Below are 101,211 nucleotides of genomic sequence, written 5' to 3' on the forward strand. Positions count from 1 at the left end.
ATCCGCGACCGGGACCGCCGCACCGCCTTCCTGCCCCAGCGGGACCCCGATGCCTCCGGCCGGCCGCGGCCCAGAGCACCGGGGCGCGCCCTCCCGGCGACCACCGCGTAGGGCCCCACCCGGATACGTAAACGTAGGTGACCCCGCGCGGGTCGTCATGCCGTCACGCACGTCCTCTCCCGGCACGACGAGACCCCCGGAGGGTTCACCCATGTCCGTTTTCGCCCGCCTTGTCGAGCAGCTCGCCGAGCTGCTCCAGCCGATCTTCCACGCCTCCGCGGCGGCTGCCGCGATCATCCTGTTCACCGCGTTCGTCCGACTGCTGGTGCATCCGCTGTCCCGGGCGGCGGCCCGCGGGCAGCGGGCCCGGACCGCGCTCCAGCCCAAGGTCGCCGCACTGCGCGAGAAGCACGGCAAGAACCCGGAGAAGTTCCAGCGGGCCGTACTGGAACTGCACGCCGAGGAAAAGGTGTCGCCGCTGTCCGGCTGCCTGCCCAGCCTGCTCCAACTGCCCGCCTTCTTCCTCCTCTACCACCTCTTCTCCAACACCACGGTCGGCGGCCGGACCAACGGACTGCTCACCCATCACCTGTTTTCCGCGCCGCTCGGCGGGCGGTGGACGGACGCCCTCGCCGACGGCGGGGTGTTCGGCGCGTCCGGCGCCGTCTACCTCGGCCTGTTCGCCGTCGTCGCCGCCGTCGCGACCTTCAACTACCTGCGGACGAAGCGGACGATGGCGGCCGACGCCCCGGTGCCCGCCGGGGGCGCGTCGGCTCCCGGGCTCGCGGCGGTCGGCCGGGCCATGCCGTTCATGTCGTACTTCACGCTCCTGACCGTGGCCGTGGTGCCACTCGCCGCCGCGCTGTACGTGGTCACCAGCACGACGTGGAGCGCCGTCGAACGGGTGCTGCTTTACCGGTGAGCACGTCCGTTGTGCTGGTGAGCACGCCCGCTGTGCTGGTGGGGTGTTCCGGTGGGGAGTACGGGTGGGGTGTCCGGGTGGGGTGTCCGGTCCGGGCGGTGGGGTACCGGTGAGCGCGCCGGTGCGCCGGTCAGCGCACCGGCCGTGTTCCAGTAGGTGAACCGGGTGTTGCGGACTTGATCTCGACCTTGGAGGATCGACCAGACCTCCGATGGCTGTGGCCGTCGGAGGGGATCCTTGACCGAGGGAGATGGTGACCATGAAGCTGCTGCGAGTCGGTACGGCGGGGACGGAGCGGCCCGCGCTGCTGGACGCCGCGGGGACCCTGCGGGACCTGTCGGGGCTCGTCGACGACATCGACGGGGCGCTGCTCGCCGACGAGGCCGCGCTCGGCCGGGTCCGGGCCGCCGCCGACGCCGGCGACCTGCCCGTGCTGGACGCGGCCGGGCTGCGGATCGGGCCGCCGCTCGCGCGGATCGGAAAGGTCGTCTGCATCGGCCTGAACTACCACGACCACGCCCGGGAGACGGGTGCCGAGACGCCCGCCGAGCCGGTCGTCTTCTTCAAGGCCGCGGACACGGTCGTCGGGCCGGACGACACCGTGCTCGTGCCGCGCGGGTCGGAGCAGACCGACTGGGAGGTGGAGCTGGCCGTCGTCATCGGACGTACGGCCCGCTACCTGGAGTCGGCGGACGACGGGCTCGCGCATGTCGCGGGGTACGCGGTGGCGCACGACGTGTCCGAGCGGGAGTTCCAGTTCGAGCGCGGCGGGACCTGGGACAAGGGCAAGAACTGCGAGACGTTCAATCCGCTCGGGCCGTGGCTGGTGACCGCGGACGAGGTGCCGGATCCGCAGAACCTGCCGCTGCGGCTGTGGGTCAACGGCGAACTGAAGCAGAACGGGACCACCGCCGAGCAGATCTTCCCGGTGGGGGAGGTCGTCCGGTACGTGAGTCATTTCATGACGCTGTACCCCGGTGACGTCATCAACACCGGTACGCCCGCGGGGGTGGCGCTGGGGCAGCCCGAGCCGAAGCCGTATCTGCGGGGCGGGGACGTCGTCGAGTTGGAGATCGAAGGGTTGGGGAGGCAGCGGCAGGTTTTCGCCAACGCGTAGCGCTCCGCTGGGTGGGGCGGGGAAATACGGGGTGGGGGGAGGGGGGTGGTTTTTGGGGTGCGGGGGGTGGGGGTGCGGGTTTTTTGCGCAGTTCCCCGCGCCCCTGGGGGTGGGGGATGGGGACGGGGGCGTGTTCGGGTGCGGGGGGTGGGGGTGCGGGTTTTTTGCGCAGTTCCCCGCGCCCCTGGGGGTGGGGGTGGTTGTGTGGTTTTCCGTGCGTGTGGAGGGGTGGGAGGGGTGGGGTCGTCAGGACAGGATGGTGGCGAGTTTTTGCCAGGCGGGGCGGGGGAGGGCGTCTCGGGGGTCGTCGGTCACCACCTGGAGGACCACGTGGTCGGCGCCCGCCTGGTGGAAGGCGTCGATGCGGTCCCGGATCCTGGCGTCGTCGCCCCAGGCGAACAGCGCGTCGATCAGGTGGTCGCTGCCGCCCGCCGCCAGGTCGTCCTCGGTGAAGCCGAGCCGCAGGAAGTTGTTGGTGTAGTTCGGCAGGGCCAGGTACATGGCCAGGCTGTCCCGGGCCAGGGCACGGGCGCGGTCCGGGTCCGTCTCCAGGACCACCTTGAACTCCGGCGCCAGCAGCGGCTCCTCGCCCAGGATCCGGCGGGCCTGCGCGGTGTGCTCGGGGGTGACCAGGTAGGGGATGGCACCCGCGGTGCGTTCGCGGGCCAGGCCCAGGGTCCTCGGGCCGAGCGCCGCCACGACCCGGCGCCCGGCCGGGACCCCGGCCGCGTCCAGCGCGTCCAGGTACTCGACCAGGGCCGAGTACGGGCGGCGGTACTGCTCGGCGCGCTTGGCGTGGCTCACTCCGAGGCCCAGCAGGAAGCGGCCGGGATGGGCCGCCTCCACCTCGGCGAAGGCGGCGGCGCTGGTTACGGCGTCGTAGTCCCAGATGCTCTGGATGCTGGTGCCCACGACCAGCCGGGAGGTGGCCTCCAACAGGGGCAGCGAGTGCCGGGCGGCGCTGTTGCCGCCCAGCCAGACGGCGCCGAACCCGAGCTGTTCGAGTTCGGCGGCGGCAGCGCCGAGTTCCGCTCGCCGGTCCGGCTCCTCCGAGCGGAGTCCGACGCTCCAGATGCCGTACCGGCCGACCGATTCCTTCAGGGCGGTGTTCATGGTTCCGTTCCCTCCGGGTGCGTGTCATTCCATGATCGCTGAGTGCTCTGGCGGTTCAACCGGAGGGAGCCTCGGGATAGTCCCGTGGGGCGTCAGATGTCCAGGAAACGCTCCAGTGCCTCCACCACCAGGCGGTGGTCCTGGAGCTGCGGCAGGCCGGAGACGGTGACCGCGCCGATCACCCCCACGTCCGCGACGGTGATCGGGAACGAGCCGCCGTGCGCCGCGTACACGTCCGGGTCGAGTCGGGAGGAGTCCTCGAAGCTCGTGCCCTTGGCCCGGAATCGGGCGCCGACCAGGTAGGACGGGGCGCTGTAGCGCTCCACGACGCGGCGCTTGCGGGCGATCCAGGCGTCGTTGTCGGGGGTGGCCCCGGGCAGCGCCGCGTGGAAGAGCTGCTGGCCGGCGCGGTGGATGTCGATCGCCACCGGGGCATTGCGTGCCCGCGCCAGCTCCACCAGGAGCGAGCCGAGGGCCCAGGCGTCGTCGCAGGTGAACCGGCGGAAGACCAGCCGGTTCTGCTGTGCCTCCAACTCCTCGACGCTCGGGGCGACCTCGGCGGCGGACCCCGGTCCGCCCTGCGGGTGGCGGCTCACAGCGTCACCGCCACACCGTCGCGGGCGGAGCGGCGGGCCGCCTCCAGTACGTCGAGGGCGTCGGCCGCGGCCAGTGCGCCGACCGGGTTGGGGCCGGCACCGGTCAGCGCGTCGGCGACGGCGGCGTAGTACGCCGGATAGTCGCCGGGCCGGGTCGGTACGGGTGTGCCGCCGCCGGTGAGCGGGGACTCCCCGGAGCCGATACGGCCCCACAGGGACTCGGGTTCGGTGCCCCAGCCGGGGCCCGGCCGTCGCCCCTCGCGCAGCGCCGCCTCCTGCGGGTCCAGGCCGTACTTCACATAGCCCGCGCGCGAGCCGAGCACCCGGAAACGGGGGCCGAGCTGGGCGGCGGTGGCGGAGGCGTACAGGTGGGAGTGGACACCGCCGGCGTGGGTGATCGCGATGAACGTGTCGTCGTCGGCCTCGGCGGCCGTGCGGCGCACGTCCGACTCGGCGTACACGCGCGTGGCCGGGCCGAACAGGACCAGGGCCTGGTCGACCAGGTGGCTGCCGAGGTCGTAGAGCAGACCTCCGATCTCTGCCGGGTCGCCGGACTCGCGCCAGCCGCCCTTGAGTTGCGGACGCCAGCGCTCGAAACGGGACTCGAACCGCTGGACCTCGCCCAGCACGCCCTCCGCCAGGAGTCCCCGCAGGGTCAGGAAGTCGTTGTCCCAGCGGCGGTTCTGGAAGACCGACAGCAGCAGGCCGCGCTGCTCGGCGAGGGCGGCCAGCTCCCGGGCCTCGGCGGCCGTGCCGGCCAGCGGCTTGTCCACCACCACCGGCAGGCCCGCCTTGAGGGCGGCGGTGGCCAGCGGGACGTGCGTCTTGTTCGGCGACGCGATGACGATCAGGTCCAGTCCGTCCGCGCGGTCGAACAACTCGTCGGGGTCGGCGGCGAGCCGTACGTCCGGGTGCTCGGCGCGGGCCTGCCGCTGCCGTTCGGGGTTCGCGGTGACCACCGTGTCGAGGGCGAGGCCGTCCGTGGCGGAGATCAGCGGGGCGTGGAAGACGGAGCCCGCCAGGCCGTAGCCGATCAGGCCCACACGCAGGGGGGTGCCAGTCGTACCAGTTGTCATACGCCCACTTTCGCAACGCTGTTTCCAAAGTGCAAGGTGCCGGGGAGAATGGGGGGTGTGGATCGGGCGGACAGGGAGTACGCGGAGAGCGCGGCGAGCGCGGAGCACGCAGCGAGCGCCGCCGGGCGGCGTGACGGTGGCCGGCCGGCCGCCTTCAGGAGCGCGGCGGGGGCGGTCGGCGCCGCCGCCGGGGCCGGGGCGGACGTCGGTGCGGCCGGTGCGGGTGGCACGGCGGGCGGAGCGGCAGGAGGCGTAGGCGGTGGGGCGGGCGCTGCGGGCGCGGGCACTGTGGGCGGTGGGGCGGGCGCGGGCGCGAATCTGCTCGCCCTGCGCAGTCACAACACCGCGCTCGTGCTCGACCTGCTGCGCACCGCGGGGAGCGACGGGATCAGCCGGCTGGAGCTGGCCGAGCGCACCGGGCTGACCCCGCAGGCGGTCAGCAAGATCACCGCCCGGCTGCGCGCGGAGGGGCTGGCGGCGGAGGCGGGGCGGCGCGCGTCGACCGGCGGGAAGCCGCGGACGGTGCTGCGGCTGGTGCCGGGGGCCGGGCACGCGGTGGGTGTGCACCTGGACCGGGACGAGGTGCGGGCGGTGCTCTGCGACCTCGCCGGAGCGGTGGTGGCCGAGACCCGGTCCGCACTGGATCTGGGAGGCGGGGCGGCGGCGGTCGTCGAGCGGACGGCCCGGCAGGTCGAGGAAGTACAGCCCGGCTCGCGGGGGCCGTTGCTCGGGGTCGGGGTCGCGCTGCCGGGCCCGCTGGACCACACGCGGGGTGTGCTGCACCGGGTCACCGGGTTCCCCGAGTGGGACGGATTCCCGCTGCGGGACGCGCTGGCACGGCGGCTGGGTCGGCCCGTGGTGGTCGACAAGGACACGAACGCGGCGGCGCTCGGGCTGGCGGTCGCGGGGGAGGGCGGCTCGTTCGCGTACCTGCACCTCGGTACGGGGCTCGGCGCCGGACTGGTGATCGGCGGGAGCGTGCACCGGGGCGCGCGTACCGGCGCGGGGGAGTTCGGCCACCAGGTCATCCAGCTCGACGGACCGGTGTGCACGTGCGGCGGCCGGGGATGCGTCGAGGCGCTGTGCCTGGCGGCCGTGGCCCGCGGAGACCTGGCGGAGGCGGCCCGCGTGCTGGGCGCGGGAGCGGCGAACCTGGTGGGACTGCTGGACATCGACCTCGTACTGCTGGGAGGCCGGACGGTGGCGGCGGCACCGGGGGAGTTCGTGCGGGGGGTCGAGGCCGTACTGGCGGAACGGGCCCGGCGGGAGGGGGCCCTCGGGGACGCGGTGCCGGTGCGCCTCGCCTCCGGCGGGGGCCGGGGGGTCGCGGAGGGTGCCGCGCATCTGCTGCTGGCGCCGCTGTTCGGTCGGCCGGACGGTTGAGGCCGTCCTTCTTGGCACAGGGGCACGCACGCGAGGGTCGGGTCGGTCGTGCCGCACGGAGTGGTCGGCCGGGGCGGCGTCTCGACGGGGTCTGCTCTGGGCGTGTTCTGGGCGTGTTCCGGGCCTGTTCCGGGCCTGCTCCGCCGCTGGGGCCGGGCACGGGGGCCTGCTGGTGGGCGGAAGGGGCGAGCCGCGGGCTGATGTGGGCTGCTGCGGGCTGACGCAGCGTCAAGTGTCGTACGGGGAAGCCGGGCAGGACCGTAGCCGGGTGGGGCCGTAGGTCGGGCAGGACCCTAGTCGGGCAGGACTGTTGCCGGGAAGGACTGTTGCCGTGAAGGGGCGCGGCCCGCGTACGGCCGGCACCACGCACGGTCCGCCCACCCGTCCGCCCACCCGTCCGTCCGCACGCCGCCCACGTGCACCCTGCCGATCCGCCGATCCGCCGATCCATCGGCCCGCCGACCCGCCGGCCCGCCGACCCGCGCACGATCGTGCCCTACCCGGGGTCCCCGCCCGCCGCGGCGGCGCCCGTCTGCGACGATCCCTGCGTGGACTACCCGAACGACCAGGCACCAGGCGCCCCCGTCCGCTCCGGCATCCCGGAGCACGGGCGCATCCCCAAGTACTACGCGGTGAAGGCACGGATCGCCGCACTCGTGGAGGAACTGGGGGAGGGCAGTCTCATCCCCACCGAGCGGGACCTCGCCGACCGGTTCGAGGTCGCGCGGGAGACCGTACGGCAGGCGGTGCGCGAACTGGTGCTGGAGGGACGGCTGCGGAGGCAGGGGCGGGGGACCGTCGTCGCCGGGCCCAAGCTGGCGCAGCCGCTCTCGCTGGCGAGCTACACCGAGGGCGTACGGCGGCAGGGGCGCACCCCGGGCCGTACGCTCGTCTCCCTCGACCGTTTCCCCTGCCCGGACGCGCTCGCCGCCGAGACCGGTCTGACCCGCGGTGAGCCGGTGTGGCACCTGGAGCGCGTCCTGCTCGCGGACGACGAGCGGGTCGGCCTGGAGAGCACCTATGTCGCGGTCGCGCGGGTACCGCGGCTGGACGCCGACTTCGAGCCCGACTCCTCCTTCTACGCCTACCTCCGCGAACGCGGCATCGCCTTCGGCGACGCCGACGAGCGGATCGAGACCGTACTGGCCACCCCGCGCGAGGCCCTGCTCGTCGGCACCCCGCCGGCCCTGCCGATGCTGCTGATCCACCGGGTGTCCCGGGACGGCGCGGGGCTTCCCCTGGAACGGGTGCGGAGCCTGTACCGGGGAGACCGGTTCTCCTTCACCACCCACCTCACGGGTTGAGGCCACCCACCTCACGGGTTCCTCACGGGTTGAGCCACCCGGGCGGGCCACCGTCGTCCGGCTCACTCGCCCCCCTCCCCTCAACATCACAAAAAGATAACGGGTCTAGCCCAAACTTGATAGGTCGTTCACGCTCTCGTTGTCAGCCGGACCTTTCCGGTTCCCCGATCGCGAGGAGCGTTGCCGCCGTGAGAGTGACAGTCGTAGGAGCGGGCGTGCTGGGCACCATGCACGCCTGGCAGGCAGTGGAACGTGGCCACACGGTCGTCCAGATCGAGCGGGAGGCCGAGGCGCGCGGCGCCTCGTTGCGCAACTTCGGGCAGATCTGGGTCAGCGGACGCGCGGGCGGGGACGAACTCCGCACCGCCCTGCGGGCCAGGGAGCTGTGGGAGACGATCGGCGGCCGGGTCCCCGGTCTCGGATTCCGTGCCAACGGCTCCCTCACCCCGGTCCGCGGCCCCCGGGAACTCGCCGTCGCCGAGGCCGCCGCGGCCCGGCCCGACGCGGCCGAACGCGGATACGAGCTGCTGACGCCCCGTGCGGCACGCAATCTGAATCCCGCGCTGCGCGGCGAGTTCACCGCCGCCCTGCACTGCGAGCGGGACGCCGCCGTCGAACCGCGCACCGCCCAGCTCGCCCTCCGCGCCGAGCTGTTGAAGTCCCCGCGCTACACCTTCCTGCCGGGGCGCGAGGTGCGCGAGGTCGTCGGCGCCGGCGCCGTACGGGACGACCACGAAGACGTGCACACCGCGGACGCGGTCGTGCTGTGCACCGGTGCCTGGCTGGGCGGTCTGGTGCGGGAGCTGGCCGGACCGGGACTGCCCGTGCGCCGGGTGCGGTTGCAGATGATGCAGACCGACCCGCTGGGCGAGCCGCTGCCCACCTCGGTCGCGGACGCGGACAGCTTCCGGTACTACCCGGCGTACGCCTCCCCCGCCCTGGACGAACTCAACGCCCGTCAGCCGCAGCCCGAGACGGCCGCCGCCCACCGGATGCAGCTGCTCATGGTGCAGCGCGCCGACGGCGGCCTGACCATCGGCGACACCCACGAGTACGAGCACCCCTTCGCCTTCGACACCGTCGAGGACCCCTACGACCACCTCACCTCGGTCGTCGAGTCCCTCCTCGGCCGCCCGCTGCCGAGGATCAGGCGCCGCTGGGCCGGGGTGTACGCGCAGTGCACCGACCCCGGCCGGGTCGTGCACCGGCAGCGGGTGCGCGACGGCGTGTGGCTGGTGACCGGGCCCGGCGGGCGCGGCATGACCTGCGCACCCGCGATAGCCGAGACGACCGCCGACGAACTGGGCTGGTGAGAACAGTGCCCCCGCAGACCGACCGCATCCCGCAGACCGACCAGAACCCGCAGGGCCCGCAGGCTCCGCGGAACCCGCAGCCGACCGGTGTCCGGCTCGTCGTCCTCGACATGGCCGGCACCACCGTCGCCGACGGCGGCCTCGTCGAGCTGGCCTTCGAGACCGCCGCCGGTGAACTGGGCGTCGAGCCCGGCTCCGCCGACCACGCCGAGAAGCTCGCCTACGTCCGCGCCACCATGGGCGAGTCCAAGATCTCCGTCTTCCGGCACCTGTTCGGCGACGAAAGCCGCGCCCAGCGCGCGAACGCCGCCTTCGAGAAGGCGTACGGCGACCTCGTCGACGGCGGTCGCATCGCCGAGGTGCCCGGTGCCCGCGCGGCGATCGAGCGACTGCGCGCCGACGGCCGGACCGTCGTCCTGACCACCGGCTTCGCCCGGATCACCCAGGACGCCATACTCGGCGCACTCGGCTGGCGGGACCTGGTGCCGCTGACGCTGTGCCCGGCCGACGCCGGCGGGCGCGGACGGCCGTACCCGGACATGGTCCTGGAGGCGTTCCTGCGCACCGGGGCCGCCGACGACGTACGCCAGGTCGCCGTGGTCGGCGACACCTCCTACGACGTGCTGAGCGGACTGCGCGCCGGGGCGGGCCTGGTGGCCGGGGTACGCACCGGGGCGCACGGGGACGCGGAGTTCCGGGCGGCCGGCGCCACGCACGTCCTGAACTCGGTGGCCGCACTGCCCGGCCTGCTCACGGAGGTCCGGTGAGATGGGCATCCGGTTCGATTCCGTCACGGTCGCCTACGACGGCAACGTCGTCCTCGACTCGTTCGACCTGACCGTCGAGCCCGGCGAGGTGATGGCCCTGCTCGGGCCGTCCGGCTCCGGCAAGACCACCGCGCTGCGGGCGGTCGCCGGATTCGTACGGCCCGCCTCCGGGCGGGTGTTCCTCGGCGACCGGGACGTCACGGACCTGCCGCCGCACCGGCGGGGCATCGGCATGGTCGTCCAGCAGTACGCCCTCTTCCCGCACCTGCGGGTCGCGGACAACGTGGCCTTCGGCCTGAAGGCGCGCAGGGCCGCCAGGAGCGAGATCCGCACCCGGGTCACCGAGGCGCTGGAGCTGACCGGGATGGCGGCGTACGCGCGCCGCTATCCGCGGGAGCTGTCCGGCGGACAGCAGCAGCGGGTGGCCATCGCCCGCGCCCTCGCCATCCGCCCGGACGTGCTGCTCCTCGACGAGCCGCTGTCCGCGCTCGACGCCCGGCTGCGCTCCGGGATGCTCACCGAACTCGCCCGGCTCCACCGCGAGCTGCCCGACGTCTCCATCCTGTACGTCACCCACGACCAGATGGAGGCACTGACCCTCGCCGACCGGATCGCCGTGCTGGACCAGGCCCGGCTCCAGGACGTCGGCACCCCGCTGGAGCTGTACCGGGCGCCGCGCACCGAGTTCACCGCCTCCTTCGTCGGCAACGCCAACCTGCTGCCGGTGACCGTCGGCGAGCGGGGGGTGTCCTTCGGCGGTGCCGAGATCGAGGTCGCGACCGGCGGCGCGGTGCCCGGGGCGCGGGCCACGCTGTGCGTGCGGCCCCACCTCGTCGGCCTGGGCGGCGGCCCGAACCAGCTCACCGGGACGGTCGGCGAGATCCAGTGGCGGGGCGCCACGCACCGCCTGCACGTCGACGTCGACGGGCACCGGATCATGGCGGACCTGCGGGAACTGCGCGAACCGCCCGCCCACGGCGCGTCCGTCACGCTGCACTTCGCGGCCGAGGACGCGGTGCTGCTGCCCATGGGAGCCGGCGATGACTGAGGCCGTCCGCCGGGCGCGGCCGGTCCGCGGCCGGCCGCGCAGTTCCCCGAGCGATTCCCCGAGCGATTCCCCGAGTAGTTCCCCGAGCGGTTCCCCGGGCACTTCTCCGCGGACCCTCGTGTGGACGGTCCTGCCGCCCGTCGCGCTGCTCGTCCTGTTCTTCCTCTATCCCCTCGCCCTGGTCGTCGAGCAGTCCGTGCACCCGGACAGCGGCGGCACCTCGCTCCAGCCGTACGCCGACGTCTTCGCCTCCGCGGCCTTCCGCGAGGCGCTGTGGACCACCGTGTGGCTGGCGTCGGCCGCCACCGCCGGATGCCTGGTCCTCGGGTTCGTGCTCGCGCTGGTCATCGCCTTCGTGCCGTTTCCCGGGGCCAGGGCGGTCTCCCGGTTCATCGACGTCTTCCTGTCCTTCCCGTCGTTCCTGATCACGCTGGCCCTGCTGTTCGTCTACGGCAGGGTCGGCATCGCCAACGGGGCGTGGACGGACGTCACCGGCGCCGCCGAGGGGCCCTTCCAGTTCCTCACCACCCCGTGGGGGGTGCTGCTCGCCGAGATCACGTACTTCACACCGTTCGTGATGCGCCCGCTGCTCGCCGCGTTCTCGCAGCTCGACACCGGGCAACTGGAGGTCGCCGCCAGCCTCGGCGCGCGGCCGGCCAGGATCGTACGGCAGGTCGTCCTGCCCGAGGCGCTGCCCGCGCTCGCCGCCGGCGGCAGCCTGGTCCTGGTCCTGTGCCTCAACGAGTTCGGCATCGTGCTGTTCACCGGCGCCAAGGGCGTCACCACGCTGCCGATGCTCGTCTACAGCAAGGCGATCCTGGAGTCCGACTACCCGGGCGCCTGCGCGGTCGCCGTCGTCAACGTCCTGATCTCCGTCGGCCTGTACGGCCTGTACCGGGTGGTGAGCCGCCGTGCTCGTGCATAGCCGCAAGGGCAAGTGGACCGCCTGGGCGGTGTTCTTCGTCCTCTTCCTGCCCCTGTTCGCGCTGCCGTTGCTGGTGATCCTGGCCGCGTCGTTCGCGACCAACTGGTCGAGCGTGCTGCCGTCCGGCTTCACCACCGGCAACTACACGGCCGCCACCCGCGGCGAGGCCCTCCAGGCGCTCACCACCAGCCTGCTCACCGCCGCCGGCGCGAGCCTGCTGGCCCTCGTCGTCGGCACCTGGGCCGCCCTCGCGGGCACCGCCCTCGGCCGGCGCCTGCGCACCGTGCTCGACGCCCTGTTCGTGCTCCCGGTCGCCGTCCCCTCCGTGGTGGTCGGCCTGGCGATCCTGGTCGCCTTCTCCCAGCCGCCGATCCTGCTCAACGGCACCCGGTGGATCGTCTTCCTCGCGCACACCGTGCTGGTCACGGCGTTCGCCTACCAGTCCGTCGCGGCGGCCCTGACCCGCCTCGACCCGGCCTACGAACAGGCGGCGGCCTCGCTCGGAGCGGGCCCGGCGTATGTGCTGTGGCGGGTGAGACTCCCGCTGCTGCTGCCCTCGCTGACCGCCGCCACCGGCCTCTGCTTCGCCCTGTCCATGGGCGAACTGAGCGCCACGATGATGCTCTATCCGCCCGACTGGACCACGCTTCCGGTCCTGATCCACTCGGCCACCGACCGCGGCGCCCTGTTCGCCGGCTCCGCCCTGGCGGTCGTCCTGATGGCGGCGACGCTGCTCGTCCTGCTCGTCATCGCCCGCATCCGCACCCGAGCCTCGTTCCGCTGATCCGGCTCACCCCCTCCCGTCGCGCATCCCCCGCTTCCCCGCAAGGAGTTCAGTCCGCCATGCCCAAGAACGGCGCCAAGCTCGCCCTCGTCCTCGCGCTGTGCGCGACCCCGCTGCTCGCCGCCTGCTCCGGCACCTCCACCGGCTCCGACGCCAAGGAGGTCACCGTCTACAGCGCCGACGGCCTCAAGGGCGAGAACGGCGACGGCTGGTACGACAAGATCTTCAAGGACTTCCAGCAGCAGACCGGCATCAAGGTCAACTACGTCGAGGGCGGCTCCGGCGAGGTCGTCCAGCGCGCCCTGCGCGAGAAGAGCAACCCGCAGGCCGACGTGCTGGTCACCCTCCCGCCGTTCATCCAGCAGGCCGACGGCAAGGGACTGCTCCAGAAGTACGCCCCGCAGGGCTCCGACCAGGTCGGCGGCGCCGACAAGGCGACCGACGGCACCTGGACCTCCGTCGTCAACAACTACTTCGGGTTCATCTACGACAAGAAGGAGCTGAAGCAGGCCCCCACCACCTGGGAGCAACTGCTCGACGGCAGCTACAAGAACAAGCTCCAGTACTCCACCCCGGGCGTCGCCGGCGACGGAACCGCCGTCCTGATCAAGGCCATGCACGACTTCGGCGGCAAGGACGCGGCCCTCGCCTACCTGAAGAAGCTCCAGGCCAACAACGTCGGCCCGTCCGCCTCCACCGGCAAGCTCGCCCCCAAGGTGGACAAGGGCGAACTGCTCGTCGCCAACGGCGACGTGCAGATGAACTACGCGCAGTCCAAGACCATGCCCAACCTCGGCATCTGGTTCCCCGCCGGGCCGGGCGGCAAGCCCACCACCTTCGCCCTGCCGTACGCGGCCGGCCTCGTCACCAAGGCCCCGCACTCCGACAACGGCAGGAAGCTCCTCGACTTCATGCTGGGCCGGCAGGCCCAGCGGGAGGTCAGCGAGGTCGGCGGCGGCTTCAGCGCCCGCCAGGACGTCAAGGCCGTCGACGCCGACGCCATCGCCCTGACCAAGATCATGGACGGGGTCGAGGTGTTCGAGCCGGACTGGGCCGACATCGAGCAGAACCTGACGTCGTACGTCGAGGACTGGAAGTCCGCCACCGGCAGCTGACCCCCTCCGCCCGGCAACACGCCCCGCAGGCCCACGACTTCACCCGAGCAGGGGCCCCACGGCCCCGCTCGGGCGGGCCGCACGGAGCCCCTCCGCGCGGCCGGCCCGGTCCGCAAGGTCCAGCCCACCGTGTCCGACGACCCCGACGACCCCGACGACTTCGACGCGCTGCGCCCGCAGTTGCAGACCCGCGTGGACGAGACCGGCATCGGCGCCGCCGTGGTCGGCTTCACCCACACCCCGCCGAGCGGCTGGTCCGTCGACAACTCCGCGATGGGCACCGGCGGGGTCACCGAGTGGCGTGGCTGGTCCTTCACCACCGACGAGTTCTGGACCGCGGCCCAGCGCGACCAGGAACGCGAGTCCAACGTGCGGGCCCGGGGCGTCTTCGCGGTGGCCGACGGCGACGAGTGGAACGACAGGACCGTCTCCGGCACCTTCGACTCCACCCTCGTCAGCCCCGCCCACCCGGTCACCGGAGGCCGCACCGCCACCTTCACCTACACCACCTACTACCGCCAGGAGGCCCCGCAGAAGGGCGAGGTCCTGGTGTCCTACGACGGCGCCGCCCCGGTCACGGTGAAGACCTACACGGCCGACGTGCCCTCCCGCACCGAGACCGTCACCCTCCAGGTCCCGGCCGGCGCCACCACCGCCCGCATCCGCTTCCGGTACACCGGCGGCAACAACTGGTACTGGGTGCTCGACGCGGTACGCCTCACCCAGCCCTGACCCCGCCCCGACCAGTTCCCCGCGCCCCAAAAAGGGGCGCGGGGCCCGATCCCCACGCGGCTCCCCGCGCGGGCGCGACCGGCCCTGACGCTCTCGCGGACGACGTCGCACCTTTCCTGGTCGCCCTTGAGGGGCGCGAGGAACTGCGCGACCGGCCTCGACGCTCTCGCGGACGGAATCGCACCTTTCCCGGTCACCTCAAGGGGGCGCGGGGAACTGCGCGACCGGCCCCGATGCTCTCGCGGACGGAATCGCACCTTTCCCGGTCACCTCAAGGGGGCGCGGGGAACTGCGCGACCGGCCCCGATGCTCCCGCGGACGGAATCGCACCTTTCCCGGTCACCTCAAGGGGGCGCGGGGAACTGCGCGACCGGCCCCGACGCCCCCGCGGACGACAACGCACCCATCCCGGTCACCCCAGTGGAACGCTTACGCTGGGGTCGTCGGCACGCCGTCGTTCCGCCACCCCCGCCCAGAAAACCCACACGCATGCCAGGAGACCGAAGCACATGGCAGACAGCAGGCCCATCGAGTCCTGGCTCACCGACATGGACGGTGTGCTCGTCCACGAGGGAATCCCGATCCCCGGCGCCGACGCCTTCCTGAAGAAACTGCGCGAGTCCGGCCGCCCGTTCCTGGTCCTCACCAACAACTCGATCCAGACCCCGCGCGACCTGCACGCCCGGCTCGGCCGCATGGGCCTGGACGTGCCCGTCGCCAACATCTGGACCTCCGCGCTGGCCACCGCCCAGTTCCTCGACGACCAGCGCCCCGGCGGCAGCGCGTACGTCATCGGCGAGGCCGGCCTGACCACCGCCCTGCACGACATCGGGTACATACTCACCGACCAGGAGCCCGACTACGTGGTGCTGGGCGAGACCCGCACCTACTCCTTCGAGGCCATGACCAGGGCGGTGCGGCTCATTCTCGGCGGGGCCCGGTTCATCTGCACCAACCCGGACGAGACCGGCCCGTCCACCGAGGGCCCGCTGCCCGCCACCGGCGCCGTCGCCGCACTGATCACCAAGGCCACCGGCAAGAAGCCGTACTTCGCGGGCAAGCCGAACCCGCTGATGATGCGCACGGGGCTGAACGCGATCGGCGCCCACTCCGAGACCAGCGCCATGATCGGCGACCGCATGGACACCGATGTGCTGGCCGGCATGGAGGCCGGGATGCGGACGTACCTGGTGCTCACCGGCCTGACCAGGCCCGAGCACGTAGAGGACTTCCCGTACCGGCCGTCCGAGGTGGTGGACTCGATCGCGGACCTCGTCGACCATATCTGAAACCTTTGTGACCCGAACGGAGCAGGCGGACGCCGCCGAGGATGCGGGCCGACGGCTGCCGGGGGAGCCTCCAGATATCTGGAGGTTTCACGATGGGCTCACTACCCCTCACTCTCGGTACAGGAATCCTTGTCGTCGCCGTGCTCACCCCGTCGGCGTACGCGGCGGACGGCGGGGTCTCGGTGGCCCCGTCCGCCCCCGCCCCCGGCGGGGACGTGGCCGTGCGGGTCAGCGGCTGCGACGCGCGGACCGGCACCGCGGTCTCCGACGCGTTCGCCGCCGACGGCACCCTCAGCGGTCCGGACGGCACGCTGGGCGGCCGGAGCCGGATCAGCCAGGCGGCCTCGCCCGGCCCCTATGACATCCGGGTCACCTGCGGCGACACCCAGCTCACCGGCACGGTCACGGTGACCGGCGCCGACTCCGGCGCCGCACCACCGACCGCCGTCCCCACCGCTCCCCCCTCCTCCGCATCCCCCGCCACTCCTCCCTCCCCCGCATCCCCGGTGTCCCCGGTATCCCCTGCCGCCTCCGGCACCCCGGCCGACGTGGGCGCCGAGGACACCGCCTACTTCGCCTCCGTGGACACCCACCCGACCGGTCCCGGCCTCGCGCAGGCGATCATCGGGCTCGTCCTGGTCGGCGTCGCCGCGGTCGCCGTGGGGCTGCGCAGCGCCCGTCGCAAGCGTGACGGCAAGGACTGAGAGCGCCGCCCGCCATGTCAGACCGCGTACGAACCACCGGGGCCGGCCGACTGGTCACCGGCATCGCCTGGGCGCTGCTGCTGCTCGGGCTGTGGCTGTGGGGCCGCGAGGCCGCCGACGTACCGCCGGGGGTCTTCGCCCCCGCGACGGGCGACATGGCCGCGGTGGGACGCCCCGCGGGGGCCGAACTCCCGCCGCAGGCCGAGCCGTTGCCGGACGCGCCGCCGCAGCGCCTGGAGATCCCCGGGCTCGGGGTGCGGGCGTCCGTCGTGGACGGCGGCCCGGCCGGGCGGGACGCGGTCGGCCCGCCGTCCTGCCCCCAGCCGTCCGGGTCGGTGGCCTGGCACGGAGGCGGAATCGAACCGGGAGCGGCCGGGGCGGCCGTCCTGGTGGGCGCCGCGGACACCGGGACCGGGACCGCCGTCTTCCACCGGGTCGGCGCGATGCGGCCGGGCGAACAGGTCCGGGTGGCCCGCGCCGACGGCACGGTCGCCGAGTTCACCGTGGACGACGTGCGGGTGCTTCCCCGCGACCACTTCGACACGGGGCAGGCGTACGGGCCGCGCCGGGCCGGCCGTGCCGAACTGCGGCTGGTCACCTGCGGCGACTTCGACCGGGCCGGCGACGACTACCCGGCGAACGTGGTGGTGTCGGCGTATCTGACCGGAACCGGCCGCTGAGACGCTGATCGTGTCCCCCACCACCACCTGGCCCGGTCGGCGGCCAACTCCCCCCGAAGCCGCCGGCCGGGCCGGTCCTCTACCGCGGACGCCAGGGCTGCGGGAGTGGCCCGGCGATCGGCGCGGGAGGCCGGTGGAAACCACGGTGGACGCACAGCCGGCCGGGGACTGGGGCCGCCTGAACCCACTCTGGAAAGAAACTCTAGACGGCGAGGACGCCCCGGCCTAGGGAGAGTTGACGCCAAGTCCCGCACCGGTGGCTCTCCGTCATCCCCACAGGTGGCCGGATGCCGGCGCCGCAGCCGGCGCCGACCGGACGGCGCTGCTTGTCCTGTACGACATCCCGCACCGCGACTGCGGCCAGTGCTCGCGGGGCGGCGCCGCCGACGGCGCCGCCTACCGCGCCTGGCTCTGCGGCGTCGCCCGGGGCATCGGCGACCGGGCGGCGACGGTCGTCCTGGAACCGGACGACGTACGGCCACCACGTCGGCGCGTGCGGACATGGAGCGGTGACCTTCCGGTTGCTCGTGCCCCTCGGCATCCGCTCCCGGGCGGGGCCCCTCTCCCCGCCGTCCGGCAACCGGTTGCCTTCCCCCCCAAGTGCCGTGAATCGGCGGCAGCTTGAACAACCGGGTTTCTACGGTGCTCCGCGTGATCGCAAGACGCTAAACGCGGTGTCTACCGGTCATACGCGCTCATTGTGGCGCGTACAGGGATCCTGTGGACGTGTCGTGACGGCGGTGGACAGGCGGGCGCGGATGTTGTCGAAGTGGTCTCTTATGGCCTGTTCCGCCCGTGCGGCGTCGCCGGAGCGGACCGCGTCCAGGATCTCCCGGTGCTGGTGGCAGGTGACCCGCGGATCCTGCGGCACGTCCACCAGGTCCCGCTGGACGCGGTGGAAGACGTCCCAGAACGCCTCCAGCACCTCGCTCAGCAGGACGTTGTCCAGCCCTCGGTAGAGGGCGGCGTGGAAGGCCCGGTCGGTCTCGGCGAGGCCGGCCCCGTGTTCGGCCCGCTCGTCCATCCGGTCGACGAGCGCGGCCAGCTCCGCCAGGTCGGCCGCGGGGAGCCGCCCGGCCAGCCGGGAGACCAGGCCCGCCTCCATGGCCTCGCGCAGTTCGAGCAGTTGGACCAGGGAGTCCTCGCCCCGGTGGTGCCCGGCGACCGTGCGGAAGGTGAGGCCCTCGACCATGGGGGCGAGGGACATCGGGCCGACGTAGGTGCCGAAGCCGTGCCGGATCTCCACGATGCCCATCGCCTGGAGGGCCTTCAGCGCCTCCCGCACCGAGTTCCGGCTCGCGCCGAGGAACTCCATCAGCTCGGGCTCGGTCGGCAGCGGCGCGCCGGAGGGCAGTCGTCGGTCGACGATGAGCTTCTTGATCCGCTCCTGGAGATCTCGGGCTGGCATGGGCAGAGGGTATCCGGCCAGGCTGTCGAGAGATCCCTCGTCCGTGTGAACAGTCGACTCGGCCGACGAGTCGGAGCGCCGTGCGCGTCTTGTGTGCCGGGTGGGCGTGATATGAGGCGTGTCCGCTGCGCCGGGCGGACGTGATGATGGGCGCGTCCGCGGCTGACTCGATGCGCGTCCGCGGCTGACCTCGATGCGGGGTCCCTTGCGGGGTGGTGGTGGAGGGGAGTGCCGATGGGGGAGGAGGGCGGAGGGCGGGATGGAGAAGAGTGCCCGAGGAACGCGAACGGGCGCCCTCGGATATCGAGGACGCCCAGGTCAGCGTGGTGCTGCGATGATGCTGTGGTGGTGCGCCGCCAGGGACTCGAACCCCGGACCCGCTGATTAAGAGTCAGCTGCTCTAACCAACTGAGCTAGCGGCGCCCGCTGACGCGAGAACTCTACCCGACCTCCAGGTGTGCTCCCGACCACGACCGGACGGCGCGGGGGTGCCCAGGGGGCGTACATCATTCGGACCGTCAACATGCGCGCCGCGACGACAGTTGAGAAACTGATCAATGTGCACAGATGCGGACATTTCACCCCGGGATGGGAGAGGGATCGCATGGCGACTCCGGTATTCGAGGAATTCGATCCCGCGAGCGACTGCGACTGTCCGGGATGCGTTCACTGGCGGCGGGTGAGCCCGCGTTCCCTGCCCGGCCGGCTCGGCGGGCACCCGGCCTCCCGGCGGGCCCTGGTCGTGGCCGCCGCCACGTCGGCCGCCCTCGCCGCGGGCCACCAGGCGTCCGCCCTCGCCGTACCGCCCGCCCCGCCGGGCCCGCACCGCGCGGGGCTGCCGGCCGGCCCGGAGCCCGGCACCCCGCAGGGCGGGAAGGGGCCGCTGCACGGCGGGGGCGGCGCGTCCGTCCCGCCGGCCCAGCCGCGCGTGCTCACCCGTACGGAGATCATCAACCGCGCCAAGACCTGGGTCGACGCCAAGGTGCCGTACAGCATGTCCAAGTTCTGGTCCGACGGTTACCGCCAGGACTGCTCGGGCTTCGTCTCGATGGCCTGGGGGTTGCCGCGCAACGAGTGGACGGGCAGCCTCGGCGGATTCGGCGTGAAGATCAAGAAGGCGGACCTGCAACCCGGCGACATCCTGCTGTTCCACAACGCCGCCGACCCCGAGAAGGGCTCGCACGTCGTCATCTTCGGCGGCTGGACGGACTACACGCACACCTACTACACCGCCTACGAGCAGACGCCCCCGCACACGCGCAGGCTGGCCACCCCGTACGCCTACTGGAGCCAGTCCGACAAGTACGTCCCCTACCGCTACAAGAGCCTCAAGGCGGGCGCGGCCGGTGCCGAACCGGGCGCCGCGCTCAAGGCCGGGCCGTTCCCGGGGGCCGCGTACTTCGGACCCGGGGCGGAGAACAAGTACGTCACCCAGCTCGGCGCGCTGCTGACCGCCCGCGGCGGCGCGGCCTACTACACCGAGAGCCCCGGGCCGCGGTGGTCGGACGCGGACCGACGGGCGACCCAGGCGTTCCAGCGGGCCCAGGGCTGGAACGGCGCGGACGCGGACGGGCTGCCCGGACCGCGCACCTGGGAGCTGCTGGCCGGCGGGAAGGGCAAGGACATCCGGACGGCCCCGGCCGGCGTACCCGCCTCGCACGGCGTGCCCGGCTACCCCGGCCGGAACATGTTCCGGCCGGGCGCGGACAACCTGTACGTCACCCGGCTGGGGCAGCGGTTGGTCGAGAAGGGGTACGGCCGCTTCTACGCCACCGGGCCGGGACCGCGTTGGGGCGAGGCGGACCGGCGGGCCGTCGAGGCGTTCCAGCGCGCCCAGGGCTGGCGGGGCGGCGCGGCGGACGGCTGCCCGGGTCCGGAGACCTGGCGGCGCCTGTTCCGCTAGGCCACCACACCGTCCCGTACCGTCCCGCCCTGGCCCACCCCGTCCGGCCCCGTCCTGCCTGCCCGTCCCCGTCCTGTCCCGCTCTGTCCTGTCCTGTTCCGTTTCTGTCACTCACTCACCTGTCATGACGCATCTGGCGCGGAGGCTGGAGGCACGCATGAGTACGACGACGTCACACACGCCCGAATCGGAGGGACCCGTCGAGGGGCCGTCCCGCCCGGTCCGGCTGATCCAGAACGAGGCGACCACCGAGATCCCCGTCCACCTGCTGTTCCGCGACGACCCCGACCCGGTGTCGGTACCGCCCAAGCCGGCGGTGGTGGCCCGCCGTCAGGGCACCGGCGAGCAGCCGCGGCTCAGGCGTCCGGGGCCGGCGCGGGCCCGGACGGTGCCCCAGACCGACCCCGGACTCGCGGAGTGCCCGGCGCGGGTGCTGCCCGGGATCGCGGGGGTGCTCGCCGGTCTGGGCGGGGTGGCCGGGTGTCTGGCCACCTCCTGGTGGGCGGGGGCGCTGCCGCGGTTCACGGTGACGGCGCTGGGGCTGCCGGGGGCCGCGGACGCGGGGCCGGGTCCGGCCCAGTGGGCGGCGTACGCGGGCGCCGGGGCGCTCGGCGCGCTGGGCTTCGCCGGCCTCGCCCGGGGCACGGCCGGCCGGGCCTGCGTGCTCGCCCTGTTCGGCCGCTACCAGGGAACGGTGCGGCGCACCGGTCTGCTGTGGGTCAACCCGCTGCTGCGGCGCCGCCGGGTCGACGTGCGGCTGCGGCACTGGCGCAGCGAGCCGATGCCGGCCGCCGACGGCCACGGGGTCGCGCTGCGGGTGGTCGTCCTGGTGGTGTGGCGGGTGCGGGACACCGCGCGGGCCGTGCTGGGCGTGGCGGACCACGAGGCGTATCTGCGGGACTGTGTCGAGGCGGCGCTGGCCCGGGTGCCGGTGAACATGCCGGGCGGGGCACGGGGTGCGGTGGACGCGGCCGGGGAGGCGCTGACCCGGCTGGTGGCGGCGGACGCGGTGGGCATCGGACTTGAGGTGTTCTCGGTGCAGCCGGTGCGGGCCGAGTACGCGCCCGAGGTCGCCGCGGCGATGCACCGGCGCCGGGTCGCGGCGCTGGACGCGCAGCAGCGTTCCTCCATGCTCACCTCGGTCGTGGACTCGGTGGAGGACACGGTGACCCGGCTGACCATGCGCGGGCTCGTCGAACTCGACGACTACGAGCGCAAGGTGCTGGTGCGGGACCTGACGGTGGCCTTCTGTTCGGGCCGTACGGAGTCCGCACCGTGATTGGTATGGACATGTTCAACTGATGGCAATAATCTGAGACTTGGTCTAGACCTGCACGGCTCACTGAAACTCCCCCACGTTCTCCAGGAGCGGCAGCATGCGCACACAGACCAAGTTGTCCGCCGTCGTGGTGGGTCTGGCCACCGCCGGAGCCTTCGCGCTCTCCTCCGGCGGGGCCAGCGGCCACGGCTACACGGACCTCCCCATCAGCAGGCAGAAGCTCTGCCAGAACGGAACGGTGGCGAACTGCGGCAGCATCCAGTGGGAGCCGCAGAGCGTCGAGGGTCCGAAGGGCTTCCCGGCCGGCGGTCCCGCCGACGGCCAGCTCTGCAACGGCGGGCTGGGGCAGTTCGCCCAGCTCAGCTCACCGACCCAGCCGTCCGGCGCGGCCTGGCCGACCACCAAGGTGACGGGCGGACAGAGCTACACCTTCCGCTGGCAGTTCACCGCGCGGCACGCCACGACGGACTTCCGTTACTACGTCACCAAGCAGGGCTGGAACCAGAACCACGCTCTGGCCCGCTCGGACCTCAACACCACACCGTTCCTGACGGTGCCCTACAACAACCAGCAGCCGCCGGCCACGCTGTCGCACAGCGGCACCCTGCCCAGCGGGCTGAGCGGACACCACGTCATCCTCGCGGTCTGGACGATCGCCGACACGGGCAACGCGTTCTACGCCTGCTCGGACGTCACGTTCTGATCCCGTCCGGGTGAGGCCCGCGTGCGCCGGCGCGGCGGCGTCCGACGCGCGCGGGTCGAGGTACCGAGCCGGAGAACCGGCGCCGGTGGGCGGAACCGGTCCACCGAGGAGGTCGGTCCACCGGGGACGTCGGTTCACCGAGGAGGTCGGTCCACCGGGGAGGTCGGTCCACCGGGGAGGTCGGTTCACCGGGGACGTCGGTTCACTTCACCGGGGATCCCGGTTCACTGAGGACGCCGCGACCGGGAAGTCGAAGTACGTGTCCGGGTACGGCTCGTCGTCGAGGGTGTAGTGCCACCACTCCACCGGAAGATTCGTGAATCCGGCCGCTTCCATGGCGGTCTTCAGTTTCAACCGGTTCGCGCGGGGCGTGCCGGTCACGCGGGGGTCGAGCGTGTTCGCCAGGGTGTCGAAGCAGTCGTACCCGGTGCCCATGTCGACGGAGTTGTCGGGAAACCGCTCGTCCTGGCCCGCGTAGCACGGCACCAGGGGCCGGCCCGGCACGTAGGGCGGCGTGGCCTTCGCCGGCAGCTTGACGATGGTCAGGTCCATGGTGCTGCCCCGGCTGTGTCCGGACCGCTCGGCGATGTATCCGTCGGTGAACAGGTCCTCCTTGTCCTCGTCGGGGTAGAACTCGGCCTTCATCGCCTGGTCGTCGAGGTCCTGGGCCCAGGCGACGAAGTGGTCGACGGCGCGTTGCGGGCGGTAGCAGTCGTAGACCTTCAGGGAATAACCCGTTCTGAGCAGTTTCTCCTGCACCGTGTGCAGTGCCTGGGCCGCCGGCCTGGTGAGGATGCACATCGGCTGCACATACCCGTCGACGGGCTCCCCGACGAAATTGTGCGGGGTGGCGTACCGGATCTCCTGGATGATGCCGGGGTCCACCGAGCCGAGCGCCACGAAGCCGGGCGCGGCCCCGCTGTCGTCGGCGACGGCCCGGTTCCCCGGCAGGACGAGGAGCGAGGCCGCCGACAGGGTGACGACGGACAGCATGCGAAACCTGACGGAGCGCTGGTTGTTCTGCATGCCTGTGCTATATCAGCGGCACGCCGCGCCGAGGGAGCCCCGGGAAGTCCACGTCCGACAACCCTCCACATCTGACGATAGGTCAGCTACCGTGCCCGCCCATGGAGTCCAACGGGCGTACGGTGGCGGAGCTGGTCGCGGCGCGCTGGGGTGACCGGCGGCCCGGACTGTGGTTCGAGGAGACGGTGCTGAGCCACCACGAGGTCGCGGCCGGCGCCGCCGCCCGCGCCGCGCTCCTCGCCGACCTGCTGCCGGCCGGCGCCGAACCGCACGTCGGCGTGCTGCTCGACAACACCCCGGAGTTCCCGCAGTGGCTGGCCGCCGCCGCCCTCGCGGGCGCCGCGGTCGCCGGGATCAACCCCACCCGGCGGGGCCCCGAACTGGCCCGCGACATCCTGCACACCGCATGCCCGGTGCTGGTCACCGAACGGGCCCAGCTGCCGCTCCTGGACGGCCTCGACCTGCCCGGCGTACGGCTGCTGGTCACCGACACCCCGGACTACGCCGACCTGCTCGCCCCGTACGCCGACGCCGAACCCGACCCCGCTCGGGCCGCCCCCGGCGACCGCGTCCTGCTCTACTTCACCTCCGGCTCCACCGGCGCCCCCAAGGCCGCGATCTGCACCCAGGGCAGGCTGACCGCCGCCGGACGCTCCCTCGTCGACCAGTTCGGCCTCGGCCCGGACGGCGTGCACTACATCTGCATGCCCCTCTTCCACGGCAACGCGGTGATCGCCGACTGGGCGCCCGCACTGGCGGCCGGCGCCGGGGTGGCGCTGCGCCGGCGGTTCACCGCGTCGGGCTTCCTGCCGGACGTGCGCCGGTTCCGGGCGACGTACTTCACCTATGTCGGACGGGCCGTGCAGTACGTCCTCGCCACCGAGCCCCGGCCGGACGACGCGGACAACCCGCTGCGGCTGGGCTTCGGCACCGAGGCCGGGGCGGTCGAGGCGGCGGCCTTCGAGCGGCGGTTCGGGGTGCGGCTGGTGGAGGGGTACGGCTCCTCCGAGGGCGGCGCGGCGGTGCAGTGGACGCCGGGCACACCCGCCGGGGCGGTGGGACGCGGGGCACCCGGACTGGCCGTCCTCGACCCGGACAGCGGCGCGGAGTGCCCACCCGCCCGTTTCGACGGGGCCGGCCGGCTGCTCAACGGCGAGGAGGCGATAGGCGAGCTGGTCAACCGGGGACCGAACCCCTTCGAGGGCTACTGGCGCAATCCGGCCGCGGAGGCCGAGCGGCGGCGCGGGGGCTGGTACTGGACCGGCGACCTGTTCTGCCGCGACGCCGACGGCTACCTCTACTTCGCCGGCCGCGCCGACGACCGGCTGCGGGTCGACAGCGAGAACCTGGCCGCCGCGATGATCGAGAACATCCTCGCCCGCTACCCGGGCGCCGAGGCCGTCGCCGTCTACGCGGTGCCCGACCCGGTCACCGGCGACCAGGTGATGGCGGCCGTCTCCGGCACCTTCGACCCGGCCGGCTTCGCCGACTTCCTCGCGGCCCAGCCGGACCTCGGGACCAAGATGGCGCCCCGGTTCGTCCGGCTGGTGGAGCGGATGCCGGTCACCGCCACGAACAAGATCCACCGGGCCGGGCTGCGCCGCGAGGGGCTGCGGTGTGCCGATCCGGTGTGGTGGCGGCCACCGGGCGAACGGGCGTACCGGAGGCTGACCGCACAGGACGCCGAAGGGCCCCTCGTCGCGACGAGAGGCCCTTCACCGATGTGCGCCGCCAGGGACTCGAACCCCGGACCCGCTGATTAAGAGTCAGCTGCTCTAACCAACTGAGCTAGCGGCGCCTGACTCCCGCCACCCACTGCTTCCGGGCGGCGACGAAGAAAATACTACCTGGTCCGAGGGGGTGCTCCGGACCATCCCGGGACCCCGCCCGCGCTGGGGCCCGCACCACGGGCGCCCGACCACGGGTGCCCGACCACGGGTGCCCGACCACGGGTGCCCGAGCCCGGCAGGCGACGCCGCCCGCCAGGACACTAGATGGCGAGCGAGAGCAGCACCGGGGCCGCGCCGCGGTTCAGGGTGTCCGCGGCCTGCCGCAACCGGTGCGCGTGCGCCACCGGCAGGGACAGCGCGAGACAGCCCACCGAGGAGCCCGCCGTGATCGGGACCGCCGCGCAGACCGTGCCGACCGCGTACTCCTGGAGGTCCAGGACGGGCATGGTCGGCGGCTGGGACTCCAGACGCGACAGCAGCTGCCGGTCGCTGGTGATGGTGCGCGAGGTGAGCCGGGCCATCTTGTGCCGGGCGAGGTGGTCGCGGCGGGCGTCGTGGTCGAGCTGGGTCAGCAGGCTCTTGCCGAGCGCCGTCGCGTGCGCGGAGGAGCGGAAGTCCACCCACTCGTTGACCGCGGGCGTGGCCGGACCGTCCGCGTACTGGGTGATCCTGACCTCGCCGTCGACGTACCGGCTCAGATAGACCGCCGCGCCGACCGAGTCGCGCAGCCTGACCAGCATGTGCTGGAGCTTCTCGCGCAGCGCCCCCTCGCGGTCGTGCGCGGAGCCGAGACGGCGCAGGGTCTCACCGGTCACATAGGCACCGCCGGCGACCTGTGCGACGTACCCCTCGCGGCGCAGCATGCGCAGCAGCGCGGTCAGCCGCTCGGGGCCCAGGCCGGTCCGGCGGGCCAGTTCGGCGTCGGTGACGCCGGTGGTGTGCCGTGCCACCGTCTCCAGGACGCGCAGGGCGTCCTGGGCCGAGTGGTACGGGGCGGTCGGCTCGTTCAGCAGCGCCACAGTGGTCCCCCCTCTGCTCGCTCTCAGTGCCGCAATCCGGACAGCGGATCGTTTCCACGATAACCGGCAAGAGCCCGGTACGGAGGGGGCGTTCGCGAGATCACCGGGCCCCTGACCGGGGCGTCGACGCGTAGGCATATGCCCACGTCATTTCCCGGCCGGTGACCAGCCGTGATGCCCCCCTCACCTGCTGCAATTGCAGCGCCGTTCGAGGGAAAAATCCCGGTCACAGGACTGCGCTCAGAAACTCCCGTGTGCGGTCCTGCTCGGGGGCGCTGAAGATCTTCTCCGGCGTCCCCGCCTCGATGATCCGGCCCGAGTCGAACATCAGGACCTGGTCGGAGATGTCCCGGGCGAAGCCCATCTCGTGGGTCACGCACAGCATCGTGATGTCCGTGCTGCGCGCGATGTCCCGCAGCAGGTCAAGGACGCCCGCGACCAGCTCGGGGTCGAGCGCCGAGGTCACCTCGTCCAGCAGCAGCACCTGCGGCCGCATGGCCAGCGCCCGCGCGATCGCCACCCGCTGCTGCTGCCCGCCGGAGAGCTGGGACGGGCGCATGTCGCACTTGTCGCTGAGGCCGACCAGCTCCAGCAGCTCGCGGGCCCGCGCCGCCGCCTCGTCCTTGGCCAGGCCGAGCACAGTGACCGGCGCCTCCATGATGTTGCGCAGCACCGTCATGTTCGGGAACAGATTGAACTGCTGGAACACCATCCCGATCTTCTTGCGGACCTCGCGGACCTCCTTCTCGGTGGCCGGGAACAGCTGCTGCCCGGCCACCGTGATCGTGCCCTCGTCCGGTTCGGCCAGCGTCATCAGCAGCCGCAGGATCGTGGTCTTGCCGGAACCGGACGGACCGATCAGGGTGACGTGCCGGCCCGCCTCGACGGACAGGTCGAGCCCGTCGAGGACGGTGTGCTCCCCGAACCGCTTGGTCACCCCCTCCATCCGGACGAGCCGGGTCGGACCGCTCTCGTCGGTGGCCGGTTCTTGCTTACGGGTCTCAACGGACAAGGCGACGCTCCAGGGTGCGCAGAAGAAGGGAGGCCAGATAGGAGATGACGATGAAGGCCACGCCGATCACCGTCACCGGCTCGGTGAACTGGAAGCGCTGCTGGGAGAAGAGACGCGCCTGCCCCAGCATCTCCAGCACGGTGATCGTCATCAGGATGGGCGTGTCCTTGAGCATCGAGATGACGTAGTTGCCCAGCGGCGGCACCACCCGGCGGACCGCCTGCGGCAGGATCACCGCCGTCCAGGTGCGCAGCACCGGCAGGTTCAACGCGGTCGCGGCCTCCCACTGGCCGACGGGCACGGCCTCGATGCCGGCCCGGTAGACCTGCATCGTGTACGTCGAGTAGTGCAGCCCGATCGCGAAGACACCGGTGGTCAGCGCGGAGAAGGCCACGCCCCACTCGGGCAGCACGTAGAAGAGGAAGAACAGCTGCACCAGCAGCGGGGTGTTGCGGACGAACTCCGTCACCAACCCCACCGGCCAGCGCACCCACCGGGTGGGCGTCCGCATCAGCAGCGCCCACACCAGGCCCAGGCTGAACGAGAGCAGTGAGCCGAGCGCCAGCGCCTGAAGGGTCACCAGCAGTCCGTCCCAGAAGTGCGGCATGAAGTCGCTGACGGCGTTCCAGTCCCAGGTCATGCGGCACCTCCGTCCGCGGCGCCGACACCGGTCGTCTGCGCCCGCTTGGCCGCACGCGCCGCCTGCTCGGTCCCGGGATCCTTGCCGACCCCGGCCTTCAGCCGCTTCTCCAGCGCCCGCATCAGCCGGGTGATCACGAAGGCGATCACGAAGTAGATCAGCAGCACGTACGTGTAGACCTCCGCGCTCTGCTGGAGCGCCAGCCGCACCAGGTTGGCGCTGAACGCCAGATCACCCATGCCCATGACGGACACCAGCGCGGTGCCCTTGAGCAGTTCGACGACCAGGTTGCAGAAGGTCGGGATCATCTCCGGCACCGCCTGCGGCAGCAGGATCAGCCGCAGCCGCTGCCAGGGCGTGAAGCTGAGGGCGATACCGCCCTCCTGCTGCGCCGCGTCGACCGAGTTCAGCGCTCCGCGCACGATCTCCGAGCCGTACGCGCCGTAGGTGAGCCCGAGCGCCAGGGTGCCCGCCCACAGCGGCATCAGCTGCCAGCCGAAGGCGATCGGCAGCACGAAGAACACCCAGAAGATCATCACCAGCGCCGAGGTGCCACGGAACACCTCGGTGTAGAGACCGGCGACGAAACGGACGATCCACAGCCGGTGGGTGCGCGCGATACCGACGGCGAAGGAGACCGCGCCGGCCAGCAGCGCGCTGAGGACCAGGAGCTGGATGGTCGTCCAGACTCCCTTGAGTACGAGTTCCCAGAGCCCGGTGGTCATCCGCCGCACAGCTCCTTCGCGGTGAGGTCGGTCATCTCGTCCTTCGTGAACCCGAACGGCCGCAGGATGCGGAACAGCTCGCCGCTCTGCTTCAGCTTGTGCAGTTCGGTGTTGAAGGCGTCCCGGAGCTTCGTCTCGGTGGGCCGGAAGGCGAACGCGCCGCCGTCCACGTGCGGTTTGCCGTCCACGAGTGGGGCGAAGGCCGCGGTGGACTCCGCCTTCGCGGACTTCTTCACCACCTCGCGGGTGGTCAGGGCGGTCCCGGCGAACACGTCGACGCGCCCGGCCTCGACCGCGTTCAGCCCGGCCACCTGGTCCGGGACGATCAGGATGTCGCCCTTTTCGTACCCGGCGTCGACCGCGTACTGGATCTCGGCGTATCCGGTCCCGGTCGCGAATGTGGCCTTCTTGGCGACGACGTCCTTGTAGTCGTGCAGCCCTTTCGGATTTCCCTTGCGCACGATGAAGGAATCGAGCATCTGGTAGTCGGGATCGGCGAAGATCACCTGTGCGCAGCGCTCGGGATTCACATACATCCCGGCCGCCACGACATCGAACTGCTGTGAATTCAGCCCAGGGATCAGCGATCCGAACTCGGTCGGCACCGGCTGCACGGTGTCCACACCGAGCCGTTTGAAGACGGCCTTCGCCAACTCCGGCGCCTCACCGGTCAGCTTGCCGTCCTTGTCGATGTAGCCGAAGGGTATTTCCCCCGCGATCCCGAGCCGTACGACGCCCTGCGCCCGCAGCCGGTCCAGCAGATCACCGCCGTTCGTCGTGGACGCCGTGGCCACGCGCGAGCAGCCCGCCGTACCCAGCGCCCCGAGCGCCGCGACGCCCGCGAGCACCGCCCGTCGGCTGTGTCCGTGTTCGTGACCGGTCGGGTGTACGCCGTTCCCAAGTGGTGGAGCCATGGCGGCGCGGCTACCCGGGACCACACGAGTTATGCCCCCGGGATCGCCCGACGGATTCCACGACCACCCGATGGCCACCCGATTCCAGGCCCTTTCGCTGGTCGCGCGGACGTTTGCGGTCAGGACCCGGTTTCCCGGGGCCCCGCGCCGACCGCCCGTACCGCGGTATTACGACGTACCACCGTGATCCAGTGACATTTATCACGGGAAATGCGGGCAAAAGTATCACGGGAAATGCGGGCAAAAGCGGGACGCACGGTGTGGCCGCGCGGTGCACGGCCTCGAAGCCACTCCGGAGAACCAGAGGGAGCGGAAAACACCTGTCGGTGCGTCCCGTGTCGCCCGCTCGGGTGCATGCCGGAGCGGTCAGTGACCCGGCACGTACCCGCGTTTCTTGTCGACCACGTTCACCAGGGACCTGCCCGCCGCCCACCGCTCGTACTGCTCCACGAACTGCGCGCCGAGTTCGTCCCGCCAGCCGACCGTGTCACCGCTCATGTGCGGGGAGACGATCAGCCCGGGTGCCCGCCACAGCGGGCTCTCGGGCGCGAGCGGCTCGGTGGCGAACACGTCCAGGGCCGCGCCCGCGATCCAGCGCTTGGACAGCGCCTCGACGAGCGCGTCCTCGACGACCAACTGTCCGCGGCCGACGTTGACGAAGTGCGCCGAGGGCTGCATCACACCGAAGCGCCGGGCGTCGAACATGCCGCGCGTCTGCTCGGTCAGCGGCGCCGCCGCGATCACCCAGTCCGCGCGCGACATCAGCCGGTCCAGGTCGTCGGGGCCGTGGATGCCGGTGCGCGGTACGCGCCCGACGACCGCCGACGTCACCTCCAGCGCCTTGAGCGTGCGGGCGATCGTCCGGCCGATGGGCCCCGCGCCGACCACGCACGCGCGCGTACCGGCCAGCCGCCGGGCCTCGCGGTGCCGCCAGGTCCGCTGCCGCTGGAGGTCCAGGGTGCGCGGCAGGTCCTTGGCGATGGCCAGCACGAGCGCCGCCACGTACTCGGCGACGGGCCGGTCGAAGATCCCGCGCGCGTTGGTCACCACGGTGTCCGACCCGACCAGCTCCGGGCACAGCAGGTGGTCGACGCCCGCGCTCGCCGTGTGCACCCAGCGCGGGCGCGGACCGCCGCCCGGCCAGGCCGCGCGGACCGCGTGCGAGGTGAAGTCCCAGACCAGCAGGACGTCCGCCGTGGGCAGCAGCCCGGCGAGCGTGTTCTCGTCCGCGTGCACGACGCGGGCCCGGCCGGTGAGCCGGCCGAGGCGGGGCAGGGGGTCGGCGTCGAGGACGAGGAGCGTCGGTACGGGCGTCGGTACGGGCGTCGGCAAACCGTTCCTCCGGATTCCGGTGCGGGAGACAGGACGGGCGGAAGACAGGACGGGCGGAAGACAGGACGGGCGGGAGACAGGACGGGCGAGGCAGGACAGCAGGAACGGCATGGAACACGGTCTGACATGCACGGATTGACCACGCTCGCACCGGAACCCGCCCTCGTCAACACGGCGGCGACCGGACGCCGTTGCGCTCCCGGTGCCCCGGTCCGCGGACCGGTGGCCACCATGACCGCCTCCCTCGCCACCGGCGCTGCCCCGGCCCTGCCCCTGCCCTCCACCGGCGCTGCCCCGGCCCTCTTCCGGCCGGACGGTCGTCGCGGCCCGGCGGTGATCCGGCGGTGATCCGCCGTCCGGACGCGGAGAGACGGGTCCCGCGCTGTCGGCCAAGCAGGTAACGGTGTGGGCGGTGCCGCACCCGGCTGGGTACCCGACAACGGTGGGGCCGTACCGGGCGCGCAGCGCCGGGAATCCGCCACGCCCACGGGGCGGTGGGGCGAGGCGGCGTACGGGCGGTCCGTACCGCTGGAAGAACCGCTGGAAGAACCGCTGGAAGAACCGCTGGAAGAACCGCAGGAGGGCTGGACATGACCGCACTCGGATTCCTCTACCCGGGGCACTCCGCAGAGGACGACTATCCGCGCATCGAACAGCTCCTGGGCAGCGACATCCGTGTGGACCTGGTCCACACCGGCCCGTGCGAGGACACCGACCGGGCGGATCCGCTGGGCCGCCTGGGCGCGCCGCAGCGGCTGGCGGCGGGCGTCGAGGAACTGCGGCTCGCGGGCGCCGAGGCGATCGTGTGGGCGTGCACCAGCGGCAGCTTCGAGTACGGCTGGGAGGGCGCCCAGGAGCAGATCCGCGCCCTGGCCATGGCCGCGGGCATGCCGGCCTCCTCGGCGTCCTTCGGCTTCGTGCACGCGGTGCGGGAGATCGGGGTGGGCCGGGTGGCGGTCGGCGCGGCCTACCCGGACGAGGTGGCCGGGCTGTTCGTGGACTTCCTGCGGGCCGCGGGCGTCACGGTGACCGGAGTGCGGTCGTCCGGGACCGGTACGGCCGCGGCGGTCGGCGACTGGGGCGAGCGCGAGCTGTTCGAACTGGCCCGGCAGGCGGACCGGGCCGACGGGGAGGCGCTGCTGCTGCCGAACACGGCCCTGCACACGGTGGCACACCTGCCCGCGCTGGAGAAGGAACTGGGCAAGCCGGTCCTCACCGCCAACCAGGTCACGGTGTGGGAGGCACTGCGCCTGACGGACCGCAGGGTGAACGCCCCGATGCTGGGTTCCCTGTTCACCCGGGAACCGATCATCCAGGTCTGAGCCCCCAGGCCGCACCCCGCGCCACAGCGTCCCCCTGTCGATCCTCCCTGTGGATCCCTCCTGTCCATCCCGCCTGCTCATTCCCCCTGCCCTTCCGGCGTCCTGTCCGCCGGTCCGCGCAGAACCCGCGCCACCCCCGAAGCACCCCCCGGGAATAAACCGGAGTCACCCTCCTGTTGCCCACCGGAACACTGCGCACAGCCGCGCAGCGCACGGCGAAACACAGGAGGCAGCACCGTGGCGGCAGACGAGATCCGGGGGACGGCCCACGGGACCGCACCCGTCCCCCTCTCCGTACTGGACCTGGTGACCGTGGGGGCGGGGAGCACCGCCACCGACGCGCTGCGTACCAGCGTCGGGCTGTCCCGGTTCACGGAGGCGCGCGGCTTCCACCGGTACTGGGTCGCCGAGCACCACTCGATGCCCGGTGTCGCCTCCTCCTCGCCGGCGGTGATCCTCGCCCACCTCGCCGCCCACACCGAGCGGATCCGGCTCGGCTCGGGCGGTGTGATGCTGCCCAACCACGCGCCCCTGGTGATCGCCGAGCAGTTCGGCACGCTGGAGGCGCTGGCACCGGGGCGGATCGACCTCGGCCTCGGGCGGGCACCGGGCACCGACGGCGCCACCGCCGCCGCGCTGCGCCGCTCCGACACGCTCAACGAAGGCGCCGACGACTTCCCGCAGCAACTCGCCGAGCTGACCCGGTTCCTGGACGACGACTTCCCGGACGGCCACCCCTACAGTCGCATCCACGCCATTCCCGGCCCGGTGCAGGGCAGCACGCCCGGCGGCGTCCAGTCCCCGCACCGGCCGCCGGTCTGGCTGCTCGGCTCCTCCGGCTTCAGCGCCCGGCTCGCCGCCATGCTCGGCCTGCCCTTCGCCTTCGCCCACCACTTCTCCGCGCAGAACACCGTCCCGGCCCTCGACCTGTACCGGGAGAACTTCCGCCCGTCCGAGGTGCTCGACGAGCCCTACGCCCTCATCGGGGTCGGCGCCCTCGCCACCGACGACGAACGGGAGGCACGCCGGCAGACCCGGGCGATGGGACTGAACATGGTCCGGCTGCGCACCGGCCGGCCCGGTCTGTTCCCCGACCCGGAGGAGGCCGAGCGGCACGAGTTCAGCCCGTTCGAGGAGGACTTCATCCGCTCCTGGAGCAGCAACGTCGTGCACGGCAGCGCCGAGGAGGTGCGGGCCGGCCTCGACGCGCTGCACAAGCGCACCGGCGCCGACGAGCTGATGATCACCTCCCACGCCCACCACGGCGACCTGCGGCTGCGCTCCTACGAACTGATCGCGGACGCCTACGGATTGCCCACCGCGTAGGACTGCGTCGCCAGCAGTTCGGAGATGCGGTCCGGTGACACCGGCCGGGAGTAGAGCCAGCCCTGGCCGGTGTCGCAGCCGATGTGGCGCAACCGGTTCGCCTGGGCGGAGGTCTCCACGCATTCGGCGGTGACCGTGAGGCCGAGCCGGTGGGCCAGCTGGATCATCGCCTCGACGACGACCTCGTCGGCCGGATTCGGCTGGTCGCCGGGGTCGTCGTACTGGAAGCCGCGCACGAACGAACCGTCCAGTTTGAGGACCGACACCGGCAGCCGGCTCAGGTAGGCGAGGTTGGAGTAGCCGGTGCCGAAGTCGTCGATGGCGATGCGTACGCCCATGTCGCTCAGTGCCTGGAGGGCCTCCAGCGGGCGGCCCGCCGAGCCCATCACCGCCGACTCGGTCAGCTCCAGCTGCAACAGGTGCGGGGCCAGCTCCGTCCGGGCGAGGGCGTCCGCCACGTCGGCCACCAGGTCGGAGTCCCAGATCTGGCGGACCGCCACGTTGACGCTCACGAAGATCGGCGGTCCGCCCGGCTGGTCCAGTTGCCAGCGGCGTGCCTGGCGGCAGGCGGTGACCAGCGCCCAGCGGCCGAGCGGCACGATCGAACCGTCCTCCTCGGCCAGCGCGATGAACCGATTCGGCGTCAACGTGCCGAACTGCGGGTGGTGCCAGCGGACCAGGGCCTCCACCCCGCGCAGCCGGCCGTCCTCCATACCGACCAACGGCTGGTAGTCCAGGATGAATTCACCGCGGTCGATGGCGGGGCGCAGCGCGGAGGAGAGGGCCTGCCGGGTCATGCGGTGCGCGTTGCGCTCCGGGTCGAACAGCGTCCAGCGGCCCTTACCGTCGGCCTTCGCCCAGTACAGGGTGGTGTCGGCGGCCTGCATCAGACCGGTGGCGGTCGTGCCGGCCGCGTGCCGCTCGACGACTCCGATGGAGGCCGTCAGCGACAGCCGCCGGCCCATCAGGTCGAAGGGGTCCCGCAGCGCGGTCAGCGTGGCCTCGGCCAACTCGGCCAACTGGTCGGTGCCGGTCGAGTCCTCGACGAGCAGGGCGAATTCGTCGCCGCCGAGCCGTGCCACCAGGGGGGTGCCCGCCCGTCCGGAGCCGGCCTCGTCCGCGACCCGGGACAGCCGCTCCGCCACGGCGGCCAGCAGCCGGTCGCCGACCCGGTGGCCGAGGGTGTCGTTGACCGCCTGGAAGCCGTCCAGGTCCAGGTAGCACAGGCCGATCCGGCCGGTTCCGCCCTGTTCGTAGGCGTCCGTCTCCAGCGCCGCCGTCAGCCGCTCGAAGAACAGCGTGCGGTTGGGCAGCCGGGTCACCGGGTCGTGCATCTGCAAGTGCCGCAGCCGGGCCTGGAGTTCACGGCGGGCGCTGATGTCGGCGACGGAGAGCAGGATGCCCTCCTCGGGTCCGGTGAGCGGGGAGATGGTGACCTGCACCCACACCGAGCGGCCGTCGGGCTGCTTCACCCGCCGGGTGCAGCGCAGCCGCGCCTGCCGCCCGCGCAGCACCTCGCGGTAGGCGTGCCAGGCGCGGGCGTCGGAGGCCAGGTCGACCAGGTCGGCCGCGACCCGGCCGGTCAGTGCCGCGGCGTCGGTGCCGAGCAGTTCGCCGAGGGCGTCGTTGGCGCTGACCACCAGGCCGCCCCGGTCGACGACGGCCATGGCCAACGGAGCCGCCGTGAAGACGGAACGGTAGGTGTGGGGTGGCGCCCCGGCCCGCGGCCGGGCACCGGGAGGCGTACTCTTGTCACTCTCTGTGACGGCGGACCGGTCGAGGTCTGCCGCGGGCGTCGGCCCTTCGGACGTTCCGCTCACCGCTCGCTCCCGCCGTGCACTCGATCTCTGTCCGTGCAGGAAAGTGTGCCGATCATAGAGGCTGGCCCGAGGGCCTTGCAGCCACCTTCCAGTGTCCCTGATCGACCCACCGTTCTGACAGATCGTTTCTGCCCGTGCCTGGACGGGTTCTGCGGGCCCCCGACCGCTTGTGACGTTCCGTGAGTGATTCGGGGTGTCGGTCGTTCAGGGGTGGTCACCCTTCTGGTGCAGACAAACAGGGCGTTATGCGGCAAAGTGTCCCAAGCTGGGTGCGGTGTCCCGTGCTACCGCACCCGGAGGTGCCCCTTTGCCGCCCCATCTGCGCAGTGCCGCCGCCGTGTTCACCACGATGTCGGCGCTCGCCGCGACGTCGATCCTCACCGTCCCGTCGGTGGCCGAGCCGTTCTCCACGGCGCCCTGTGCCCTGCGGCGGACCGACGCCCACCACTCCGAGGGGGTGGACACCTGGAACCCCGCCTACCCCCGCCCGACCCGCCCGCTCGACGCCGTGATGGTGTTCCTCTCCTTCCCGGACTCCGCCCCGCGCAGCACACCCGCCCAACTGGCCGCCGACCACTTCCCCGGCACCAGCCGCTTCTTCGAGCAGGTCTCCTATGGCCGGTTCACGCTGCGTCCGCATCCGCTGGACCACTGGATCCGCATGCCGCAGGCGTCGGCGTCGTACGCCATAAAGCGTGACTGGAACGCCGCGCAGCGCTCCGCCTATCTGCGTGACGCGTTCGCGGTGGCCGACCGGGAGGTCGACTTCTCGCGCTACGACGTCGTCTACTTCGTGGCCGACCCGGACGCGCCCGGCGTGGACTCCGACGCGACGAAGGTGGTCAATCTGGACGCCCCGGTGCGGGTGGACGGCAAGGAGATCCGTCGGGTCGTCACGGTCTTCGAGCGGCATCCACCGGACCGGCTGGTTCTCGCGCACGAGACCGGGCACCTCTTCGACCTGCCGGACCTCTACCACCGCCCGGCGGACCAGCGGGGCGACTGGGACACCTATGTGGGCGACTGGGACCTGATGGGCAGTCAGTTCGGGTTGGCGCCCGACCTGTTCGCCTGGCACAAGTGGAAACTCGGCTGGCTCGAACCCCGCCAGGTGCGGTGCGTACAGGGCACCGCGCCGACCCGGCTGACCTTGGAGCCGCTGGGCGCCGGGGAGGCACCGGCCGGCGCGGCGGCGGGATCCCCGGCGTTCGGGCTGGGCGGCGGCGTGAAACTGGCCGTCGTGCGCACCGGGCCGGACAGCGCGCTGGCCTTCGAGGCGCGCGGCCCGGCCGGGCCGGACCACGGGATCTGTCACCAGGGTGTGCTGGTGTACCGGGTGCACAGCGCGGCGGCGTCCGGGGACGGTCCGGTCGAGGTGGTGGACGCCCATCCGCGCACCGAGGGCTGCTGGGAGGGCTCGGTCTACCCGCCGCTCGCCGACGCCCCGGTCGCGCTGGGCGAGAGCTTCACGGTGCCGGGGGACGGCGTGAAGGTGGAGGCGGAGGCCAGGACGGCGTCCGGCGCCTGGACGCTGAAGATCACACCGAAGCTCGGGGGCTGAGCGTGCCGGGCAACGGAAACGTCGGACAGTAGAAACGCCGGACGACAGACATACTGAAGGGTTCACGCCTTTGGCGTGAACCCTTCACCGTCATCACTGTGCGCCGCCAGGGACTCGAACCCCGGACCCGCTGATTAAGAGTCAGCTGCTCTAACCAACTGAGCTAGCGGCGCCTGCTGACGTCGTAGACCTTAGCACCCTGCTCGGCGGGAGGAAAAATCGATATCCGCACGGTTTCCCGGGCCGCCCGCACCGCCGCCCAGAGCGCGACCTCGGGTCCGGGCAGCCACGGGTGACGGCTGTCGGGGGCGACCAGCCAGCGCGAGTCGTCCCGGGCGGGGGACCGCTCGGCGTCCGGGACGGCGGACCGCTCGCCGTCCGGGGTCCGCAGCGCCGGTACGGTCACCGCGTCCCCCGTGCCGTGGCACAGCAGCGGCGGCACACCGCAGGTGCGGCCCCCGCAGCCCCACTCCTCCCAGGCCAGCAACGAGGGCAGGCGCTGGGCCGTGCCCGGGGCGGTGAACAACAGCACCCGGCCGCGGAACACCGCGACCGGTCCCGAACCCGGGCCCTCGGCCCACAGCCGGTCCAGCATCCGGCGCCCGAACACCGCCGGCGCGCTGACCACGTCGAAGACGGTGCCGCAGGGCAGGACGAGCGGGGCGTCCGGCCGTTCCTCCCACAGGGCGAGCGTGCTCCGCGGATACGTTCCTGCGGAGACGAGCCAGGCGGCGCCGTCAGCGGTGACCTTCCGTGTGCTGCTCATGACCCATAGGTCTACCGCCGGTGAAATTCCGATCGCGCTGAGTTGCGGAAATTCGGGACGCGGGGGTGTAAGAGGGAGTATCTTGCCCGCTTGGCATATGCCCTGGGCGGATGGCGCGGCACGGGTCCCGATGGCGACACGGGCCCCGGGCCTCACACCGGATCGGCGGTGCCGCGGTCCTCGGCGTCGACCCCGCGCATCAGGTCCCGGCCGAACTCCACCATCTTCTTCGCGTAGTCCTCGGTCCACTCCGCCCGCTCCGCGATGTCCGCGGGCGTCAGCCGGTCGAAGCGGCGCGGGTCCGCCAGCTGGGCCGCGGCGACGGCCTGGAACTCGACGGCCCGGTCGGCAGCGGCGCGGAACGCCTGGGCCAGCTCGGTCGCCCGCGCCAGCAGGGCCCGGGGATCGTCCATCGACTCCAGGTCGAAGAAGTGCTCGGGATCGGCGACCGCCGCCACGGGCTCGAAGAGCAGGGGCGCGGGGCGTAGCCGCGGTTCGTTCCGACGCGGCGTGGGCTCCGCCATGTCTCGTCCTCCTCGTACGGTTCGGGTGGCCGCCCCTCAGGCTGCGCCACCCACCATTCTCCCGCGTGCCCGCAAGACCTCCTCGCGGACGGCGGGTGATCGGGTGACCGGGGCCCGGCAGGGCGCGGCCGACGCGGTGTCCGGCCGTGCCCCCGCCGAAATCCGGAGTCCGGCCGCGGCTCCGCCGAAATCCGGAGTCCGGCCGCGGCTCCGCCGAATTCGGTGCCCGGCCGCGGCCCGGCACGGCGGCGTGCCGGACTCCGTCCGGCGATGCGGTGGCGACGGGTGTGGTGCTCGTCGGCCTGGTGCCGGTGTCCGGTCACGGCCGCCAGGTCACCCGGTGTTCCGCCAGGTGGGCGAGGACGGCGTGGTTCGCCTCCCAGCCGTCCGGGAACTTGACCAGCGTCCCGAGCTGGACCGGGTCCGTCGACGGGTAGTCGTCGAGCAGCTCGGCGACCCCCGCGCGGCACACCACGACGCAGGCGTGGCGGTGCCGGGAGGCGAGCACGCACAGGCGGCCCGTCTCCAGGTGGAAGGCGGTGGCGTCGGGGCGGCCGGACAGCGGGTGCAGGACCACCGTCACGTCGTACTCGCGGCCCTGCAACCGGTTCGCCGTGTCGACCGTGACGTCCGCCACGCCCAGAGCGGCCAGCGCCGCCCGCACCGCCGCCGCCTGGTCCCGGTGCGCCGTGCCGACGGCGATCCGGTCCGCGGTCAGCGGTGTGGGCCCGCTGCCGCGCTCCGAGGTGGCGGCGCCGCCGCGGTCCAGCAGCCGGCGGACCACCGCCGCCACCGCCCGCACCGCCTCCGGATCCGTGCGCGGGGTGTGCCGCGCGGGCAGTTCCAGCAGGCCCCAGCCCGAGGCCGCCGCCTCGTCGATCACCCGGTCGGGTCCCGAACCGTCGGACGGCACGGCGAAGACCAGCTCGCGATCGCCGTGGCCGGTGCCGCTGCGGAACGGCGTGTACGGGTAGAAGGCGTCCGAGACCAGGGGCGCGGCCGAGGCCGGCAGCCGCCAGGACACCGGCAGCCGGTGCTGCGGCAGCTCCGGGTTGTGCGCGAGCAGCGTCGTCACGGCGGAGGCCGAGGGGTCGTACGACAGACCCGCCCACTGCTCGCTGCCCACGATCGCGAACGGGTCGAGCTGGCCCGGGTCGCCCACGAACAGCGCCTGCTCGAACAGCCCGGCCACCGACAGCAGCGCGTCCGACCGCATCTGGTACGCCTCGTCGACGATCGCGTGCCGCCAGGGCTCGTCCACCGTGACGTGCGCCCACTTGGCGGCCGTGGACAGCACCACCGGGAGGCCGGCCAGGTCCGCCGCCTTCGCCGACGTGCGCACGGCCGGCAGATCGTCCAGCGCCTTGTCGTACGGGTCGGCGTCGCTGCTGTGCAGGCGGCCCACCGGCAACTCGGGGTTCTTCTCGGCGAGGCGCAGGACCAGGTCGTCGACCTGGGCGTTGGTCTGGGCGACCACCATCAGCGGGCGCCCCGCGTCGGCCAGTTCGAGCGCCGCCCGGACCACCAGGGTGGACTTGCCCGCGCCGGGCGGGGAGTCGACCACCACGCCCCGGTGCGCGCCGTGCAGGGTGTCGTGCAGGATCGCCGTGGTGGCGCGGGCGGCGGCGGCGCCCGGGTCGAAGGTCCCGTCCGTCACAGTACGTCCTCCTCGGTGACGGGATCGGCGGCCTCCGCGGCGGCCTCGCCCGGCGGCCCGCCGTGTGTCCAGGGGGTCCGCTCCGGGTCGGGCAGCTTCGCGCCGCCGCGCTGGTCGTGCTCGAACAGCGTGAAGCAGAGCCGGTCGCCCTTCTCGGGCACCGACCCGGCCTCCGGCTCCTTGCCGCGGCCCATCTTGTCCAGGATCCGCAGCACGACCAGCCCGTCGCCCTCGCCCGCGTACCCGACGAACTCGGCCGACTGCGGGCGGCCGGCCAGCGAGCGGTACGCCTTCGCCCGCTCCCCGAGGTGCGGCCGGTCGTCCGTGCGGACGGTGACCAGGGGGCGCGGACTGGGCCGCTTTCCCTCGCTGTACGCCGGGACGACCTCGACGACCTCGCCCGCGAACGCCTCCCCGGCCAGCCGCCGGCCCGCCATCACCAGCGGGTCGTCGAGCGCCTCCTGCGCCTCCAGCCGGGCCTGTTCGCGTTCGCGCGTGGCCAGTTTGTTCGCCGCGGTGACCGCGTCGTCGCGGCGCGGCTGCGGGGGCTCGCCGGCCCGCACCCGGTCGCGGTGGCCGGTGAACGACCAGCGGTCGCGCAGCCACCGCTCCTCGACGTGCGCGCCGTCGGGCAGCGCCCGCAGCAGGTCGAGCCCGCGCCACACGGCGTCCCAGGTGGGCCGGGTGCGGCTGTCGACCAGGGCGTGGATCTCCCGCTCGGCGGCGGTGAGCGGACCGAGCCGGTCGTCGGCCTCCAGGCCGTCCTCGGCCGCCGCCAGCGCGGTGCGGGCACGGTGGTGGCGCTCGATGGCGGGGGCGAGCAGCCTGTTGTCGAAGGCCGGGTCGGTGGCCGGGCCCGCGGGCGGGAACAGCAACTGGCCTGCGGCGTCGCGGGCCCGCTCGACCCGTTCGGCCGCCGCGGCGCCGGACTCCCCGGCGGGCGGGTCGATCCAGGCCAGCAGCGTGCCCAGGTGCTGGTCCTCCAGGCTCGACTGGCCGGTCGTCCAGTGCCGGGCCAGCACGTCGGTCAGCGCGAGCAGCAGCGACGAGCCGGGCACCCGGGCCCGTTCGGCGAAGTGCGTCAGCCACCGCCCGAGCAGCGGCACCCGCGGCGGCGCCGGATACGGCGCCTGCGGGTCCTGCTCGGCCGTGCGGCGAAAGCGCATGGAACGGCCCAGCAGCCGTACGAAGTCGACGCCCGCGCGGCTCGGCACGATCAGCTGGGGCGCGTCCGCGCACAGCTCCGCGTCGACCTTGACCCGTTTGCCGGTCTCCGGGTCGGTCTCGGTGCGCTCGGCGGCCTCCACGTGGTCGGTGTACGCGTCGAGGTGGGGCAGGACGACGTCGGCGAGGTCGGCGAGGAACGCGAACCGCAGGTCACGGTCGCGCGGCTGCTCCACGACCAGCAGCCGGGGCGCGTCCCGGTCGGTGCCGACCAGCGCGCCGAGCGGGGCGCCGGCCTCACCCGCGGTGGTCAGCGGTACGAACACCAGGGGCCGGTCGGACAGGTGCCGGTGCCGGACGGTGGCGGCGGGGCGGGCCCGGCCGGAGCTGACCGCCTCCAGCCGGCCGAGGGCGGTGATCAGCGACAAGGGGCCACCTCCTGGCCGTCCCGCGCCCCGGGGAGCGCCTTTCCACCCGGTGCCTGTCCGTCCGCCGCCTGTCCGTCCGCCGCCTTTCCGCCCGGTGTCTCTCCGTCCGCTGCCGCCCCGCCCGGTGTCTCGCCGCCCGGTGCCGTGTCGTGCAGGGCCTCCGCGTGCAGGGCCTCCGCGCGCAGGGTCGCCGCCCTGCGCAGCGCGGCGACCGCCGGATCGGCCGGGTCGCCGCTCGCCCCGCGGGCCGCCGACAGCACCTCCTCGACCGTGGTCAGCCCGCCCAACTCGGCGCGCAGCGGGCGGCCGAGCGCGGTGACCGCGCCCGCCGCGCGCGAGCGCGCACGGCAGTGGAAGGCGAGTTCGCAGACGGCCAGGCACTCGGGCGCGTAGGCCGCCGGGACCGCCTCGACCGCGGTCGTCAGCTCGGCGGCGGGCAGGTCGGGCGCGAAGCAGGTGCCCTCGGGCAGGGCGTCGGCGATGTCCTGGATCCGGGTGAGCCGGGCCAGCTGGCGGGCGGTGACGGCGCGCTGCCTGCGGACGTCCACGGCCGAGGCGGTGGGGAGGTTGGAGAAGTCCCTGGGGCAGACCAGGAGCACCCGGTGGCGCACGCGCGGGGCGGGGTCGAGGCGGGCCGCGACCTCCTCCAGGGCCAGCACGTACACCGCGGCCTGCCGGGCGGCGGCGCCCACCTTCGCCGGGTCCGCCGAACCGTCCAGCATCGGGAAGGACTTGATCTCCACCACGGACCAACTGCCGTCCGGGTGCACGACCACCGCGTCCGGCTCCAGGAACGTGGCGGAGCCCGCGACGTCGAGCGCCAGCATCGGATGGTCGAGCAGCGTCCAGCCGCCCCGGACGGCCGCGGCCTCGCGCAGCGCCAGCGCCGTACGGGCCGTGCGCCCCTCGGGGCCGATCGCGGACAGGTCGGGGACGGCGGCCTCCCGCGGGGGTTCGGCGGCCGGGTCCAGCGTGGCGTGCACGAGTCGCAGCAGTTCGGCGCCGTCGCCCGCCTTCACCCGTGCCTCGAAGGCGTTGCCCCGGGTGAGGGCGAACTGCGACTGCCCGAAGACGGGCGGTGCGCCCAGCGCGCCCGCCAGCGCCGCCTTGTCCACCCCGGCGCCGTCCAGGACGGCCCGCCTGCGGCATCCCGGGTTCGCGGCGAGCGCCGCGAGGGCGCGCGCGTCCAGTGCCTTGGGCGGCACGCCGGGGCCGCGCAGCTCAGCGAGCCTTCCCCAGACTCTCGACCTCGCCGGGGCGGGGGAGATCCCAGTCCGGTGGTCTTTCTCCCGTGTCCCTCGGCTCCCCGGGGGCGGGGTGCGGTTCGGCTCCGGACCCGAACCGTTCCGCGCGCTGCTGTGGAATTCGTTCACCCGTCGAAGTCTGGCATCCGCCACCGACAATCGAGGCTGTTGCACCGCCGGAGCCGTCCGCGACGGCTGCGGCGGAGGGGGCGGTACGGGCCCGCACCGACTCCAGGACCCGCACCGCGGGCGGCGCGAGACGGGCCCGCACCGCGGCGGCGGCCCGCGCCACGTACGGCGTGATCAGCAGTCCGACGCCCATCACGGCCACGCCCGCGACCGCGTCCAGCAGGTAGTGGTTGGCGGTGCCCATGACCACGGTGGCGGTCAGCAGCGGGTAGGCCACCCCGAGGACCTTGGTCAGCCGCGTACCGCCGTAGCGCCACAGCATCACCCCGCACCACAGCGCCCAGCCCACGTGCAGACTCGGCATGGCCGCGTACTGGTTGGTCATCCCGCCAAGGCCGCGCGGGGCACTGGCCTCGCCGCCCCACCAGCCGTACGAGCTGTACTGGGCCATCGTGTCGACGAAGCCCTCGTCGGGTGCCAGCAGCCGGGGCGGGCAGGTGGGCAGCAGCGTGAAGCCGATCAGGCCGATGAACGTGGACGTCATCAGCCAGGTGCGGACCGCACGGTAGTGGGCGCTGCGGAACCGGAATATCCAGATCAGTATCGCCGGGGTGACCAGATAGTGCAGGGAGGCGTACCAGAAGTCGGCGGGCACCCCGATCCACGCCTCGCGCGTGAACAGCCGGTTGAGCGGATGTTCGGCGTTGATGCGCAGGATCTTCTCCAGGCGCAGGATCGCCAGGCCGTGGTCGACGGCGGTCGAGACGTCCCCCCGGGCCAGCAGCCGCCCGGCCGAATAGCAGCCGTACACCAGGACGATGAGCGGCAGCTCGGTCCACCACCGCAACCGGATCCGCGGGGACACCCCGGTGCCCGGTGTCTCGGTCTGCGGCATCCGACTGCCCTCCCCCTTCTCCACGCGGCGCCCTGCGGGCCGACCGTGCCACTTTACGGTGTACGCGGTACGCCCCGTGCGGGACGTTCCAGCCCAGATAGACGCCGAGGTCGCCCGGCGGGTTGCCCGTGACGGCGATGCGTGATGATGGAAGGGTTCCGGTCCCGTTCCCTCGTGTTCCTTCCGGTTCCACCCCTCGTTCCGCTCCCTGGATCCCGGCCGGTCTGGCACCGCCCCGCCCCCGAAAGGCCCCCCTCATGGCACCCCGCATCGTGCTGGCCCGGCACGGACAGACGCAGTGGTCGCTGTCCGGCCAGCACACCGGCAGAACCGACGTGCCGCTCCTGGAGGAGGGTCGGAGGGGCGCCAAGCTGCTCGGCGAGCGGCTGCACCGGCCGCCGTTCGACGGCCTGCCCGGGGCCGAGGTGCGCACCAGCCCGCTGGCACGCGCGCGTGAGACGTGCGAACTCGCCGGATTCGGCGAGCGCGCGGCCGTCTGGGACACGCTCCTGGAGTGGGACTACGGCGCCTACGAGGGCATGACCCCCGCCGAGATCCAGGCCGTTCGCCCCGGCTGGCTCATCTGGCGCGACGGCGTCCCCGAGGGCGAGGACCTGGCCGGGATGACGGCACGGGCGGACGAGGTGGTGGCCTGGGCCAGGTCCGCGGACCGTGACGTCCTGGTCTTCGCCCACGGGCACATCCTGCGCTCCATAGGGGCGCGGTGGCTGGGCCTGCCGCTCGACTTCGCCGCGCGCATCCGCCTCAGCCCCGCGTCCCTGTCGGTCCTCGGCTGGGCCTACGGGGAACCGGCGATCGAGAGCTGGAACGACCTGGGCCACCTCGCGGGGTGACCGTGTTCACACCCGGCGACCGGGTGAGCGTCCTCACATGATGCGGGGGAGCGAGGCGTGCCGCTCCAGGAACTCGGACACCCCCGACGCCCTGCGATGCGGCAGCAGCACGCGCGCCGTTCCCGCCAGTATCGCGTGGACCCGGGACGACTGGACCTGGTCCAGCAGGTCGAGCACCCGGATCCCGGCCTGCGCGGCCTCGTCGGGGCGGCCCCCGCGCGCGAGATCGTCGGCGAGTTCCGCCGTGTACAGGGCGATGTTCCGGGTGAAGTGCGGGTCCTGGAGCCGGGCCGCGCGGCGGGCGTGCCGGGCCGCGCGCGGCCAGTCGCCCAGCATCGACCAGCACTGGGCCTCCAGCCCCTCCAGTTCGGCCCGCCCGTAGAAACTCATCCACTCGGGGTCGGCGTCCGAGCGTCCGCGTTCGTACAGGGCCTGCGCCCGTGCCAGTGCCTGCTCGCAGCCCGTGCGGTCGGCGAGCCCCGCCCAGCCGCCCGCCTCGCGCAGCGCGAGCAGCGACATCAGGCGTGCGGAGCCCAGCCCGCGCCCCACCCGCTGCGCGGCCTGAGCCGCCCGCACCGCCTCCCGCGGCCGTCCGGCGTCCCGCGCGAGGAACGCCGTGTTGCAGAAGGCGTGCGCCTCCAGGGCCGGGTCCGCGATCATCCGGGCGGTCGCCAGTGCCTCCGCGTAGTGCGAGCGCGCGTCGTCGAACCGCCCGGAGTCGTGCGCCAGCCAGCCCACCGAGATGGCCAGCTCGCCGGTGCCCGCGTGCAGTCGGTCCGCGGTCTTCTGCCGGGTCGCCCCGGCGTCCAGCAGCGCGTACGCGGCGCGCAGCGGGGCCGCCGCGCGCCGGTAGAGGCCGTCCGCGCCGTGTCGGTCGTCGAGCAGTCGGATCCGGCGGACGGCTTCTTCGAGAGCGGATGCCTCGCTCGATCCGGGCCGCCGGTGCGGGTGGTCCGCGGGCGGGGCCGCGGCGTCGGTGGTGAGGGCGAAGGGCCCCAGGGCGGCGGCCACCGTGGCGCCCCCGCCGGTCATGAATGCGCGACGCAGCACGTCGCTCTCCTCGTGGTTCTGGTGCGTGTCGTACGGGTCCTGCGGGTCCTGCGTGTCCCGCGGCTCGACGGCCGCACCCGCCTCACCCGCGGCGGGCACCGGCTGGGTGCCGGACGCGGGGGACGCGTCCCCGGCCGGGCGCGCCGCGCGTCCGCGTACGGACGACCGGGGCGCGAAGCCGAGGTCGGCGAGCGTGCGGCCGGGGAACATGTGCAGGAACACCCGCTCGTACGCGTAGTTCGGGCAGCGGATCTCACCCGCCTCCACCCGGCCGACGTAGCGCGCGTCACAGCTCACCCGTTCACCGATCTCGCGGGCGGCACGCCGTACCAGCGCCGCGAACTCGGCGGGTGAACGCCGGCCGCGCAACTGCCGGAAGGCGAGGTTCGGCCGCGGCGGCCGGTCGGGCTGTGACGAGGTCACCGTTGACGACGCAATGGCCGGGGGTCCTCTCGTGCGAACCGTCGAACCATGCCGGATTCGAGGTGATTTCACGAGAGTTGTCCGTGAGGCACCCTTCATCCGGCGGGCAAGAACGTACCTGCTGTGACCCACCCGCCACGCAGTGTTTGGCCACAAACCGGATATCCGCCCTGCGATCTGCCATGAACTGCCATCCTTTGCGGCGGCCTGGCGCGTAGCTGTTGACGCCGTGTCTCGTTGGAAGGGGTGGACTGCCAGATGCTGCGTGGTGGAGGCCGGGATGGAGACCAGCCGGAGCAACGATCTTGATATGTCGATCGTGTCGTCCACGTCGTCGCCGGAATCGTGCGACCTCGTGACGGTGCCGACCCGCCAGGGTCTGGAAGCGGTCGACATCCTGCGGCGGGGAGCCGGAGAGGCGGTGGGCCCCGTCCTGCACGACGACGGGGGCGAGACCCTCTGCTTCCTCGTGCCCTCGGGGACCGCGGCTGCCTGGGACGTCCCGGGCAGCACGTGCACGGAGACCGACGGGCGCGGGCTGAGTCTGCACCGGGAGCCCCCGGTCGCCGGCTCGGACTGGCTGCTGCCGCCCGGCGAGGCCGACCTGGCGACGGATCCGTCGGTGTTGCGGCGCGCGTTGGGGGAGGCGGCTCGGTTGATCGAGGCGGCCGACAGTTGCCGGTGACGCTCCGCTGGGGTGGCGGGGCGAGTGGGGTGGATGGGGGGATTTGTTGTGGGGTGGGTGCGGCGGGCGTCGTGGCTGGTCGCGCAGTTCCCCGCGCCCCTGGGTGGGTAGGTACGTGGGGGGTGTCGTTGTGTGGTTCTCGGGTGGCGTTCGGCCGGGGGCGAGGGGGCTGCCAGAATGGGTGGGTGGGTAGGGCCAGGAATTCTCGGCGTCGTGCGGCGGAGGCCGATGCCGTCGCCGAGAGCGTCGACGGTGGGCTGGCACAGCTGGTACCCGATCCGGACCGCCGACGGGCCTGGACGCTGCTGATCGACGGGGCGCCGCAGTCGCACGTCGATCTCGACGACCCCGCCCACCTCTCCTTCGAGTACCAGCGCCGGCTCGGCCACGTCGTCGATCTGGCCGCCCCGCCCGGACGGCCGCTGCGCGCCGTGCACCTCGGCGGCGGCGCCTGCACTCTCGCCCGGTACATCGCCGCCACCCGCCCCCGCTCCACCCAGCAGGTCGTCGAACGCGACACCCGCCTCGTCGAACTCGTACGCAGCCGACTCCCGTTGGACCCCGCCGCCCGGATCCGGGTGCGGTCGACGGACGCGCGCGCGGGCCTCGCCAAGATCCCGGACGGCTGGGCCGACCTGGTCGTCACCGACGTGTTCAGCGGCGCCCGGACACCCGCGCACCTCACCTCGACCGAATTCCTCGACGAGGTCCGCCGCGCGCTCAGCCCCACCGGCGTCTACGCCGCCAACCTCGCCGACGGCCCGCCGCTCGCCCATCTGCGCGGCCAGATCGCCACGGCCGCCGCCCGTTTCGCGGGGGTCGCGCTCGTCGCCGACCCGGCCGTGCTGCGCGGCAAGCGGTTCGGCAACGCGGTCCTGGTCGCCGCCGACGGCCCGCTGCCGATCGCCGAACTGACCCGGCGGGCGGCCTGCGATCCGCACCCCGGACGGGTCGAACACGGCAGGCCCCTCGCCGACTTCACCGGCGGCGCGGTCCCCGTGACGGACGCGGCGGCAGTGGCCTCACCGGCGCCGCCGCCCTCCGTGTTCCGCTGACCGCGTCGCCGGACTACGGGGTCCCGGCCGGCGGCAGTGAACCGGACCGGGCGGCCCGCCCGTACCACTGCGCGCTCGACTTCGGCGTCCGCTCCAGCGTGGCGTAGTCGACGTACACCGCGCCGAACCGCTTCTCGTAGCCGTACCCCCACTCGAAGTTGTCCATCAGGGACCACAGGTAGTAGCCGCGTACGTCCGCGCCGTCCGCGACGGCCCGGTGCACCGCCGAGAGGTGGCCGTGCAGATAGGCGACGCGTTCCGGGTCGTGGACCCGGCCGTCCGGGTCCGGCTTGTCGTCGTAGGCGGCCCCGTTCTCCGTCACGTACAACGCCAGGTCCGGGGCCTCCCGCGAGTACCGCATGATCAGTTCGTGCAGGCCCGTCGGGTCGACGGTCCAGCCCATCTCCGTGCGCTCGCCCGGGGTCTGGTGGAAGGTCACGCCGCCGGCGCCCGGCCAAGGGGAGTGGTCGCTCGCCCCGTGTCCGTCGGCCCCGTGGCCGGCCGCGTCCGACCCGCTCGCGGAGACCAGTGTGGGCGTGTAGTAGTTGAGGCCCAGCGCGTCCAGCGGCTGGTGGATCGCCCGGAGGTCGCCGTCGCGGACGTACGACCAGTCGGTGAGCGACGCCGTCGACTCGAACAGCGTCCCGGGGTACGCGCCGTGCAGGATCGGGCCGTGGAAGACGCCGTTGGCCAGGTCGTCGATCTGCCGGCCCGCCGCCAGGTCCGCCGGGTCCTGGGAAACCGTGCGCACCACGGAGGAGTTGAGGCTGAGCGCGATCGAGGCGTGTCCCGGCAGCACCGAACGCAGGGCCGAGGTGGCGAGACCGTGTCCCAGGTTGAGGTGGTGCGCGGCCCGCAGCGAGGCCACCGGTTCGGTCCGGCCCGGTGCGTGCACCCCGGAGGCGTAGCCCAGGAAGGCGCTGCACCAGGGCTCATTGAGGGTGATCCACTGCTCCACCCGGTCGCCCAGCGCCTCCCCGACGATCTGCGCGTACTCGGCGAACCGGTGGGCGGTCTCCCGCTCCGGCCAGCCGCCCGCGTCCTCCAGCTCCTGGGGCAGATCCCAGTGGTAGAGGGTGACGGCCGGCTTGATGCCGGCGGCCAGCAGTTCGTCGACCAGTCGGCGGTAGAAGTCCAGGCCCACCTGGACGGCCGGGCCCCGGCCGGTCGGCTGCACCCGCGGCCAGGAGATGGAGAAGCGGTACGCGTTCAGGCCCAGCCGGGCCATCAGCGCGACGTCCTCGCGGTAGCGGTGGTAGTGGTCGACCGCGACGTCACCGGTGTCGCCGCCGGCCGTCCTGCCCGGCGTGTGGCTGAAGGTGTCCCAGATCGAGGGGGTACGGCCGTCCTCCCGTGCCGCCCCCTCGATCTGGTAGGCGGAGGTCGCGGCGCCCCAGAGGAAGGCGGGGGGAAAACTCACGGGGGTAACGGGTTCAGGCATGGAAGCGCTCCCATCGAGTGGTCGGGGAGGGGGAGGGAGAGAGAAGGGGCGGGGGGAAAGGGGGGAGGGAAAGGGGCGAGGGGAGTGCCGGGGGCCGGGGTGGCGGTGGTCCGGTCCCCGGGGCTCCGGGGAAGTGATCGATGGTTGGTGAGGGGTGGGTGGTGGGTGGTGGGTGCCCGCCCAGGGGTTCCGAGGTTCCGGGGGCCGTGGTGGGTCAGCCTTTGATCGCGCCCTGCATGATGCCGCCCACGATCTGCTTGCCGAACAGCAGGAAGGCGACCAGCAGCGGCAGCGTGCCGAGCAGCGCGCCCGCCATGATCACCGACTGGTCCGGTACGTAGCCGGTGCCCAGCGAGTTGAGGGCGACCTGCACGGTCGGGTTCTGCTGGGTCAGGGCGATGATCGGCCACAGGAAGTCGTTCCAGGCGAACACGAAGGTCAGCAGGCCGAGCACGGCCATCGCCGGCCGTGCCGCCGGGAACACCACGTGCCACACGATCCGCAGACTGCTCGCCCCGTCCACCCGGGCCGCCTCGACCAGTTCGGTCGGCAGCGCCTGCACCAGGTACTGCCGCATGAAGAACGTGCCGAACGCGGTCACCAGGCTGGGCAGGATCACCGTCTGCAACTGGTTCGACCAGCCGAGATCCGACATCCACAGGTACAGCGGTACGACGGCCAGCTGCGGCGGGATCATCATCGTGCCGATCGTCAGCAGCAGCAGGAGATTCGAGAACCGGAACCGCAGCTTGGCGAAGGCGAACCCGGCCATCGTCGCGAACAGCACCGTACTGACCGTGATGGTGCCCGCCACGATCACGGAGTTGACCATGGCGCTGCCCAGCCCCGCCTCGTCCCAGGCGGACTGGAGGTTCTTGAACAGGTTGCCGCCGAACCACAGCGGCGGCGGGGTCTCGGCCAGCCGCCGGTCGGTGCGGGAGGCCGCGATCGCCGTCCACACCAGCGGCGCCAGCGAGACCAGCGCGAAGACGGTCAGGACGACATAGGTGACCGGCCCCGCGTGCAACTGCTTGCCCGCGCCCATCACCCGGCGCTGGCCGCGCCGCTCGGTGCCCGTCCCACGGGGGAGGGTGAGTTCACTGGTGGTCATCGGGACTTCCTCAGGCGTCGGACGAACAGCATGTTGATCAACGCGATGATCACCAGGATGAGGAACATCGACCAGGCGATCGCCGATGCCTTGCCCAGGTTGCCGATGATCCAGCCCTGGTCGTACATGTACAGACCGAGCGTCTGGTACTGGTGCTCGGAGCCGCCCTTCGAACCGCTGACCCCGCCGAACAGCAGCGGCTCACCGAACAACTGGGTCGCGCCGATGGTGGACACGACCACCGTGAACAGGATCGTCGGCCGCAGCTGGGGGATCGTCACATGCCGGAACTGCTGCCAGCGGCCGGCCCCGTCGATCGCCGCCGACTCGTACAGATCGGTCGGTATGGCCTGCATCGCCGCCAGATAGATCAGCGCGTTGTAGCCGGTCCACCGCCAGATCACGATGGACGACACGGCGAACTGCGAACCCCAGTCCGACTCACGCCAGTTGACCGGATCCACGCCGACGAAGTGCAGGATCCAGTTGACCATGCCGCCGTCCCAGGAGTACAGCAGCGTGAACACCAGCGTCGCCGCCGCCACCGAGGTGGCGTACGGGGTGAGCATCACGACCCGCCACACGGTCGAGCCGCGCAGCCGGTAGTTGAGCAGATGCGCGAGCCCGAGCGCCGCGAGCAACTGCGGCACGGTCGAGATCACTCCGATGGTGAGGGTGTTCCGCAGGGCGTTCCAGAAGAACTCCGAGGACAGCAGGTTCTGGTAGTTGTCCAGGCCCGCCCAGGTCTTGTGGTCCAGCGACGACAACTGCACGCCGTGCAGCGAGTACCACGCCGTGTACAGCAGCGGGACCAGCGAGAAGGCCCCGAAGAGGATGAAGAAGGGGGCGACGAACGCGTACGGCGACGCCTTCATGTCCCAGCGGTACAGCCGGCTGCGCCAGGAGTCGGCGCCCGCCGGCGCACCGCGACCACGAGGGCCGGGGGCCGCGCCCGGCTGGGAGCCGGGCGCGGCGTCGGCACTCGGCGCGGCCTGCGCCAGGGCCTGCTCGGGGCCGGTCACTGGCCGAGCACGTCCTTGATCTCGTTCTTGGCCGCGTCCCAGCCCTGCGCCGGTGACTTGCCCTTCTGCTCCACCTGGAGGATGCCGATGTCGGTGATCGCGGTGCCGATCGGCTGGTCCTTGGGGCCGTGGAACTGCGTCGGGATCGTCTTCGCCGCGTCGGAGAAGATCTGGGTGAGCGGCGCGTCGGAGAAGTACGCGGTGGTGTCCGCGGCCGGCTTCAGGTCCGGGTACGCCGACGGGGTGGACGGAAAACTCGCCTGCTTGGCGAAGACCTTGGCCTGCTGCTCGGGCGCGGTCAGCCACTTCGCCAGGGCGACGGCCTCCTTCTGGTGCTTGCCCGCCGTCGGCACGCCGAGGAAGGAACCGCCCCAGTTGGCCGCGGTCGGGGCCGCCGCCACGTCCCACTTGCCCTTGCCGGAGTCACCGGACTTCTCCTGGATGTAGCCGAGCATCCACGCCGGGCAGGCCACCGTGGCGAAGCCGCCGCCCGCGAAGCCCTGGTCCCACGGCTTGTCGAACTGCTTCAGCTTCGCGGACATGTCGCTGGTGGCCGCGGTCATCGCCACGTCCCATGCCGTCTTCACACCGGCCGACTTGTCCCAGACGACGTTGCCGTCCTTGTCGTAGTACATCTCTTTCTCGCCGCCCACCGCCGCGTTGTAGACGGAGGAGGCGGAGTCCACGAACTTGGTGCCGGACGGCGCCTTCTTCATGTACTCCTTGCCGAGGTCGACGTACTTGGCCCAGTCGCCCTTCCACTGCGCGGCGAGCTTGGTCCGGTCGGTCTCCAGGCCGGCCTTCTCGAACAGGTCCTTGCGGTAGCAGATCGCCATCGGACCGATGTCGGTGCCGAGCCCGATCAGCTTGCCGTCCTTGGTGGTGGCCTGGGCGTTCTTCCAGTCCAGCCACTGGGACTTGTCGACCTCCTTGCCGAGGTCCACGAACTTGTCGGCCTGGGTCTGCACGGCCTCGGTGATGTTGCCGATCTCGATGGCCTGGACGTCGTCGGTACCGGAACCGGCCTGGAGCCTGGTGAGCACCTTGGGCCAGTAGACGTCGGTACGGGTGGTGACGTTCTCCTTGATGGTGATGTCAGGGTGGAGCTTCATGTACTCGTCGTACAGACCGGCCTGCTTGTAGCCGAAGACACCGAAGGTTCCGACGGTCAGGGTGGTCTTGCCCGTGCCGTCGCCGTTGCCGCCGTCCGAGTGGGACGACCCGTCGTCGGAGTCGCTGGCGCAGCCGGCCAGTGCTCCCGTGGCCAGCGCGGCGACGGCCGCGAAGACCACCAGTGAGCGGGACCGGCGGGTGCTCGTGCGCATGGAGTCCTCCTGTTTCCTGATGTGCCGACCCCCCGGCCGACTGCGCTGTCGGGCCCGTTGGTACAAGCTGCGGCGCGGGCGGGGAACGTGTAGGACGTGTATGTGACAGGTGGCGTGGGAGCGCTCCCACTCTTGATGCGTTGAAGAGTCGTCGGTTCGCGCGGGGGTGTCAAGGGAGCCGACGCGGACAACTGTGTTCAGTTATCGGCCTGTTAACTGGCGCTCGGGCGGCTGCCGGAACGGGGTCACGGTGTCGCGGCGAGGGCGAGTGGGGGGAGGGCGCGGGTGAGGGCGAGGTGTCGCGGCGAGGGCGGGGGTGAGGGCGAGGTTGCCGTGCGGGGCGAGGGCGAGGTCGCCGGTCTTCTGTCCGGCTCCATGCCGCTGGTACCCGCGGTGGCTTCGGCGGCGTGCGCCGGCCGAAGCCACCCGTCCGGTTCCCGGGCCGGAACGCGCCCGGTGGCAGGGGAGCGCGGCGGGGGTGGGCACCCCAGGTCAGCCGGGCTGGCTGCTCTCCTTCAGCGCGCCCCAGCCGTGCCAGCGGTCGATCTCGATCCAGGCGCTGACCCGGCCGCGGTCCCGCTGCGGATACGGCTTGCCGATGTACTGCTGGGACAGCCGGTCGATGTCGGCCAGGTCGGTGTCGTCGCGCAGTTCGGCGATGTGCCCGATGATGCTGATGTGGGTGTGCCAGTCCTGGTCGTCGAGCACGGTCAGGGTGACCCGGGGATCGTTGCGGAGGTGTTCGAGCCGCTTGCGGCCCTCGTCCATGTTGACCAGGATGCGGCCCTCGCCCTCCTCCCAGAGGTACCAGGTGGCGGTGGACACCGGCTGGCCGTCCGCCCTGAGCGTGGCGATGACGGCCGGATTGGGCTTCCGTAGCAGGGTGACCGCGGCCTGCGGGAGCGGTGGTTTCGACACGTGAATCTCCTCCTCGGGGATCCGTCCTCGGCGATCTGTTGATCACCTTCGTTCACCGTGCCACATCGGCGGCCGACGGCATCCGCGCGCCCTTCCCGCCCCGCCGGGGCACTGCCGACGACGGCGTACGGAGACCCGCGCGGGCCGGGCTGTTAGATTCCAGACCAGGGAGATTGCGGGTGCAGGGAGGGCGGGAACCCATGGCAAGCCACGGAGCGCGGGGGCGCAGTGCCCGTCGGCCGACCCTCGAAGAGGTCGCCGCACGGGCCGGTGTCGGCCGTGGCACGGTCTCCCGGGTGATCAACGGGTCGCCCCGGGTCAGCGAGGCGACCCGGGCCGCGGTGCAGGCGGCGGTCGCCGAGCTGGGTTACGTACCGAACACGGCCGCCCGCGCTCTCGCGGCGAACCGTACGGACGCCATCGCCCTGGTGGTCCCCGAGCCGGAGACCCGGTTCTTCGCGGAGCCGTACTTCTCGGACATGCTGCGCGGCGTAGGGGCCGAACTGTCCGAGACCGAGATGCAGTTGCTGCTGATCTTCGCGGGCAACGACCGCGAGCGCCGTCGGCTGGCCCAGTATCTGGCGGCACACCGGGTGGACGGCGTGCTCCTGGTGTCCGTGCACGCCGACGACCCGCTGCCCGATCTGCTGGCCCAGCTGGGGATCCCGGCGGTGATCAGCGGCCCGCGCTCGGCGGGGGAGACGCTGACCTCGGTGGACTCCGACAACTACGGCGGCGCCCGCTCGGCCGTCGAGCACCTGCTTGCCCGCGGGCGGCGCACGGTCGCCCACATCACCGGCCGGCTCGACGTGTACGGCGCTCAGCGGCGCGTCGACGGCTACCGTGACGCCCTGCGGGACGCCGGCCACGGGGCGGACGAACTCCTCGTCGAGCCGGGCGACTTCACGGAGGAGGGCGGCCGGCGCGCGATGACCAGGCTGCTGGAGCGCAGCCCTGGCCTGGACGCGGTCTTCGCCGGTTCGGACGTCACCGCGGCCGGAGCCCGGCAGGTGCTGCGCGCGGCGGGCCGGCGCATCCCGGACGACGTGGCCCTGATCGGCTACGACGACTCGGCCATCGCCCGCCACATGGATCCGCCGCTGACCAGCGTCCGCCAGCCCATCGAGGAGATGGGCCGCGCGATGCTCGACCTGCTCCTTGCGGACATCGCCGACCACCGCCCGGCGATCTCCCACCACCCGGAACGCCGTCACGCGGTCCTGGCGACGGAACTGGTGATCCGCTCGTCGTCGTAGTACGGGGTGTTTCTCGCCTCGGAACACACCAAAGCAGGGGTCGTCGTCCTGGACGACCTCTCCACGTACGTCACCCTGTACGTCACCCCGGACGTCACTCCGGACGTCAACCGCACGGCACAGCCGGTCCGGTAAAAATCCGTATATCTGCTTTTATTTCCCCCCGTCGGGCCCTCGTGGACGAGTAAGAAAAATCGTCAATAGCAAGCGAAGTGGCATATTCGGGGTCGCGGGATACAAGTTGGCTTCCTATACCGCAATACGTCGACGAGAGCCCCGTCTTCGGCTCCAGGGAGACCAAATCGTTAACAAAAGAGTAATGGTAGTTGAAATCTTTAAGGCGTAGCTTCTTCGTGGGAGCGTCGAGAGACCTCCTGCGGACTCAGGTCCGGGCGACGAAGTCTGCACATCGCGCCGCCAGCGTCGGGGATGGAGGGGTTCATGGCAAGGCTTCGCGGATCCTGGGTAGTCACCCTGGGTGCGCGGGGCACCCGCAGCGCGGCAAGTGAGAATCCCACATTTCCGAGGTCGGGGCGAAAGGTGCTCACATGACTGGGTCTGTTGTCCGATCGCAAGGAGATGCTCAAGCCGCAGGGGCGAGCGTCGAATTGAGTGGATCGGGGGGAGGGCAATCCCCGACAGCAGCCTCTGGTGACGAGGTCCGAGGCAGTGCAAGCGGACATAAAGACACTTACTGGGATATAGCCAAAAAAATCACCCTGACAGGCACGATGGCCTGGGTGTCCGCCGGCTATGGGTTGAACAATCGCGTCTACCGGGCGGTCGGCTTTGGTCATCTTGCTGCCTATAGTGCGGAAAAAGCGGCGGAAAGTTTTTCCACGGATCAGGAGTCGGCCGCGACGAACCTGGCCACCGCCGTCGGTACCGCTGTGTGGGCGGGCGGGATAGGGGCCGGCAACCGTATCATGCAAGTCGCGGGACCGGCGGTGAACACCGCATCAAGTCTCACCTCTGCGGTACTGAAATGGCGCGAGGGCAAGGAGGAGTGGCGCAGGGAGTTGTTCGATGTGGCCGAGATGGCCGCATTCACGGCCGGAGGCTACACGGGAAATCCCGTGGCTCGCGCAGTGGCGTTCGGAAGCGCGGCGGCGGGGTTCTTCTATGACGCCACGCAGGACAAGAGTCTCATCGGGCACGGACTCGGCGCAGCCGTGTGGGCCGTGGGCGCCGGGGTGGAAAACAACTCGGTGCAGTCCATTGGGGCGGGGGTGGTGGCGGCTGCGGAGGCCGCGCGGCTCGTCTACCCGCTCTATGAGAAATACGCGCAGAAATCGTCCGATTCGGCCATGGAACTGCCTCGTTACGAGCCGGTTCCACGGCGCCACTCCACCGCCAAGGCTGGGCCCGAGCCCCAAACGAGCGTGCTCATGCCCGTCAGCCCGGTCACGGAAGCGTCCGTTCTGCATACATCTGCGGCGTACATTTCGTCGCCTCCGGCGGTGTACAGCCCGGACCAGTCGACGGCGTCCAGTCCGGGTCTGCCGCCGGCGTCCAGCCCGGGTCTGCCGGCGGCGCCCAGCCCGGACCTGCTGGCGACGTCCAGCCCGGTCCTGTGGGCGAACCCCACCCCGACTTCGCATGCGGCGGCGTACAGCCCGACTCCGTCGGCGGTGTCCAGTCCGGTTCCAGCGACGGCGTTCAGCCTGATGTTGCCGACGGCGTCCTCTCCGTTCCCGTTGACGGCGCCCCCCGCGATCTCGCCGACAGCACCCCAGCGGTATGCGCCTCCCCTCCCCGCTTCCACATGCCATTCGGCAGCCGGCGGTGGTGACAACGTTTTCTCGCGGCCCAGTTCTGCCCCCGCCCGGATGTCCGTTCCTACGACGAGTGCCCGCGCGGCCGGCAGGTGATCTTCGTGGCGAGGTGACCTGCCGTGCAGGACACGGCAGGTACAGCCACCGTGATTCGTGCTCTCGTCTGTCGCGGGTGGTGCAGGGGCAGCGTTGCGCGCCGGCCTGGTGGGTGCGGCGCGCAACGCGGCTGGGCGGTCACGGTCGCCGATGGCGGGCGCCTTCTTGATCCGCCGGCCTCGGCCGCGCCGCCGCACGCTGGTTGATCCTGCTGGGCGGCCCTGCCTCGGGAGCCTCCGCCGGCTCACGAATCGAACGGCATCCGCGCGTTCGCGAGAACATCTTTGACGATCTCGCACAGGAGACCCACCGGGTCCGGCTCGGGCGCCTACGACGGCAGTCGGACGATCCCCGGCCGGCGCTCCTGTCTCATGGCCCACTCCCGCACCTCTGCACCGGCGTGCCCGGAGTGGTTGTCCCGCGCGAGCGTGCCGGGGCCGCTGGGGCGGGCGTGCGGCACAAGCGCGGTGGCATGGGCGGCATCCAGGATTCCCGTACCGCCTGGTGCCCACTCTGCCTGATCTCCAAGAGGGATCTCGAAGATCAGTAGTCAGCCGCTTGTGTCCCATGCTCCAACCCGGCCCTGTCGTGGCGGTGCAAGGAGACCAAATTGTTAACGACAGGGCACTGGTGTGTGAAATCTCTGTAACGTATGTTCGCTCCGGGAGTGTCCAGAGCCTTTCTGTGGACTCTCGTCCCAGACGACGAAGTCTGAGCACCGTCCCGTCGGCGTCGGGGATGTAGGGATCACCGCAAGGCTTCGCGGATCCCGGGCGGTTGCCCTGGGTGTGCGAATTACCCGCAGTGCGGCAAGTGAAACCCCCACATATCCCAGGTCGGAGCGAAAGGCGCTCACATGGCTGAGTCAGTGGTCGGTCCAGATGCTCACCCCGCAGCGGGGGTGAGCGTTCCTTTGAGGAGATCGGAGGAGGGGGGACCTCCCCCACCAGCCTCCGGCGGCGAGACGCAGCGCCATGCGAGCGGGCGCAAAGACCTCTGGTGGGACATGGCGAAAGGTTTCGTCTCGGGGGCCGGCTGGGGTGCGTTGGCCGTTGGTAATGGAATGAGTGACCCCATTAAGCAGGCGGTCGGCCAGGCGGTCGGCCTGGGTTTTCTCGCCGGCCAAAATGCGGTAAAAGTCGCGCAGAATTATTCCACGGACAGCCAGACGGCCGCGATAAACGCAGCCGCTTTCGCCGGTCATATTCTGTGGGGGGCCGGGGTAGGGGCAGGCAATACTCTCGGGAAAGTCATGGGGCCCGCCACGAATGCCGCCGCCAGCCTGACCTCTGCGGGACTCCGCTATTATCAGGGAAAAGAGGGCTGGGTCAGAGATCTGGTTGGTGCGTCCGAGGGTGTGGCGTTCATGACCTCAAGTCTCCCGGGAGTAGATCCCACGGGAGTTCGGGTGGCCCGCACAGTGGCTTTTGCGAATTTGGCATCGGGGTTGTTCTTGGACGCCAAGCATGACAAGGCGTTCGTGAAGCACAGCAAGGCGTTGATAGCGGGCGGAATCGGTGCAGCCGGTGCCATCACGTGGGGCCTGGGGGCCGCGCTGGAAAAGGGCACGCCGGCAAGCAACGCGTTGCAATCCGCTGGGGCGGGAATAATCACGGTGGCACAGGCGGTGCGGCTCGGGCTGTTGCTCCGTGAACACCTCACGCAGAGATCTGCACCCGCAGTAGATCTGGAACAACCCGATTACCAGCCGGTTCCTGCGTCCGAATCGACCTCTCCCGTTCCCCTCAACCCGATTGTGGCAGCCCAGATAGCCGCACCGGCAACATCTGGCGTGCTTTTGTCGGAGCTGCCCAGTCCGCTTCTGGAGCTGTCCAGCCCGCTTCTGCCGCCGGTGACCAGTCAGACTCCGCCTGCAACGCCCGGCCCACTTCTGCCGGAGCCGTCCAGTCCGTTTCTGCCGGCGGTGACCGGCCAGACTCCGCCAGTAGTAACGCCCGCCCCGTTTTTGTCGACGCCCCCGCCGGTCCCACCAGCAGCAGCCCACCTGTATGCGCCGCCCCTGCCCCCTCCCACGCCGCGTTCGGAGGCTGATGGCGGCAGAAGCGTCCACTCCCGGCCCGGTTCCGCTCCGGTCCAGACGCCTGCTTCTCCCAGGTCTGCTTCTCCCCGTGCTCCTGGGAGAGCCGCCCGTCCTGCCAGCAGGTGATCTTCGGGCTCTGTCGGACAGCGTGCTCCCGCCGTGTCCCCGCGAGCGCCGTGTCCCCGCGAGCGCCGTGTCCCCGCGAGCGCCGTGTCCCCGCGAGCGCCGTGTCCCCGCGAGCGCCGTGTCCCCGCGAGCCGGGCAAACATCGAGGCCCCTGACCTTTCCCAAGGTCAGGGGCCTCAATCAACAGGGTGAGTGACGGGACTCGAACCCGCGACATCCTGGACCACAACCAGGTGCTCTACCAGCTGAGCTACACCCACCATGACCAGCGGTTACTGAGTGATTTCTCCGACCGGCCGAGAAAAAGTGTACAGGGTCCGAAGGGGTGCTCGCGCACGGCTTTCCCGGTGTCCACCGCCGTGCCTGTGAACGTCCCCGTCGGCGGCCCCGTCCGCCCGCGCCGGCCGCGGCTTCCGGCCGTGCCGCCCGCGGCCGGCGTGGAGTGCTCAGCGCGCCGTGGGCCGGACGTGCTTGGCCGCGATCGTCCTGGCGGTGTCCGAGTCGGGACCCGGCTGGGGGACGAAGATGGCCTCGCGGTAGTAGCGCAGCTCGGCGATGGACTCGCGGATGTCGGCGAGGGCGCGGTGATTGCCGTTCTTCTCCGGGCTGTTGAAGTAGGCACGCGGGTACCAGCGGCGGGCGAGTTCCTTGACGCTGGAGACGTCCACGATCCGGTAGTGGAGGTAGTCCTCCAGCGTGGGCATGTCGCGCAGCAGGAAGCCGCGGTCGGTGCCGACGGAGTTGCCGCACAGCGGGGCCTTGCCCGGCTCCTTGACGTGCTCCCGTACGTAGGCCAGGACCCGTTCCTCCGCGTCGGCCAGCGTGGTCCCGGCGGGCAGTTCGTCGAGCAGCCCGGACGCGGTGTGCATCTCGCGCACCACCTCGGGCATCGTCTTCAACGCCGCGTCCGGCGGACGGATGACGATGTCCACACCTTCACCGAGCACGTTCAGCTCGGAGTCGGTGACGAGGGCGGCAACCTCGATGAGCGCGTCGTCGGACAGCGAGAGGCCGGTCATCTCGCAGTCGATCCACACCATGCGATCGTTCATATGTCTAACCTTACGGCCCGTAGCCGTTTACGGAGCCGGGCGTGCGCGGGGTCACGGCGCGGCGTACGGCGCCGCCGCCGGTCCGGACACGGAACAGGGGCCCGGTGTACCGCACCCGGACCCCTGCCCCCTCATCGCGTCATGCGCCGGTCCGCGACCCCGGCAGGCTCATCGCGGCCGCGCGCCGCGCCTGCATCGGCACCCCGCCCTCCGGGTGCAGCAGGGCGGGCACCGCTCCGACCGGCCCGGTCAGCCCCGCGGCCCCCGGCCCACCGGGGCCGGCCTGGGACATCGCGGCCTCGCCGTCCAGCGACCGCTCGCCCTGCGGCCTGCGGGCCCGGTAGGCGGCCCGGTAGGCGGCGGGGGAGGAGCCCAGCTGGCGGCGGAAGTGCCCGCGCAGCGCCACCGGGGAGCGGAAGCCGCAGCGGCCTGCGACCTCGTCCACCGAGTAGTCGGACGTCTCCAGCAGCCGCTGGGCCTGGAGCACGCGCTGGGTGATCAGCCACTGCAACGGCGCGCTCCCGGTGAGCGAGCGGAAGCGGCGGTCGAACGTACGGCGGCTCATGTACGCGCGCGCGGCCAGCGTCTCCACGTCGAACTGCTCGTGGAGGTGCTCCAGCGCCCAGGCGACGACCTCGGCCAGCGGGTCGGCGCCGATCTCCTCCGGTAAAGACCGGTCGAGGTAGCGCTCCTGACCGCCGCTGCGGCGCGGCGGGACCACCAGGCGCCGGGCGAGCGCGCCGGCCGCCTCGTTGCCGTGGTCCGTCCGCACGATGTGCAGGCACAGGTCGATCCCGGCGGCGGTGCCCGCCGACGTCAGGACGTCGCCGTCGTCGACGAACAGCTCTCTGGGATCGACGTGCACCGACGGGTAGCGCTTGGCCAGCGTCGGTGCGTACATCCAGTGGGTGGTGGCCGGGCGGCCGTCCAGCAGGCCCGCGGCCGCCAGGACGAACGCGCCGGTGCACAGCCCCACGATGCGGGCGCCCTCCTCGTGCGCGCGGCGCAGCGCGTCAAGCGCGTCCTCGGGCGGCGGCGCGGTGATCGACCGCCAGGCCGGCACGACGACCGTACCCGCGCGGGAGATCGCCTCCAGGCCGTGTGGCGCGGTGAGTTCCAGGCCCCCTGTGGTCCGCAGCGGGCTTTCCTCACCGGCGGCCACCAACAGGCGGTAACGCGGTACTCCGGCGTCCTGGCGGTCGATGCCGAACACCGACAGCGGTATGGAACTCTCGAAGATGGGGCCGCCGCTGAACAGCAGCACCGCGACGATCTCCTTGCGGCGGCGCCCGGAAAGTTTCCGGGCCGCGGCTTCCGGCGCGGCAGTGGAGTCGTGGCTCATCCTGCTAAGCCCCCCTCGGTGGTCGCGGCTCCTCGGTTGTGTCGCTCCTGCACGTTTCCCCTCGGTCCTGCACGAGTCCCCCGCCATACGACGATCAAGATCGAATCTACTGTGTCCCGATGTGCCACGGTGACGAGTTCGACATGTGGCACATTGTCGACATGACAACTTGGCGTGAAGCATTCGATCACGAAGCGTTGCACTCGCGCGCCGCGTAGGGAAGTGCGCCTCGTCGTAGTGGCCAAACCGCGTAGGGTGCGGATGCCCTCCGAGACCCTTTCCGTGCAGGTGGAACGGGGGTTTGGGGGTGCTCGACCCACGGCCGGGAGGGGGTTCAGAAGTTGGCTGAAAAGCAGCGGACGCGTGCATAAAAACCGGTCAGCCGACCGGTGTACCGCCCCGGGTGTGACGTCCGCCTCTTTGCTGTGCGCAACGTTCGGAGCGACGCAGCAGGACGCGGCAGGCGGCGGTGACGGCGGCGAGGCCGAAGGCGGTGCCGGCGGTACCGGCGAGCGAGGTGCCGTACCAGAGCAGGACCACGGGGACCAGGAAGCAGCTGAACACGCCCCAGCGGACGACGTCGGTCGCCGCGTCCGGGGCGGCGGACCCGGCCGGAGCGGACCCGCCCGGAGGGGAGGGCGCTGAGGGGACTGAGGGAGCGGACGGGGGTGACGAGGGCGGTGGGGGCGGTGGGGGCGGTGATGCGGAAGGTGCGGGCGGGGCCGACGGCTCGGGCCGGGTGGGCCGGCCGGACCCGGTGTCGTCCGGGGCGGACCCGGCGGGCCGGGTGGCGTGGCGTCCCCCGGAACGGGTGGCGGGTCCGGACATCTGTGCTCCCTGTGGCGTGGCTCACGCTGATCAACGCGTGGTCGCGCGGTCGGTCACTCACGGCCGCGACCGCCGGGTGCCGCTCACGTAAGGGAACCCTGTGCAAACCGCCTGTACAGCGCACCAAGCATTGCGTTCCGGGCGTCCCCTCGTGCATGCTCCCTGGAACCCCGCGGTGCCCGCGCGGGATCTGGGCTTAAGGAGGCGTGCCGCCGTACCCTTGGGGGTATGGGGTTGGGAACATGCTTCCGGACACGGCTCCGCCGCACCCTGTCGTCCCACCCACGAGGATCACAACGCCGAGACATCCATGGCCGGTCACGAATTCTTCGAACCCGCGGACCGCAAGCGGCCGGTCGCCGACCCCACGGCGGCCGATCCCCTGGCGGCTGAAGAGTCACGCCCTACCTGCGATCCAGCCTTCAAACACGGAGTCGTCGTCGGTTTTGACGGCTCCACGTCCAGTGAGCGCGCCCTCGCCTACGCGATCGGCATGGCCCACCGCTCCCAGTCGGGTCTGATCATCGTCCACGTCGCCAACCGGCTGCCCACCACCGTGTGGGCGGGCTGCGAGCCACCGGTCTTCGTCGACGTGCCCGACCACCGCACCGAGGTCCTGGGCCTGGAACTCGCCTGTGCGGACTATCTGGCCGAGGTGCCCTGGATCCTCGTCGAGCGCGGCGGCGACATCTGCCACGAACTCGAAGAGGTGGGGCGGGAGTACGAGGCGGACGCGATCGTCGTCGGCTCCACGCACGGCATCGTGGGCCGGATCTTCGGCTCGGTGGCCGGCCGCCTCGCCAAACGGGCGCAGCGGCCCGTGGTGGTCATCCCCTAGCCGACCCCGGCCGTCCCCGACCGACCCCGGCCGTCCCAAGTCGTTCCGAGTCGTCCCGTCACGCCGTCAACTCCCCTCGGTCACCTGCCGTTTCGTACGTCGTCACCCCGACGTGGGCCTCCGCGCGCAGGGTCCGCGATGCCCGAACCCACCGGCGCGTAGAGGTGTTTGTGCCCTTGTGAAGGGCATATACGGGTCACCGCACTCCTGCTCATGCATGAAGGGAGCCCGCCATGGACAAAGACGTCTCAGCGGGAAGCACCACCACGGTCGTCGGCCGACTCGCCCTCGGCATCACCCTGTTGGCCTTCGGGCTCGGCCACACCGCTGTGATCGACGGTGTGGCGGCCTCCGACGCCGTGTCACTGGCCCGCTACGTGGGCGGTGTCACGCTGTTCGTCGCCGGCCTGTTGGCGTTCCGCGACCGCGACTCCGCCACCGGCACGGCCTACTCGGTACTCGGCGCACTCTGGTTCACCTGGGCTGTCTCGGCGGGCACCCAGGTGTCGCCCGACGCCGCCGGACTCTTCCTGCTCCTGTTCGCCCTCGTGACGCTCACGCTGACCCTCGCCGGCCGCGATCCGCTCACGCAGGGCACCTACGGTCTGTTCCTCGTCTCCCTGGTGCTGCTCGCCATCGCGCAGTTCGCGACCAACGGCTCGCTCGCGAAGGCCGGCGGCTGGTTCGCCGTCGCCGCGGGCGCGGTGGCCTGGTACGCGGCTACGGCGGCCCTCGCCCACTGGCCGACGGTCCTGCCGCGCCGCGCTGCCCCCGGCCGGGGGGTGACGGCCGCCGGCTGACGGGCAGCCCGTGCCGGGGCGGGGTGTCCCCCCGGTGACGCGAGCGGACCCCCGTGGCCGGCAGCACCCACGGGGGTCCGTTCCGTTCGCGGCGGCTACTCGACCGTGACCGACTTCGCGAGGTTGCGCGGCTTGTCGATGTCGCGGCCCAGGGCCTTCGCCGTGTGGTAGGCGAGCAACTGGAGCGGGATGCCCATGAGGATCGGGTCCAGCTCGTCCTCGTTCTTCGGTACGACGATCGTCTGGTCCGCCTTGTGCTGTTCCTGGTGGGCCACCGCGAGGATCCTGCCGCTGCGGGCCTTGATCTCCTCCAGGGCGGCGCGGTTCTTCTCCAGCAGGTCGTCGTCCGGCACGATCGCGACCGTCGGCAGGGCGGGCTCGATCAGCGCGAGCGGGCCGTGCTTGAGCTCCGAGGCCGGATACGCCTCCGCGTGGATGTAGGAGACCTCCTTGAGCTTCAGGGAGGCTTCGCGGGCCACCGGGTAGCCGCGGACGCGGCCGATGAAGAGCATCGAGCGGGCCGCGGCGTACTGCTCGGACAGCTCCTTGATCTGCTCCTCCTGCTTCAGGATCTCGGTGATCTGCTCGGGCAGCCGGCGCAGGCCCTCGATGATCCGCTTGCCGTCGCGGACGGAGAGGTCGCGGGTGCGGCCCAGGTGCAGGGCGAGGAGGGCGAAGGCGACCGTGGTGTTGGTGAAGCACTTGGTGGACACCACGCACACCTCGGGGCCGGCGTGGACGTACATGCCGCCGTCCGCCTCGCGGGCGATCGCCGAGCCCACGACGTTGACGATGCCCAGCACCCGGGCGCCCTTGCGCTTCAGCTCCTGCACGGCCGCCAGCACGTCGTACGTCTCACCGGACTGGGAGACCGCGACGTACAGCGTGTCGGGGTCGACGACGGCGTTGCGGTAGCGGAACTCCGAGGCGGGCTCGGCGTCGGCGGGGATGCGGGCCAGCTCCTCGATCATCTGGGCGCCGATCATGCCCGCGTGGTAGGAGGTGCCGCAGCCGAGGATCTTCACCCGGCGGATCCGCCGGGCCTCGCGGGCGTCCAGGTTGAGCCCGCCGAGGTGCACGGTGGAGAAGCGGTCGTCGATACGGCCGCGCAGCACCCGGTCGACCGCTTCGGCCTGCTCGTGGATCTCCTTGTGCATGTAGGTGTCGTGGCCGCCCATGTCGTACGACTCGGCCTCCCACTCCACCGTGGTCGGCTCGGCGGTGGTGCGGGTGCCCTCCGTGGTGTAGGTACGGAAGTCGTCGGCCTTGAGGGTGGCCATCTCGCCGTCGTCGAGGGTCACTATCTGGCGGGTGTGCGCGACCAGGGCGGCCACGTCGGAGGCGACGAACATCTCCTTCTCGCCGATGCCGAGGACGACCGGGGAGCCGTTGCGGGCCACCACGATGCGGTCGGGGTGGTCGGCGTGCAGGACCGCGATGCCGTAGGTGCCCTCGACCACCCGCAGCGTCTCGCGGACCTTGTCCTCCAGCTTCTCGGCCGGGGAGCGGGCGATCAGATGGGTGAGGACCTCGGTGTCGGTCTCGGAGAGGAACTCCACGCCGTCCGCCGTCAGCTTGCGGCGCAGGTCGGCGGCGTTGTCGATGATGCCGTTGTGCACGACGGCGACCTTGCCGTCGGCCGACAGGTGCGGATGGGCGTTCAGGTCGGAGGGGGCGCCGTGGGTGGCCCAGCGGGTGTGCGCGATGCCGGTGGTGCCCTTGAAGCGCGCGGGGATGCGGGCCTCCAGGTCGCGCACCCGGCCCTTGGCCTTCACCGTCTTCAGGGCCGACGCCTTCGGGGCGGTGACGGCGATGCCCGCGGAGTCGTAGCCGCGGTACTCCAGACGCTGCAAGCCCTCCAGGAGCAGCGGCGCGACATCACGCTTCCCGATGTATCCGACAATTCCGCACATATACAGGTATTCCTCTGTCCGTGGTCGACCGGTCATCGGTCGACCGGTCGTCGGTTGTCAGCCCTGGACTGTTTTCAGCCGTACACGATGCGCCGCAGCTGTCTGAGTGTCAGCTCGGGCGGCGCCACCGCCCGGTACTTCAGGTCCGCCTCGATCCGTTCGAAGATCGCCGCGTTCACCAGGCCCTGAGCCTGGAGTTCACGGTGGCGGCGGCGGACGTAGTCCTCGGTCGTCTCGTCGAAGAAGGCCAGAACGTCCTGGATCACCCGCAGCGCCTCGCCGGGGCCGAGCGCCGTGGATCGTGTCAGGTGATCGACCAGTTCATCGTGCACCCGTAGATCCTGGGGTACCGGCGACGGTTTCGCAAGGATCCTGCCCGATATCGGGCAGGCGTGTGGACTTGGAACTGTTGGAAGTTTCATGGGGCGCTGTTTGCAAACCGTCCATTCGGCGTCTTGCGCCCGGTCGCTTGTGAAGACAAGTTTCAGACACCATGGACATCCCACGCATGGGCGTACCCGAGAAGCTGGCCGAGCGCATGAGCATGGCCGAGCAGCATGAATACCTCCGCGCCAGGTTCTCGCGGCGCACGATGATCAGGGGCGGCGCGGTCACGCTCGGCGCGGTCGCCGGTGGCGCGTTCGTACCGGGGGCCGTCGCCCAGGCGGCCGTCCCGACCCAGCAGACCGCTCCCGCCACCGAGAGCGTCGACGGTGCCTACGTCGCCCCCTTCGGCCGGCACCTCGCCTACGGCAACGACCCGCGCACCGAGATCACGGTGTCCTGGCAGGTCCCGGTCGCCGTCAAGAAGCCCTTCATCCGGATCGGCGCCCACCCCTGGGACCTCTCCCGCAAGATCGACGCCGAGGTCCGCACCCTGTACACGCCGGCCGGTGTCGGCGCGAGCGGCGACCACACGCAGTACTACGTCCACGCCAAGCTGACCCACCTGCGTCCGGGCAGCACCTACTACTACGGCGTCGGCCACCAGGGCTTCGACCCGGTCCAGCCGCACCTCGCGGGCACCGTGGGCACCTTCACCACCGCCCCCGTCGGCAAGAAGGCGTTCACCTTCACCGCCTTCGGCGACGAGGGCGTCGGCTACCACGGCCTCGCCAACAACGCCCTGATCCTGGGCCAGAACCCCGCCTTCCACCTGCACGCCGGTGACATCGCCTACGGCGACCCGGCCGGCCAGGGCAAGACCGCCGACACCGGCTTCGACTCCCGCGTCTGGGACCAGTTCCTCGCCCAGACCGAGTCGGTCGCCAAGTCCGTGCCGTGGATGCCCGCGTACGGCAACCACGACATGGAAGCCTGGTACTCGCCCAACGGCTACGGCGGCGAGGACGCCCGCTGGACCCTGCCGGACAACGGCCCCGACAAGGAGCACCTGCCGGGCGTCTACTCGTTCGTCTACGGCAACACCGCGGTCATCTCGCTCGACGCCAACGACGTCTCCTTCGAGATCCCCGCCAACCTCGGCATCTCCGGCGGCACCCAGACCAAGTGGCTGGAGACCCAGCTGAAGAAGTACCGGGCCGCCAAGGACATCGACTTCGTCGTCGTCTTCTTCCACCACTGCGCCTACTGCACCTCCACCGCGCACGCCTCCGAGGGCGGGGTGCGGGACGAGTGGGTGCCGCTGTTCGAGAAGTACACCGTGGACCTGGTCATCAACGGCCACAACCACCAGTACGAGCGCACCGACGTCCTCAAGGCGGGCGCCGTCACCAAGAAGCTCCCGATCGGCGGCACCGCCTACCCCGAGACCGAGGGCGTCGTCTACGTGACGGCGGGCGCGGCCGGCCGGAGCCTGTACGCGTTCAGCGCCCCGCTGTCCTACGAGGGCCACGAGCACGAGGTCGACTCCGTGGACTCCTTCATCAACACCAAGGACGGCAAGCAGAACGAGGCGGTCACCTGGTCGCGCGTGCGCTACCTCGACTACTCGTTCCTGCGGGTGGACGTCACCCCGGCGAGCAAGGGCCGCTACGCCACCCTGACGGTGCGCGGCATCGCCGAGACCGGTGACCAGGTCGACCACTTCACCGTGGCGCGCAAGGCCAAGTGACGGCGGGTGCGTCCGGAAGGCGGGACGCACCCGACCGGCGTGCGGGCGGTCCTCACATGCGTTTGAGAACCGCCCGCTTCGCCATGCCGAACTCCTCGTCCGTGAGCACCCCGTCCCGGTGCAGCTCGCCGAGTTCGCGCAGCCGCCGCAGCAGCGCGTCATGGTCGTCGGCGGCGCCGGGACCGGACCCCGGTGCACCGGACGACCGCGGCCCGGCGTCCGGCTCCGCGGCGTCCTGGGGCGCCGACGGGTGCGGCAGCCGGACCTGCACGGCGGCGGCGACCAGCGCCATCAGCGGGTCCCGTTTGAAACCCCACAGCTCCACGGCGTTCGGGTCGTACTTGGCGGGCGCCTGGCCGGCCGCGCCCCGCACGGTGAAGCGCAGCTGCCCGTTCTCCAGCCCGGCGGCCGGCTGCCACTCCACGCCGGTGATGTCACCGACGGCGAGGGTCCGGGTCCCGGCGGCGGACTTGACGTCCTCGGTCTTCCAGTTCCACTCCAGGCGGACCTGTTCGCCGTCGAAGGCCGCCGTGCCGTCCCCGGCGGATACCGACAGCGGGACGGGCGGACCGGGCAGCAGGTAGGCGGTCACCGGGTCGGCCGGCACCCGGTTCAGCAGCAGCGCGGCCCGGACCGCGTCCGTGAAGTACTCGGCGACGCCGTAGCGGTCCGGCTCGACGACGAGCCGGTACGGGTCGTGCGGCTCGGCGAGCCGGCCGCCGGTGGCGTGCAGCAGCGGGTCCGCGCCGTCGCGCAGCCGCAGCCGCAGCCGGCCCGACCTGCGGCCCTGCTCGAACGAGATCCCCGCCAGCGCTTCCAGCGGGACGAGCAGTTCCCCGAGGGTCCCGCGGAGCAGGCCGACGCTCTTGTCCCGCCCCGGGGTGAGCCGGAGGGCGTCGCCGTCGAACACCCAGGAGCCGTCCTTCTGGAGGATTTCCGCCATACGGCGATTGTTCCACCAGGCGCCGTGCCCCGCGGGCGCGTCACAGGTCCGCGAGCGGGTTCTTCAGGCTGCCGACGAGCTGGAGCGCGCCCGAGGGATCCGCCAGGTCCAGCATCTGCCGGTTGTCGCGCAGCTGGAGCCGGTTGAGGCAGGACAGGGCGAACTCGGGCGCGAACAGGTCGTACTGCCGGAACCTGTCGGCGAGCGAGGGCACCGAGTCCTGGTACTCCCGGGCCACCTCGGCGACCGTCCGCCAGAAGTCCTCCTCCGTAAGGACGCCCTCGGCGGCGAGGCCGGCCGCGACGAAGCGGAAGAAGCAGTCGAAGACGTCCGTGAAGATCGACAGGAGTTTCGTGTCCTCGGGGACGTCGACGCGGATACGCGCGACCTCCGGCGGGAGCACCGCGTCCGGGTCCATGACCACGATCTCCTCGGCGATGTCCTTGAAGACGGCGCGCTGGACGACGCCGTCCTTCAGCACCAGGATCACGTTCTCGCCGTGCGGCATGTAGGCCAGGTCATAGGCGTAGAAGCTGTGCAGCAGCGGCACGAGGTAGGCCCGCAGATAGCGGCGCAGCCACTGGGTGGGCACCAGCCCCGACCGCTCGATCAGCGCCCCGGCGAAGGACGCGCCCTCGTGGTCGACATGGGCGAGGGAGGCCATCGTGGCCAGCGTCTCTCCGTCCTGGAGGGCGGGGACCGGGCTCTCCCGCCACAGGGCGGCGAGCATCTTGCGGTACGGCGAGTGGCGGTCCGTGGCCTGTTCGTACTCCAGGTGCCGGTAGCCGACCGCCGCCCGCTCGCGGATGACGGTGAGGCCGGTGGCCTTGAGCACCGGGTCGTCGTCGATCAGCCGGACCAGCCAGTCGTTGATCGCCGGGGTGGCCGCCATGTAGGCGGCGGACAGGCCGCGCATGAAGCCCATGTTGAGGACGGACAGCGCCGTCTTCACATAGTGCTTGTGCGGGTGGCTGGTGTTGAAGAAGGTCCGGATGGACTGCTGGGCGAGGTAGGCGTCGTCGCCCTCGCCCAGGCAGACCAGGTGCTCGCGGGCGACCTCGGCGGCGAAGGTGACGGTGAGCTTGTTCCACCACTGCCACGGGTGGACGGGGATGAGGACGTAGTCGGCGGGGTCCAGGCCCCGGTCGGTCAGCCGCCGCTCGAACCGCTCGACGGTCCGCTCGCCCAGCTCCTGCCGCAGGAAGGACGCGTACTCGATGCCGGCGCCGGCCGTGAAGACCGCCCGGGAGCGGTGCGCGGCGACCCAGACGAGGCGGACCGGGCTCGCGGTCTCGGGCGCGTACGACAGGTATTCGTGGAGGCCGAAGCCGAGCCGTCCGTTGTTGGCGACGAAGCAGGGGTGGCCCTCGGTCATGCCGGTCTCGATCTCCTGGAAACCGGCTCGGGCCAGTTGCGCGGAGGTCAGCGGGGGCTTGGCGAGTTTGTAGCAGGTGCCGGCGAGGGTGGCGGAGATCTCCTCCAGGTACACCGGCAGGACCTCGTCGCTCAGGCCGAGCGCGTGCCGCAGTTCGATGCAGAAGTCCAGTGCGGCGAGCGGGAGTTCTGCCCCGTCGCGGTGCCGGGTGATCGAGTGGGCGTCGATCTCCCAGTGGTCGAGGGCGCGGCGGGTCGCGGTGAAGCGGTAGCGGGTCAGTCCGTCGTCGCTGCGCACGACGTATCCGCCGGCTCCGGCCCCGTCCCGTTCGGGGGTGATCAGGCGTTCGTGCGCGAACTCGGCGAGCGCCTTGCGGACCAGCAGCCGGTTGGCCTGCTCCCAGCGCTGGGGGGAGAGGTGGGCCACGGCGTCGGCGAGGGTCATGCCGCCACCGCCCCCTCGAACCGCGCACGGGTGCAGAAGCTCAGCAGCGCCGCCTTCTCCGGCTTGCGGATCTCCCGTTCGGGCCGGAACCCGACTGCCTCGTTCAACGCGTGCACCGCCTTGTTGCGTATGTCCGGTTCGACCACGATCCGGTGGGTCGCCGGGTCGTCGAAGAGGTGCGCGAGAACGGCGGTGATGACGGCCCGGGTGAAGCCGTGCACCGGGGTGTCCGTGGCCGGGACCAGGAAGTGCATGCCGACGTCACCCGCCTCCGGCTCGTACAGGCCGACCAGTTCCCGGTGGGCCGGGTCGTAGCGCTCCATCAGGAAGGCGGGCTCGCCGTCCAGCAGGCCCAGCAGGGCGTGGTGGTGCTCGTCGGCCGCGATCTCCATGTAGGCGCGCTCGACGTCCTCCAGTCCGGCGTCCTGCATCATCCAGAACGCGGCCTTGGGGTGGGTGACCCAGGAGTGCAGCAACTCGGCGTCCGTGAGCGGGTCGAGGGGACGGAAGGTGAAGTTCATACCGAAAACTCCTGGAACGCGATCGTCTTCTCGACCGGGTAGTACTCGGTGCCGAGCAGCTCCCGGATGATGTAGCTGTTGCGGTACGCGCCCATGCCCAGGTCGGGGCTGGTGATGCTGTGTGCGTGCACGCCCGCGTTCTGCAGGAAGACGCCCCGGCCGGTCACGTCGATGGCGTAGTTGCGGGCCACGTCGAAGTTGCCCTGCGTGTCGTAGCGCAGCCGGTCGCGGACGGGCTTCAGGAAGGCGGGCTCGGTGTACCGGTAGCCGGTGGCGAGGACGAGGCCCTCCGAGCGCAGCTCGAAGTCCTTGCCCTGCTCCTGCTGGCGGAAGGTCAGGGTGTATCGGCCGTCCTGGTAACTCGCCTGCTCCAGCGAGGAGTTGGTGATCAGCCGGGTGGGGACGGGCCCGCCGAGGTTCTTCTGGTACAGCAGGTCGAAGATCTCGTCGATCAGATCCCCGTCGATGCCCTTGAACAGGCCCTTCTGCTGGGCGGTGAGGCGGTAGCGGGTGGCCTCCGGCAGCGCGTGGTAGTAGTCGACGTACTCCGGGGAGGTCATCTCCAGGGTGAGTTTCGTGTACTCCAGCGGGAAGAAGCGCGGGGAGCGGGTGACCCAGTTCAGCCGGTAGCCGTGCGCGTCGATCCCGCCGAGCAGGTCGTGGTAGATCTCGGCGGCCGACTGGCCGCTGCCGACCAGCGTGATCGACTCCTTGGCCAGCAGCCGCTCCTTGTGCTCCAGGTAGCGGGAGTTGTGCAGGAGGTCGCCGCCGAGGCCCCGGCACGCCTCGGGGAGGTAGGGCGGGGTGCCGGTGCCGAGGACCAGGTGGCGGGCGCGGAACGTCTCGCCGGCCCGGGTGTGCGCCGTGTACAGCCCGTCGTCGTACGTCACCTCGGTGACCGTCGTGCCGAAGCGGACGCCGCTCAGCTTCGAGGCCGCCCAGCGGCAGTAGTCGTCGTACTCGACCCGCAGCGGATAGAAGTTCTCGCGGATGTAGAAGGAGTAGAGGCGGCCCTTCTCCTTCAGGTAGTTGAGGAAGGAGAACTCCGAGGTCGGGTCGGCCAGGGTGACCAGGTCCGACATGAACGGGGTCTGGAGGTGGGCGCCGTCGAGGAACATCCCGGCGTGCCAGGAGAAGTCCGGCTTGGCCTCCAGGAAGACGCCGTCGAGTTCGGCGATCGGCTCGGTGAGGCAGGCGAGGCCGAGGTTGAAGGGGCCCAGGCCGATCCCCACGAAATCGTAGGTCTTGCTTCGGGTGTCAGGACGCGCGGTCAAGGGATGCTCCCAGGTACTGCTCGGCGTGGCCGGCGATCAGGTCGAGGACGGCGGCGATGTCCGCCGTCGTGGTCTCGGGATTGAGCAGGGTGAACTTCAGGTAGTGGCGGCCGTCGACCCGGGTGGCGGCGACCACCGCGTCACCGGAGGCGAACAGCGCCTTGCGGGCGTGCAGGTTGGCGCGGTCGATCTCGGCCGGGTCGGTGACGCCCGCCGGGACGCAGCGGAAGACCAGGGTGGAGAGCGCGGGCTCGACGACCACGTCGAAGCGCGGGTCGGCGGCCAGCAGCCGCCAGCCGTCCCGCGCCAGGTCGCAGACCTCGTCGAAGAGTTCGCCTATGCCGTCGGCGCCCATGGTGCGCAGGGTCAGCCACAGCTTGAGGGCGTCGAAGCGCCGGGTGGTCTGGAGGGACTTGTCGACCTGGTTGGGGACGCGCTCCGGTGCGGTGCGGCGGGGGTTGAGGTAGTCCGCGTGGTAGGTGGCGTGCCGCAGTGTGGCGGCGTCCCGGACCAGCACGGCCGATGAACTCACCGGCTGGAAGAAGGACTTGTGGTAGTCGACGGTGACCGAGTCGGCGCGTTCGATGCCCGCCAGGCGGTCCCGGTACTTGACGGAGGCGAGCAGTCCGCAGCCGTAGGCGGCGTCCACGTGCAGCCACACCCCGTACCGGGCGCACAGTCCGGCGATCTCGGGCAGCGGGTCGATGGATCCGAAGTCGGTGGTCCCGGCGGTGGCGACGACGGCCATCGCGACGAGGCCGTCCTGTGCGCAGCGCTCCAGTTCGCGGGCGAGGGCGACGGTCCGCATCCGCCTGTCCCGGTCGACGGGGACCGGGATGACGGCGTCCTGGCCGAGGCCCAGCAGTTTCGCCGCCTTCTGCACGCTGAAGTGACTCGCCTCGGAGGCGAGGATGCGCAGTCTGCCGAGCGAGCCGGTCTTGGCCTCCTCGCGGGCGAGCAGCAGCGCCTGGAGGTTGGACTGGGTGCCGCCGGAGGTGAAGACTCCGTCGGCGGCCGGGCCGAGGCCGATGCGGGCGGCCGTCCAGTCGATGAGCCGGCGTTCGATGAGGGTGCCGCCGGCCGACTGGTCCCAGGTGTCCAGGGAGGAGTTCACGGCGGACAGCACGGCCTCGCCGACGACGGCCGGGATGACCACCGGGCAGTTGAGGTGGGCGAGGTAGCGGGGGTGGTGGAAGTAGACCGCGTCGCGGAGGTAGATCTCCTCCAGCTCGTCGAGCGCCGCGGCCGTGTCGTGCAGGGGCCGGTCGAGGTCGATCCGCTCGACGCGCGGGGCGAGGGCGTCGACCGTGACGCCGGTGAACGGTCGCTCCGTGGTGGCGAGTTTGGCCGCCACCCGCTCTACTCCTTCGGTCACGGAGCGGCGGTAGTGCTCCGCGGTGAGGTCATTGAGCAGGTGCGAGCGCATGCGGGGTCCTCCGAGGGGACGGTCCGGGCGGGACGGGGAGAGGGGCGAATTCCCACTTAGGTAAGGCTAACCTAAGTTGCAATTCCGGAAACCCGTCCCTCCCGTGACTGCCGTCACTTCAAAGGGAGTTACTCCGCCTCGCGGAACTGCTCCTCGCTCAGCCCCCGGCGCCAGTAGCCGACGAAGGTGACCCGTCGGCGGTCGATCCCGCGCTCACCGACGAAGTGCCGGCGCAACTCCTTCACCCGGCCCGACTCGCCCGCGATCCAGACGTACGGGTGCTCCGCCGATGGCAGCCGGGCCGCCCGCAGCACGTCGACGGCGGCGGGCGAGTCCTCGTCGCGGACGAGCCAGGTGATCTCCGCGTCCGCCTCGGTCGGCACGTCCTGCACGTCACCGGCGTGCGGCACCTCGAACCAGGCGCGGACGCGCAGACCGGCCGGCAGGGACTCCAGTACGGACGTGGCGGCCGGTACGGCGGTCTCGTCGCCCCACAGCACGACCAGGTCCGTGTCCTCGGGCGGGCGGAAGCGGATCGCCCGGTTGTCGGCGACCACCGGGCCGAGCACCAGCACCCGGTCCCCGGGCCGCGCGGCGGCGGCCCAGCGGGAGGCGGGGCCCGCGGGCGGTGACGGCCGTTCACCCGCCTGAGCGCCGTCGGGAGCGGCGGAGCCGTCCGGTACGACGCCGTGCAGCGCGAAGTCGATGTCGATCTCGGTGGTACGGCCCAGTGCGTCGCGGCGCAGCGCGCGCAGCGTGTACGAGCGCATCACCGCCCGGACGTCCTCCGGCAGCGCGCGCCAGGCCGGCCACCAGTCGTCGCCGAGGTCCAGGGGGACGACCGGGTCTCGCCGGCCGGGCCGCGGCAGGAACAGCGACAGGGACTGGTCCCGTCCGTCGGACCTGAAGTCCGCCAGGCCGGGCCCGGCGAAGCAGACCCGGACGAGCGACGGCCCGAGCCGCCTCGTCCGTACGACCTGGAGGGAGAAGAAGCGGTACGGGGCGGCTACGGCCGTTGTCATCAGGGCTCCTGCGTCATCGGGCGGGAGGGCGGCGGGCCTGCGGGGCGCCGGGAACCGCGCGGCCCGCCGCGCGCTTCCCTTGCCGCCGTGGCCCTCCCGACGGCTTGCGTCAGCTGACCTTCTTCGCCTTCTCGATGGCCTCGGCGAGGTCGTCGAGCAGCGGGACGCACTTGTCGTAGGACAGGATCGGCTCCGGGTTGCGGGCGATGACCTGGCCCGCCTTGACCGCCGGGAGCTGCTTCCAGGTGGCCTCGGTGATGTCGGCGGGCTGGATGGCGGAGGTGCGGTTGTCCATCATGATGATGTCCGCGGCGTACTTGTCGACGTTCTCCCAGCTGAGCGACTCGAACCAGCCGCCGGGCTTCGCCTTCTCCGGGGGCTCGACGAAGTTCACGCCGAGGGCCTTGAAGTACTCCAGGTCGATCGAGAGGTTGGTGCCGGAGACGTAGAACAGGTCCTGGCTCGCGGAGGCGGCCATCACCTTGATGCCGGGCTTGGCCCTGGCGGCGGCGCGCAGCCGGGCGGCCGCGTCCTCGAACCGCTTCTTGGCCTCGGTGACCTTGCTCGACGAGGTGTCCGCGCCCAGCGACTTCGCCAGCGCGAGCATCCGCTGCAACGGCTCGGTGAGCTGGCGGTCGTAGACGGAGACGCCCACGGTGGGGGCGCCGACGGCCTCGATCTTGTCCTTCGACTCCTCCGGGACGTACCAGAGCGTGCCCTTGTCGTCGAACAGGGTGGAGATGAGCACGTCGGGGCCGAGCGAGGCGTACTTCTCGATGTTGAACTGGCCCCACGCGTTGCCGAGGACGGTCACCTTCGCGACGTCCAGGTCGCCGGCCTGGACGTCGGCCTTGCCGTCCTTGGTCGTGGTCGGGCCGAAGACACCCTTGCACTGGACGCCGTAGTCGTACAGCGCGGCGGCGACCCCGACGAACGCGACGATGTTCGACGGGACCTTGTCGGCCTTGACGGTCTGTCCGCGGTCGTCCTTGAAGGTCCAGGGGCCGGCCGCGGCCGCCGTGGCGCCGCCCGACCCGCCGCTTTTCTTGTCGCCGTCGCCGCAGGCCGCGAGCGCGGCACCGAGTCCGAGGGCACCGCCGGTGGCGAGCAGTCCACGGCGGGAGAGGCGGGCGGGTCTGGCGTTGGACATGGGTGTGCTCTGCTTTCGGGCTGGGGGTCACGGGACCGGGGTCGAGATTAGGTTAGCCTAACCTCATGGCCTTCCCAAGGGGTTTCCCGGATACTCCGTGGCCGCTTGCTCCTTGTCCCGCAATCGCCTCGTCGCGTCCTGTGCCGTCTGCTGGAGGGCATGAGAACGGCCCCCCTCCGTGGTGCCCACGAAGGGGGGCCGTTTGCCCTGACTTGATGCCGTCCGGCGAGGACGGCCAACAGCAGACACGTGGGCGGTACGTCGGCCGTAGCCGCGTGGCAAGGGGGGGGCAAATCATGCCTGGCGGTCGAGGTGGATGGCGAAGGCGCCGAGGGCTTCTTTCTCGGGCGGGTAGATGCCGCGGCAGGCGGCCAGCAGCTCATTGGTGGTCATGCCCGGTTCGCCGATGGCGGTGTTGTCCTCGGCGTCGAGCATCTCCTCGAAGGACTTGTACTCGTTCAGGGCAGTGATGCGGGTGGTCAGGGTGTCGTCACCGGAGTTGAACCGCAGGGTGTCCCCGGCGGCCATCTTGCGGATCTTGCCATAGCCGACGCGGACTTCGATGGTCTTGGTTCCGGCGGCGATCAGGTCGAAGTAGGGCTTGCGGATGTTGAGCGCGTGCTCGGCGGGCGGCTTGGTGGTCATCGAGGTTGTCCTTCACGCTCTGGTTGATGTGGGGGGCAGGGCCGGTCGGGCGGCAGCGTCGGCGGCGGCCAGCCGTTCGCGCAGGCTTTCGACGGCCGCATGGTGGGGATAGCGGCGATTCAGGAGCGAGGTGAGGTCGCCGGCCCGGTGGCGGACGGAGTCGACGACGCGGGTGGAGTCGAGGGCTTGGTGGCCCAGCGCAACGGCGTCGTCGGGGTCGCCGAGGAGGGCATGGGAGAGGGCCAGGTCGATGCGGGCGATGGCCTCCCTGCTCGGGGACCGTGATGCCGCGGGGGCCGCTTCATAGGTTGACAGTGCCTGTTCAGCGTGGTGCCGGGCTTTGTCGGCTTGGCCCAGCCAGATGAAGGAGGTGGCTGGATACGAGGTGAGCGCGTAGTCGGCCAGGGGCAGCACGTCCAGGCCGAAGCGGCGGGGTGAGCGGGGCGGCAGGAGCCGGTGGGCGTCCTCGGCGGCCTGGAAGGCGGTGGTAAAGCCGTCCGCGTCGCCGTCTGCGGCTGCCGCGCGGGCGGCCTGGGCATGCAGCCGCACGGTCAGCGGATGGGTGGCCGGGGCCTCGATGAGGCCCTTGAGAGCCGCGTTACGGGCCTTGCCGGGCCGTTGCTCATACAGGTTGATGGAGGCGGAGGCGTCCATCGCCCACGCGCACAGCTGGCCGTGTCCGGCCTGCTGTCCGTGGACGAACGCGTCGGTGGTGAACGCCAGCCCGGTGCGGGCGTCCCCGAGGTCGTGGGCGAGCCACGCCAAGAGTTCGGACAGCCAGCCGGCGAACGCCAGCAGTTCACGTTTCTGCCGGTGGGTGTGTCGGCCCTTCAGAAGGGCGTCGACCTTGCGCCGGTAGTCCATCACCGCGTCGAAGACGGCCTTCGGCGGCTTGAGCGAGTACGCGCGATTGAACTCGGTGACCGCGAGGTCGAGATGGTCCAGGGTTCCCGAACCGAGCGAGGTCGCCTCGGCCTGCCGGGTGAACTCCATGGCTTCGGCGGCGGCCTGCTGGAGGATCTGGGCGGCGGCAGCCGGGGCGGCCATGGCCAGTCCGGCGAGCTTCACCGCGTCGCGACGCTTCGTTGCCTCCACCTCCGTGAAGGTCCGCGAGCCCGCACTCGCTCGGGCCGCTTCCCCTTCGGGAAGTGTTCCATCGGAGCCGTTCCCGCTCCAAAGCGGACTGGCCCCGTCCGCTGCGGGGGCCGGTGAGTAGTCGCGGGCGAGACCCAGCTCTACCTTTGATCTTGTGCAGTGCTCCGTCCTTCAGGGCGGAGGTGAAGCACGTCTCGGGTCCGCTCTGGCCTCAGCGATGCGCATGGATCCGCACTGTTGAGGCCGGCCTGGTCATGTGGGGCGCCGCTGGTTCTCGATGTACTGCTTCACCATGGTCGGCGGTGCCCCGCCGCAGCTTCCGGCGAAGTACGAGCCGGACCAGAAGTGGCCGCCCCACAGGAACCGGCGGACGTGGCTGGAGTACTCCTGGCGTAGGTACCGGGAGCTGACGCCCTTCAGCGAGTTGACCAGTTTGGAGAGCTGGACCTTGGGCGGGTAGTGCACCAGGAGATGCACGTGGTCGTCCTCGCCGTTGAACTGCTTCAGCTCGGCTTCGAAGTCGGTGCAGACCTCGCGCATGATCTCCTCGCAGCGCCTCAGCATCTCGTCGGTGAACGCTCTGCGCCTGTACTTCGTTACGAAAACCAAGTGAACATGAAGGTTGCAGACGACGTAACGACCAGTGCGTACATCGGGGTTCGGGGCCCATCGCGGTGACATAAACCAAATGGTACAGTGATCGCGTGAGCAGCGAACGCGCTTTGGAGAAGCGGCAGTTCGGGCACCGTGCCCGACTGGCGCCCGACCCTGCGCAGATCCAGCTCATAGAGGCCCAGGCGCACGCGGCCCGCACCATGTGGAACTGCCTGCACGCCTGGTGGACGATGCTCCCGAAGGACAAGCGCACCCTGGCCGCCGCCGACGCGGCGATACGCCAGGCCCGCAAAGAGGTCGGCTTCCTCACCGTCCTCCCCGCGCAGGCATCGCAGGCTGTCCTGAAGACGTACTTCCAGGCATGGAAGAACTGCTGGGACGGCCGCGCCGGCGAACCCGGCTTCAAGGGCCGCTTCCGGTCGGTGATGTCCGTGGACATCCCGCAGGGCCGCGACCTCCAGATCACCCGCGTGCACCGCCGCTGGGGCATGGCCAGCATCCCCAAGGTCGGTCGCGTCCGGTTCCGCTGGACCAAAGACCTGCCGGCAGGCAAGCACGCGACCTCCGACAACCGGATCACCGGCGCCCGCCTCATCAAGGACGCGCTCGGCTGGCACATCGCCTTCCGGATCCAGACACTCGAAGCCGCATCCGACCCGCACCAGGGCCCGGACGTAGGCATCGACTGCGGCGTCAGCCTGCCGCTCGCCCTCTCCGACGGCAACCACTTCGACCACGGCCGACCCGCCCGGCTCCCGGAGGGCAAGTCGGACCGGGACAAGTGGCTCAACGCCGACGAGAAAGCCAGGCTGCTCCGGCTGGAACGCCGAGCCGCGCACCGCAAGAGCTTCCGCAAGCCCGGACAGAAGACGTCCAGCCGGCTCGCGAAGACATACGACCAGATGGCGAGCCTCCGCGCGAAAGCCAAGCGCAGGGCAACCGACTGGCAGCACCAGACCACCACGGCCCTCGCCCGTACATACGGCGCGATCGTGGTGGAAAAGCTGGACATCACGAACATGACCAAGAGCGCCAAGGGCACCATCGAGGAGCCAGGGAAGAACGTCGCGCAGAAGTCCGGTCTGAACCGGTCCATCAGCCAAGAGGCATGGGGCCGCACGGTGACGATGCTGACGTACAAGACTGCCCGCTATGGCGGCACCCTGCACCATGTTCCCGCCCCCGGCACCTCCCTGCGCTGCTCCGCCTGCGGGTTCACCACCCCGGGCAGCCGGGAGAGCCAGGCCGTGTTCGTGTGCAAGAACCCGGACTGCGGCTGGTCGGACAACGCCGACTGGAACGCAGCCCGCAACATCTTGCACCTGTACCGGACGGGCCACGCGCTCGTCCCGGCTGCCGGGAGGGCAGTCGTCAGGCGCGCTCGTCGCGTCAAGCCCGCCACCGCAAGGTAGGTAGGAATCTCCCGGCTCCAGCCGGGAGAACACTTCAAGGGGTTGGTGGCGAACAGGCGGCACAACAGGTCCTGGTACTCGGGGCTGGGCAGGCCGCCGGCTTCCCAGTCCTTCCAGGACCGCTCCGACAGTCCCACCTCGGCCAGGTTCTCGTCCTCGACGAGTTGGTGGGCGGCGACGACGGCTTGGGCGACGGTCCATCCCACCGCCAGGCGGCGGCACTTGAGGCGGCGGTGGCCGCATTGGGACTCGATCTCGGCGGAGATGACCGCGACCAGGCACTGCGGCACGGGGTCGGGTGAGCCGGCCCGGCCCAGTGCTCTCTCACGCAGGGCTCTTCCGCAGGAGACGTCATGGACCTGACTGGCTTGCTGTTCCGGCCGGGATCTCAGTTGCCTCCCCCGCGGACACACGGCGGCACCGGGTTGCGCCGCCTGTGATGGCCAACGATTGCCTGCCTGCCCCGGCACGCGGTCAAACCCCGAAGCGGGGGCGTGCCCGCCGCCCGCCGGGGGCGGCCACACCGCCCACGAGGGGCGAGCACCTCTCACTACCTGCGGCAACGCGAGCGGATCACTCTGGATTCAGGCGCCGCGTCCGGCCGATGGACCCCAGCATCCATGGCTCCCCCTTGGTAATTCAGGGCATCCGGCCGGACGTAAGGCCATGAGCGCCGGGCCGCGCTCTGAGTGGAGGCCGCCCCTGCCCGCAGTCAGCATGGCGAACTCCTCCCAGGCCGCCCGTCCCCCTACCGCCAGAGCCTGGAGCGGCTGCGCGAGACGGGCGTCCTGATCAGCTCGTACGAGCCGTACGAGCCGTACCGGCCCGAAGGCGGGCGGTGGAGTCAGCCCGTCAACCCCAGCTCCCGCGCGATCAGCATCCGCTGTACCTCACTGGTGCCCTCGCCGATCTCCAGGATCTTGGAGTCGCGCCACATCCGGGCCACCGGGTACTCGTTCATGAAGCCGTAGCCGCCGTGGATCTGGGTGGCGTCCCGGGCGTTGTCCACGGCGATCGTCGACGAGTACAGCTTGGCCAGCGCCGCCTCCTTCTTGAACGGCTCGCCCGCCACCAGCCGGGAAGCCGCGTCCCGCCAGGCGAGCCGGGCGGTGTGGGCCTTCATCTCCATGTCGGCGATCTTGAACTGGACGGCCTGGTTGGCGCCGATCGGCCGCCCGAACGCGTGCCGTTCCTTGGCGTACTTCACCGACTCGTCCACACAGCCCTGCGCGAGGCCGGTGGCCAGCGCCGCGATGGCGATCCGGCCCTCGTCGAGGATCCGCAGGAACTGCGCGTAGCCGCGGCCCTGCTCGCCGAGCAGGTTGGCCGCGGGGACCCGGACGTCCGCGAAGGACAGCTCACGGGTGTCCGAGGCGTTCCAGCCGACCTTCGAGTACGGCGGCGCGACCGTGAAGCCCGGGGTGCCGGACGGCACGACGATCGCGGAGATCAGCGGCTTCCCGTCCGGCTTGCGGCCGGTCACCGCGGTCACCGTCACCAGACCCGTGATGTCCGTACCGGAGTTGGTGATGAAGCACTTCGTGCCGTTGATCACCCATTCCCCGGTGTCCGCGTCCAGCCGGGCCGTCGTCCGGGTCGCGCCCGCGTCCGAGCCGCCGTCCGGCTCCGTGAGCCCGAACGCGCCCAGGATCTCGCCCGAACACAGCCGCGGCAGCCACGCGCGCTTCTGCTCCTCGGTCCCGAACAGGTGGATCGGCATCGCGCCCAGCGAGACCCCGGCCTCCAGCGTGATGGCCACGGACGAGTCCACCCGGGCCAGTTCCTCCAGGGCCAGGCCGAGCGCCAGGTAGTCGCCGCCCATGCCGCCGTACTCCTCCGGGAACGGCAGCCCGAACAGACCCATGCGGCCCATCTCGCGGACGATCTCGTACGGGAACTCGTGCCGCTCGTAGTAGTCGCCGATCTTCGGCGCCACGACGTCGTGCGCGAACTCCTCCACCGTGCGGCGGAGTTCCTCCAACTCGGGGGTGAGACGGTGGTCCATGCTGATCACTGCTCCTTGTGGGAGAGGGCTGCTCACTGCTCCTTGTGGGAGAGGGCGCGGACGGTGCGGGACGGGCTCGGGCGGCCCAGGTGTTCGGCCATCCACACGCTGGTGGCGGTGAGCCGGCCGAGGTCGACCCCGGTCTCGATGCCGAGGCCCTGGAGCATCCACACCAGGTCCTCGGTGGCGAGGTTGCCGGTGGCGGACCTGGCGTACGGGCAGCCGCCGAGGCCGCCGGCGGAGGCGTCGACGGTCGTCACGCCGTGTTCCAGTGCCGCATAGGTGTTGGCGAGCGCCTGGCCGTAGGTGTCGTGGAAGTGCACACCGATGGCGTTCGTCGGCACGCCCTCCTCGTTGAGCGCGGCGAGCAGTTCCAGGACGTGGCCCGGGGTCGCGACGCCGATCGTGTCGCCCAGGCTCAGCTCGTCGCAGCCCATGTCCCGCAGCGCCCGGCACACCCGTACGACCTGGTGGAGGGGGACCGCGCCCTCCCACGGGTCGCCGAAGCACATCGAGACGTAGCCGCGCACGTGCACGCCCTCGTCCTTCGCGTGCCGCACCACCGGGTCGAACACCGCGAGGGAGTCGTCCAGCGTGCGGTTGAGGTTGGCCTTCGCGAAGGACTCGGTGGCGCTGGCGAACACCGCGATCCGGCGGGCACCGAGCGCCAGCGCCCGGTCCAGGCCGCGCCGGTTCGGCACCAGCACCGGGAGCGCGACCTCGGTCAGGTCGCGGAGCAGCGGGAACAACTGCTCCGCGTCGGCCAGTTGGGGCACCCATGCGGGGTGTACGAAGCTCGTCGCCTCGACGGTGGTCAGGCCGGCGTCGGCGAGCCGGTGGACGAACTCGGCCTTGACCGCGGTCGGCACGGCCGACTTCTCGTTCTGCAGCCCGTCGCGCGGGCCGACCTCGTGGATCCGCACCCGCTGGGGCAGGTCCTGCGCGGGTACCACCATCGGGAGTCCCGGTGCGGTCATTGCTCCGCCTCCTCGTGCGGTGCGACGACGGCCAGCACCTGGTCCATGGCGACCGTGCTGCCGGGCCGTACGTCCAGTTCGGTGACGGTGCCCGGGTGCGGGGCGGAGATGACGTGCTCCATCTTCATCGCCTCCACCACCAGCAGGCTCTGGCCCGCGGTCACCTCGTCGCCGACGGCGACCTTCACCACGGTGACCGTGCCCGGCATGGGCGCGGTCAGCGAGTCCGCGCCCGAGTGCGCGCCCCGGGTCAGCGACGCGGCCACCGGATCGTGGTCGCGCACCTCCCAGGCGTCGCCGTCCCGGCCCAGCCGGCTGCCGTCCGGCAGCGCGGCGAAGGTGTGCACCACGCCGTCGAGCCGCACGGTGAACCGGTCCTCGCCCCGCTCCGCCCGCGGCGGCGGGCCCGCGTCCGCCCGCAGTGGCGTCGCGGCCCCCTCCGGCAGCACCTCGCTCCCGCCGTCCGGGGTGCGGCGCACGCGCACCGCGACCGGTTCGTGCCCCGGCACCCGCAGATGGTGCACCGCCCAGGCCCGTTCGCCGCCCAGCCGCCAGCCGTCCGCGGCGGCGAACGGGTCCGCCCAGCCGTCCGGCCCGGTCCCGGGGGCGGCGCCCAGGGCGCCGGAACCACCCGGGGACAGCGCCGCCTGGCGCAGCAGCGCCGCCGCCACGTAGACCTCCGCCGGCACCTCGTCCGATGCCAGGTCGTCCACCACCCGCTCGACCAGACCCGTGTCCAGCTCGCCCGCCACGACCGCCGGATGGGCCAGCAGCCGACGCAGGAACCCGGCGTTGACCGGCACGCCCAGGACGACCGTCTCCGCCAGGGCCGCCCGCAGCCTGCGCAGCGCGGTGGCCCGGTCCGGGCCGTACGCGATCACCTTGGACAGCATCGGGTCGTAGCGGCTGCCGACCTCGGTGCCCTCGCTGAGCCCCGAGTCGGTGCGCACCCCGGACTGTCCGCCGGCCCGCGGCGACAGCGGGGACTCCCACGCGCCCCCCGGTTCCCGCAGCCGCAGCACGGTGCCGCCCGACGGCAGGAACCCGCGTGCCGGGTCCTCCGCGCAGATCCGGGCCTCGATCGCGTGCCCGGTCAGCCGGACCTCCTCCTGCGCGAGCGGCAGCCGCTCGCCCGCCGCGACCCGCAGTTGCCACTCCACCAGGTCGAGCCCGGTGACCAGCTCGGTGACCGGGTGCTCCACCTGGAGCCGGGTGTTCATCTCCATGAAGTAGTACGACGCGGGGTCGCCGCCCGGCACGATGAACTCCACCGTGCCCGCGCCTAGGTAGCCGCAGGAGCGGGCCGCCTGCACGGCCGCCGCGCCCATCGCGGCCCGGGTCCCCTCGTCGAGGAGCACGCTCGGCGCCTCCTCGACGACCTTCTGGTGCCGGCGTTGCAGCGAGCACTCGCGCTCGCCGAGGTGGATCACGTTGCCGTGCGCGTCGGCCAGGACCTGGATCTCGATGTGCCGGGGCCGCTCGATCCAGCGCTCCACCAGCAGCGTGTCGTCGCCGAAGGAGGCACGGGCCGCACGCCGGGCGGCGGCGATCTCCTCCGCGAGCGCGTCCGCCGCCCGCACCAGGCGCATGCCCTTGCCGCCGCCGCCCGCCGAGGGCTTCAGCAGCACCGGCAGCCCGATCCGGCGGGCGGCCTCGGCCAGTTCGGCGTCGTCGAGTCCGCTTCCGGTGGAGCCGGGGACGACCGGCACCCCGGCCGCCCGCACCGTCTCCTTGGCGCGGATCTTGTCCCCCATGAGGGCGATGGCGTCCGCGGGCGGCCCGATGAACACCAGTCCCGCCTCCGCGCAGGCGCGCGCGAAGCCCGCGTTCTCCGCGAGGAAGCCGTACCCGGGGTGGACGGCCTGCGCGCCGGTGCGGGCGGCGGCGTCGAGGAGCCGCTCCACGGACAGGTAGCTGTCGGCCGCGGGCGCCGGACCGAGCCGCACCGCCGTGTCGGCCTCCCGCACGTGCCGCGCGTCGGTGTCCGCGTCGGAGAACACCGCCACCGAGCGCACGCCCAGCGCGCGCAGCGTGCGGATGACCCGTACGGCGATCTCGCCGCGGTTGGCCACCAGGACCGTGTCGAACATCGGCTGGGGCAGCTGAGGTGTCTGAGGCATCTTCTTGGTTCCCCTCACATCCGGAAGACGCCGAACCGCGGCTCGCCCAGCGGGGCGTTCGCGCAGGCGGTCAGGGCCAGACCCAGCACCTGCCGGGTCTCCAGCGGGTCGATCACACCGTCGTCCCAGAGCCGGGCGGTGGCGTAGTAGGCGTTGCCCTGCTGCTCGTACTGCTGCCGGATCGGGGCCTTGAAGGCTTCCTCCTCCTCGGCGGGCCAGGACTCGCCCCGGGCCTGGGACTGGTCCCGCTTGACGGTGGCGAGGACGGAGGCGGCCTGCTCCCCGCCCATGACGGAGATCTTGGCGCCCGGCCACATCCACAGGAAGCGGGGGGAGTAGGCCCGGCCGCACATGGAGTAGTTCCCCGCGCCGTACGAGCCGCCCACCACCACGGTCAGCTTGGGCACGCGCGTGCAGGCGACGGCGGTGACCATCTTGGCGCCGTGCTTGGCGATGCCACCCGCCTCGTAGTCCCTGCCGACCATGAAGCCGGAGATGTTCTGGAGGAACACCAGCGGGATCCCGCGCTGGTCGCACAGCTCGATGAAGTGGGCGCCCTTCTGGGCCGACTCGGAGAACAGGATGCCGTTGTTGGCGACGATCCCCACCGGGTGGCCGTGGATCCGGGCGAAGCCGGTGACCAGGGTCTGCCCGAACTCCGCCTTGAACTCGGCGAACCGCGAACCGTCGACCACGCGCGCGATGATCTCGCGGACGTCGTAGGGGGTTCGGGGGTCGACCGGCACCGCGCCGTACAGCCCGTACGGGTCCACCTTCGGTTCCACGGCCGGCCGGACGTCCCAGGGCAGCGGCCCGCGCGCGGGGAGCGTGGCGGCGATGGTGCGGACGATCCGCAGGGCGTGTGCGTCGTCCTCGGCGAGGTGGTCGGTGACGCCGGAGATCCTGGAGTGCACCTCCCCGCCGCCCAGCTCCTCGGCCGTGACCACCTCCCCGGTGGCGGCCTTCACCAGCGGGGGACCGCCGAGGAAGATCGTCCCCTGGCCCCGGACGATCACGGCCTCGTCGCTCATCGCCGGGACGTAGGCACCGCCCGCGGTGCAGGACCCGAGGACGGCGGCGATCTGCGGGATTCCCGCCGCCGACATCCGCGCCTGGTTGTAGAAGATCCGGCCGAAGTGCTCGCGGTCCGGGAACACCTCGTCCTGCATCGGCAGGAAGGCGCCGCCGGAGTCGACGAGGTAGACGCAGGGCAGCCGGTTCTCCAGCGCGACCTCCTGCGCCCGCAGGTGCTTCTTCACCGTCATCGGGTAGTACGTGCCGCCCTTGACGGTGGCGTCGTTCGCGACGATCACGCACTCCCGCCCGCTGACCCGGCCGATCCCGGCGATGACACCGGCGGCCGGTGCCTGCCCGCCGTACATCCCGTCGGCGGCGAGGGGGGCCAGTTCCAGGAAGGGCGAGCCGCGGTCGAGGAGCGTGTCGACCCGGTCCCGCGGCAGCAGCTTGCCGCGCGCGGTGTGCCGGGCGCGGGCCCGCTCGCCGCCGCCGAGCCGGGCCGCGGCCAGCTTGCCGCGCAACTCCTCGACGAGCGCGCGGTGCGCCTCCTCGTTGGCCCGCCAGGCCGCCGACGCGGGGTCCTCCGCGCTCGTCAGCTCCGGTGCCTGATCCATCCCGCGATCCCCTCATCCTGTTAATGAGCGTTAACGCACTCCTTCAGGTTAACGACCGCTAACCGCCCTGTCTACAATTGCCGGCATGGTCACCAGAACCGGCGCCCCCACCCGCCGCGAGCAGATCCTCAAGGAGGCCGCCCGGCTGTTCGCCGAGCGCGGCTTCCACGGCGTCGGGGTGGACGAGATAGGTGCCGCGGTCGGCATCAGCGGACCGGGGCTGTACCGGCACTTCAGCGGCAAGGACGCGATGCTCGCGGAGCTGCTGGTCGGGATCAGCGGGCAGCTGCTGACCGGCGGGCGGCGGCGGGTGTCCGAGGCGTCCGGGAACCCGGACGCGCTGCTGGACTCCCTGATCGAGGGCCACATCGACTTCGCCCTGGACGACCGCCCCCTGATCACCCTCCACGACCGCGAACTCGACCGCCTGCGCGAGTCCGACCGCAAGCTCGTCCGCCAGTTCCAGCGGCAGTACGTCGAGCTGTGGGTGGAGGTCGTGCGCGAGGTCTACCCGGGGCTGTCCGAGCCGTCGGCCCGCTCGGCCGTCCACTCGGTCTTCGGCCTCCTGAACTCCACGCCGCACCTCGGCCGCGCGGGCACCCTGCCCGGCCGCGGCGCCACGGCCGGGCTGCTGCACCGGATGGCCCGGGGGGCGTTCGCCGCGGCGGGGACGGACTGACGGACTGGGCGGGCGGGGGCGGGGGCAGGGCTCGCGGTGCGGGGGCGGGCGTGCGGCGCCCGGCGGCCCCGCCGTCGTGCGTGACGAGGGTTACGGGTGGCCGCCTCTGGACGGCCTCCCTACCGGCCGGTACGGTGGTGAGCAAGCGCTTAGCCGTGTGGGGTGCGCGCGGGCCGTACCCGTCGGTCGGAGAAACCCTTGCGGCGAGCAGTCACATCCGCGAGTGCGGCGCCGGTTTTGGCGCGGAGAGGGGCCGACGGTGCGCCGTACGGTGTTCAACGAGGATCACGAGGCGTTCCGGGAGACCCTTCGCGCCTTCATCGAGGCCGAGGTCGTGCCGGTGTACGACGAGTGGTTCGCCGTCGGCCAGGCCCCGCGCGAGTTCTACCTCAAGCTCGGCGAGCTGGGCCTGTTCGGCATCAACGTCCCGGAGGAGTTCGGCGGCGCGGGCTTCGAGACCCACAAGTTCGAGGCGATCCAGTACGAGGAGACCGCCCGCGCGGGCGTCGCCTTCGGCGGTTCCGGCGTGCACACGCTGCTCGGCCTGCCGTACATCAAGATGCTCGCCGGCGACGAGCAGAAGAAGCGCTACCTGCCGAAGTTCGTCACCGGCGAGGAGATGTGGGCCATCGCGATGACCGAGCCGGGCACCGGCTCCGACCTCGCGGGCATGAAGACCACCGCCAAGCTCTCCGCCGACGGCACGCACTACGTCCTCAACGGCGCCAAGACCTTCATCACCGGCGGCGTCCACGCCGACCGCGTCATCGTCTGCGCCCGCACCGCCGCGCCCACCGCCGACGACCGCCGCTTCGGCATCTCCCTGTTCGCCGTGGACACCAAGGCCGAGGGCTACTCCGTCGGGCGCAAGCTGGACAAGCTCGGCCTGCGCACCTCCGACACCGCCGAGCTGGCCTTCGTCGACGTCGAGGTCCCCGCCGAGGACCTGCTCGGCGAGGAGAACAAGGGCTTCTCCTACCTGGGCGCGAACCTGCCCTCCGAGCGCTGGGGCATCGCCTTCGGCGCGTACGCGCAGGCCAAGGCCGCCGTCCGGTTCGCCAAGCAGTACGTCCAGGAGCGGACCGTCTTCGGCAAGCCGGTCGCCCACTTCCAGAACACCAAGTTCGAGCTGGCCGCCTGCCAGGCCGAGGTGGACGCCGCCGAGGCGGTCGCCGACCGTGCCCTGGAGGCGCTGGACGCGGGCGAGCTGACCCCGGCCGAGGCCGCGAGCGCCAAGCTGTTCTGCACCGAGGTCGCGCACCGCGTCATCGACCGCTGCCTCCAGCTGCACGGCGGCTACGGCTACATGAACGAGTACCCGATCGCCCGCCTGTACGCGGACAACCGGGTCAACCGCATCTACGGCGGCACCAGCGAGATCATGAAGTCGATCATCGCGAAGGACATGGGTCTCTGAGGGCCGGAGCCGTGCGGCGGGTGCGGCGGGTACGGCGGGTACGGCGGGTACGGCGGGTACGGTGCGCCGGTCGGCAGGGGCCGACCCCGGCCGTGACCCCGGCAGCGGCACCCGCCGGCGGCCCGCCGACGGCCGTCGCCCGAGGTGCGATGGCGGCGGACGCCGACCCGGTACGGACAACGGCGTGATGCGCGGCTCCCCTGTGGGGCCGCACATCGCGGTGTGACGGGACGCCGGTCCGTCAGTCGCCCTCGCCCAGGCCCGCCGTGGCCAGCAGATAGGCCGTCATCGGGTCGTAGTGGCGCGGGCTGAGGACGTGGTCGTCGAGCGGCACCGCCACCTGGAGCGTGCCCTCCGACTCGGCGAGGAACAGGGCCGGATCGTTGCAGTCCGCGTACCCGACGGAGTCGACGCCGTGCTGTGCCGCGTACCCGGCCCAGCCGTGGTCGGCGACGACCAGGTCGGGCAGCGGGCGCTCCGCGTGCTCAAGTCCCGTCAGGATCGCCCGCATCGGCTCACCGGAGTGGGTGTGCCAGAGCGTGGCCCCGTGCTCCAGGACGGCCACGTCCGCGAACTGCATGACGTACCCCTCGTCCGTCCGCAGTCCGTCCGGAATCACCACGATCTCGCAGCCGGCGGCGCGCAGTGCGGCGGCCGTGGCCCGGTGCACGTCGAGCAGGCCGCCCGGGTGGCCCGTCGCGAACAGCACCCGCTGCCCGCCGTCGGCCGCCTTGCGCAGCCGCAGCGCCAGCCGGTCCAGGGCGTCGACCGTCAGCTCGGGGTCGATGGTGTCCTGTCCGTACCGGTACTCGGCGTCGTCGTTGACACCGACCCGCTCCGCCATCACCGCGAGCACGTCCTGCTCGTCCTGCCAGCGGTCGCCGAGCTCAAGGCCGAGCCAGAAGTTGCGGTCGCCGTTCGACAGCTTGCGGTAGTGGGAGAGGTTGTTCTCGCGGGGAGTGGCGACGTCGCCCGCGATACGGGTGCGCACGAGATGGTCGACTAGCTCGGCACGGCTGGGTGTCCCGGGTATCGGCATGCCCCCCATTGTGGGGCAGCGGGTGGTGCGGTTCGCCCTGCGTATCGCCCGCTGGGACGCGGGTCACTCACGGGTGCTCCGGCTGCTTCAGCGCGAACCAGAGCTCCATGCGGACATCGGGGTCGTCGAGGTCGGTGCCGAGAAGGGAGGCGCACCGGCCGATCCGCTGCCGCACCGTGTTGCGGTGCACGGCCAGCGCGACCGCGGTGCGGTCCCAACTGCCGTGCAGGGACAGCCAGGTGCGCAGGGTCTCGGCGAGCGCGGGCCGGCCGGTGAGCGGCGCCAGCAGCGCGCGGGCGAACTCCTCCGCCGTGTCCGGCGCGACCAGCCCGTCCAGCCCGGGGCGGCCGGTGTGGCGGACCAGCGCGCCGCGGGTGGCGCGGGCGCGGGCCAGGGCGCGGGCCGCCTGGGCGTCGGCGGACGGCCACCTCGACGGGGTGGCGGGGGCGCTGACCCCGAGGGTCCAGCCGGGTTGCGGGGCGGGTTCGCGGCCGGCCGGCACGAGCACCCGTACGACGTCACCGGCGAGGTCGACCAGCGTCGAACCCAGCGCCGCTCCCAGCGCGGCCGCGGCGGCCGCGTCCGGCACCCGGGACGGTGGACGGGCCTGTGCGCGGGCGGCGTGCACGACCGTCCACCGTCCCGCACCCAGCAGCGGTGCCACGTCGTCCGGTGCGGCGCCGAGCAGCAGCCGGACGAGCGCCGAGGAACGCGCCGCCCCGGCGCCGCCGCGGTGCTCCGCGGTGAGCAGGGACAACAGGACGGCGGCCACGGAGGCGATGGTGTGGTCCCCGGCCTCCCGCCGCGGTGCGGCGACCGCGAGTACGAAGCCCTGCCCGTTCCCGAGGGCGTAGGCGGCGAGATGGGTGCCGCCCAGGGTGTCGGCGGCGGTGGCGGGACCGGGACGGGCGGGCCCTGGGAGGACCGGGTGCGCTCCGGGGTCCGGGTGTGTTTTGGGGGCCGGGTGTGTTTTGGGGGCCGGGTGTGCTTCGGGGTCCGGGTGCGCTCCGGGGTCCGCGTGGGTTTCGGTGGCTGTGGGTGCTTCGGGGCCCGCGGGTGTTCCGGTGGCTGTGGGTGCTTCGGGGTCCGTATGCGCTGCGGCGTCCACGTGCGTTCCGGTGCCCGTGGGCGCTTCGGTCTCCGTGGGTGTTCCGGTGTCCGTGGGTGTTCCGGTGTCCGCGGGTTCGGTGGCGTCGTCGCGTCCGGCGGCGGTGTCGCGGGGTCGGTCGGCGGGCTCCGGGTCCGTGGCGGCCGAGGGGGGCGCCCCCGCCGCGCGCACCCGGTCCGCGGTGGCCGGGGCGGCGGGCGCGGGCCAGTGGCCCGGCCCGGGGACCCGGGCGCTCGGCCCCGGACCGGGCTGTGCGGGGTCCGAGGGCGGGCGGGCGGCGGCGAGCGGCCGTACGACCCGGGTCAGCCGGTCCAGTGCCGGGCGCACGCCGTCCTCCCCGGCCCGGCCGGCGGCGGCCACCTCCGTGCCGTCGGGCCCGTACAGGACCGCACGGCCGCCCAGGTGCCGGGCCAGGCGGCGCAGCACCGCGGGGACGGGGTCGGGGCGGGCGGCGGCGGACGCCAGGCTCCGCTGGGCCTCCGTGACCCGGCGCAGTTCCGCCAGCCGGGCCTGGGCCATCAGCTGCCAGACCGCCCGCGCCACGGCCGAGAAGGTCGTCCGCGGCGGGACCTCGACCAGCGGCAGGCCGGCGGTCTCGCAGGCCGCGACCAGGGCCCGCGGGACCGTGTCGTGGACCGGGGCGACACCGAAGCCCAGCGCCGCGCCGCCCGCCGCCACGATCCGGGCGACGTAGTCGTCGAAGTAGCCGGCGAGGCGGTCCGCCGCAGCCGGCTTCCCCCGGCCGGCGGCACCGCGGTGCGGGCCCGCCGCCGTGGGGACGTGCACGCCCGCGGTCAGCAGCAGCTCGCCGCCGAGCAGGTACGGGTACGGGTCGGACATCTCCGAGGTGTGCGCCCAGTGGACGACGACCCCGTCGCCCGACGGTCCGGCGATCTGCCGCAGGGCCAGGTCCTCCCGGGCCAGCAGCGCCGTCAGCGGTACCGGTGGGGTGGGCGGGACGGGTGGTGCGGCTGGTGCGGGCGTGTCCGGCATGGTGTGCGTTCCTTCCATCCGGCCTCGCTCGAATGGATGAAACGTACACTTCGCAGTTGCTTTCCGGCCACCTAATGTCGGTCCGGACCGGCAGTCGCGGGTACGGGCGGATGTCCCCGCGATCCGCTGCCGGCGTCCCCGTTCCCCGGAAGCCCCACGTCCCGGAGAACCCGACCGTCTCCGCACGACGCGTCCCTGCACGACACGCCCCCGACCGTGCGCGAAGGAGAGCCCCCACATGGCCGTCGACTACACCGTGATCGCCGTCTATCTCGTCGGCATGCTGGCCATGGGCTGGTGGGGCATGCGCCGCGCCAGGTCCAAGAGCGAGTTCCTGGTGGCCGGCCGCCGCCTCGGGCCCGCGATGTACTCCGGCACCATGGCGGCCATCGTCCTCGGCGGCGCCTCCACCATCGGCGGCGTGGGCCTCGGCTACAAGTACGGCCTGTCCGGCGCCTGGATGGTCCTCACCATCGGGCTCGGTCTGCTCGCGCTGAGCGTGTTCTTCTCCGCCCGCATCGCCCGCCTGAAGGTCTACACCGTCTCCGAGATGCTCGACCTGCGCTACGGCGGCCGGGCCGGCGTCGTCACGGGCGTGGTCATGTGGGCGTACACGCTGATGCTCGCGGTGACGTCGACCATCGCGTACGCCACGATCTTCGACGTCCTCTTCGACCTGAACCGCACCGTCGCGATCGTCATCGGCGGCACGATCGTGGTCGCCTACTCCACCCTCGGCGGCATGTGGTCCATCACGCTCACCGACATGGTGCAGTTCGTCGTCAAGACCGTCGGTGTGCTGCTCCTCCTGCTGCCCGTCGCGGTCGTGAAGGCGGGCGGCTTCGCCGAGATGAAGGCCGAGCTGCCCACCGGTTACTTCGACCCGCTGGGCATCGGCGGCGAGACGATCTTCACCTACGTCCTGATCTACACCTTCGGCATGCTCATCGGGCAGGACATCTGGCAGCGCGTCTTCACCGCCCGCAGCGACCGGACCGCCAGGTGGGGCGGCACGGTGGCGGGCACCTACTGCCTCGTCTACGCCCTCGCGGGAGCCGTCATCGGCACCGCGGCCAAGGTGCTCTACCCCCGGCTGGGCAGCCCGGACGACGCCTTCGCCACCATCGTCAAGGACGAACTCCCGATCGGTGTGCGCGGGCTGGTGCTGGCCGCCGCGCTGGCCGCCGTGATGTCCACCTCGTCCGGCGCGCTGATCGCCTGCGCCACCGTCGCCAACAACGACATCTGGTCCCGGCTGCGGGGCGTGCTGCGCCCCCAGGGGGTACGGGGGGTACGCCACCAAGTGGACGCGCACGACGGGCACGGCACGCACGACGCGCACCACGGGCACGGCGGGCACGGCACGCACGACGGGCACGACGCGGCCGTACCGGGCGGGGACGCGCGCGACGAGGTCACCGGCAACCGCGCGTTCATCCTGATCATGGGCGTCGGCGTGATCGCCACGGCCATCGCGCTCAACGACGTCGTCGAGGCCCTGACCGTCGCCTACAACCTGCTCGTCGGCGGGCTGCTCGTCCCCGTCCTCGGCGGACTGCTGTGGAAGCGCGGCACCGTACAGGGCGCCCTCGCCTCGGTGCTGGTCGGTGGCCTCGCGGTCATCGGCCTGATGGCCTCCTTCGGCATCCTCGCCAACGAACCCGTCTACTACGGCCTGCTGTCCTCCCTCGCCGTCTACGTCGTCGTCTCGCTGCTGACGAAGCCGACCGACGCCGCCGTCCTGGCCGCCTGGCGCGAACGCCTCGCCGGACGGACCCCCGAACTCCCCTCCGCACCCGCACCGGCCCACCACTAGAGTCGTCCGGAAGCAGTACATGCGCGAACAAGCGCAAGAAAGAAGGCATTTCACCATGAGCGGCACCGAGACGCCCCGCGGGCCCGTCGACTCCTCCCGCATCCCGCGCTACGCGGGCCCCGCGACCTTCGCCCGGCTGCCCCGCCTGGACGAGGTTCCCGCCGCCGACGTCGCCGTCGTGGGCGTGCCGTTCGACTCCGGTGTCTCCTACCGGCCGGGCGCCCGGTTCGGCGGCAACGCCATCCGTGAGGCGTCCCGGCTGCTGCGCCCCTACAACCCGGCCCAGGACGCCTCGCCCTTCGCGCTCGCCCAGGTCGCGGACGCCGGCGACATCGCCGTGAACCCGTTCCACATCGGCGAGGCGGTGGCGACCGTCGAGGCGGCGGCCGACGAACTGCTCGGCACCGGCGCCCGGCTCGTCACCCTCGGCGGCGACCACACCATCGCGCTGCCGCTGCTGCGCTCGGTCGCCAGGCGGCACGGCCCGGTCGCACTGCTCCACTTCGACGCCCACCTGGACACCTGGGACACCTACTTCGGCGCCGAGTACACCCACGGCACCCCGTTCCGGCGGGCCGTCGAGGAGGGCGTCCTCGACACGTCGGCCCTCTCCCACGTCGGCATCCGCGGCCCGCTCTACGGCAAGCAGGACCTCAGCGACGACCAGAAGATGGGCTTCGGCATCGTCACCTCCGCGGACGTCTACCGGCGCGGCGCCGACGAGGTCGCCGACCAACTGCGGCAGCGCATCGGCGACCGGCCGTTGTACGTCTCCATCGACATCGACTGCCTCGACCCGGCCCACGCGCCCGGCACCGGCACCCCCGAGGCGGGCGGCCTGACCTCCCGCGAGCTGCTGGAGATCCTGCGCGGCCTGGCGTCCTGCAACCTGGTGTCGGCGGACGTCGTCGAGGTGGCGCCCGCCTACGACCACGCCGAGATCACCGCTGTCGCCGCCGCCCACACGGCGTACGAGCTGACCACCCTGATGACCCGCAGGATCGCGGCGGACCGCACCGCGTGACCCCGGCCCTCCCGTACCCCCCGTACCCCCCGCACCCCTCCCAGGAGACCGAGCCCCAGTGACGCACGACCACGACCTGGTACTCCGCCCGACCCCCGCGCAGACGGCGGCGGCCCTCGCCCCTCCTCCCGGCCGCAACGGCGGCGACCTGGTCGTGGAGACCCTGGCCGGGCTCGGCGCGACCACCGTGTTCGGCCTGCCCGGCCAGCACGCCCTCGGTGTCTTCGACGCGCTGCGCCGCTTCGACCTGCGCTACATCGGCCTGCGGGTGGAGAACAACGCCGGTTTCGCGGCGGACGCGTACGGCCGGATCACCGGCGAGGCCGCGCCCCTGCTGCTGTCGACGGGGCCGGGCGCGCTGACCTCGCTGGCCGCGCTCCAGGAGGCGGCGGCGGCCTCGGCCCCCGTCCTCGCCGTCAGCAGCCAGATCCCGACGGCGGGGCTGGGCGGCGGGCGCCACGGGTATCTGCACGAACTGCCGGACCAGGCGGCCTCGTTCCGCGGTGTGGTGAAGTCGGTGCACACCGTCCGCGCCCAGTCCCAGATCCCGTCCGCCCTCGCCGCCGCGTGGAAGTCGGCGCTGACCGCCCCGCACGGTCCGGTGTGGGTGGAGATCCCCGAGGACGTGCTGCTGGCGGAGACGGCCCTGCCGGTCGTGACGGCGATGGACGCGACCCCGGACGAACTGCCGCCGCGCCCCGAACTGACCGCCCTGGCCGCCGACCTGCTCTCGCGCGCCGCCCGGCCGGCGATCATCGCCGGCGGGGGAGTGGTCCGGGCGGACGCGTCCGGCAAGCTGCGGCGGCTGGCCGAACGGCTGGCCGCCCCGGTCGTGACGACCTACGGCGGCAAGGGCGCGTTCCCGTGGGAGCATCCGCTGTCCCTCCGGTCCTGGCTGGAGGACCGGCACACCACGGAGTTCCTGGCGGACGCGGACGTCCTGCTGGTCGTCGGCTCGGGACTCGGCGAACTGTCGTCCAACTACCACACGTTCGCGCCGCGCGGCCGGGTGATCCAGATCGAGGCCGACCTCGGCAAGCTGGAGTCCAACCACCCCGCCCTGGGCATCCACGCGGACGCCCGGCTCGCCCTCCAGGCACTGCTGGAGACGGTGGACGAGCGCACGGACGAGACGGCACCGGAACGGGTACGGGCCCTGCTCGCCAAGGTCGCCGATCGCATCGCGGCCCAGGAACTCACCCTGGAACAGGAGGTGCTGGCGTCGGTCCGGCGGGCCCTGCCGCCCGGTGCGCCGTCCTTCTGGGACATGACGATCCTGGCCTACTGGGCCTGGTCGGCCTTCGACGCCCAGGCCCCGAACGCCATGCACTCGGCGCAGGGCTCCGGCGGCCTCGGCTACGGCTTCCCGGCGGCGCTCGGCGCGGCCGCCGCCGACCCGACCCGCCCGGTGCTGGCGGTGTCGGGCGACGGCGGCGCGCTGTACTCGATCGCCGAGCTGGCGACGGCCCGCCAGTACGACCTGAACGTCACCTGGCTGATCGTCGACGACGGCGGCTACGGCATTCTGCGCGAGTACATGACCGACGCGTTCGGCCGGGCCACGGCGACGGAGCTGACCCGCCCCGACTATGTGGCGCTGGCCGCGTCCTTCGGGGTCCCGGGGGTGCGGACCACGCCCGGGGCCCTGGCGGCGGACCTGGCGGACGCGCTGGCGTCACCGGGCCCGTCGGTGGTCGTGCTGCCCGCGGTACTGCGGATGTTCGCGCCGACGCACCTCGGCTGACGACGTGGATGCGCCTACGACGTGGATGCGCCTACGACGTCGATGTGCCTACGACGCCGACGCGCCTCGGCTGACGCCGACGGGCCGGGCCGACGACGCCGGTGGGCCGGTGGCCGGCGTCGTGGGTCAGCAGGCGCCCGGCCCCACACCGTCGATACGGCCGCCGAAGTCACCGAGGTACTTCGAGCGCCAGTCGCCGTTGTACACGTCCCGCTTCTCGACCGGCGACCAGTTGATGAAGCAGGCGCGGGCGCTCGCGACGAAGGAGCCGACGTGGTCGTGCAGGCTGGGCGGCATGTCGCGGTAGCCACTGCGGGACGTCCACTCCCAGTAGGAACCGCCGAAGCCCTCGCTGCTCCAGAAACACACCGATCCGTCGGGACAGGACGGGGCGGCGGCCTGGGCGGAGGCGGCCTGAGCGGGCGCGACCAGGGCCGTCAGCGCGAGGGCGGCGGCGACGGACCACGAACGAAGCTTCATATAGCTCTCCGTAAAGGCGAGTTGGGGCGCCTCGGCGAAGGGGCCGAGGCGCCTCCATGCTCCGGTCCGGGCACCGGGACACGCCCGGGTGCAAGATCGGCGTCACCGGTGTGAGCGAATTAGTCGTTCAAGCACACCAGGAGGGGAGCCGGGAGCCGTTCGTGGACGGGCCGGGTCAGCTCACGTCCGACGGGTCCAGCCGGTAGACCGTCGACGAGCCCGATGACTTCGACGCGCTCGACGAGTCGGACGCGTCCGACGACGAGCCGGACGTCTCAGAAGTGCCGGACGTCTCAGAAGTGCCGGACGTCTCAGAAGTGCCGGACGGCTTCGACGAGCTGTACGCGCTCTCCGGTACCGCCGTGCCGTGCTTCTGCACCCACTGGGTGACCTCGGTGCTCAGGGTGCTGCCCCCGCCCAGGCCGCCGCCCATGCCACCGCCGCCGAGCTGGACGTAGTGCAGCTCGCCCTTCGTCACCAGCTCCTTGAGCTTGTCGAGCGTCATCGCCTTGTCGGTGCCGGTCCAGCCCCACATGGAGATGACCGGCCGGCCGCTGCTCACGATGAGCTGGGACGCGGTCTGCGAATTGGCCACCGCGAGCAGCCAGGTGGCGCCGTCCTGGTGTTTCTCCAGGTACGAGATCAGCCCGGGGTCGGTACCGCCCCGGCCGCCCATGCCGCCCGCACCCCCGCCGGCGCCGGCCGCGTCGCTCGGCGGCTCGCCGCCCGCCTCCGCGCCGCCTCCGCCGGGGAAACCGCCGCCCGGCAACTCGCCGCCGCGCATGTCACCGCCGTCGGTCGCGCCGCCCTCGCCGCGGCCCGGGAAGCCCCCTTCGGGGAAACCCCCGCCCGGGGAGTCGGCGCCCGCCTCGGCGTCCGCACCGCCCTGCCGGGGCAGCTCCGCGTTCCCCGGATCCCCGCTGCCGCTGCCTCCGTTGCCGCCGAAGCCGCCCCGGCCGCCGCCACCCGGTCCGCCGCCCTGCCCGCCGCCGAACCGGCCGCCCGTGGCGGGGCCCGCCGTCGGGTTCGTCCCGCCCATGCCGCCGCCCGAGCCGGTGGGCACCGACCAGGCGTACGCGGCCGGGCCCGCCACCGCCGCGACCACCGCCGCGGCCACGGAGGCCGCCAGCAGCCGTACCCGCCTGCCGTCGCGGAAGACGAACAGGCCCACGATCCCCGCCGCCATGAGCACGCCGACCGTCGGCCACAGCCAGGTCTGCCAGCCGGTCGCCCGGCGCAGCAGCACGATCGCCCAGATCCCGGTCAGCGCGAGGGCCGCGGGCAGCACCCAGGCCCAGCGCCGGTCGGTGCGGAACGCCCGCAGCAGCATCGTCCCGCCGCCCGCGCACAGCGCCGCGATGCCGGGTGCGAGGGCGGTCGTGTAGTACGGGTGCATGGTGCCCTCGGCCAGGCTGAAGGTCACGAAGTGCAGCACGGTCCAGCCGCCCCACAGCACCAGCGCGGCGCGGGTCGGGTCGGTGCGCGGGGCGCGTCCGCACAGCAGCAGACCGGCGCAGAGCGCGACCGCGGAGAACGGCAGCAGCCAGGAGATCTGGCCGCCGAGGATGTCGTTGAACATCCGGCCGAGCCCCGCCGCGCCGGAGAAGCCGCCCCCGGCGCCGCCTCCGCCCCCGCCTCCGCCGCCCATGTTGTCGTCGCCGCCGAAGACCCGGCCGAGGCCGTTGTAGCCCATGATCAGGTTCCAGGCGGTGCCGTCCGTGGAGCCGCCGACGTACGGCCGTTCGGACGCGGGGACCAGGGAGACCGCCACCGCCCACCAGAGACTGGAGACGGCCAGCACCACGGCCGCCAGCGCCAGGTTGACCAGCCGCTTCACCAACGCGGGCCGGGCCGCGTAGAGATAGACCGCGAAGACGGCGGGCAGGGCGATGTAGCCCTGGAGCATCTTCGTGTTGAACGCGAGGCCGAAGCAGACCGCCGAGCCCAGCAGCGGCAGCAGCCTGCCGCCACGGACCGCGCGCAGCGCCAGCGCCGCGCCGCCGACCATCAGCAGGAGCAGCAGGGTGTCGGGGTTGTTGTCGCGGTTGATGGCGACGGTGATCGGGGTCAGCGCCAGGACCAGCGCGGCCACGGTGGCCGCCGCGTGGCCCCACACCCGCCGCACGCAGGAGTGCAGGATCCAGATCGTCGCCAGCGCGGCCACGATCATCGGCGCCATCATCTGCCAGGTGCCGTAGCCGAGGACGCGGCAGGACAGGCCCATGACCATGAGCGCGAGGGGCGGTTTGTCGACGGTGAGGAAGTTGCCCGCGTCCAACGAGCCGAAGAACCAGGACTTCCAGCTCTCCGTGCCGCTCAGCACGGCCGCGCTGTAGAAGCTGTTGAGGCCGGACGCGGAGAGGTTCCAGGAGTAGAGCACCGCCGCCAGGACCATGATCGCGATCAGTGTGGGGAGCGACCAGCGGGGCCGCGCCGCCCGGGGCACCGCGTGCCGGTGGGCCGGCGGCCGGTCAGAGGCGACGGTCGGGTGGGGGAGTGGATCGGTGGCTGAGGTCACCGGCGCATCGTGCACAGCGGGCGTGGGCGGACGCTGTGCCCCGCCTTGCCTCTTCCTGTGAGAAGTCCGCTGAGAAGCCCGGTGAGAAGTCCTGTGAAAAGTCACAGGACGCCGAAGGGGCGACGCGTGAAGGCTTTCGCTCTTTTGTCACCGGTGAGCCCACCCGTGCAACCTTTCGGGTGAATCCGTGAGTCAACAGGTACATGACTTACTGGATACCCAGCCGCGCCACGGTCCGGGCCGCCGGCGTCGGTGCCGCGCTGCTCCTCCCGGGCATCGTCGCCGCCGCTCCGGCCGCCGCCGCGGCCACGCCCACGGTCAGTTGTACGTCGGCCAAGGCGGGCCTCGCCGCCAAGTTGAAGAAGGACATCACGGCGGCCGTCGCCGGCCGCAACGGCACCATCGCCGTCGGTCTCTACGACCGCACCTCCAAGACGACCTGCACCCTGCGGTCCACCACCGCCTATGACTCCGCCAGCGTGGTCAAGGTCACCGTCCTCGCCACGCTGCTGTGGGACGCGAAGAAGCACAACCGCTACCTGACCGACCGTGAGGCCACCCTCACCAAGGCCATGATCACCAAGTCGGACAACGACGCGACCAGCAAGCTGTGGAAACAGCTCGGCCTGACGAAGATCAAGGGCTTCCTGGCCGCCGCGAAGATGACGCGGACCACGCCGGGCGCGAACGGCTACTGGGGCCTGACCCAGATCAACGTGACCGACGAGCAGAAGCTGCTGTCGCTGATCACCGCCAAGAACAGCGTGCTCAGCGACAACTCCCGTGCCTACATCACCAAGCTGATGGGCCAGGTCGTCTCCTCCCAGCGCTGGGGCACCCCGTACGGCGCGCCCTCCGGTGTCGCCACGCACGTCAAGAACGGCTGGCTGCAACGGTCCACGCACGGCTGGCGGGTGCACAGCGTGGGCACGTTCACCGGCGGTCGCCACAACTACATGATCACCGTGCTGACCCACGGCAACAGCACCATGAACTACGGCATCAGCACCATCCAGGGCGTCGCCAAGGCCATCCACAAGGACCTTGCCGCGGCCGGAAGTTGAGCGTTCGGCGGGTCCCCCACGGTGTCACCGATCTGTTCTACGGTGACGCCCGCGCGCATGCGAACCGTACTCGCCACGTTCACCGCCGCGCTGGGAGCGGCCACCTGCCTCACCGTCGCGGGGACCGCCGAGGCGGCCGTCCCCGCGGCGGGCGGCGCCTGCTCGCCCGCCGTGTCCATCGACCGCTTCTCGGACGCGCTCGACAAGACGACGTACGACGGGACGTTCGTCGGCAACCTCTCCGCGCTCGCCGTGGACCTCGACGGCTCCCTCGCCGCCCTCTCCGACCGCTCCACGCTGTTCGGGCTGGACGCGACGACCCTCCGGCCGGCGTCGGCCGTCCCGCTCGCCGACGAGAAGGGCGCCGCGCTGGACTCCGAGGGCCTGGTCGTGGACGGCGACGGGACCCGGCTGGTCACCTCCGAGACCGAGCCGTCCGTACGCCGCTACTCCCGCGACGGCCGGATCCTCGACCGGCTGCCGGTCCCGTCCGCCCTGCGGGTCGCCCCGGCGGGCCGCGCCATGGCCAACCAGACCTTCGAGGGCCTGACCCTGCTGCCCGGCGGCCGTACCCTGCTCGCCGCCATGGAGGGCGCGCTCTCCGGCGACGCCGCCGACACCGTCCGCTTCCAGACCTGGCAGCGGACGAAGGACGGCCACTTCCGCCTCTCGGCGCAGTACGCCTACCGGACCGACCCCGGGCTGGGCGTGCCCGAGGTGCAGGCGACCCCGGACGGTCGGCTGCTGGTCCTGGAGCGCGGCTTCACCGCGGGCGTCGGCAACACCGTCCGCCTCTACCTGGCAGAACCCCGGCACGCCACGGACGTCAGCGGCGTGGAGAACCTGACCGTCGGGCCCGGCGTGCGGCCGATCCGCAAGATCCTGCTGGCGGACCTGGTCACCTGCCCGTCCCTGGGCGCCACCGCCAAGCAGCCCCAGCCCAACCCCCTCCTCGACAACATCGAGGGCATGACGATCACCGGCCGGGACCGCACCGGCCTGAAGATCCTGCTGGTCAGCGACGACAACCAGAACACGGCACAGACGACACGGTTCTACTACCTCCACGTACGCCTCTGACCAGCCCCGGCCAGGCCGGCGCCCCGAAAGGGGCGCGGGGAACCGCGCGCCCAGCCACGGACAAGCCGCGGACCGATGCCCCCGTGTCCCCCGCGGCGGTGCGGCCTGGGCACCCCGTCGGACCGTTGCCCGCAGTGGAGCGGAGGCCCAGGCGCGCCCCGGAAGGGGCGCGGG

Annotated in this window: 86 protein-coding genes, 4 tRNA genes and 3 pseudogenes (1 of these 93 running past the window's edge); 42 read left to right on the forward strand and 51 right to left on the reverse strand. The window is 72.0% G+C overall.

The genetic code is table 11. From position 1 onward, the window contains the following. The 3 genes from ACFC09_RS04520 to ACFC09_RS04530 all read left to right on the forward strand — a co-directional run. A protein-coding gene (locus ACFC09_RS04520; RefSeq protein WP_376523900.1) for a DUF6412 domain-containing protein crosses the window boundary here: on the forward strand, window positions 1-111 show its final stretch. 201 nt of this gene lie to the left of the window's left edge; only the last 111 of its 312 coding nucleotides appear in the window; its start codon lies off the left edge, out of view; it ends in the stop codon at window positions 109-111. Between the two features lie 100 nt (window positions 112-211). Then, on the forward strand, window positions 212-922 hold the full coding sequence (locus ACFC09_RS04525; RefSeq protein ID WP_376523901.1) for a YidC/Oxa1 family membrane protein insertase: 711 nt from the start codon (window positions 212-214) through the stop codon (window positions 920-922). Window positions 923-1,181: 259 nt separating this feature from the next. Beyond that, window positions 1,182-2,039, forward strand: a complete 858-nt coding sequence (locus tag ACFC09_RS04530) for a fumarylacetoacetate hydrolase family protein (RefSeq protein ID WP_376523903.1) — start codon at window positions 1,182-1,184, stop codon at window positions 2,037-2,039. 246 nt (window positions 2,040-2,285) lie between these two features. On the opposite strand, the gene ACFC09_RS04535 is transcribed toward ACFC09_RS04530, so the two are convergent. The 3 genes from ACFC09_RS04535 to ACFC09_RS04545 all read right to left on the reverse strand — a co-directional run bounded on the left by ACFC09_RS04535 (window position 2,286) and on the right by ACFC09_RS04545 (window position 4,824). Beyond that, window positions 2,286-3,152 carry an LLM class F420-dependent oxidoreductase gene (locus ACFC09_RS04535; RefSeq protein ID WP_376523905.1) on the reverse strand — a complete coding sequence of 289 codons (867 nt, stop codon included), beginning with the start codon at window positions 3,150-3,152 and terminating at the stop codon, window positions 2,286-2,288. Between the two features lie 92 nt (window positions 3,153-3,244). After that, complete coding sequence (locus tag ACFC09_RS04540; protein WP_376523907.1) at window positions 3,245-3,748, reverse strand: heme-degrading domain-containing protein; 504 nt, start codon at window positions 3,746-3,748, stop codon at window positions 3,245-3,247. After that, a complete protein-coding gene (locus tag ACFC09_RS04545) occupies window positions 3,745-4,824 on the reverse strand; it encodes a Gfo/Idh/MocA family oxidoreductase (protein WP_376523909.1) in 1,080 nt (359 codons plus the stop codon). Before ACFC09_RS04545 ends, ACFC09_RS04540 begins: the two co-directional genes overlap by 4 nt. Before the next feature lie 288 nt (window positions 4,825-5,112). On the opposite strand from ACFC09_RS04545, the gene ACFC09_RS04550 reads away from it, so the two are divergent. From ACFC09_RS04550 to ACFC09_RS04610, 13 genes and pseudogenes are all read left to right on the forward strand, one after another. After that, window positions 5,113-6,207: an ROK family protein gene (locus ACFC09_RS04550; protein WP_376524111.1), complete on the forward strand. Its 1,095-nt coding sequence runs from the start codon at window positions 5,113-5,115 to the stop codon at window positions 6,205-6,207. 548 nt (window positions 6,208-6,755) lie between these two features. Beyond that, complete coding sequence (locus ACFC09_RS04555; protein WP_376523911.1) at window positions 6,756-7,511, forward strand: GntR family transcriptional regulator; 756 nt, start codon at window positions 6,756-6,758, stop codon at window positions 7,509-7,511. Between the two features lie 188 nt (window positions 7,512-7,699). Then, the gene (locus ACFC09_RS04560; RefSeq protein ID WP_376523912.1) at window positions 7,700-8,824 is read left to right on the forward strand and encodes a TIGR03364 family FAD-dependent oxidoreductase; all 1,125 of its coding nucleotides are present in this window, start codon (window positions 7,700-7,702) and stop codon (window positions 8,822-8,824) included. Window positions 8,825-8,850: 26 nt separating this feature from the next. Continuing rightward, entirely contained in the window at window positions 8,851-9,591 is a 741-nt protein-coding gene (locus ACFC09_RS04565; RefSeq protein ID WP_376524112.1) for an HAD family hydrolase, read from the forward strand. 1 nt (window position 9,592) lies between these two features. After that, window positions 9,593-10,639, forward strand: a complete 1,047-nt coding sequence (locus ACFC09_RS04570) for an ABC transporter ATP-binding protein (RefSeq protein WP_376523913.1) — start codon at window positions 9,593-9,595, stop codon at window positions 10,637-10,639. Continuing rightward, window positions 10,632-11,564, forward strand: coding sequence for a 2-aminoethylphosphonate ABC transporter permease subunit (locus ACFC09_RS04575; protein WP_376523914.1), 933 nt, complete (start codon window positions 10,632-10,634; stop codon window positions 11,562-11,564). Before ACFC09_RS04570 ends, ACFC09_RS04575 begins: the two co-directional genes overlap by 8 nt. Next, entirely contained in the window at window positions 11,551-12,348 is a 798-nt protein-coding gene (locus ACFC09_RS04580; protein WP_376523916.1) for an ABC transporter permease, read from the forward strand. The genes ACFC09_RS04575 and ACFC09_RS04580 overlap by 14 nt, the downstream gene beginning before the upstream one ends. Before the next feature lie 59 nt (window positions 12,349-12,407). Continuing rightward, window positions 12,408-13,463 carry a 2-aminoethylphosphonate ABC transporter substrate-binding protein gene (locus tag ACFC09_RS04585; protein WP_376523917.1) on the forward strand — a complete coding sequence of 352 codons (1,056 nt, stop codon included), beginning with the start codon at window positions 12,408-12,410 and terminating at the stop codon, window positions 13,461-13,463. 153 nt (window positions 13,464-13,616) lie between these two features. Next, a pseudogene (locus ACFC09_RS04590) lies at window positions 13,617-14,195 on the forward strand (nucleotide pyrophosphatase); the annotation flags it as partial. Window positions 14,196-14,704: 509 nt separating this feature from the next. Further along, a complete protein-coding gene (locus ACFC09_RS04595) occupies window positions 14,705-15,484 on the forward strand; it encodes an HAD-IIA family hydrolase (RefSeq protein ID WP_376523918.1) in 780 nt (259 codons plus the stop codon). 92 nt (window positions 15,485-15,576) lie between these two features. Beyond that, window positions 15,577-16,188, forward strand: coding sequence for a hypothetical protein (locus ACFC09_RS04600; protein WP_376523920.1), 612 nt, complete (start codon window positions 15,577-15,579; stop codon window positions 16,186-16,188). Between the two features lie 14 nt (window positions 16,189-16,202). After that, entirely contained in the window at window positions 16,203-16,868 is a 666-nt protein-coding gene (locus tag ACFC09_RS04605) for a sortase domain-bontaining protein (protein ID WP_376523922.1), read from the forward strand. 295 nt (window positions 16,869-17,163) lie between these two features. Beyond that, window positions 17,164-17,337: pseudogene (locus ACFC09_RS04610) on the forward strand (glycoside hydrolase family 6 protein); the annotation flags it as partial. Between the two features lie 216 nt (window positions 17,338-17,553). Here ACFC09_RS04610 and ACFC09_RS04615 read toward each other — a convergent pair. Together ACFC09_RS04615 and ACFC09_RS04620 are read right to left on the reverse strand one after the other, a co-directional pair. Then, complete coding sequence (locus tag ACFC09_RS04615) at window positions 17,554-18,276, reverse strand: FadR/GntR family transcriptional regulator (protein ID WP_376523924.1); 723 nt, start codon at window positions 18,274-18,276, stop codon at window positions 17,554-17,556. Between the two features lie 346 nt (window positions 18,277-18,622). After that, a tRNA-Lys gene (locus ACFC09_RS04620) sits at window positions 18,623-18,699 on the reverse strand. Window positions 18,700-18,880: 181 nt separating this feature from the next. Between ACFC09_RS04620 and ACFC09_RS04625 the strand changes: the two genes are divergently transcribed. The 3 genes from ACFC09_RS04625 to ACFC09_RS04635 all read left to right on the forward strand — a co-directional run bounded on the left by ACFC09_RS04625 (window position 18,881) and on the right by ACFC09_RS04635 (window position 22,161). Continuing rightward, window positions 18,881-20,179 carry a peptidoglycan-binding protein gene (locus ACFC09_RS04625; RefSeq protein ID WP_376523926.1) on the forward strand — a complete coding sequence of 433 codons (1,299 nt, stop codon included), beginning with the start codon at window positions 18,881-18,883 and terminating at the stop codon, window positions 20,177-20,179. A 157-nt stretch (window positions 20,180-20,336) separates the two neighbouring features. After that, window positions 20,337-21,458: an SPFH domain-containing protein gene (locus ACFC09_RS04630; RefSeq protein WP_376523927.1), complete on the forward strand. Its 1,122-nt coding sequence runs from the start codon at window positions 20,337-20,339 to the stop codon at window positions 21,456-21,458. A gap of 97 nt (window positions 21,459-21,555) precedes the next feature. Beyond that, window positions 21,556-22,161 (forward strand): lytic polysaccharide monooxygenase, encoded by a 606-nt coding sequence (locus tag ACFC09_RS04635; RefSeq protein ID WP_376523929.1) that lies wholly within the window; start codon window positions 21,556-21,558, stop codon window positions 22,159-22,161. Window positions 22,162-22,368: 207 nt separating this feature from the next. Here the strand turns inward: ACFC09_RS04635 and ACFC09_RS04640 are convergent, their stop codons facing one another. Next, a complete protein-coding gene (locus ACFC09_RS04640; protein WP_376523930.1) occupies window positions 22,369-23,187 on the reverse strand; it encodes a M15 family metallopeptidase in 819 nt (272 codons plus the stop codon). 101 nt (window positions 23,188-23,288) lie between these two features. Between ACFC09_RS04640 and ACFC09_RS04645 the strand changes: the two are divergent. Beyond that, window positions 23,289-24,946, forward strand: a pseudogene (locus tag ACFC09_RS04645) (AMP-binding protein). On the opposite strand, the gene ACFC09_RS04650 reads toward ACFC09_RS04645, so the two are convergent. The 7 genes from ACFC09_RS04650 to ACFC09_RS04680 all read right to left on the reverse strand — a co-directional run bounded on the left by ACFC09_RS04650 (window position 24,912) and on the right by ACFC09_RS04680 (window position 30,559). Further along, window positions 24,912-24,985 (reverse strand) — tRNA-Lys (locus tag ACFC09_RS04650). The pseudogene ACFC09_RS04645 and the gene ACFC09_RS04650 overlap by 35 nt on opposite strands. 192 nt (window positions 24,986-25,177) lie before the next feature. Then, window positions 25,178-25,936 (reverse strand): IclR family transcriptional regulator, encoded by a 759-nt coding sequence (locus ACFC09_RS04655; protein WP_376523931.1) that lies wholly within the window; start codon window positions 25,934-25,936, stop codon window positions 25,178-25,180. A gap of 226 nt (window positions 25,937-26,162) precedes the next feature. Continuing rightward, window positions 26,163-26,882, reverse strand: a complete 720-nt coding sequence (gene ehuA / locus ACFC09_RS04660; RefSeq protein WP_376524114.1) for an ectoine/hydroxyectoine ABC transporter ATP-binding protein EhuA — start codon at window positions 26,880-26,882, stop codon at window positions 26,163-26,165. Window positions 26,883-26,937: 55 nt separating this feature from the next. Then, on the reverse strand, window positions 26,938-27,588 hold the full coding sequence (ehuD, locus tag ACFC09_RS04665; RefSeq protein ID WP_376523933.1) for an ectoine/hydroxyectoine ABC transporter permease subunit EhuD: 651 nt from the start codon (window positions 27,586-27,588) through the stop codon (window positions 26,938-26,940). Further along, window positions 27,585-28,313 carry an ectoine/hydroxyectoine ABC transporter permease subunit EhuC gene (ehuC, locus tag ACFC09_RS04670; RefSeq protein WP_376523935.1) on the reverse strand — a complete coding sequence of 243 codons (729 nt, stop codon included), beginning with the start codon at window positions 28,311-28,313 and terminating at the stop codon, window positions 27,585-27,587. Before ehuC ends, ehuD begins: the two co-directional genes overlap by 4 nt. After that, on the reverse strand, window positions 28,310-29,227 hold the full coding sequence (ehuB, locus tag ACFC09_RS04675; RefSeq protein ID WP_376523937.1) for an ectoine/hydroxyectoine ABC transporter substrate-binding protein EhuB: 918 nt from the start codon (window positions 29,225-29,227) through the stop codon (window positions 28,310-28,312). Before ehuB ends, ehuC begins: the two co-directional genes overlap by 4 nt. A 366-nt stretch (window positions 29,228-29,593) precedes the next feature. Continuing rightward, complete coding sequence (locus ACFC09_RS04680) at window positions 29,594-30,559, reverse strand: D-2-hydroxyacid dehydrogenase (protein WP_376523938.1); 966 nt, start codon at window positions 30,557-30,559, stop codon at window positions 29,594-29,596. Window positions 30,560-30,685: 126 nt separating this feature from the next. Here ACFC09_RS04680 and ACFC09_RS04685 point away from each other — a divergent pair, with 126 nt between their 5' ends. The 4 genes from ACFC09_RS04685 to ACFC09_RS04700 all read left to right on the forward strand — a co-directional run bounded on the left by ACFC09_RS04685 (window position 30,686) and on the right by ACFC09_RS04700 (window position 33,207). Further along, window positions 30,686-30,907: a hypothetical protein gene (locus tag ACFC09_RS04685; protein WP_376523940.1), complete on the forward strand. Its 222-nt coding sequence runs from the start codon at window positions 30,686-30,688 to the stop codon at window positions 30,905-30,907. Between the two features lie 57 nt (window positions 30,908-30,964). Further along, window positions 30,965-31,153, forward strand: coding sequence for a hypothetical protein (locus tag ACFC09_RS04690; protein ID WP_376523942.1), 189 nt, complete (start codon window positions 30,965-30,967; stop codon window positions 31,151-31,153). Further along, window positions 31,150-31,881 (forward strand): decarboxylase, encoded by a 732-nt coding sequence (locus tag ACFC09_RS04695; protein ID WP_376523944.1) that lies wholly within the window; start codon window positions 31,150-31,152, stop codon window positions 31,879-31,881. The genes ACFC09_RS04690 and ACFC09_RS04695 overlap by 4 nt, the downstream gene beginning before the upstream one ends. Window positions 31,882-32,118: 237 nt before the next feature. After that, window positions 32,119-33,207 carry an LLM class flavin-dependent oxidoreductase gene (locus ACFC09_RS04700; RefSeq protein WP_376523945.1) on the forward strand — a complete coding sequence of 363 codons (1,089 nt, stop codon included), beginning with the start codon at window positions 32,119-32,121 and terminating at the stop codon, window positions 33,205-33,207. On the opposite strand, the gene ACFC09_RS04705 is transcribed toward ACFC09_RS04700, so the two are convergent. After that, window positions 33,186-35,027 (reverse strand): putative bifunctional diguanylate cyclase/phosphodiesterase, encoded by a 1,842-nt coding sequence (locus ACFC09_RS04705; protein WP_376523947.1) that lies wholly within the window; start codon window positions 35,025-35,027, stop codon window positions 33,186-33,188. The two genes, ACFC09_RS04700 and ACFC09_RS04705, sit on opposite strands and share 22 nt — an antisense overlap. 349 nt (window positions 35,028-35,376) lie before the next feature. On the opposite strand from ACFC09_RS04705, the gene ACFC09_RS04710 reads away from it, so the two are divergent. Then, complete coding sequence (locus ACFC09_RS04710; protein WP_376524115.1) at window positions 35,377-36,588, forward strand: M6 family metalloprotease domain-containing protein; 1,212 nt, start codon at window positions 35,377-35,379, stop codon at window positions 36,586-36,588. Between the two features lie 99 nt (window positions 36,589-36,687). Here ACFC09_RS04710 and ACFC09_RS04715 read toward each other — a convergent pair. The 7 genes from ACFC09_RS04715 to ACFC09_RS04745 all read right to left on the reverse strand — a co-directional run bounded on the left by ACFC09_RS04715 (window position 36,688) and on the right by ACFC09_RS04745 (window position 43,395). Then, a tRNA-Lys gene (locus tag ACFC09_RS04715) sits at window positions 36,688-36,761 on the reverse strand. Next, window positions 36,752-37,354 (reverse strand): bifunctional DNA primase/polymerase, encoded by a 603-nt coding sequence (locus ACFC09_RS04720; RefSeq protein WP_376523949.1) that lies wholly within the window; start codon window positions 37,352-37,354, stop codon window positions 36,752-36,754. The genes ACFC09_RS04715 and ACFC09_RS04720 overlap by 10 nt, the downstream gene beginning before the upstream one ends. Before the next feature lie 152 nt (window positions 37,355-37,506). After that, a complete protein-coding gene (locus ACFC09_RS04725; RefSeq protein WP_376523950.1) occupies window positions 37,507-37,878 on the reverse strand; it encodes a hypothetical protein in 372 nt (123 codons plus the stop codon). Window positions 37,879-38,197: 319 nt separating this feature from the next. Next, window positions 38,198-39,535 carry an AAA domain-containing protein gene (locus ACFC09_RS04730; protein WP_376523952.1) on the reverse strand — a complete coding sequence of 446 codons (1,338 nt, stop codon included), beginning with the start codon at window positions 39,533-39,535 and terminating at the stop codon, window positions 38,198-38,200. After that, window positions 39,532-41,127: a hypothetical protein gene (locus ACFC09_RS04735; protein WP_376523953.1), complete on the reverse strand. Its 1,596-nt coding sequence runs from the start codon at window positions 41,125-41,127 to the stop codon at window positions 39,532-39,534. The genes ACFC09_RS04730 and ACFC09_RS04735 overlap by 4 nt, the downstream gene beginning before the upstream one ends. Then, window positions 41,118-42,395 (reverse strand): hypothetical protein, encoded by a 1,278-nt coding sequence (locus ACFC09_RS04740; RefSeq protein ID WP_376524117.1) that lies wholly within the window; start codon window positions 42,393-42,395, stop codon window positions 41,118-41,120. The genes ACFC09_RS04735 and ACFC09_RS04740 overlap by 10 nt, the downstream gene beginning before the upstream one ends. Then, entirely contained in the window at window positions 42,349-43,395 is a 1,047-nt protein-coding gene (locus ACFC09_RS04745; protein ID WP_376523955.1) for a phosphatase PAP2 family protein, read from the reverse strand. The genes ACFC09_RS04740 and ACFC09_RS04745 overlap by 47 nt, the downstream gene beginning before the upstream one ends. A 257-nt stretch (window positions 43,396-43,652) precedes the next feature. Between ACFC09_RS04745 and ACFC09_RS04750 the strand changes: the two genes are divergently transcribed. Then, entirely contained in the window at window positions 43,653-44,249 is a 597-nt protein-coding gene (locus ACFC09_RS04750; protein ID WP_376523956.1) for a histidine phosphatase family protein, read from the forward strand. Window positions 44,250-44,282: 33 nt separating this feature from the next. Here ACFC09_RS04750 and ACFC09_RS04755 read toward each other — a convergent pair whose 3' ends face one another. Continuing rightward, window positions 44,283-45,737: a hypothetical protein gene (locus ACFC09_RS04755; protein WP_376524119.1), complete on the reverse strand. Its 1,455-nt coding sequence runs from the start codon at window positions 45,735-45,737 to the stop codon at window positions 44,283-44,285. Between the two features lie 265 nt (window positions 45,738-46,002). Here ACFC09_RS04755 and ACFC09_RS04760 point away from each other — a divergent pair, with 265 nt between their 5' ends. After that, window positions 46,003-46,407 (forward strand): hypothetical protein, encoded by a 405-nt coding sequence (locus ACFC09_RS04760; RefSeq protein WP_376523958.1) that lies wholly within the window; start codon window positions 46,003-46,005, stop codon window positions 46,405-46,407. 185 nt (window positions 46,408-46,592) lie between these two features. Then, on the forward strand, window positions 46,593-47,462 hold the full coding sequence (locus ACFC09_RS04765; RefSeq protein WP_376523959.1) for a spermidine synthase: 870 nt from the start codon (window positions 46,593-46,595) through the stop codon (window positions 47,460-47,462). Between the two features lie 13 nt (window positions 47,463-47,475). Here the strand turns inward: ACFC09_RS04765 and ACFC09_RS04770 are convergent, their stop codons facing one another. From ACFC09_RS04770 to ACFC09_RS04790, 5 genes are all read right to left on the reverse strand, one after another. Next, window positions 47,476-48,903 carry a GH1 family beta-glucosidase gene (locus ACFC09_RS04770; protein WP_376523961.1) on the reverse strand — a complete coding sequence of 476 codons (1,428 nt, stop codon included), beginning with the start codon at window positions 48,901-48,903 and terminating at the stop codon, window positions 47,476-47,478. Window positions 48,904-49,117: 214 nt separating this feature from the next. Next, on the reverse strand, window positions 49,118-50,014 hold the full coding sequence (locus ACFC09_RS04775) for a carbohydrate ABC transporter permease (protein WP_376523963.1): 897 nt from the start codon (window positions 50,012-50,014) through the stop codon (window positions 49,118-49,120). Continuing rightward, window positions 50,011-51,036, reverse strand: coding sequence for a carbohydrate ABC transporter permease (locus ACFC09_RS04780; protein ID WP_376523965.1), 1,026 nt, complete (start codon window positions 51,034-51,036; stop codon window positions 50,011-50,013). Before ACFC09_RS04780 ends, ACFC09_RS04775 begins: the two co-directional genes overlap by 4 nt. Beyond that, window positions 51,033-52,361 carry an ABC transporter substrate-binding protein gene (locus tag ACFC09_RS04785; protein ID WP_376523967.1) on the reverse strand — a complete coding sequence of 443 codons (1,329 nt, stop codon included), beginning with the start codon at window positions 52,359-52,361 and terminating at the stop codon, window positions 51,033-51,035. Before ACFC09_RS04785 ends, ACFC09_RS04780 begins: the two co-directional genes overlap by 4 nt. Window positions 52,362-52,853: 492 nt before the next feature. Beyond that, window positions 52,854-53,279, reverse strand: a complete 426-nt coding sequence (locus ACFC09_RS04790) for a PPOX class F420-dependent oxidoreductase (protein ID WP_376523969.1) — start codon at window positions 53,277-53,279, stop codon at window positions 52,854-52,856. A gap of 200 nt (window positions 53,280-53,479) precedes the next feature. Here ACFC09_RS04790 and ACFC09_RS04795 point away from each other — a divergent pair, with 200 nt between their 5' ends. From ACFC09_RS04795 to ACFC09_RS04805, 3 genes are all read left to right on the forward strand, one after another. Beyond that, window positions 53,480-54,535 (forward strand): LacI family DNA-binding transcriptional regulator, encoded by a 1,056-nt coding sequence (locus tag ACFC09_RS04795; protein ID WP_376523971.1) that lies wholly within the window; start codon window positions 53,480-53,482, stop codon window positions 54,533-54,535. Window positions 54,536-54,541: 6 nt separating this feature from the next. Next, window positions 54,542-54,670 (forward strand): hypothetical protein, encoded by a 129-nt coding sequence (locus ACFC09_RS04800; RefSeq protein ID WP_376523972.1) that lies wholly within the window; start codon window positions 54,542-54,544, stop codon window positions 54,668-54,670. A gap of 605 nt (window positions 54,671-55,275) precedes the next feature. After that, complete coding sequence (locus ACFC09_RS04805) at window positions 55,276-56,406, forward strand: hypothetical protein (protein ID WP_376523974.1); 1,131 nt, start codon at window positions 55,276-55,278, stop codon at window positions 56,404-56,406. Between the two features lie 2,354 nt (window positions 56,407-58,760). On the opposite strand, the gene ACFC09_RS04810 is transcribed toward ACFC09_RS04805, so the two are convergent. The 4 genes from ACFC09_RS04810 to ACFC09_RS04825 form a co-directional block, all read right to left on the reverse strand. Continuing rightward, window positions 58,761-58,833 (reverse strand) — tRNA-His (locus ACFC09_RS04810). A gap of 186 nt (window positions 58,834-59,019) precedes the next feature. Then, entirely contained in the window at window positions 59,020-59,625 is a 606-nt protein-coding gene (gene orn / locus ACFC09_RS04815; RefSeq protein ID WP_376523975.1) for an oligoribonuclease, read from the reverse strand. Between the two features lie 139 nt (window positions 59,626-59,764). Beyond that, entirely contained in the window at window positions 59,765-60,967 is a 1,203-nt protein-coding gene (locus tag ACFC09_RS04820; protein WP_376523977.1) for a helix-turn-helix domain-containing protein, read from the reverse strand. A gap of 378 nt (window positions 60,968-61,345) precedes the next feature. After that, entirely contained in the window at window positions 61,346-61,531 is a 186-nt protein-coding gene (locus ACFC09_RS04825; protein ID WP_376523979.1) for a hypothetical protein, read from the reverse strand. 574 nt (window positions 61,532-62,105) lie between these two features. Between ACFC09_RS04825 and ACFC09_RS04830 the strand changes: the two genes are divergently transcribed. Both ACFC09_RS04830 and ACFC09_RS04835 read left to right on the forward strand, forming a co-directional pair. Further along, window positions 62,106-62,633 carry a universal stress protein gene (locus tag ACFC09_RS04830; RefSeq protein ID WP_376523981.1) on the forward strand — a complete coding sequence of 176 codons (528 nt, stop codon included), beginning with the start codon at window positions 62,106-62,108 and terminating at the stop codon, window positions 62,631-62,633. 233 nt (window positions 62,634-62,866) lie between these two features. Then, window positions 62,867-63,433, forward strand: coding sequence for a GPR1/FUN34/YaaH family transporter (locus tag ACFC09_RS04835; RefSeq protein ID WP_376523982.1), 567 nt, complete (start codon window positions 62,867-62,869; stop codon window positions 63,431-63,433). Between the two features lie 95 nt (window positions 63,434-63,528). Here the strand turns inward: ACFC09_RS04835 and glmS are convergent, their stop codons facing one another. Together glmS and ACFC09_RS04845 are read right to left on the reverse strand one after the other, a co-directional pair. After that, window positions 63,529-65,346, reverse strand: a complete 1,818-nt coding sequence (gene glmS / locus ACFC09_RS04840; RefSeq protein ID WP_376523983.1) for a glutamine--fructose-6-phosphate transaminase (isomerizing) — start codon at window positions 65,344-65,346, stop codon at window positions 63,529-63,531. A gap of 74 nt (window positions 65,347-65,420) precedes the next feature. Next, on the reverse strand, window positions 65,421-65,678 hold the full coding sequence (locus tag ACFC09_RS04845) for a hypothetical protein (protein WP_376523984.1): 258 nt from the start codon (window positions 65,676-65,678) through the stop codon (window positions 65,421-65,423). A gap of 176 nt (window positions 65,679-65,854) precedes the next feature. Here ACFC09_RS04845 and ACFC09_RS04850 point away from each other — a divergent pair, with 176 nt between their 5' ends. Continuing rightward, complete coding sequence (locus ACFC09_RS04850) at window positions 65,855-67,420, forward strand: purple acid phosphatase family protein (protein WP_376523986.1); 1,566 nt, start codon at window positions 65,855-65,857, stop codon at window positions 67,418-67,420. Between the two features lie 52 nt (window positions 67,421-67,472). On the opposite strand, the gene ACFC09_RS04855 is transcribed toward ACFC09_RS04850, so the two are convergent. The 10 genes from ACFC09_RS04855 to tnpA all read right to left on the reverse strand — a co-directional run bounded on the left by ACFC09_RS04855 (window position 67,473) and on the right by tnpA (window position 77,996). Continuing rightward, window positions 67,473-68,363, reverse strand: a complete 891-nt coding sequence (locus ACFC09_RS04855; protein ID WP_376523987.1) for a DUF4429 domain-containing protein — start codon at window positions 68,361-68,363, stop codon at window positions 67,473-67,475. Window positions 68,364-68,403: 40 nt separating this feature from the next. Next, entirely contained in the window at window positions 68,404-70,182 is a 1,779-nt protein-coding gene (locus ACFC09_RS04860) for an IucA/IucC family protein (RefSeq protein WP_376523988.1), read from the reverse strand. Further along, entirely contained in the window at window positions 70,179-70,703 is a 525-nt protein-coding gene (locus ACFC09_RS04865; RefSeq protein WP_376523990.1) for a GNAT family N-acetyltransferase, read from the reverse strand. The genes ACFC09_RS04860 and ACFC09_RS04865 overlap by 4 nt, the downstream gene beginning before the upstream one ends. Further along, the gene (locus ACFC09_RS04870) at window positions 70,700-71,977 is read right to left on the reverse strand and encodes a lysine N(6)-hydroxylase/L-ornithine N(5)-oxygenase family protein (RefSeq protein WP_376523992.1); all 1,278 of its coding nucleotides are present in this window, start codon (window positions 71,975-71,977) and stop codon (window positions 70,700-70,702) included. Before ACFC09_RS04870 ends, ACFC09_RS04865 begins: the two co-directional genes overlap by 4 nt. Then, window positions 71,961-73,403 carry a lysine decarboxylase DesA gene (gene desA, locus ACFC09_RS04875; RefSeq protein ID WP_376523994.1) on the reverse strand — a complete coding sequence of 481 codons (1,443 nt, stop codon included), beginning with the start codon at window positions 73,401-73,403 and terminating at the stop codon, window positions 71,961-71,963. Before desA ends, ACFC09_RS04870 begins: the two co-directional genes overlap by 17 nt. 128 nt (window positions 73,404-73,531) lie before the next feature. After that, entirely contained in the window at window positions 73,532-74,425 is an 894-nt protein-coding gene (locus ACFC09_RS04880) for a siderophore-interacting protein (RefSeq protein WP_376523995.1), read from the reverse strand. 109 nt (window positions 74,426-74,534) lie between these two features. Continuing rightward, window positions 74,535-75,575, reverse strand: coding sequence for an ABC transporter substrate-binding protein (locus tag ACFC09_RS04885; RefSeq protein WP_376523997.1), 1,041 nt, complete (start codon window positions 75,573-75,575; stop codon window positions 74,535-74,537). Between the two features lie 294 nt (window positions 75,576-75,869). After that, window positions 75,870-76,220 carry an ASCH domain-containing protein gene (locus tag ACFC09_RS04890; protein ID WP_376523998.1) on the reverse strand — a complete coding sequence of 117 codons (351 nt, stop codon included), beginning with the start codon at window positions 76,218-76,220 and terminating at the stop codon, window positions 75,870-75,872. Between the two features lie 12 nt (window positions 76,221-76,232). Then, window positions 76,233-77,315: an XRE family transcriptional regulator gene (locus ACFC09_RS04895; RefSeq protein ID WP_376523999.1), complete on the reverse strand. Its 1,083-nt coding sequence runs from the start codon at window positions 77,313-77,315 to the stop codon at window positions 76,233-76,235. 252 nt (window positions 77,316-77,567) lie between these two features. Next, complete coding sequence (tnpA, locus tag ACFC09_RS04900) at window positions 77,568-77,996, reverse strand: IS200/IS605 family transposase (protein ID WP_376524000.1); 429 nt, start codon at window positions 77,994-77,996, stop codon at window positions 77,568-77,570. A 23-nt stretch (window positions 77,997-78,019) separates the two neighbouring features. Here tnpA and ACFC09_RS04905 point away from each other — a divergent pair, with 23 nt between their 5' ends. Then, window positions 78,020-79,342: an RNA-guided endonuclease InsQ/TnpB family protein gene (locus tag ACFC09_RS04905; RefSeq protein ID WP_376524001.1), complete on the forward strand. Its 1,323-nt coding sequence runs from the start codon at window positions 78,020-78,022 to the stop codon at window positions 79,340-79,342. 844 nt (window positions 79,343-80,186) lie between these two features. Here the strand turns inward: ACFC09_RS04905 and ACFC09_RS04910 are convergent. From ACFC09_RS04910 to ACFC09_RS04925, 4 genes are read right to left on the reverse strand one after another with little or no spacing between them, the layout of a single operon-like run. Continuing rightward, window positions 80,187-81,347 (reverse strand): acyl-CoA dehydrogenase family protein, encoded by a 1,161-nt coding sequence (locus ACFC09_RS04910; protein ID WP_376524002.1) that lies wholly within the window; start codon window positions 81,345-81,347, stop codon window positions 80,187-80,189. Window positions 81,348-81,379: 32 nt separating this feature from the next. Then, the gene (locus tag ACFC09_RS04915; protein WP_376524003.1) at window positions 81,380-82,324 is read right to left on the reverse strand and encodes a hydroxymethylglutaryl-CoA lyase; all 945 of its coding nucleotides are present in this window, start codon (window positions 82,322-82,324) and stop codon (window positions 81,380-81,382) included. Beyond that, window positions 82,321-84,414: an acetyl/propionyl/methylcrotonyl-CoA carboxylase subunit alpha gene (locus tag ACFC09_RS04920; RefSeq protein ID WP_376524121.1), complete on the reverse strand. Its 2,094-nt coding sequence runs from the start codon at window positions 84,412-84,414 to the stop codon at window positions 82,321-82,323. The genes ACFC09_RS04915 and ACFC09_RS04920 overlap by 4 nt, the downstream gene beginning before the upstream one ends. Window positions 84,415-84,458: 44 nt before the next feature. Next, window positions 84,459-86,075, reverse strand: coding sequence for a carboxyl transferase domain-containing protein (locus tag ACFC09_RS04925; RefSeq protein ID WP_376524005.1), 1,617 nt, complete (start codon window positions 86,073-86,075; stop codon window positions 84,459-84,461). 85 nt (window positions 86,076-86,160) lie between these two features. On the opposite strand from ACFC09_RS04925, the gene ACFC09_RS04930 reads away from it, so the two are divergent. Continuing rightward, window positions 86,161-86,754, forward strand: coding sequence for a TetR/AcrR family transcriptional regulator (locus tag ACFC09_RS04930; RefSeq protein ID WP_376524007.1), 594 nt, complete (start codon window positions 86,161-86,163; stop codon window positions 86,752-86,754). A gap of 259 nt (window positions 86,755-87,013) precedes the next feature. Further along, on the forward strand, window positions 87,014-88,171 hold the full coding sequence (locus tag ACFC09_RS04935) for an acyl-CoA dehydrogenase family protein (RefSeq protein ID WP_376524009.1): 1,158 nt from the start codon (window positions 87,014-87,016) through the stop codon (window positions 88,169-88,171). Between the two features lie 241 nt (window positions 88,172-88,412). Here the strand turns inward: ACFC09_RS04935 and ACFC09_RS04940 are convergent, their stop codons facing one another. After that, complete coding sequence (locus tag ACFC09_RS04940) at window positions 88,413-89,210, reverse strand: phosphatase (protein ID WP_376524010.1); 798 nt, start codon at window positions 89,208-89,210, stop codon at window positions 88,413-88,415. 67 nt (window positions 89,211-89,277) lie between these two features. Continuing rightward, a complete protein-coding gene (locus tag ACFC09_RS04945) occupies window positions 89,278-91,311 on the reverse strand; it encodes a helix-turn-helix domain-containing protein (protein WP_376524011.1) in 2,034 nt (677 codons plus the stop codon). A 238-nt stretch (window positions 91,312-91,549) separates the two neighbouring features. Between ACFC09_RS04945 and ACFC09_RS04950 the strand changes: the two genes are divergently transcribed. Genes ACFC09_RS04950 through ACFC09_RS04960 form a run of 3 tightly spaced genes read left to right on the forward strand, consistent with a single transcriptional unit; the run spans window position 91,550 to window position 95,895 of the window. Then, window positions 91,550-93,127, forward strand: a complete 1,578-nt coding sequence (locus ACFC09_RS04950) for a sodium:solute symporter (protein WP_376524013.1) — start codon at window positions 91,550-91,552, stop codon at window positions 93,125-93,127. A gap of 55 nt (window positions 93,128-93,182) precedes the next feature. Then, window positions 93,183-94,151, forward strand: coding sequence for an agmatinase (speB, locus tag ACFC09_RS04955; RefSeq protein ID WP_376524014.1), 969 nt, complete (start codon window positions 93,183-93,185; stop codon window positions 94,149-94,151). A gap of 58 nt (window positions 94,152-94,209) precedes the next feature. After that, window positions 94,210-95,895 carry a thiamine pyrophosphate-binding protein gene (locus ACFC09_RS04960; protein ID WP_376524015.1) on the forward strand — a complete coding sequence of 562 codons (1,686 nt, stop codon included), beginning with the start codon at window positions 94,210-94,212 and terminating at the stop codon, window positions 95,893-95,895. 126 nt (window positions 95,896-96,021) lie between these two features. Here ACFC09_RS04960 and ACFC09_RS04965 read toward each other — a convergent pair whose 3' ends face one another. Together ACFC09_RS04965 and ACFC09_RS04970 are read right to left on the reverse strand one after the other, a co-directional pair. Beyond that, window positions 96,022-96,375, reverse strand: a complete 354-nt coding sequence (locus ACFC09_RS04965; RefSeq protein ID WP_376524017.1) for a peptidase inhibitor family I36 protein — start codon at window positions 96,373-96,375, stop codon at window positions 96,022-96,024. Between the two features lie 175 nt (window positions 96,376-96,550). Further along, window positions 96,551-98,893: an ArnT family glycosyltransferase gene (locus ACFC09_RS04970; RefSeq protein ID WP_376524018.1), complete on the reverse strand. Its 2,343-nt coding sequence runs from the start codon at window positions 98,891-98,893 to the stop codon at window positions 96,551-96,553. Window positions 98,894-99,096: 203 nt separating this feature from the next. Between ACFC09_RS04970 and ACFC09_RS04975 the strand changes: the two genes are divergently transcribed. Both ACFC09_RS04975 and ACFC09_RS04980 read left to right on the forward strand, forming a co-directional pair. Beyond that, on the forward strand, window positions 99,097-99,957 hold the full coding sequence (locus ACFC09_RS04975) for a serine hydrolase (protein WP_376524020.1): 861 nt from the start codon (window positions 99,097-99,099) through the stop codon (window positions 99,955-99,957). Between the two features lie 57 nt (window positions 99,958-100,014). Beyond that, window positions 100,015-101,037: an esterase-like activity of phytase family protein gene (locus ACFC09_RS04980; RefSeq protein WP_376524022.1), complete on the forward strand. Its 1,023-nt coding sequence runs from the start codon at window positions 100,015-100,017 to the stop codon at window positions 101,035-101,037. Window positions 101,038-101,211 lie beyond the last annotated feature (174 nt).

This window comes from Streptomyces sp. NPDC056161 (assembly GCF_042268025.1).
In the GTDB taxonomy this organism is placed as follows: Bacteria; Actinomycetota; Actinomycetes; order Streptomycetales; family Streptomycetaceae; genus Streptomyces.

Bases quoted from the DNA above. Each gene is read 5' to 3' on its own strand.
- ACFC09_RS04525 (WP_376523901.1), top strand. From the start codon at position 212: ATGTCCGTTTTCGCCCGCCTTGTCGAGCAGCTCGCCGAGCTGCTCCAG.
- ACFC09_RS04530 (WP_376523903.1), top strand. From the start codon at position 1,182: ATGAAGCTGCTGCGAGTCGGTACGGCGGGGACGGAGCGGCCCGCGCTG.
- ACFC09_RS04535 (WP_376523905.1), bottom strand. From the start codon at position 3,152: ATGAACACCGCCCTGAAGGAATCGGTCGGCCGGTACGGCATCTGGAGC.
- ACFC09_RS04545 (WP_376523909.1), bottom strand. From the start codon at position 4,824: ATGACAACTGGTACGACTGGCACCCCCCTGCGTGTGGGCCTGATCGGC.
- ACFC09_RS04570 (WP_376523913.1), top strand. From the start codon at position 9,593: ATGGGCATCCGGTTCGATTCCGTCACGGTCGCCTACGACGGCAACGTC.
- ACFC09_RS04575 (WP_376523914.1), top strand. From the start codon at position 10,632: ATGACTGAGGCCGTCCGCCGGGCGCGGCCGGTCCGCGGCCGGCCGCGC.
- ACFC09_RS04585 (WP_376523917.1), top strand. From the start codon at position 12,408: ATGCCCAAGAACGGCGCCAAGCTCGCCCTCGTCCTCGCGCTGTGCGCG.
- ACFC09_RS04595 (WP_376523918.1), top strand. From the start codon at position 14,705: ATGGCAGACAGCAGGCCCATCGAGTCCTGGCTCACCGACATGGACGGT.
- ACFC09_RS04600 (WP_376523920.1), top strand. From the start codon at position 15,577: ATGGGCTCACTACCCCTCACTCTCGGTACAGGAATCCTTGTCGTCGCC.
- ACFC09_RS04605 (WP_376523922.1), top strand. From the start codon at position 16,203: ATGTCAGACCGCGTACGAACCACCGGGGCCGGCCGACTGGTCACCGGC.
- ACFC09_RS04615 (WP_376523924.1), bottom strand. From the start codon at position 18,276: ATGCCAGCCCGAGATCTCCAGGAGCGGATCAAGAAGCTCATCGTCGAC.
- ACFC09_RS04625 (WP_376523926.1), top strand. From the start codon at position 18,881: ATGGCGACTCCGGTATTCGAGGAATTCGATCCCGCGAGCGACTGCGAC.
- ACFC09_RS04630 (WP_376523927.1), top strand. From the start codon at position 20,337: ATGAGTACGACGACGTCACACACGCCCGAATCGGAGGGACCCGTCGAG.
- ACFC09_RS04635 (WP_376523929.1), top strand. From the start codon at position 21,556: ATGCGCACACAGACCAAGTTGTCCGCCGTCGTGGTGGGTCTGGCCACC.
- ACFC09_RS04640 (WP_376523930.1), bottom strand. From the start codon at position 23,187: ATGCAGAACAACCAGCGCTCCGTCAGGTTTCGCATGCTGTCCGTCGTC.
- ehuA (WP_376524114.1), bottom strand. From the start codon at position 26,882: ATGGAGGGGGTGACCAAGCGGTTCGGGGAGCACACCGTCCTCGACGGG.
- ehuD (WP_376523933.1), bottom strand. From the start codon at position 27,588: ATGACCTGGGACTGGAACGCCGTCAGCGACTTCATGCCGCACTTCTGG.
- ehuC (WP_376523935.1), bottom strand. From the start codon at position 28,313: ATGACCACCGGGCTCTGGGAACTCGTACTCAAGGGAGTCTGGACGACC.
- ehuB (WP_376523937.1), bottom strand. From the start codon at position 29,227: ATGGCTCCACCACTTGGGAACGGCGTACACCCGACCGGTCACGAACAC.
- ACFC09_RS04685 (WP_376523940.1), top strand. From the start codon at position 30,686: ATGCACGGATTGACCACGCTCGCACCGGAACCCGCCCTCGTCAACACG.
- ACFC09_RS04695 (WP_376523944.1), top strand. From the start codon at position 31,150: ATGACCGCACTCGGATTCCTCTACCCGGGGCACTCCGCAGAGGACGAC.
- ACFC09_RS04710 (WP_376524115.1), top strand. From the start codon at position 35,377: ATGTCGGCGCTCGCCGCGACGTCGATCCTCACCGTCCCGTCGGTGGCC.
- ACFC09_RS04720 (WP_376523949.1), bottom strand. From the start codon at position 37,354: ATGAGCAGCACACGGAAGGTCACCGCTGACGGCGCCGCCTGGCTCGTC.
- ACFC09_RS04725 (WP_376523950.1), bottom strand. From the start codon at position 37,878: ATGGCGGAGCCCACGCCGCGTCGGAACGAACCGCGGCTACGCCCCGCG.
- ACFC09_RS04745 (WP_376523955.1), bottom strand. From the start codon at position 43,395: ATGCCGCAGACCGAGACACCGGGCACCGGGGTGTCCCCGCGGATCCGG.
- ACFC09_RS04750 (WP_376523956.1), top strand. From the start codon at position 43,653: ATGGCACCCCGCATCGTGCTGGCCCGGCACGGACAGACGCAGTGGTCG.
- ACFC09_RS04760 (WP_376523958.1), top strand. From the start codon at position 46,003: ATGGAGACCAGCCGGAGCAACGATCTTGATATGTCGATCGTGTCGTCC.
- ACFC09_RS04770 (WP_376523961.1), bottom strand. From the start codon at position 48,903: ATGCCTGAACCCGTTACCCCCGTGAGTTTTCCCCCCGCCTTCCTCTGG.
- ACFC09_RS04775 (WP_376523963.1), bottom strand. From the start codon at position 50,014: ATGACCACCAGTGAACTCACCCTCCCCCGTGGGACGGGCACCGAGCGG.
- ACFC09_RS04785 (WP_376523967.1), bottom strand. From the start codon at position 52,361: ATGCGCACGAGCACCCGCCGGTCCCGCTCACTGGTGGTCTTCGCGGCC.
- ACFC09_RS04795 (WP_376523971.1), top strand. From the start codon at position 53,480: ATGGCAAGCCACGGAGCGCGGGGGCGCAGTGCCCGTCGGCCGACCCTC.
- orn (WP_376523975.1), bottom strand. From the start codon at position 59,625: ATGAACGATCGCATGGTGTGGATCGACTGCGAGATGACCGGCCTCTCG.
- ACFC09_RS04820 (WP_376523977.1), bottom strand. From the start codon at position 60,967: ATGAGCCACGACTCCACTGCCGCGCCGGAAGCCGCGGCCCGGAAACTT.
- ACFC09_RS04830 (WP_376523981.1), top strand. From the start codon at position 62,106: ATGGCCGGTCACGAATTCTTCGAACCCGCGGACCGCAAGCGGCCGGTC.
- ACFC09_RS04835 (WP_376523982.1), top strand. From the start codon at position 62,867: ATGGACAAAGACGTCTCAGCGGGAAGCACCACCACGGTCGTCGGCCGA.
- glmS (WP_376523983.1), bottom strand. From the start codon at position 65,346: ATGTGCGGAATTGTCGGATACATCGGGAAGCGTGATGTCGCGCCGCTG.
- ACFC09_RS04850 (WP_376523986.1), top strand. From the start codon at position 65,855: ATGGGCGTACCCGAGAAGCTGGCCGAGCGCATGAGCATGGCCGAGCAG.
- ACFC09_RS04855 (WP_376523987.1), bottom strand. From the start codon at position 68,363: ATGGCGGAAATCCTCCAGAAGGACGGCTCCTGGGTGTTCGACGGCGAC.
- ACFC09_RS04860 (WP_376523988.1), bottom strand. From the start codon at position 70,182: ATGACCCTCGCCGACGCCGTGGCCCACCTCTCCCCCCAGCGCTGGGAG.
- ACFC09_RS04865 (WP_376523990.1), bottom strand. From the start codon at position 70,703: ATGAACTTCACCTTCCGTCCCCTCGACCCGCTCACGGACGCCGAGTTG.
- desA (WP_376523994.1), bottom strand. From the start codon at position 73,403: ATGCGCTCGCACCTGCTCAATGACCTCACCGCGGAGCACTACCGCCGC.
- ACFC09_RS04880 (WP_376523995.1), bottom strand. From the start codon at position 74,425: ATGACAACGGCCGTAGCCGCCCCGTACCGCTTCTTCTCCCTCCAGGTC.
- ACFC09_RS04885 (WP_376523997.1), bottom strand. From the start codon at position 75,575: ATGTCCAACGCCAGACCCGCCCGCCTCTCCCGCCGTGGACTGCTCGCC.
- ACFC09_RS04890 (WP_376523998.1), bottom strand. From the start codon at position 76,220: ATGACCACCAAGCCGCCCGCCGAGCACGCGCTCAACATCCGCAAGCCC.
- tnpA (WP_376524000.1), bottom strand. From the start codon at position 77,996: ATGTCACCGCGATGGGCCCCGAACCCCGATGTACGCACTGGTCGTTAC.
- ACFC09_RS04910 (WP_376524002.1), bottom strand. From the start codon at position 81,347: ATGGACCACCGTCTCACCCCCGAGTTGGAGGAACTCCGCCGCACGGTG.
- ACFC09_RS04915 (WP_376524003.1), bottom strand. From the start codon at position 82,324: ATGACCGCACCGGGACTCCCGATGGTGGTACCCGCGCAGGACCTGCCC.
- ACFC09_RS04920 (WP_376524121.1), bottom strand. From the start codon at position 84,414: ATGTTCGACACGGTCCTGGTGGCCAACCGCGGCGAGATCGCCGTACGG.
- ACFC09_RS04925 (WP_376524005.1), bottom strand. From the start codon at position 86,075: ATGGATCAGGCACCGGAGCTGACGAGCGCGGAGGACCCCGCGTCGGCG.
- ACFC09_RS04930 (WP_376524007.1), top strand. From the start codon at position 86,161: ATGGTCACCAGAACCGGCGCCCCCACCCGCCGCGAGCAGATCCTCAAG.
- ACFC09_RS04940 (WP_376524010.1), bottom strand. From the start codon at position 89,210: ATGCCGATACCCGGGACACCCAGCCGTGCCGAGCTAGTCGACCATCTC.
- ACFC09_RS04945 (WP_376524011.1), bottom strand. From the start codon at position 91,311: ATGCCGGACACGCCCGCACCAGCCGCACCACCCGTCCCGCCCACCCCA.
- ACFC09_RS04950 (WP_376524013.1), top strand. From the start codon at position 91,550: ATGGCCGTCGACTACACCGTGATCGCCGTCTATCTCGTCGGCATGCTG.
- speB (WP_376524014.1), top strand. From the start codon at position 93,183: ATGAGCGGCACCGAGACGCCCCGCGGGCCCGTCGACTCCTCCCGCATC.
- ACFC09_RS04965 (WP_376524017.1), bottom strand. From the start codon at position 96,375: ATGAAGCTTCGTTCGTGGTCCGTCGCCGCCGCCCTCGCGCTGACGGCC.
- ACFC09_RS04975 (WP_376524020.1), top strand. From the start codon at position 99,097: ATGACTTACTGGATACCCAGCCGCGCCACGGTCCGGGCCGCCGGCGTC.
- ACFC09_RS04980 (WP_376524022.1), top strand. From the start codon at position 100,015: ATGCGAACCGTACTCGCCACGTTCACCGCCGCGCTGGGAGCGGCCACC.